The sequence below is a fragment of the Rothia sp. HMSC068E02 genome (assembly GCF_001813565.1).
GTDB lineage: Bacteria > Actinomycetota > Actinomycetes > Actinomycetales > Micrococcaceae > Rothia.
On the sequence record NZ_KV812883.1, the window covers coordinates 1 to 83,400 of the forward strand.

Annotated in this window: 67 protein-coding genes, 3 tRNA genes and 2 rRNA genes; 23 read left to right on the plus strand and 49 right to left on the minus strand. The window is 59.0% G+C overall.

Features of this window, described 5'->3' with window-relative positions:
- Positions 1-138: 138 nt before the first annotated feature.
- From HMPREF2919_RS05940 to HMPREF2919_RS05955, 4 genes are all read right to left on the minus strand, one after another.
- On the minus strand, positions 139-915 hold the full coding sequence (locus HMPREF2919_RS05940) for a TrmH family RNA methyltransferase (RefSeq protein ID WP_239662183.1): 777 nt from the start codon (positions 913-915) through the stop codon (positions 139-141).
- Between the two features lie 122 nt (positions 916-1,037).
- The gene (gene pyrE / locus HMPREF2919_RS05945) at positions 1,038-1,619 is read right to left on the minus strand and encodes an orotate phosphoribosyltransferase (protein WP_005507935.1); all 582 of its coding nucleotides are present in this window, start codon (positions 1,617-1,619) and stop codon (positions 1,038-1,040) included.
- A 65-nt stretch (positions 1,620-1,684) separates the two neighbouring features.
- Positions 1,685-3,241 carry an aminodeoxychorismate synthase component I gene (gene pabB / locus HMPREF2919_RS05950; protein ID WP_070666797.1) on the minus strand — a complete coding sequence of 519 codons (1,557 nt, stop codon included), beginning with the start codon at positions 3,239-3,241 and terminating at the stop codon, positions 1,685-1,687.
- Between the two features lie 27 nt (positions 3,242-3,268).
- Positions 3,269-3,601, minus strand: coding sequence for a rhodanese-like domain-containing protein (locus tag HMPREF2919_RS05955; protein ID WP_005504230.1), 333 nt, complete (start codon positions 3,599-3,601; stop codon positions 3,269-3,271).
- Between the two features lie 327 nt (positions 3,602-3,928).
- On the opposite strand from HMPREF2919_RS05955, the gene HMPREF2919_RS05960 reads away from it, so the two are divergent.
- The 5 genes from HMPREF2919_RS05960 (at position 3,929) to HMPREF2919_RS05980 (ending at position 10,392) form a co-directional block, all read left to right on the plus strand.
- Positions 3,929-5,389 (plus strand): peptide MFS transporter, encoded by a 1,461-nt coding sequence (locus tag HMPREF2919_RS05960; protein ID WP_070666798.1) that lies wholly within the window; start codon positions 3,929-3,931, stop codon positions 5,387-5,389.
- A 334-nt stretch (positions 5,390-5,723) separates the two neighbouring features.
- Positions 5,724-6,914, plus strand: coding sequence for a Fic family protein (locus HMPREF2919_RS05965; protein WP_070593543.1), 1,191 nt, complete (start codon positions 5,724-5,726; stop codon positions 6,912-6,914).
- Positions 6,915-7,161: 247 nt separating this feature from the next.
- Positions 7,162-7,686: a DUF4242 domain-containing protein gene (locus HMPREF2919_RS05970; protein ID WP_005507939.1), complete on the plus strand. Its 525-nt coding sequence runs from the start codon at positions 7,162-7,164 to the stop codon at positions 7,684-7,686.
- Between the two features lie 30 nt (positions 7,687-7,716).
- Positions 7,717-8,802 (plus strand): acyl-CoA dehydrogenase family protein, encoded by a 1,086-nt coding sequence (locus HMPREF2919_RS05975; RefSeq protein ID WP_070593542.1) that lies wholly within the window; start codon positions 7,717-7,719, stop codon positions 8,800-8,802.
- 255 nt (positions 8,803-9,057) lie between these two features.
- Positions 9,058-10,392, plus strand: a complete 1,335-nt coding sequence (locus HMPREF2919_RS05980; RefSeq protein ID WP_070593541.1) for a uracil-xanthine permease family protein — start codon at positions 9,058-9,060, stop codon at positions 10,390-10,392.
- Positions 10,393-10,502: 110 nt separating this feature from the next.
- On the opposite strand, the gene HMPREF2919_RS05985 is transcribed toward HMPREF2919_RS05980, so the two are convergent.
- The 4 genes from HMPREF2919_RS05985 to HMPREF2919_RS06000 form a co-directional block, all read right to left on the minus strand.
- A complete protein-coding gene (locus tag HMPREF2919_RS05985) occupies positions 10,503-12,020 on the minus strand; it encodes an ATP-binding protein (protein WP_070666800.1) in 1,518 nt (505 codons plus the stop codon).
- A gap of 176 nt (positions 12,021-12,196) precedes the next feature.
- Complete coding sequence (locus HMPREF2919_RS05990; RefSeq protein WP_070666802.1) at positions 12,197-13,009, minus strand: HAD-IIB family hydrolase; 813 nt, start codon at positions 13,007-13,009, stop codon at positions 12,197-12,199.
- 85 nt (positions 13,010-13,094) lie between these two features.
- Complete coding sequence (locus tag HMPREF2919_RS05995; RefSeq protein WP_049338614.1) at positions 13,095-13,640, minus strand: YbhB/YbcL family Raf kinase inhibitor-like protein; 546 nt, start codon at positions 13,638-13,640, stop codon at positions 13,095-13,097.
- 82 nt (positions 13,641-13,722) lie between these two features.
- A complete protein-coding gene (locus HMPREF2919_RS06000; RefSeq protein WP_070666804.1) occupies positions 13,723-14,658 on the minus strand; it encodes a carbohydrate kinase family protein in 936 nt (311 codons plus the stop codon).
- Positions 14,659-14,947: 289 nt separating this feature from the next.
- Here HMPREF2919_RS06000 and HMPREF2919_RS06005 point away from each other — a divergent pair, with 289 nt between their 5' ends.
- On the plus strand, positions 14,948-16,384 hold the full coding sequence (locus tag HMPREF2919_RS06005; protein ID WP_049340110.1) for a glyceraldehyde-3-phosphate dehydrogenase: 1,437 nt from the start codon (positions 14,948-14,950) through the stop codon (positions 16,382-16,384).
- A gap of 266 nt (positions 16,385-16,650) precedes the next feature.
- Here the strand turns inward: HMPREF2919_RS06005 and HMPREF2919_RS06010 are convergent, their stop codons facing one another.
- The 5 genes from HMPREF2919_RS06010 to HMPREF2919_RS06030 form a co-directional block, all read right to left on the minus strand.
- Positions 16,651-17,235 (minus strand): NAD(P)H-dependent oxidoreductase, encoded by a 585-nt coding sequence (locus HMPREF2919_RS06010; RefSeq protein ID WP_005504206.1) that lies wholly within the window; start codon positions 17,233-17,235, stop codon positions 16,651-16,653.
- 119 nt (positions 17,236-17,354) lie between these two features.
- On the minus strand, positions 17,355-18,551 hold the full coding sequence (locus HMPREF2919_RS06015) for a putative glycoside hydrolase family 15 protein (RefSeq protein WP_049362458.1): 1,197 nt from the start codon (positions 18,549-18,551) through the stop codon (positions 17,355-17,357).
- A complete protein-coding gene (gene pelF / locus HMPREF2919_RS06020) occupies positions 18,541-20,256 on the minus strand; it encodes a GT4 family glycosyltransferase PelF (protein WP_070666806.1) in 1,716 nt (571 codons plus the stop codon). The genes HMPREF2919_RS06015 and pelF overlap by 11 nt, the downstream gene beginning before the upstream one ends.
- 33 nt (positions 20,257-20,289) lie before the next feature.
- Entirely contained in the window at positions 20,290-21,645 is a 1,356-nt protein-coding gene (locus HMPREF2919_RS06025; RefSeq protein WP_070643731.1) for a hypothetical protein, read from the minus strand.
- A 476-nt stretch (positions 21,646-22,121) separates the two neighbouring features.
- Positions 22,122-27,011 (minus strand): NAD-glutamate dehydrogenase, encoded by a 4,890-nt coding sequence (locus HMPREF2919_RS06030; protein ID WP_070643736.1) that lies wholly within the window; start codon positions 27,009-27,011, stop codon positions 22,122-22,124.
- Positions 27,012-27,251: 240 nt separating this feature from the next.
- Here HMPREF2919_RS06030 and HMPREF2919_RS06035 point away from each other — a divergent pair, with 240 nt between their 5' ends.
- Entirely contained in the window at positions 27,252-28,166 is a 915-nt protein-coding gene (locus HMPREF2919_RS06035) for a shikimate dehydrogenase (protein ID WP_070666836.1), read from the plus strand.
- 84 nt (positions 28,167-28,250) lie between these two features.
- Here HMPREF2919_RS06035 and HMPREF2919_RS06040 read toward each other — a convergent pair whose 3' ends face one another.
- From HMPREF2919_RS06040 to HMPREF2919_RS06065, 6 genes are all read right to left on the minus strand, one after another.
- A complete protein-coding gene (locus HMPREF2919_RS06040; RefSeq protein WP_070643739.1) occupies positions 28,251-29,543 on the minus strand; it encodes an MFS transporter in 1,293 nt (430 codons plus the stop codon).
- Positions 29,544-29,791: 248 nt separating this feature from the next.
- Positions 29,792-30,991, minus strand: coding sequence for a hypothetical protein (locus HMPREF2919_RS06045; protein ID WP_246824061.1), 1,200 nt, complete (start codon positions 30,989-30,991; stop codon positions 29,792-29,794).
- 155 nt (positions 30,992-31,146) lie between these two features.
- A complete protein-coding gene (locus HMPREF2919_RS06050; protein WP_049352287.1) occupies positions 31,147-32,022 on the minus strand; it encodes a glycosyltransferase family 2 protein in 876 nt (291 codons plus the stop codon).
- 54 nt (positions 32,023-32,076) lie between these two features.
- Positions 32,077-32,460, minus strand: coding sequence for a DUF2304 domain-containing protein (locus HMPREF2919_RS06055; protein ID WP_049345954.1), 384 nt, complete (start codon positions 32,458-32,460; stop codon positions 32,077-32,079).
- 2 nt (positions 32,461-32,462) lie between these two features.
- Positions 32,463-33,206 (minus strand): glycosyltransferase family 2 protein, encoded by a 744-nt coding sequence (locus HMPREF2919_RS06060; RefSeq protein ID WP_049345957.1) that lies wholly within the window; start codon positions 33,204-33,206, stop codon positions 32,463-32,465.
- Between the two features lie 196 nt (positions 33,207-33,402).
- The gene (locus HMPREF2919_RS06065; protein WP_070666808.1) at positions 33,403-35,403 is read right to left on the minus strand and encodes a DUF6541 family protein; all 2,001 of its coding nucleotides are present in this window, start codon (positions 35,401-35,403) and stop codon (positions 33,403-33,405) included.
- A gap of 394 nt (positions 35,404-35,797) precedes the next feature.
- On the opposite strand from HMPREF2919_RS06065, the gene HMPREF2919_RS06070 reads away from it, so the two are divergent.
- From HMPREF2919_RS06070 to HMPREF2919_RS06080, 3 genes are all read left to right on the plus strand, one after another.
- On the plus strand, positions 35,798-36,340 hold the full coding sequence (locus HMPREF2919_RS06070; RefSeq protein WP_070666810.1) for a flavin reductase family protein: 543 nt from the start codon (positions 35,798-35,800) through the stop codon (positions 36,338-36,340).
- A 131-nt stretch (positions 36,341-36,471) separates the two neighbouring features.
- Positions 36,472-37,701 (plus strand): acetylornithine deacetylase, encoded by a 1,230-nt coding sequence (argE, locus tag HMPREF2919_RS06075; protein WP_070666812.1) that lies wholly within the window; start codon positions 36,472-36,474, stop codon positions 37,699-37,701.
- A 482-nt stretch (positions 37,702-38,183) separates the two neighbouring features.
- The gene (locus tag HMPREF2919_RS06080; protein ID WP_070599537.1) at positions 38,184-39,191 is read left to right on the plus strand and encodes an MIP/aquaporin family protein; all 1,008 of its coding nucleotides are present in this window, start codon (positions 38,184-38,186) and stop codon (positions 39,189-39,191) included.
- 141 nt (positions 39,192-39,332) lie between these two features.
- Here HMPREF2919_RS06080 and HMPREF2919_RS06085 read toward each other — a convergent pair whose 3' ends face one another.
- The 7 genes from HMPREF2919_RS06085 to HMPREF2919_RS06115 form a co-directional block, all read right to left on the minus strand.
- Entirely contained in the window at positions 39,333-39,974 is a 642-nt protein-coding gene (locus tag HMPREF2919_RS06085) for a VanZ family protein (protein WP_070666814.1), read from the minus strand.
- Between the two features lie 225 nt (positions 39,975-40,199).
- Positions 40,200-40,652: a fluoride efflux transporter FluC gene (locus HMPREF2919_RS06090; protein ID WP_070666816.1), complete on the minus strand. Its 453-nt coding sequence runs from the start codon at positions 40,650-40,652 to the stop codon at positions 40,200-40,202.
- The gene (locus tag HMPREF2919_RS06095; RefSeq protein WP_246824062.1) at positions 40,652-41,056 is read right to left on the minus strand and encodes a fluoride efflux transporter FluC; all 405 of its coding nucleotides are present in this window, start codon (positions 41,054-41,056) and stop codon (positions 40,652-40,654) included. Before HMPREF2919_RS06095 ends, HMPREF2919_RS06090 begins: the two co-directional genes overlap by 1 nt.
- Before the next feature lie 124 nt (positions 41,057-41,180).
- Positions 41,181-43,994 (minus strand): MMPL family transporter, encoded by a 2,814-nt coding sequence (locus tag HMPREF2919_RS06100; RefSeq protein ID WP_070666820.1) that lies wholly within the window; start codon positions 43,992-43,994, stop codon positions 41,181-41,183.
- Between the two features lie 196 nt (positions 43,995-44,190).
- On the minus strand, positions 44,191-44,892 hold the full coding sequence (locus HMPREF2919_RS06105) for a TetR/AcrR family transcriptional regulator (protein ID WP_049352268.1): 702 nt from the start codon (positions 44,890-44,892) through the stop codon (positions 44,191-44,193).
- 264 nt (positions 44,893-45,156) lie between these two features.
- Entirely contained in the window at positions 45,157-46,812 is a 1,656-nt protein-coding gene (locus HMPREF2919_RS06110) for a sensor histidine kinase (protein WP_246824063.1), read from the minus strand.
- 93 nt (positions 46,813-46,905) lie between these two features.
- Complete coding sequence (locus HMPREF2919_RS06115; protein ID WP_049345979.1) at positions 46,906-47,649, minus strand: response regulator transcription factor; 744 nt, start codon at positions 47,647-47,649, stop codon at positions 46,906-46,908.
- Positions 47,650-47,897: 248 nt separating this feature from the next.
- Here HMPREF2919_RS06115 and HMPREF2919_RS06120 point away from each other — a divergent pair, with 248 nt between their 5' ends.
- The 6 genes from HMPREF2919_RS06120 (at position 47,898) to HMPREF2919_RS06145 (ending at position 53,781) form a co-directional block, all read left to right on the plus strand.
- Positions 47,898-48,767, plus strand: a complete 870-nt coding sequence (locus HMPREF2919_RS06120; RefSeq protein ID WP_070666822.1) for a PRD domain-containing protein — start codon at positions 47,898-47,900, stop codon at positions 48,765-48,767.
- A 688-nt stretch (positions 48,768-49,455) separates the two neighbouring features.
- Positions 49,456-50,436 (plus strand): mannose/fructose/sorbose PTS transporter subunit IIA, encoded by a 981-nt coding sequence (locus HMPREF2919_RS06125; RefSeq protein WP_049326832.1) that lies wholly within the window; start codon positions 49,456-49,458, stop codon positions 50,434-50,436.
- Positions 50,433-51,299, plus strand: coding sequence for a PTS mannose/fructose/sorbose transporter subunit IIC (locus HMPREF2919_RS06130; protein ID WP_012902657.1), 867 nt, complete (start codon positions 50,433-50,435; stop codon positions 51,297-51,299). The genes HMPREF2919_RS06125 and HMPREF2919_RS06130 overlap by 4 nt, the downstream gene beginning before the upstream one ends.
- An 11-nt stretch (positions 51,300-51,310) precedes the next feature.
- Positions 51,311-52,165 (plus strand): PTS system mannose/fructose/sorbose family transporter subunit IID, encoded by an 855-nt coding sequence (locus tag HMPREF2919_RS06135; RefSeq protein WP_012902656.1) that lies wholly within the window; start codon positions 51,311-51,313, stop codon positions 52,163-52,165.
- A gap of 172 nt (positions 52,166-52,337) precedes the next feature.
- Positions 52,338-53,111: an HAD-IIB family hydrolase gene (locus HMPREF2919_RS06140; RefSeq protein WP_044149982.1), complete on the plus strand. Its 774-nt coding sequence runs from the start codon at positions 52,338-52,340 to the stop codon at positions 53,109-53,111.
- 145 nt (positions 53,112-53,256) lie between these two features.
- Complete coding sequence (locus HMPREF2919_RS06145) at positions 53,257-53,781, plus strand: hypothetical protein (protein WP_172855766.1); 525 nt, start codon at positions 53,257-53,259, stop codon at positions 53,779-53,781.
- A gap of 77 nt (positions 53,782-53,858) precedes the next feature.
- Here the strand turns inward: HMPREF2919_RS06145 and HMPREF2919_RS06150 are convergent, their stop codons facing one another.
- From HMPREF2919_RS06150 to HMPREF2919_RS06165, 4 genes are all read right to left on the minus strand, one after another.
- Positions 53,859-54,218, minus strand: a complete 360-nt coding sequence (locus tag HMPREF2919_RS06150) for an ATPase (RefSeq protein WP_070643769.1) — start codon at positions 54,216-54,218, stop codon at positions 53,859-53,861.
- Positions 54,219-54,230: 12 nt separating this feature from the next.
- Positions 54,231-54,749, minus strand: coding sequence for a hypothetical protein (locus HMPREF2919_RS06155; protein ID WP_070643776.1), 519 nt, complete (start codon positions 54,747-54,749; stop codon positions 54,231-54,233).
- Positions 54,750-54,928: 179 nt separating this feature from the next.
- Entirely contained in the window at positions 54,929-56,671 is a 1,743-nt protein-coding gene (locus HMPREF2919_RS06160; RefSeq protein WP_070542299.1) for a cation:proton antiporter, read from the minus strand.
- A gap of 249 nt (positions 56,672-56,920) precedes the next feature.
- Complete coding sequence (locus HMPREF2919_RS06165) at positions 56,921-57,871, minus strand: hypothetical protein (RefSeq protein WP_049340057.1); 951 nt, start codon at positions 57,869-57,871, stop codon at positions 56,921-56,923.
- A 291-nt stretch (positions 57,872-58,162) separates the two neighbouring features.
- Here HMPREF2919_RS06165 and HMPREF2919_RS06170 point away from each other — a divergent pair, with 291 nt between their 5' ends.
- The 5 genes from HMPREF2919_RS06170 (at position 58,163) to HMPREF2919_RS06190 (ending at position 62,712) form a co-directional block, all read left to right on the plus strand.
- A complete protein-coding gene (locus HMPREF2919_RS06170) occupies positions 58,163-58,765 on the plus strand; it encodes a TetR/AcrR family transcriptional regulator (RefSeq protein WP_070542296.1) in 603 nt (200 codons plus the stop codon).
- Positions 58,766-59,022: 257 nt separating this feature from the next.
- Entirely contained in the window at positions 59,023-60,420 is a 1,398-nt protein-coding gene (locus HMPREF2919_RS06175; protein WP_049350256.1) for a galactokinase, read from the plus strand.
- A 448-nt stretch (positions 60,421-60,868) separates the two neighbouring features.
- The gene (locus tag HMPREF2919_RS06180) at positions 60,869-61,033 is read left to right on the plus strand and encodes a hypothetical protein (protein ID WP_005504128.1); all 165 of its coding nucleotides are present in this window, start codon (positions 60,869-60,871) and stop codon (positions 61,031-61,033) included.
- A 538-nt stretch (positions 61,034-61,571) separates the two neighbouring features.
- Complete coding sequence (locus tag HMPREF2919_RS06185; protein ID WP_049338656.1) at positions 61,572-61,892, plus strand: glutaredoxin domain-containing protein; 321 nt, start codon at positions 61,572-61,574, stop codon at positions 61,890-61,892.
- Position 61,893: 1 nt separating this feature from the next.
- The gene (locus HMPREF2919_RS06190) at positions 61,894-62,712 is read left to right on the plus strand and encodes a shikimate 5-dehydrogenase (RefSeq protein WP_005504124.1); all 819 of its coding nucleotides are present in this window, start codon (positions 61,894-61,896) and stop codon (positions 62,710-62,712) included.
- A 336-nt stretch (positions 62,713-63,048) separates the two neighbouring features.
- On the opposite strand, the gene HMPREF2919_RS06195 is transcribed toward HMPREF2919_RS06190, so the two are convergent.
- From HMPREF2919_RS06195 to HMPREF2919_RS06205, 3 genes are all read right to left on the minus strand, one after another.
- Positions 63,049-63,870, minus strand: coding sequence for a rhomboid family intramembrane serine protease (locus HMPREF2919_RS06195; RefSeq protein WP_070666824.1), 822 nt, complete (start codon positions 63,868-63,870; stop codon positions 63,049-63,051).
- Positions 63,871-63,927: 57 nt separating this feature from the next.
- Complete coding sequence (locus HMPREF2919_RS06200; protein WP_049338659.1) at positions 63,928-64,752, minus strand: rhomboid family intramembrane serine protease; 825 nt, start codon at positions 64,750-64,752, stop codon at positions 63,928-63,930.
- A gap of 171 nt (positions 64,753-64,923) precedes the next feature.
- Positions 64,924-65,451 carry a peptidylprolyl isomerase gene (locus HMPREF2919_RS06205; protein ID WP_070666825.1) on the minus strand — a complete coding sequence of 176 codons (528 nt, stop codon included), beginning with the start codon at positions 65,449-65,451 and terminating at the stop codon, positions 64,924-64,926.
- Between the two features lie 173 nt (positions 65,452-65,624).
- Between HMPREF2919_RS06205 and HMPREF2919_RS06210 the strand changes: the two genes are divergently transcribed.
- Complete coding sequence (locus tag HMPREF2919_RS06210) at positions 65,625-65,960, plus strand: hypothetical protein (protein WP_049345994.1); 336 nt, start codon at positions 65,625-65,627, stop codon at positions 65,958-65,960.
- A 251-nt stretch (positions 65,961-66,211) separates the two neighbouring features.
- On the opposite strand, the gene rrf (HMPREF2919_RS06215) is transcribed toward HMPREF2919_RS06210, so the two are convergent.
- From rrf (HMPREF2919_RS06215) to dnaA, 16 genes are all read right to left on the minus strand, one after another.
- A 5S ribosomal RNA gene (rrf, locus tag HMPREF2919_RS06215) occupies positions 66,212-66,328 on the minus strand.
- Between the two features lie 3 nt (positions 66,329-66,331).
- Positions 66,332-66,404, minus strand: a tRNA-Ala gene (locus HMPREF2919_RS06220).
- 91 nt (positions 66,405-66,495) lie between these two features.
- Positions 66,496-67,695 (minus strand): acetamidase, encoded by a 1,200-nt coding sequence (locus HMPREF2919_RS06225; protein WP_246824064.1) that lies wholly within the window; start codon positions 67,693-67,695, stop codon positions 66,496-66,498.
- 207 nt (positions 67,696-67,902) lie between these two features.
- Positions 67,903-68,355 (minus strand): DUF3349 domain-containing protein, encoded by a 453-nt coding sequence (locus tag HMPREF2919_RS06230; RefSeq protein WP_049345093.1) that lies wholly within the window; start codon positions 68,353-68,355, stop codon positions 67,903-67,905.
- A 50-nt stretch (positions 68,356-68,405) separates the two neighbouring features.
- Positions 68,406-68,711, minus strand: coding sequence for a hypothetical protein (locus tag HMPREF2919_RS06235; RefSeq protein WP_005504112.1), 306 nt, complete (start codon positions 68,709-68,711; stop codon positions 68,406-68,408).
- A gap of 2 nt (positions 68,712-68,713) precedes the next feature.
- Entirely contained in the window at positions 68,714-69,943 is a 1,230-nt protein-coding gene (locus HMPREF2919_RS06240) for an inorganic phosphate transporter (protein WP_070507489.1), read from the minus strand.
- Positions 69,944-70,536: 593 nt separating this feature from the next.
- Positions 70,537-70,653, minus strand: a 5S ribosomal RNA gene (gene rrf / locus HMPREF2919_RS06245).
- Between the two features lie 3 nt (positions 70,654-70,656).
- Positions 70,657-70,729, minus strand: a tRNA-Ala gene (locus HMPREF2919_RS06250).
- Between the two features lie 144 nt (positions 70,730-70,873).
- A tRNA-Ile gene (locus tag HMPREF2919_RS06255) sits at positions 70,874-70,947 on the minus strand.
- A 199-nt stretch (positions 70,948-71,146) separates the two neighbouring features.
- Positions 71,147-71,743, minus strand: coding sequence for a DUF3566 domain-containing protein (locus tag HMPREF2919_RS06260; RefSeq protein WP_070630113.1), 597 nt, complete (start codon positions 71,741-71,743; stop codon positions 71,147-71,149).
- Positions 71,743-74,373, minus strand: coding sequence for a DNA gyrase subunit A (gyrA, locus tag HMPREF2919_RS06265; protein ID WP_070666828.1), 2,631 nt, complete (start codon positions 74,371-74,373; stop codon positions 71,743-71,745). Before gyrA ends, HMPREF2919_RS06260 begins: the two co-directional genes overlap by 1 nt.
- A 79-nt stretch (positions 74,374-74,452) precedes the next feature.
- The gene (gene gyrB / locus HMPREF2919_RS06270) at positions 74,453-76,489 is read right to left on the minus strand and encodes a DNA topoisomerase (ATP-hydrolyzing) subunit B (protein WP_070666830.1); all 2,037 of its coding nucleotides are present in this window, start codon (positions 76,487-76,489) and stop codon (positions 74,453-74,455) included.
- Between the two features lie 415 nt (positions 76,490-76,904).
- Positions 76,905-77,600 carry a DciA family protein gene (locus HMPREF2919_RS06275; protein ID WP_070666832.1) on the minus strand — a complete coding sequence of 232 codons (696 nt, stop codon included), beginning with the start codon at positions 77,598-77,600 and terminating at the stop codon, positions 76,905-76,907.
- Complete coding sequence (gene recF / locus HMPREF2919_RS06280; protein ID WP_070634583.1) at positions 77,593-78,846, minus strand: DNA replication/repair protein RecF; 1,254 nt, start codon at positions 78,844-78,846, stop codon at positions 77,593-77,595. Before recF ends, HMPREF2919_RS06275 begins: the two co-directional genes overlap by 8 nt.
- A 189-nt stretch (positions 78,847-79,035) precedes the next feature.
- Positions 79,036-80,160, minus strand: coding sequence for a DNA polymerase III subunit beta (gene dnaN / locus HMPREF2919_RS06285; RefSeq protein WP_049327445.1), 1,125 nt, complete (start codon positions 80,158-80,160; stop codon positions 79,036-79,038).
- 786 nt (positions 80,161-80,946) lie between these two features.
- Positions 80,947-82,647, minus strand: a complete 1,701-nt coding sequence (gene dnaA / locus HMPREF2919_RS06290; RefSeq protein ID WP_049341944.1) for a chromosomal replication initiator protein DnaA — start codon at positions 82,645-82,647, stop codon at positions 80,947-80,949.
- Positions 82,648-83,216: 569 nt separating this feature from the next.
- Between dnaA and rpmH the strand changes: the two genes are divergently transcribed.
- Entirely contained in the window at positions 83,217-83,354 is a 138-nt protein-coding gene (rpmH, locus tag HMPREF2919_RS06295; protein ID WP_049332235.1) for a 50S ribosomal protein L34, read from the plus strand.
- Positions 83,355-83,400: the final 46 nt, after the last annotated feature.

Genomic DNA, 83,400 nt, shown 5'->3' on the forward strand with positions numbered 1-83,400 from the left:
TACCCACATTCATGTGAAAAACTCAACACCCCACTCTAACAAAAAAATCACCCAAACCCCCAATAAAAACCCCCGACAAAAAAGGTTCCGACGCGCACACAACGCATCGGAACCTTTAAACACCAAACAGCCGCCAGGCTACGACGGAATCTGGCCAAACACATGGCGGCGAACCCACGCATGCATCGCAATACCCGCAGCCGTCGCCGCATTCATCGAACGCGTTGACCCAAACTGCTCAATCGACAGAGTATCCCTAGCCGCCGCATGCAACTCCTCCGACAAACCCGGGCCCTCCTGACCAAAAACCAGCACACACCTCTTCGGCAGATCATACGTCTCCAGGGGCACCGAATCCGGAAAAATATCAATACCAATAATTTCCAGACCCTCAGCCTGCGCCCACGCCACAAAATCCTCAATCGTCGGATGATGACGCACATGCTGATAACGATCCGTCACCATCGCACCACGACGATTCCAACGGCGACGCCCAATAATATGGACCTCCTTCGCCAACATCGCATTCGCAGTACGCACCACCGTGCCAATATTCAAATCATGCTGCCAATTCTCAATCGCCACATGAAAATCATGGCGGCGCGTATCCAGGTCAGCAATAATCGCGTCCATCGACCAGTAACGGTACTTATCCACCACGTTACGGCGGTCGCCCTCACGCAGCAGCTCCTCATCCCAATGGTCGCCCTCAGGCCACGGACCCTCCCACGGGCCCACACCCACCTCAAAACGGGCAGTACCCTGCTCAGTACCCTCAACAGCCTCAGCTACAGCCGCCTCAGCAGGCACAGCCTCAGCAGGTACAGCCTCAGCAGGTACAGCCTCAGCCGCCTCACGATTCTCAACCATCACAACCACCTTCACGCCAACAACCAGCGCCACTCCGGCGCCCACAGAGCCATCTTACAGACAAAAACCCGCACCACCAGCCACACACAGTAGCCAGCGGCACGGGTTCACCCGCCGCAGCGGAACGTCTTAAAAATTCACGAGGTCCTAGTCCAAGCTAGTAGAGACTAGTCCAGGCCCAGCTCATCCTTCGAGTACGCGTACAGGCACGGAACGCCCGCAACCTCTTCCACATGCTCCTTAGCGCCGGTCGCACGGTCAACAATCACAGCAACCGCCACAACCTCAGCGCCAGCCTTACGCAGCGCCTCAACAGCAGTCAGCGCAGAACCACCGGTAGTGGAAGTGTCCTCAACAGCAACCACGCGGCGACCCTCAACGCTCGGGCCCTCCACCTGACGGCCCATGCCGTAAGACTTCTGAGCCTTACGCACCACAAACGCGTCAATCGCACGGTCCTGATCACCAGCGGCACGCATAATCGCGGTACCCACCGGGTCAGCGCCCATGGTCAGGCCGCCAGCAGCCTCAAACTCGATGCCGTTCTTATCCAGCAGGTCCAGCATGACCTGACCAACCAGGCGAGAAGCCTCGTGGTGCAGGGTGATGCGGCGCAGGTCAACGTAGTAGTCGGCTTCCTTGCCGGAGGCGAGGACCACGTGCCCGCGCACCACAGCCAGCTCAGAAATCAGCTGGCGCAGGCGTTCACGGGCTTCTTCAATGGGGAGATTTTCAGAAAGCTTAGTCATAGTTCAAGTGTAGCGGCTCACGTACAGGCGGCGCAGGCTATTCCCTGCACTATTCCAGCCCTAGGCTATTCCACCACGCGACCCACCGACGGCGGCAACGCAGCACGCAACTTCGTCAGCATCTCCTCATACTCGGCGGTCGGGTCGGAATCAGCCACGATAGCGCCACCGGCGGCAAGAGTCACCGTGCCCTCATCGTGCGCCACGAGCGTGCGAATCACAATCGACAGGTTCGCCGAACCATCCGCCGACACAAAACCCAAAGCACCCGAATACACGCCGCGAGCGCGACCCTCCAGGCCCTCAATAATCTGCATGGTCGAAGGCTTCGGCGCACCCGTCATCGAACCACCCGGGAAGCACGCCCGCGCGGCAGCCACCGCGCTCACGCCCTCACGCAGACGCGAACTGACCGTAGACACCAGCTGATGCACCGTCGAGTAGCTCTCCACACCCATGAGCACCGGCACGCGCACGGACGCCGGGTCAGACACCGTGGACAGGTCATTACGCAACAGATCCACGATCATGAGGTTCTCGGCGCGGGTCTTCTCATCGGTACGCAACCAGGCTGCGGCAGCCTCATCTTCTTCCGGGGTGGCGCCACGCGGTACCGTGCCCTTAATCGGCTTTGTCTGGGCATTACGCTGCTCATCCACACTCAAAAAACGCTCCGGCGAGGAAGAGAGCACCGAAAAATCGCCGCACCGCAGATACGCCGCATAGGGTGCCGCATTGTGGGCGCGCTGGCGGCGGTACAGCTCAAAGAAAAGCTCCGGGCTCGGATTCTGGATGCGCGCGACCGTCTGCGCGGTCAGGCACACCTCGTAGCTGTTACCCTCGTAGATTTCGTGCTGACTAGCGCGAACAGCGTCCATGTAGGCTTCCGCGGCGGGTGCAGGAAAGAGCAGAGGCTCGGTAAGCTCAGGGGCATTTACGGGGGTATTTTCGGAGGCGCACTCCCCCGCCGCAGTCAGCAGCTGTTCCGCCACCTCACACCACGACTCATCGCCCACCAGCCAGCTACGCGCCGCAACCCCCGGGCGGGCATACTCATGCACCAGATAGCGGACCGCCGGCAACCACAGAGAATCCGGGGTCGGCGCCTCATGCGCCGGCAGGTAGCCGGGCACCGGGTGGCCGTGCTCCATGCCCATGGCGGCACGCGCCTCATAGCCGAAATAGCCCACGTAACCGCCACGCAAACCCGCGGGCAGACCGGTTGCCGCCGCGACATCCGGGTGCACGCGCAGTGCGCAGGCGAGCGCCGCCTCCAGCTGGGCGAAGGGGTCTTCCCCGCCAGACTCAGCCGCCGCACGCGCCGAATCCACGCACAGGGGCGACAGCTGCGCCGGGACCACACCCACATACGAGGCGACCGACATGGGCGACTCCTCGCGCGCCGAATCCAGCCAGAAGGAATACTCGGCACCACCGGTCAGCAGCGGGTACGCCTCCTCGCAGTTCACCGCGAAAGGAAGCGGGCGCACGGCAAGCTCCCGCGTCTGCGCATCCCACGGGATGCTCTGCAGAATACTCGGCAGGGCATGAGGGGACGCAGAAGCGGGAGCGTTCGGGGTAGAAAAAATACGGTCCGCGGAAGTTTCAGTCACGGACTCCATTGTATGGCGTGCAGGCGAACTGGCGGTTTAGTGAACGACTGCGGGTGCTTCGCCGTTTTCGCTGGTCATCGGCAGACCGGCAGCGAACCATGCGCTGGTGCCGCCCGCAATGTTGTGTGCGGCGTAGCCGTGCTCGCGCAGGAAGGTTGCCGCGCGGTTCGAACGGCCGCCGCCGTGGCAGATGACGTAGAAGTCCTCGCCGGGTGCGGGCAGTTCTTCCAGACGCTCAGCGATGGTGCCGAGGGTGATGTGCTTGGCGCCGGTGGCGTGGCCGCCCTCCCACTCGTAGTCTTCACGCACGTCGATGATGGTTGCGCCTGCGGGAACGTCGCGGGGGTCAACCTGGGGTACAGCAGTCATGGGGTTCTCCTTTGAATTGAACTAGCCTTTGAAATGAACTAGGACGGGCCGGTCGGCACGACGGGGTGCCGGGTGGGCATAGTTGTGGTTCCACTCTATCGCTTTGGGGGTGTGCGGCGCATCTAGCCCGGTATTTGGGGGTTTGTGAGACTCGGAAATGATGCATACGAAAAAATCGAAATGATTTTTCATGCACTGATTGATAGTTCAATCTTTGAAATACATGAACACAATATGTATACATATGCACCCACAAGGGTATAGACTTAAACACATATTGCCCGGGTCACACAGAACCCCGGGCTTGCACAGAAAAGAATTACCACCATGTCTCACACCATCACAGGTGCCGAACCCAAGGAAACCAAGACCTTCTTCGGCCACCCGAGCATGCTCGCGAACCTGTTCACCGTAGAAATGTGGGAGCGCTTCTCCTTCTACGGCATGCAGGGCATCATGATCTACTACCTGTACTACACCGCCGACAAGGGCGGCCTGGGCCTCGACAAGGACCTCGCCACCGGCGTTATCGGCGCGTACGGTGCAGTCGTGTACCTCATGGCAATCCTCGGCGGTATCCTCGGTGACCGCATCCTCGGCCCCGAGCGTACCCTCTTCTACTCCGCCATCGGCATTATGGCGGGTCACATCTCCCTCTCCCTCATCCCCGGCGTGCCCGGCGTGGTGATTGGTCTGCTGCTGGTCGCTATCGGCTCCGGCGGTCTGAAGAGTAACGCATCCGTGCTGGTCGGTTCGCTCTACAGCGACAACGACTCACGCCGCGACGCAGGCTTCACCATCTTCTACATCGGTGTGAACACCGGTGCACTGCTCGGCCCGATCCTGACCGGTTGGGGCTGGAGCACCTGGGGCTTCCACATGGGCTTCGGTTTTGCCGCAATCGGTATGGCTGCCGGCCTGATTCAGTACTCGCTGACCCGCAAGAACCTGCCCGCCTCCGTACACCACGTGGGCACCCCCTTCACCGGCGCCCAGAAGCGTAACTTCTTCCTGGCACTGGTCGGTATCGTCGTCGTTCTCGGCATCCTGCTGGCAACCGGCCTGATGACCGCAGACAACCTCAAGAACTGGGTCATGGGCTTCATCTTCATCGGCGCTATCGCCCTGTTCGCACAGATGCTGACCGCCAAGGACGTCACCTCCGATGAGCGTTCCCGCGTCACCGCATTCATCCCCCTGTGGATTGCAAACGCCGTGTTCTGGGCACTGTACCAGCAGCAGTTCACCGTCATGGCGGTGTACTCGGATGAGCGCCTCAACTGGAACATCCTGGGCATGGAGCTGAGCCCGAACCTGGTCAACTCCATCAACCCGATCTTCATCATCGTCTTCGGCATGATGTTCTCCGCCCTGTGGACCAAGTGGGGCGACCGCCAGCCGGTCACCACCCTGAAGTTCTCCGCAGCGCTGATTATTATCGGTCTGGCGTTCTGGATCTTCCTCACCCAGGCGGGCGTTCAGAGCGTGAACGTCGGCTGGATCGTGCTGATTCTGTTCGTCTGCACCATCGCCGAGCTGATCATTTCGCCGGTGGGTATTTCGCTGGCGACCAAGCTCGCACCGAAGGCGCACCGCGTGAACATGATGGCGCTGTATTTCACCTCCGTAGCAATGGGTACCGTGCTCTCCGGTTGGCTGGCTCCGTTCTACAGCATGGAAACTGAAGTTCCCTACTTCACCTGGATGGGCATTATCACCATCGCGACCGGTGTGCTGCTGTTCCTGGTGCACAAGCCGGTTCAGAAGCTCATGCGCGGCGTGAAGTAACCGCATTTGCCTGTACCGCTGACTCGCTGCTTTCGGGCGGCGTGATCGTGTAGGCGAACGCATATAGGCTAGGGCCCCGAATCCTTGAATTACCAAGGGTTCGGGGCCCCTACTGTACGCCCTGGTACATGCCCCGGCGTATACCCCGGCGCCGGAGCGCTGGAATGTTTGGGGAGGTTCAGGAGGGCGGGTTTAGGGGCGTTCGGGGCGTTTTCCTTAATGAGACAATCCGCGCAGATTTTCTTATTAAGCGCCTTAATAAGAAAATCGAAGTGTATTGTCTTATTAAGACCCCCACCCCACGACCAGCAACCAACACGCAGGAGGAGGAACCATGCCCTCAGCCATCACCTGGCCCGCCCTCACATGGGAGCCGCAAACCCCCTGGGTGCACCGGGACGCCCTCGCCTCCCGACGAGCAACGCGCCGCAACTCCGGCACCTTCTCCAGCGCCGTACCCGCCTCCATTGCTGAGCTCAACATCGAACTCAGCCCCGCACTGCGAGCGCGCCTCCAAGAGAACGCCACCGCAATGACCCGCTTCGATGAGCGGCTCCACCACATCGGCAGCATACCCTTCTCCGCGGTTCTTCTGCGCGGCGAATCCGCCTCCAGCTCGCAAATTGAAAACCTCACCGTTAGCGCACGCAGGCTCTCGCTTGCCGTCCTGGGTGCAAGCGGGTCGAAGGTCGGTGTTAACGCCGAGCTGGTGGCGCGCAATGTTCACGCCATGCGTGCAGCCCTAAACACGGCAGAGAACATTAGTGTCGATAACATTCTGGCGATGCACCGCGAACTGACTCGCGGCCTGCAGCAGGACTCCGGCGTGCTTCGCACCCAGTGGGTGTGGATTAAGGGTGATTCACCCGTGACCGCCGACTACGTGGCACCGCATCACGAGCGGGTTCCTGCCGCCCTCGAAGACCTTGTAGCCTTCATGAACCGCCGCGATATTGACCCCCTCGCACAGGCGGCTATCGCGCACGCCCAATTTGAGACAATCCACCCCTTCACCGACGGCAACGGTCGAACCGGGCGAGCCCTCATCTCCGCGCTCCTGCTCGCCCGCGGCGTCACCCGCCACGTGATTCTGCCCGTCTCCTCCGGCCTGTTGCACGATACCGAAGGGTACGTTCAGGCGCTCACCGACTACCGTGCAGGCGACGCCGAACCCATCATCGAGCTCTTCATCGACGCCACGCAGAAGGCAATCACCAACGCAGAAATCCTGGCGCAAGACATTGAAATCTTGCGCGATGAGGTGCTGTCCATTGCCCAGCGCAAAACCCCTCTCCTGCGTTCCCTCGCCGACCTGTGCTGCACCGAGCCCGCCTTCACCGCGCGCATGGTGGAGGAGCACACGCAGGGGTCGAAAGCCAGCGTGTACCGCCTCCTCAACCGCATGGTGGAGCTGCAGATTCTGCGTGAAGAACGCGTCAAAATTCAGGGGCAAAAAGTGTGGACTGTCCCCGCTCTCAACCGCGCCCTCGACGACTTTGCAGCACGAGCGGGACGGCGCGGATAGATGCGCCTCCGGGTTCGATAACCCACGCGAAAATTCTGCGGCTGTAGGCGGGTTCCCATGCACGGAACTGTGACGATTTATGTCTCCGCATGAACACACATGACGAACATTAGAGTCAAAAAGGACGTATTAAGCCACGAACAGAAATCTACTAGACAGCCCTCAACCACGGGTCTAAGGTGAATCCATAACAAACCGGAAGGCCCCTTCCGGAACAACCCTTCAACCCTTAGCCGAGGAGAAAATCATGGCACTTTACCTGGTAGAACTGACCCCCGCACAGCCGTCCAAGGACGAAGCAACCGCACTCATCGAGACCGTCAACTCGTCCCTGACCAACGGCGCCGAGCTCATCGAAACCCAGGTCTCCGCAGACCACAAGATCGTCTTCGTCATCGTCGAATCCGAGAACACCGCATTCGGCCCCGACCTCGCCGCAGCAATCGGTGAGCGCGCAGCCGTCGCAGGCCCCGACGCAGTCCGCCTGGTCGGCGCAGAGCTCGAAGACATCAAGAAGCTCAAGAAGGACGCAGACTACCTGGTTGAGTGGGACATCCCCGCAGAGATCACTATGGAACAGTACCTGACCCGCAAGAAGGCAAACGCCCCCAAGTACGCTGAAGTACCCGAGGTTTCCTTCCTGCGCACCTACGTTCGCGAAGACACCGCCAAGTGCCTCTGCTTCTACGACGCACCCGACGAAGAAGCTGTTGTTCGCGCCCGTAAGGCCGTCAGCACCCCCATTGACCGACTGTTCAAGCTGCACGCATAGACGCGATGCTCCCCTCTTAGGAGAAACCCCATGTCTGAGTTCACTCTCGAACCCCTCTACGACTACCCCCAGCGCGAGCAGGTGCTCGCACTCGCCCAAACCCACGCTAACGCGGTTGACCGTGGCGAGCGTTCCCCCTTCGAAAACCTGCGCGAAATCGCTAAGGACGGCCTGATTACCCTGGGCCGCGACGGCGGCTCCCTGGTCCCCCAGGTTTCGGTAGCGTTCGACCTTGCCACTGAGGATGCCTCGACGGCGTTCTCCCTGTGGGCTCACCGCTCCACCATCGCGTTCTTTGACGCTGTGGGTCGCGAACTGCCCGAGGGCCTGTCGGATGCGACCGTCAGCGGCACCACCGCAATGGCGGCGGCCTACAAGGAAGCTTCGGGCCTGGCACCGATCAAGGTTGAGGGCACCCTCGTTGAGGGCGGCTTGAAGCTGAACGGTTCCGTGTCGTGGGCGTCGAACCTGTATCCGGGCGGCGTGATTGTTCTTCCGGTGGCTGTGCAGAACGCCCCGGAGAGCCACCCGAACCGCTACATCGTGACGGTTCGCCAGGATGTTGAGGGTCTGAGCATTGACTACCACCGCAACCTGCTGGCGCTGAACGGCACCGAGTCCGGCACCCTGAAGTTCGAGGACGTTTTCGTTCCGAGCGAGGACATTCTGAGCGACAACATTGAGGCGTTCCTGCACGATGTGACCGCGCCGTTCCTGCTGGTTCAGTCGTCGTTCTGCCTGGGTCTTGCCGCTGGCGCCCTGCAGGAGGCTGCTAAGCACCTGGACGTCTCTCAGGGCGTATTCCGTCCTGAGTTCCCGCTGATTCTGACCGAGTACCAGAGCCTGCGTGAGGAACTGATTCGTCTGGCGTCTGAGCCGGAGCGTGCTGAGCGTCGTGACCTGCTGAGCCTGCGCCTGGGTGTTTCGCACTTTGCAACCATTGCTACTCACTTTGAGCTGCAGGTTGTTGGAGGCGCCGGTTACGTGGCTGATTCCCCGACGGCTCGCCGCCTGCGTGAGGCGACGTTCCTGCCGGTTCAGTCCCCGACCGAGGGTCACCTGCGTTACGAACTGGCGCGTTACGATCACTTGGAGAACCTGCGTGACGCTCTCTAAGCCACTGAGCTAGCTGTAGCGAGTGTTTTTATTCGCTCTTTGCATCAATACCCTGTATATGCGATTTATTGCATATACAGGGTATTGATGCTTTCTGGGTTATATACGCGACATAGAGCCCACGATAAGAGAATATATGCACCACTCAACGTATCCCTGCTCATATTTACAGCCGTTTAGCTGTGACCCACGCTTGTATACGCGTAGAATGATGTGGAATTTTATACACCACCACATTCACCTCAGGAGCTCCCTTTGAGCATCTCTAAGCTTCTCGGCTTTGACTGGTCGATCCACGGCGACGGCCGCAGCATCAAGCCCGGTTCCTTCGTTGCCCCGAACGAGCGCCTCGCATGGCCGATTACCATCGGTATCGGCGCGCAGCACGTGGTCGCAATGTTCGGCGCGACCTTCCTCGTGCCGATTATTACCGGCTTCCCGCCGGCAACCACCCTGTTCTTCTCGGGTATCGGTACGGTCCTGTTCCTGCTGATTACCCGCGGACGCGTCCCCTCCTACCTGGGTTCCTCGTTCGCATTCATTGCACCCCTGGCGGCTGCTATGAACTCGCACGGCCCGGCCGGTGCCCTAGGCGGTATCGTCATGGCGGGTGCGGCGCTGTTCCTGGTCGGCCTAATCGTTCAGTTCGCTGGCACCGGCTGGCTCACCAAGCTCATGCCCCCGGTCGTGACCGGTTCGATTGTGGCGCTGATTGGCTTCAACCTGGCAAAGAGCGCTAAGGACAACTTCATGGTGGCACCGGTGACCGCGCTGGTGACCCTGTGCTCCATCATCCTGATTTCGGTGCTCTTCAAGGGCATCATTGGCCGCCTGTCCATCCTGCTGGGTGTGGGTATCGGCTACATCACCGCCGTGATTCGCGGTGAGGTAGACTTCTCCAAGATTGACAAGGCTGTGCAGACCCAGGGCATCATTGGCCTACCGCAGTTCCAGACCCCCGAGTTCCACTGGGAGCTCGCAGGCCTGTTCATCCCCGTGATTCTGGTGCTCGTGGCTGAGAACATCGGTCACGTGAAGTCGGTGGCTCAGATGAGCGGCGAAAACCTGGACGACTACTCCGGCCGCGCCCTCATGGCGGACGGCCTGGCAACCACCATCGCAGGCATGGGTGGCGGTTCGGGTACCACCACCTACGCTGAGAACATCGGTGTTATGGCTGCAACCAAGGTGTACTCCACCGCGGCGTACTGGGTGGCTGCTATCTTCGCGATTGTTCTGTCGCTCTTCCCGGGCTTCGGCGCGGCTATTGCGTCTGTTCCTGCGGGTGTTCTGGGCGGTGCCGCAACCGTGCTGTACGGCATGATCGGTATGCTCGGTGTTCGTATTTGGAGCGAGAACCGCGTGAATTTCTCGAACCAGATTAACCTGACCACCGCCGCTGTGGCGCTGATTGTGGGTATCGCGGACTACACCTGGACCTTCGATGGGATGACCTTCGCCGGTATTGCTCTGGGTACCGCTGCGACCCTGATTATCTTCCACCTGATGACCTTCATTGCGAAGTACACGAAGGCTGCTGGCGACCCGCTGGAGCCCTTCGACCCTGAGAAGAGCACTGAGGGACACTAAGTTCTTCACCGCCCGTTGGAGTAATTCTCCTGAGGCGTAGGCTGTAGAAAAGCGGCCCGGATGGATTGGTTTCCATCCGGGCCGCTTTTGCATGTTAGCCCGATATTCGGTTAGGCCAGGCGGTATGTCGTATTGCGGTTACCTCGACCACCTTCACGCACGATTACGCCCTCTTGAAGGAGCTTCGTGAGGACGTACCGGACCTGCGGCTTCTGCAGCTCAGCAAAAGGCTCAGGTAGCACAGCCATGATGTCCTCGATACCGGCGGGGTAACGCAGCGAGCGCAGGGCGAGGAGCACCGCCTCCTGACGGTTACTAGGAACCGTAGGCGACGATTGGCGCGGGTCTACTTCCGACTTCTGCTGCGGTGAACCAACATCGGCGGCACAAGCACCAGCCAGAGGCTCCCTGCTAATAATCGCAGTAAAACGAATGACCCCATCAACGAATTGGATGGGTTTCAGCCCTGCCTGACGCACCGCCTCCTGGGCAGTGTAGATGCCGCTACCTTCACCTTCGATGACGCGGTATCCGTCTTCAGGGGTTGTTACATGCGTGCAGATGTCATACAGGCGGTCATTCACGCGGGAGCGTTCGCCGTACTCTTGCAGACGCTGGAGAGTGATTCCGTATAGACCACCAGGGTTCTCTACAGAGATTCGGTCGGGGAAAATCCTGACGCGCACCTCTTCGGTATCTGCTTTGGGGTTGAGGCTGCGGTGTACGAGTGCATTCGACAGGATCTCGCGAAGGGCAATATCGGGTACTTCCTGCCCGTTGATGAGGTGCCCGTTGGACAGTTCGACAACCGGGTGTGCCAGGTTCCGCTTGACCCATGCCAGAGTCTCTTCGAGCATCGCGGGGATGGGGCCATCCGCCTCGAATTTGTCGAGGTTGCGGGCTTTACCGCTTGGGTCGATGACGACTCCGGTGACTTTGAGCGAGGGCCTGAACTCCTGAGGGTAAGAACCCAAGGCGTACAAGCCCGCAAGGGAAAGATTATTGGTTCCGAGGGCAATAATTCCCTTACGGCGGAGGACTTCTTCATCGGAGCTTCCGGCGAGGCGGCGTGATTTAGCACGGACGTCTCGCAGATAAGCAGTTTTGAGGCCTTCGTCTAGGTCAGCCAGGGAGGTGTATTCTACCGGCTCCTCATCGAATCCGGTGCGTGTCCGCTGAGCCACCATCAGGTCGGTTTCGTGGCGGCTCATTTCGTGGTCACCGTCGCCGGAACGCACGTACGCTTTACCGCCAATGTAGGCGGGGCGTTCGTAGGGAGGTAGCGGGGGGACTGCGGCAACAAAGATTTTGGCGTCTTCGTAGAGGATGGTGCCGGATTCCATGGTGTTCGGCGGCTTGAGGCCCCTGCGGAGCTTGTTGCCGAGGGTTTTTTCTAGGTCTGCAGGATCGTATACGCCTACAGGTGCAAAGTCATTATTCTCGTCGAGGCCGCAGATAATGATTCCGCCCGTGGAACTATTGGAGAAGCTACTCAGGGTTGCGTCTAGGCTTCCCGGGTAGCCTCCGTGGGCTTTTTTAACCTCAATAAACTGCGTATCGCTACCGTGGGTGCGCAGTAGTTTGATGGTTTCAGCAAGCCATTCGGGGGTCCATTCCACGTTGTTCATACAAAAATTTTAGTCTAGACACAAATCAGATGTAAATCAGACACAAAAATTTGAGTCTAGACATAAATTTTTATGTCTAGACTCAAATTTTTTATGTGTAGACATAAAAGTTTATGTCTGAGTTATGTCTGCGGAGGCTGACCCAGCCGCTAGTGCTGGATAGCAGTGCTAGGCGGCTAGGACCGTTCGGCGAGCATCGCCTCAATCGTCTGTGCCACACCGTCCTCATGGAAGGGCGGGCAGGTGCGCCCCACCCTCGCAATGAGCGCCGGCTGCCCCGAGGCCATAGCAAAGCCTTCCCCCGCCCAGCAGAGCATCTCAGCATCGTTCGGCATGTCGCCGAAGGCCATCACCTCGTGCGCCTCAATGCCGTGGCGTGCCGCGAACTTCTCCAAAATCCGCCCCTTATTCACGGTCTTAGAGCCCATCTCGACGAGCGGCTCACCAACCACGCCGCGGGTCACCGACACCAGCGAACCCACCGCCTGATGCACGCGCGCCTGCAGAATATCGGGGTCCATGCCGGGCACACGAATCAGGTACTTAATGACCGGGGTTGATCCGATACGTTCGAGCGCCTCGACGATTTTCGCCTCCACCACGCGGGCGCCCTCAAGCACCTCACCGCCCTCGTGCGGGCCCTGAATGTAGACGGTGTCCACGGTTTCGAGGGTGTAGGTGGCGTCGGGGAACATGGGCTCCAGCAGCTCATGAGTACGGGCAATCACCACCGGATCAGCGCCGTTGACTTCTTCCACCTCGTTCGCGCCCAGGTGGTACACCACGGCACCGTTGGAGCAGATGGCGTAGGAGTCGAAGTCGGTCTGCTCGCGCAGGGGCGTGAGCCAGCGGCTCGGGCGGCCGGTGACGAAGACGATATCGATCCCGGCGGCGCGGGCGGCCTCAAGGGCGCGCAGGGTCCGCGGACGGAACCGGAAGTCGTGCCCGATGAGAGTGCCGTCCAGGTCGCTGGCGATGAGTTTAATCATGCAGTGTTTGCCTTCAGTGGTGGGGTGTATCGGTGCTGGTCAAGGCGTTACTGGCGGAGAGTAGCGCCAATTGTCGTGGTGCTGTTTAGGCCGCCGGTTCCGCGTAGGTGACGGTCAGGAACGCGCGACCCAGGCCGTGGCCAAGCAGGTTAAAGTTCACGACAGCGGGGCTGGCGTTCTCGTCAATATCGAGCTTCTCCACATCCACGGCGGTGACGCAGAAAATGTAGCGGTGCGGGCCGTGACCAGCCGGAGGGGCAGCGCCCAGGAAGCCCGCCACACCGGCGTCGTTGCGGTGCGTCAGGGCGCCGGCGGGTGCATCCGCGCCAGTGTCAATGCTGGTCACGTTGGCGGGAATATTGGAGACGGTCCAGTGCCAGAAGCCGCTGGGGACCGGCGCATCCGGGTCGAAGCAGGTCAGCACGAAGGACTTGGTGCCCTCGGGGAAGCCGCTCCAGGACAGCTGCGGGGAGCGGTCCTGACCGCCCGCCACGCCAAAGAGGGCGGAGCGCATCCATTCGGGGGCGGTGCCGCCGTCCTGAACGTCGGTGGAGGTCAGGGTGAATTCAGGCAGTTCGGGCAGGCCCGCGTAGGGTTCGCGGGGCAGGGGTGCGGTGCCGATGTTGGTCATGGTGCTCCTCAGCGTTGGGGTGCGGGTGGATATGGCGACGCCGGCGGACAGAGTGAGCTATCCGCCGGCGAGGCGTGCATTTTTAGCCGTTGAGTACGGCGTCGAGTTCTTCACGGGTGGGCGGGTTAGCGCCCGCGCGGGAGACGGTGATGCCGGCCGCGGTTGCCGAGAAACGCAGCAGGTCGGCGATGTCTTCGGCGGTCAGTGCGGCAACCTTGGCGCGCGCCTCAGCGCCGGCGATACCGCGGTCGAGCAGGCCCGCAACGAGTGCCGCCATGAGGGAGTCGCCGGCACCAACAGTGTCCGCAACCTCAACGCGGTGTGCGGGCTGGCTGATGCCCTCGGGGTACTTCTTGGTGAAGGCGATGGGGCCGTCCTCGCCACGGGTGATGACCATCAGCTCGGCGCCGAGGTCAAGCCACGCGCGTGCGGTGTCGTCGAGGGAGCGGTCGGGGTAGAGCCACTGCAGGTCCTCGTCGGATGCCTTCACTACGGTGGAGAGGGACACGAACTTTTCAGCCCATGCGCGGCCCTCGTCGACGTTGTGGATGAGGGTGGGGCGGCAGTTCGGGTCGTAGCTGAGCAGGGCGCTGTCGCGGGCTGCTTCGAAGGCTGCTGCGACCACGTGCGCGCCGGGTTCGAGCATGGCTGCGATGGAGCCGGTGTGCACTGCGTCGGAGGTGCGTGCCAGTTCGGTGAGCTTCTCAGCGACGGAGTCGAGGGACCAGGTGATGTCGAATTCGTACTCTGCCGCGCCGTCGGCACCGATGGTTGCCTGGGCGACGGAGGTGCGCTCAGCACTGTGTTCGAAGGGCAGGGTCACCTGGGATGCTTCCAGGTGTGCGTCAATGCTCTTGCCGTAGGCGTCGGGGCCGTAGTGGCCGACGAAGTTGGTGGGGTGGCCGAGGCGGCGTGCGCCCACGGCTACGTTCATGGGCGATCCGCCGGGGTAGGCGCGGGTTTCTCCGTCGTGCTGGTGGACGACGTCTACGAGTGCTTCACCGATTACAGTCAACATGGTTTCAATTTTACCTATGTTTTCCCATGTCGTGGGGTGTGTTTTTGTGGGTATTTGAAGTGGTTTTACTTTTCCTTTTGAGGGCTTGTGTTGGCTTGCCGGGCGGGTGCAGGAACTGACTTTTACCTCTTCTGACTTTTAGCCCCAATATCACTAATTTTGAGGCTCTAGAGGGGTTCGCACGGGTTAGACTTAAACCGACGCCGGGTCTTTAACGCCCGGCACGGTATTGACGCGACAGCACCGTCGCGCCTACCCTCCAACGACGAAGTTAGGAAGAAGGTCATACGTGACGACTGCAACCGCTACCTGGGTTAACCGTGAGGCTACCGCAGAGGAGCTGATCCCCCTCATCGGTAAGCTGCACCGCGAGAACGGTGTGGTGCTGAGCATTCACGGCCGTAGCCTGGTCAACAAGTCTGTCATTGAGCTGCTGAAGCTGCACGATTTTGTATCTCACATTGATGGTGCACCTCTGAACCCCGCACACACCCTGGAGCTGGTTCGCGCTCTGGCTGAGCTGAACCTGGGTGCATGCTCGATTAACATTGCTGCTCTGCACAAGGCTCACCGTGAGGCTGGCTCCCCCGAGCTGTCCATGTGGCTGCCCGAGCAGCTGGGTTCCTCCGTGAACCACCAGGGCGACCAGCCTAAGGAGCAGGACGTTGTGCTGTACGGCTTCGGTCGTATTGGTCGCCTGCTGGCTCGTATTCTGCTGGAGCGTTCCTCCTCGCCGCTGGGTTCTGGCCTGAACCTGCGTGCTGTTGTGGTGCGTAAGAATGGTGACAAGGACCTGGTCAAGCGTGCATCCCTGCTGGAGCGCGACTCGGTTCACGGCCCCTTCAAGGGCGTTATTGAGGTAGACGAAGAGAACAGCACCATCATCGCTAACGGTGTTCCGGTTCGCTTCATTTACTCCTCTGACCCGACCACCGTTGACTACACCGAGTACGGCATCAACGACGCTCTGCTGGTGGACAACACCGGCCGCTGGCGTGACGTTCCGGGCCTTGAGCAGCACCTGAACCGCCCCGGCATTTCTCGTGTTCTGCTGACCGCTCCCGGTAAGGGCGACATGAAGAACATCGTGTTCGGTGTCAACGACAACGTCATCACCGATGAGGACAAGATTCTCTCCGCAGCATCCTGCACCACCAACGCGATTACTCCGGCACTGAAGGTTCTGGATGACGCATACGGTGTTGAGCGCGGCCACGTTGAGACCGTTCACGCATTCACCAACGATCAGAACCTGATTGACAACTTCCACAAGGGTGACCGCCGCGGTCGCTCCGCTGTGCTGAACATGGTCATCACCGAGACCGGTGCTGCAAAGGCTGTTTCTAAGGCTCTGCCGCAGCTGGAAGGCAAGCTGACCGGTAACGCTATCCGCGTTCCCACCCCGGACGTCTCCATGGCAATCCTGAACGTGAAGCTGACCAAGCCCGCAGGTTCCGCTGAGGAGCTGAATGAGCTGTTCCGCCGCGAGTCCATCGACGGCGAGCTGCGCCGCCAGGTGGGCTACTCGGATTCCCCCGAGGCTGTTTCCACCGACTTCGTGGGTTCCCGCACCGCAGGTGTTGTGGACTCGCTGGCTACCGTAGTGACCGATGACTCCGCAATTGTCTACGTCTGGTACGACAACGAGTTCGGTTACTCCTGCCAGGTGATTCGCGTTCTGGAGCGTATGGGCGGCTACGACGTCCCCTCCTACCCTGCTAAGTAAGCTACCCCAGCTCATCTAGCACACATATAACAAACCCACCGGTACATATAGCCAATTGGTTATATTGCCGGTGGGTTTGTTTATGAGGTTATATACGCAAATAAGCGGTGCCGCACAGAGGCTCCGAAGAACTACGTGAGCGGTAAATTACGCCTTACGGCGGTACACCACACCCTGATGCGCCCGTAGCATGAAGCTCGAGGGCACCGGGCGGTTTGCCGCATCCACCTCAGACATGCTTATGAAGGCATGCAGGCTTAAAACCCTTACGCCTGACCGAAGACCTCGTTGAGGTGGGCAGTATAGTCAGCGAGATACTGTTCGACCTGCGGATTTTTAATCACGTCATAGCAAATAAAGGTGGGCAACTGGGTAGTCCCCATGAACTCATGGGCCTTATGAAAGTGCATATAGAGGGCATCTACCCCGAGTCCCTCAAAGAAGTCGCCCTCCCGGGTAAAAGCTTCGCGAGGCGCGTTCCACGTCAGCGACAGCATATGACGCCGCCCCTGAAGAAGACCGCCCGTGCCGTATCCTTCAGTGGGGCTGACCCTGTGGCGACCATCATTAGCGTACAGGGTACCCGCACCGGCGGTAAACACCTCGTCCATATATTTTTTTACGGTCCACGGCTCGTGCATCCACCAACCGGGCATCTGCCAGATGACCGCATCCATCCACTGGAATTTTTCTACTTCCTGGTGAATATCGTACCCGTCGTCAATCACAGTTTCTCGCACATGATGACCGAGCGCCGATAACGTATCACGGGCTACTTGATGCAGGGTGTGGTTCAGGCGACCCGCCGAGTGGGCGAATGCTTTACCGCCGTCAATCAAAAGAATATTCACTGTAGTTCACTCCTTAAACTCAACACCGCGAGAACGGTTGGCTATATTCCAGCCGCTTGTTTCATAGTACAGGGCTACTACGCTGTGAATCAGCCCTTAAAATTACCGCTTACGGTAAATTACGCCTTACGGCGGTACACCACACCCTGATGCGCCCGCAGCGTGAAGCTCGACGGTACCGGGCGGTTTGCCGCATCCACCAAATGAGAGGGAACCTTCACGGTCACATCCTTCGAGCCGGTGTTCAGTGCCGCCCAGCCGTTCGTAAACGCGCGGGTCTGCGCGGTCTTCTGCGCGATAATGCCGCCGACCGGGTCCCCCAGGTCGTAGGAGAGCTCCGGGGCGTGCGGGATCTCGTCGTAGGCGTCGTGGTGGGTTGCACTGATGCCGGTGAAGGCGCCTCCGCCGAACACCCAGAAGCCCGCCAAACCGTAGAGGAAGTTCTCATCCGTGCCGGTAATCGGAGCCTTGCGGTCACTAAGCGGGGTGCGCAGAATCGTCACCTTCTTCTGCGAGGCGGCGCTACGGCCACCCAAACCCGCAAAAGTAGTACCCAGGTTCACGTCGCCCGCCGAGCCGTTCGCAATCTCGCGGCCCTGCATCACGGCGTAAGGCGAAGACAGGTAGTCGTTCGGACCCCAGCCGAGCCACACCTCCTCAAAGCCGCCACCGTAGGCGCTGTGACGCTCCCACTTGCCGTAACGCAGACGCGACTCAGCAATATTGGGCACCAGAATCTTGCCGATCTTATTCAGCTCAATACCGGCGTAGGCGACCAGAAAATCCAGGTGCTCACGAATCTTCGTCATGGACTCCACGCCCTGGATGGGCAGGTCCAGACCGTAGTAGTCGTTCTCCACGTCGTTATCAGCCATGACCCCGTCGAAGGGTGAGTCGCGCATTTCGCGCACCACAGCGTCCACCCAGTGCCAACGATAGTCGGCGTTCCACACCTGCATCTGGAAGTGCTTGGGGTAGCCCTTCCACTCGATACGGTCACCGTTGAGGCGGTGGGCGAAGAAATCCTTACCGGAGTTCGCCATCGACTGCGCCAGCGGGTAAGACACACCCGAAGAATAGATCGGGCCGGGCTCATAAGAGCGGGTGGAAGACAGGCACTTGTACGCCAGCACCACCATTTGAGGTGCACGCTTCTTCAGGTAGCGTGCCGCGTCCAGTTCCCAGGGCTGCAGGATTGCGACAGAGTAGTTCTTGACCGCAAAATCGAGCTGCTGCTGGGTAATGGGCTTACCGCCGTAGCGGACCCAGGCACCAAATTTGCCGGGTCCGCCCAAGCGGTTGAGTTTATTCGCCATCGTACTCCGGGTCGAATTCGGGGGCGCGAGGAGGCAGCTTGCCCAGCTCGCGGTAGATCGTGTTGTAACGGTCCATGACCAGTCGCAGCTGGAAGAAGCTGATGATACGGTCGTAGGCGTTCACACAGTAGCGTTCGTAGATGCTGGGCTCCTCCATGAGGGTGCGCAGCGCCGCCGCGAAGCCGTGAATATCGCCGGGGATGGTCAAGATACCGCAGTTACCGATTTCGTGGCCGTCGGGGGCGACCAGCACATCATCGATGAGCTGGGACATACCGCCCACGTCGGTGCTGACCAGCGGGATGGACGCAGCCATCGCCTCGAGCGCCACAATCGGCTGACCCTCATTGTAGCTGGGCATGAGCAGCAGGTCGAAGCGGTCGAGCATCGCACGCACGTTCACGGTGCCGTGGAAGGTGATGTACTCGCCCATGTTGAGCTCTTCGATGGTACGCAGGCACAGTTCGTAGTACTCGGGCAGGTGGTCCTTGGGGCCGAGCACGTCCAGGTGGAAGTTCACCAGACCCTGATCGCGCAGCACCGCGAGGGAGCGAATCAGATCGGTCAGGCCCTTAATGGGCACCACGCGGGCAATGAACACAAAGCGCCACACGTGGCCGCGGCCCTCAGCGAGGATGCGGGCACGCGCCGCCTGGCGGGCGTAGTAGGCTTCCGCCACGGACTCGATGAGCATACCGTTGGGCAGAATGATCGCGCGGTCCTTCTCACCCTCGTTCATCTGGTCGATGGGCGCGCCAATACCGCGTGCCTCTTCCAGAGCCTTGGGGTACAGGTAGGTTGCCATGTCAGCGCTGGGGTAGCAGAAGCGTCCCATTTCGACGAACCAGACGGACCAGGCACGCTCGTCAAGGGTGACCGGGCCCAGGCCGGGGTGCTCACGCTCCTCGTTGAGGAAGGCGTAGTCGGTGGTGACGGGCTTCGCCATGTTGCGTTCGAGCTTGGTGTTCACGGTGTCGCGAATGTACAGGTTATGCTCGGTCAGCAGGAAGCTGGTGCCGTGGTCACGTGCGGCTGCGGCGGCGATGAGTGCAGCGTAGCCGGTGGTGTGGGCGTGGTAGACGCGGGCGTGCGGCATCCGCTCGTGCAGGATTGCAAAGAGGATGGAGACGAAGTCGCGCACCTTCCAGAAGAGCTCACCGAAGGGCACCTCGGAGAAGAAGCCCAGACCCGCAATCGCCTGCATGAACTCACGGGTTCCGAAGAGGCCGAAGAGGTTGTAGCTGCGGGTTGCGGGGTTGATGCCCTCGTCGTAGAGCTTCCAGAGGGGGTTCACGTCGCCGACGATGAGGGCACTGAAGCCGTCCATGAGGCGGTTAGTGAGTGCCTGACGCTCCGCAAAGTTCATGCGCAGTGCGGAGGGGTCGCAGGCTTCCGCGAAGGCGTCGCGGTTGACTTCCAGGCTCAGGTACAGCACCTTGACCCACTTGACGTTCTCGGGCATGCCGTAGAGGTCTTCGTGGGGGGAGTTCTTATCCCAGGCGATGTGAATAATGCCGTAGGTCAGATCCGGGTTTTCGCAGACGATATCGTGCACCACCGCAGACACGCCACCCTTGAGGTAGGGGTAGGTGGATTCCATGATGATGGCGACGTCAACGTCCGGGTATTCGGGGTCGCTGTAGTGGGGGCCGGGAGCCGGAAGCTGCAGCGGCGCGTAGTGGTTTCGGTACATCTGTTCAGTCATTGTCGTATGTATCTTTCGCGGACCGTGCGGTTCTTACCAGGCGAGGGCTCGACGCCAGAAGAGGGAGTACTCGGGGGCTGCCCACGCCTGACGGTAGACGCGGTAGCATGCGAAGGCGAGCACCGCCTCGCCCGCGATGATGGGCAGGTAGCCGGTCTCGTTGGGCAGGATCATGAAGGAGATGAAGAGCAGCACCAGGTGCGCTGCGGAGAGCAGCTGCACGGTGACGTACATGGTCATGTACTCGATCTGGTAGATCAGCAGTGCCACTGCAACGAAGAGGAACGCCACGACCAGGCCGGAGAGCGCCAGCGGGTAGGACTGCGGCAGGAAGATGAACATCAGGATGCCGGTGACAATAGCGCTGGCGATGTAAATCAGCAGGGAGTTGCGGATAGCGCGGTTGGAGGTGCGCAGAGCCTTGGAGGACTCCTCCTGAACGCCCTTGTAGGGCAGTCGGTCGAAGATAGTCCACAGGTGCTGGATGCTTGCGTTGACGCGGTCTGCTTCCACCACGAAGAAGTAGTTGTAGGCGATAACGCAGGGGATCAGGCTCAGGTAGATTGCCACGACGTTGATTTCACCGCCGGTGACCAGGAAGAGCATGTACTTATCAGCCCAGATGATGGAGCCGGTGAAGAAGCCGCGCAGGGCGTCGAGCGCAATGTCCTTGAGCGGGATGCGCGCGAAGTGCAGCAGGTGCACCAGGTCCTTACCGAGGCTCACCAACAGGATGAGCGAACCAACCAGCGGCGGCAGGAACCAGATGACGGGGTAGCAGTACAGGGCAAGAGTGTAGCCAAGCCACGCGATGAACCAGATGATGCGGTTCTTCGCGAGGTTCGGGATGACCAGCAGCTGCGCGAACGCAATGTTGAGAACGCCCAGGACGAAGAACGCACCGAATGCAGTCGGGCTCCAGTGAAGGACGAGGGCGACCGGAATTGCGAAGAGCAGCACCAGCGGCATGGTCATGAAGAAGAGGTAGAGCCAGTTGCGGGTGAACGCGGTCAGGTCGGTAATGTCCTGGAACTGCGGCTCGGACATGCGTGCGCGTACGGCTCGTGCTTCGGCGCGCTTGAGCTGGTGCTCAAGGGTTTCAGCGTGAATGCGCAGGCCTTCGCGGGCGTCCGCAATCTTCTTGTGCTCCATCTGGATAGCACGGTAAAGGGGCAGGCAGGCTGCCTGGCTGAGCCAAGGAACGGTAATGGACGCCGCCAGAATCACCTGGATCAGGGGTACACCATCAAGGTTGTACCGGTTAATGGTCGGGGTAACCATGGGGAAGACGGTGGTCAGCAGGGCGACCGGAGAGACGTAAAGCAGAAAGTTAATGAGGAGGCGCCATGCGCTATTGCTTTTTTCCTCAGTACCGTGGTTGGTAGACAATCTTGCAGACTTTCAGTCGATAATCGTAAAGATTAGGGGCAGTGTGTTTGAACAGCACCGTGTGACGCGCCAGGGGAAAGAGTCGTCGTACCGAGAAGTGCCGGGTCCCCATGGCTTGCGCTGATGCCGCCGTGAATCAATATACGGCATATATCAACTAAAACCTTTGGTTTCCTTAACCCTCTACTTGATATTTGGAGGGATTTAGGACACACCCACATAATGCGCATCACACAAGAATGCAAAACATCTAGTGAGAGCAATATTCTATGCAATATACGCGGGGTGCAACAACCTTGATTTGGGTGCTCCACGCGAGGTGCTGACGCGCTGGCACACCGGCACAAGGTTCACCCAACCAAGGATCCCCCGCACTACCTGTGCATGCACCATGTGTCCCTGCGCAAAAGCATCCCGGCCCCTCCCACCGGGAGGGAACCGGGATGCTCTAAGCGACCCTAACGGGCCTTAGCTATTTAGGATGCACTCGAGAGAGTACGCAGTGCCACGGACACTACAGCCAGGCGCGGGTGACCCGTGACGTCCAGAGCGGCCTCGCCAATCTCCTTCAGGATGCGGTCGATGTTACCCACGCGGGTCGGGTGCTCTTCAATCCAGGTAGCCAGTGCCTTCTGCGCACCGTCCACGGTGGAGAAGTCACCCTTCGCGCCCTCTGCCACAGACAGTGCCAGACCTGCAGCGGTCTCGTAGAGGCTGCCGCGCAGTGCCTGACGTGCCAGGATCTCCCAGCGGTCGCTGCGGGGCAGGTCGGAGATGAGGCCGAGCAGCTCGTCCACCTTGAAGCGGTCGTAGGTTGCGAAGTAGACCGGTGCCAGCGAGGTTGCCTCGAAGTCGTGGTCGCGTGCCGAACGGATGACGTCCAGCAGGGCGTAGCCCTCGAAACCGCGGATCCAGATGACGATGAGTTCCTCGGGCAGGCCCCATGCCTCGCCTGCGTCGCGCTTTGCACGAACACGCTCGCGGGAGGTACCGGAGAGGTACTCGGGTAGGTTATGGCGCATCTCGACGACGGAACCGAAGGTCTCCAGCAGTTCAGAGATGCTGGTGCCAGCAACCACGCCACGCTCGGTGATGAACCAGCGGACAGCACGATCCAGAACGCGCTGGTTGTCGCGCAGAACGGTGAACCATGCATCCAGCGGGGTCTTCGGGGGCAGTTCGCGGTGCAGCTTAGCTGCGGTGCCCAGCTCGAAGAGCTCGCGAGCGACGATGAAGGCGCGTGCGACGGAATCGATACCGACGTTGAACTCCTCCATCACGCGGTATGCGAAGGTGATACCGCCAATGTTGACCAGCTCGTTAGCGACGCGGGTGCAAATGATTTCCTTACGCAGCGGGTGCGAGTCCAGGTGCTGACCGAAACGCTCGACCAGTGCTGCCGGGAAGTAGCTGCGCAGAACGCCTTCCAGGTAGGGGTCGTCCGCGAAGTCGGTCTGCTCCAGTGCGTGGGTGAGGTAAATCTTCACGTACGCAGCCAGGACGGACAGCTCGGGGCGGGTCAGGCGGTCGCCGGTGGTCTCCAGACGCTCGTCCAGCTCCTCGTCGGTGGGCAGGAACTCGACGGCGCGGTTCAGGCCGGCGTGCTCTTCCAGGTCGTGCATGAGGCGCTTGTACAGGTTGGTGCCCAGGAAGGAGCCGTGGAACTCACCCTGCAGCAGAACGTTCTGCTCAACGTTGGTCTCGAGGACCTTGCCGCCGACCTCGTCCTGCAGGGACTCGATGAAGGAAGCACGCTCTTCGCTGGACAGCTCGCCGTGTGCCACGAGGCGGTCCACCAGAATCTTGATGTTGACCTCGCGGTCACTGGTTTCCACACCTGCGGAGTTGTCGATTGCGTCGGTGTTGAGGATGACGCCGTTGAGCGCAGCCTCAATACGACCCAGCTGGGTGAAGCCGAGGTTACCGCCCTCGCCAACAATCTTGGCGCGCAGGTCCTTACCGTTGACGCGCAGTGCGTCGTTAGCCTTGTCGCCAACCTGTGCGTTGGTCTCGGTGGAGGCCTTCACGTAGGTACCGATACCGCCGTTGTAAATCAGGTCGACCGGTGCCTTGAGGATTGCGGAAATCAGCTCGGTCGGTGCGAGCTCGGTGACGGACTCGTCCAGGCCCAGAACCTCGCGCACCTCGGGGGTGATCTCGATGGACTTCAGACCGCGAGAGTACACGCCACCACCGGCGGAAATCAGGTCGCGGTTGTAGTCCTGCCAGGAGGAACGGGGCAGGTTGTACAGGCGCTGACGCTCGTCGAAGGACACTGCCGCGTTCGGGTTCGGGTCCAGGAAGATGTCGCGGTGGTCGAATGCTGCGACCAGGCGGGTTGCCTTGGAGCGGAGCAGACCGTTACCGAACACGTCACCGGACATGTCGCCAATGCCGACTGCGGTGAACTCTTCGGTCTGAGCGTCGTGGCCCAGCTCAGCGAAGTGACGCTTGACGGACTCCCATGCACCGCGTGCGGTGATGCCCATTGCCTTGTGGTCGTAGCCGACGGAGCCGCCGGATGCGAAGGCATCGCCCAGCCAGAAGCCGCGCTCCAGGCTGATTGCGTTTGCGGTGTCGGAGAATGCTGCGGTGCCCTTATCCGCTGCAACCACCAGGTAGTAGTCGTCAGCGTCGCGTGCGATAACGCCCTCGGGGCGGACAACAGTCTCGGAGCCGTCGGTGCCAACTGCGAGGTTGTCGGTGACGTCCAGCAGAGAGCCGATGAAGACCTTGTAGGACTCGCGGCCCTCGGTGATCCATGCGTCACGATCCACTGCGGGGTCGGGCAGCTGCTTGGGGTAGAAGCCACCCTTCGCGCCGGTGGGGATAATGACGGCGTTCTTCACCATCTGTGCCTTGACCAGGCCGAGCACCTCGGTGCGGAAGTCGTCGCGGCGGTCCGACCAGCGCAGGCCACCACGTGCGACGCTACCGAAGCGCAGGTGAACACCCTCAACGCGCGGGGAGTAGACGAAAATCTCGAACTTGGGGCGGGGCAGGGGTGCGAAGTCAATCTCCTGCGGTGCCACCTTGAACGCGAGTGCGGGGCGGTCAGCAAGGTATGCGTTGGTGCGCAGGATAGCGCGGATGACCTTGCCGAGGGAACGCAGGTAGCGGTCAGCGTCCAGGGTGGGGATCTGGTTCAGTTCCTCAACCAGGGCTGCTTCGATTTCGTCACGGCGTGCGTTGCGCTGCTCATCGTTGAGACCGTTGTTCGGGTCGAAGCTGACCTCGAAGAACTCGACCAGGTGCTTGGTGATGGCCGGGTTTGCGAGCAGGGTGTTCGACATGAAGGACGGGGTGTAGCCCAGGCCCAGCTGAATCAGGTAGTGGTTCAGGGCACGGAACAGACGTACTTCCTGCCAGGTCAGGCCCTCAGCCAGGATCAGGCGGTCCAGGGTATCGGACTCGCGCTCACCGAGCAGGTAGGCGTTCAGGGCATCCTCGTACAGGGAAGCCACAGCGTTTGCGTCCACGCCCTCGGGGAATTCAACTCCGAAGTCGTAGAGGTAGCCGTAGTCTTCGCCATCCTCAGGCTTGAACTCGTAAGGCTTCTGATCAACAACGACCAGACCCATATTCTGCATAACCGGCAGCAGCTCGGTGAGGGTGTGAGGTGCGGACAGGTAGGTCTTCAGTCGGGTGGTGTTGGCTTCGCCGGCTTCAACCTTGATTGCGGCGGGCTTCTGGCCCGAGAGAGATTCAAGAATCACGATATCCTCGATTGCTTGTTCTACTGTGTAATCGGCTCGGTAGGCTGCACTAGTCGCATCTGCCCAGGCTGATGCGAGTCGGCGGCCTGCCGCTCCGGGTTTCCATGCCTCAATAGCAGCTGCGGTTGCTTCCACCCAGGAGCGGGCGGCTTCTTGCAGTCGCTTTTCGAGAGCTTGATGATCCGTCTTCGGCACATCATTGGGGTTGGTGAGCCGAATGCGGAAAAATAGACGCGCCAGCGATGAGGAGGACAGGTACACCTCATGGTCGATGGCACTAAAATCAAATTCCTGTTGGAACACCCGCTGAATACGGGAGCACACGTTCGTGTTGTAACGATCCCGAGGCAGGTACACCACGGCGGAAATAAACCGGTTGAACTGGTCGGCGCGCAGGAACAGGCGGGTCTTGCGGCGCTCCTCCAGGCCCATGATGCCGCCGAACGTATCGGTCAGGTCATTAGCGGAAGCGTGCAACAGCTCCAGGCGCGGGTAATCTTCCAAGGCACCCAGAAGCGCCTTGTCAGAGTAAGAACCGGGGTGGTAGCCGAGGCGGCGGCGCACCATCGCGATACGCTCACGCACCAGCGGAGTCTCAATAGCGGGCAGTGCGTACGACTGACGGGTGAACAGACCCAGAATGACGTACTCACCAATCACGCGGCCGTTCAGGTCGAAGCGGCGCACACCAATGTAGTCCAGGTAGTCGTTCCGTGCTACGGTGGAGCGGGAATTCGCCTTCGTGATGTACAGGGGGCGCGGGAACAGGGCACGCTCCAGGGTCTCGCCCGAAAGGGGGATGCGGCTCTTACCCTCCGTGGTGCGCAGAATACCGAGCGCCGAACCGGGGCGGTCCACCAGAGAAATAGCGCCGGAGGTGCCGTCCAGCACGCGCTCCTTAACGCCCATAAACACGAAGTTGCCGCGGGTCAGCCAGCGCAGGAAGTCCTGTGCCACCTCCACACGGGAGGCAGGCTCCACACCGCGCGGGTTAGCGGCGTAGGATTCCTCGCCGTGACCCAGGGTTGCGCCGCGCAGGTCGTACATGGACTGCGCCAGGTCGAAAACGCGGGCGACCATGGCATCCAGGTCGGTGTGGCAGGCGCGAACATCAGCGAGGACGCGCTCAACTTCCTTCTCGCAGCGGCGCTGCTCTTCCTCAGTGAGGTAGCGGGTCAGGCGAACCGCAATCCAGGCTTCAATAGCGACAGTGGTACCCGCCGGGGCGTTCTCGCTGAGCTTGAGGGAGGGCACGCCAAGAGTGGCGGTATCGCCACTGGCGAGGTTGCCGCGCATGCCGGTGCCGCGCAGGCTCAGGAGGGTACCGTCCGGGCCGCGTTCAGCGAGGAAGGTGGGGTGAAGAATGGTGACGAAACCACCAAAGTGCGCGGCAAGGCATGCGGTCAGGGAGCTGACGATGTGCGGCATGTCGTCGGTCGCGACGTACAGGGTGGTGTTGTACTCGTCGTTGCGTGCGGCAACGACAGGGGTCTTGGGCAGGCGGATTTGAGCCAGCGCACGGTGGGTGCGAGCCAAATCCTCTAACTCTGCCGGGGTGAACTCTTCACGCTCATCTTCGGGGCTGTTCAGGAAATACTGCTCGACCCATGCATCGGCGCCAGCGAAGTGTGCCATAGCCTTGTCAGTCATTGACAATCTATCCTCCGAATATCGGTATCACTTCACTGTGACGGTGTCTGTGTGGTCTCATGTGCGCGCCGTGGCGCGCGAGCACTTATACCAAGCTTATACCTTCGAGGTGTTTCTGTCAGACATATCGCTCTTGTGAGCGTAGAAATTATTTTTATCTTCTTCCCAAATCCAGCACGCATTTGGTACGGGTTCAAGAAAGTAGGTGCATCTTGAGGGATGGACACGTACAGTGAAACTATGAGTTTGCGTACTGAATCTTTCCTGGTGGGTCTCATTGGTGACGGCATCACCTCCTCCCTGACCCCTCCCATGCATGAGGCGGAGGCGGACGCGCACGGGGTGCGCTACCTGTACCGCCCTGTCGACCTGGACGCCCTGAACCTGGATGGCGCCTCCGCACCGGCGCTTCTGGATGCTGCGGCACTGCTCGGCTTTAACGCTTTCAATATCACGCACCCGTGCAAGCAGTCGGTCATGGAGCACCTGCACGAGCTTTCGGATGCGGCACGCGCCCTGGGTGCGGTCAATTGCGTGGTGATTGGTGAGGACGGCAGCTTCTACGGCGATAACACGGACTACTCCGGGTTCATTGCGGGATTGAAGCGCGGCCTGCCGCAGGTGGCGGAGGATCCGGCGCGCCTGGAGCACGTGGTGCAGCTGGGTGCTGGCGGTGCCGGTAGCGCCACGGCATACGCCCTGTGCCGCCTGGGGGTGCGCCACCTGAGTCTCTTTGAGCGTGACGCGGCGAAGGCGCAGGGGCTTGCGGAGCAGCTGGGTGGGCTCTTCCCGCAGACCCGGATCGAGGTGCTGACCGACGATGAGCGCTTGATTGAAGTTCTACTAGAAGCTCAGGGTTTGGTGAACGCAACCCCGGTGGGTATGCACGTGCATCCGGGTATGCCGTTGAGTGAATCGGCACTGAGTGCCGGGGTGTTGCGTGAAGGCCTGTGGGTTGCGGACGTCATCTATCTGCCGCAACAGACGCAGCTGGTGCGCGCGGCGCGTGCCGCCGGATGCGAGGTGCTAACGGGCGGCTACATGGCGGTGGGTCAGGCGGTGGATGCATTCCGCCTCTTCACCGGGCTGGCACCGAACGCTGAGCGTATGGCGGCGCATTTTGAGACGCTGATTGCGGCTCAGCAGCGGGCTTAGAAGGTTAAACACGCAGGTGGGGATGGATAGCTAACTATCCATCCCCACCTGTATTTATTCTATATACGGAATATATTGTTCGGGTTATGCATCCAGCTCAGCCAGGGACTTCTTGTACCCTTCACGAACCGTCAGCGCACCCAACGCCACGAGCACACACATGGCAACCGTGAACACGGCGGGCAGCACCGCATTATGCAGGTCGGCACCGGCGAGGCTCGTCGCCACGGCGGGCGCCACGCCTCCAGAAATTGCGAAGCCAATCTGGGTACCCAACGCCAGGCCGGTCACGCGCACGCGAGTCGGGAACATCTCCGCATAGAAGGCGGGCCACACGCCGTTCGCCATGGAGTACAGCGCACCGTGCATGAGCACGCCGTAGGCGAAGATACCCACCCAGTTACCCTCGGTAATCGCGCCGAGGTACGGGAACATCACCAGGGACGAAGCAACCGCACCGGTAATGAACACGGGCTTACGACCGATCCGGTCGGCAAGCATGGCGGCGAGCGGAATCGCAATCAGGCCGAGAGTGTTGGAGGCGACCGGCACCAGCAGCATCGTGCTGCGGTCAAGGTCGTAACCCTTGGTGGCGAAGGACAGCGCGAAGGTCGTGAAGACCATGTTCACAGTGTTGACCATGGCACACACGGCGATGGTGAGCACAGCGCGCTTGTGGTGTTTGAAGACCAGCGTGAGCGGGGATTCGGTGAGCTTTTCGCGCTGCAGGTAGGCGGGCGGCTCGGAGAGGGTGCGGCGAATCAGCCAGGCAGTCACCACCACGAAGGCGGAGAGCCAGAAGGGTACGCGCCAGCCCCAGCTCAGCAGGTGCTCGTCCGGCAGGGCGGCGAAGGGAATGAACACGGCGGTTGCCAGTAGCGAGCCGAACTGGGTGCCTTGCAGGGTCCAGCTGGTCGTGAAGGCGCGCTGATGCTCGTTGGCGTGCTCCAGGGAGATGGAGATGGAGCTTGCCTGCTCACCGGCGGCGGAGAGGCCCTGAATCATGCGGCAGATGACCAGCAGGGTGGGGGCGAGGATACCCGCCTCGCTGTAGGTCGGCAGGCAACCGATTGCGAAGGTGGCAAAGCCCATCAGGAAGAGCGTGAGCATCAGGACGAATCGGCGGCCGTAGCGGTCACCGAGGGGTCCAACGATCATGGCGCCGAAGGGACGCACAACGTAGGCGACGCCCACAACCACCATGGACTTGAGGATGCCGATGGCGGCGGTGTCTTCGGGGAAGAAGATGCGGTTGAGCACGATTGCGGCGGCGGTGCCGTAGACGGCGAAGTCGTAGTATTCAAGGGCGGAGCCTATCCAGCTGGCGAGGGCGGCTCGTCGTGGTGATCGGGCGGGCGCGTCGGTGCGTCGGCTCATGGGTGGCTCCTTCGGTGCTATACCCGTTGGGAGGGGCGGGGCCGCGGTGTGGGCGGCCCGTGCGGTTTGTCATTGTGTCCTTCCAGTGTAGGGAGCACCCCGCCTGTTTTCCATAGGGTTACCTAAGTTCCCAGGGTTTGAAGTAGTAATAGCGGGTGGACACCTCCAGCCCCCGTCAGTTCATGAGCAATAAAAAATGAGGGGTTGAGCATAACTACTCGTTTGCTCAACCCCTCATCATTTATTTATTAAATATTCTCCAGCTCAGCATTGCCGCTATTCGACACAGAACGCGCCTGCCACACCATCGCACCCAAATGCACTAGCAGGCCAAGAATCGGACCCACATACAGGGCAAGAAGAGTGCGAGTCAGAAGAGGCAACGGCGACACCGCCACCACACAAGCAACCGCAGCCGCCAGCACCCAACCGGCCACATACGAACGGTGCATATTCAATGCAATCACCAGCGACCCTGACAGCACCAGAAGCGCCAGGAAAGCAGAAGCAAACACCAGAAGTGCAAGCACCGGAGAAGTCACCACCTGAGCGTATGCTTCAACCTCTGAAGGCTTCGGCGGATAAAGCAGACCAAACAGCCACGGCCCCAGCACGTAAGCCGCCGCAGCGCCCACAAGACCCACACCCAACAGTGCACCAGCAGGCTTCGCAAAAGCACGCAACGGATGATTCTGTTGCTTCAAGAAAGCAGACACCGCCACGCCCTGAAAAGCCTGCAAAGGAATCATAATCGGCGAGCGCGTAATCGAAATCGCCAGAATCAGAACCGCCAAAATAACCTGTTGTAGCGGGTCGTTTGAATCGATGCTAACGTTCAGCAGAAGCGGCAAGCCCATCATAAGAACCGCATTAGCAGTCGACGACCCCATCGACAGCGTGTAGTTATACAGCAGACGGCCCGAGGAAACATCCGCACGAGAGCTAAAAACTCGCCGAGCTTCTGGAAGCAGAAGCACCATCAGCAGCCACAGAAGTACCGGAGAAACCGTTGCGGCTTCAAGACCGATTAGATGTGCAGAGACCAGACCGACCGCACAGATAGCTACGATACGCCAAATAGCGTCGAACCCCAACACACTCGCGAAGAGGTACCAGCTTTCCTGGCCAGCAGACGCACCGTAGAGAGTCATGTGCATGGCGTAGAGGGCCACACCGGCACTCAGGAGCAGCACACCGCTAAACCCGCTCAAAGGAATCTGGGCAGGAGCCCACAGAGGGCTCGTCACTAAGGTCAGCCCGCCCACAATAAGACCCACCAGAGCACCCACGGGGGCAATACGTGCACCAGTTTTACCGTCGCGGCGTGCAGTACCCACAGCGCGGGTAGCTTCCTGCTGGATACCTACCACCACACCGTAGAGGGCAAAAAGAAGCGACCAGAAGAGAAGGAACTCCGTCAGGCTTTCGCCCTCCAGAAACCGTTTCACTACAACGGTAATTCCTAGAGAAGATAGTGCAGCTAAACCGGACGATCCCAAAATTGCCATCGAATGACCACGAGTCATTTTCTTCGGCTGGGACTCTGCCGATGATTCCACGCTATCTCCGTTCTCTACTGGTCGCACCTATAGAATTGAAGTCTTTACTTTACGACGTGCTCGGCAAGGTTCTTAACACCCTGCCACTTCTTCGCCAGAGCCGCCTTCGGTAGCAGAGTCAGCGCGTGAGCACGCGAAGAGAAGCGAATACGAGCCACGCGGGCAGCCTTCGTCCAACCCAGGGCAGTCATCTCTTCAACCATGGTGTTGTAGTAGCGGCGCTCCTCCTCAAAGCGGGTACCCTCAAGGGCCCGCCAAGACGAGTCAGAACCACCGTGACGGCGGTACATGAACGCAATCTGCGGGTCGTAGTACAGGGAGCCGCCGCGCATCGTAATGTCGAGAATCAGCGCCATGTCCTGGATAACGTTCAGGCCCTCACGGAAGCCGGTGCCCACGATAGCGTCCTTACGCCAACCCAGGGACGGGAAGTAGAACCACGCGCCGCGTAGCAGGGAGGTAGCCAGCTCCTCACCCTGCAGAACAGCCTCACCCTTGGGACGGTAGAACGCCTTAGTCTGCTCCACCAGAGTGTTCGACAGGCCGTTGTTCTCATCAATCACGACCACGCCGGGCTGGAAAATGGACGCCTCGGGGTGCTTAGCCGCTGCATCCACGAGCCACTGCACGTAGTTGGGGAGCATGACGTCGTCAGCACCCATGACGGTGACCAGTTCGTTCTCCACGAAGGTCAGGCACTTGCGGTAGTTCGCGTTCGCACCCAGGTTGGTTTCATTACGCATGTAGGTGATGCGCTCGTCCTTCAGCGACTCGAACCAGCCAGGAATCGAGTCGTCCGGGTAGCCATCATCGACAACAATCAGGCGCCAGTCCGGGTTGGTCTGACCGACCACAGACAGTACAGCCTGCTTCATCATGGCGACGTCGCCGTAGTAGGGGAACAGAATATCAACGGTCATAAGGTATTACTCCAGGTCAAAGGGGTAAAAAATACTAAAAGAAAATTATGGTTCCTACTGCTCGCCCCGTGCAGAGGATTTACGGCCTAAGCCAGATGCACCCTCCGGCTGCTCCTGAAGCGCCTTCAAAATGGCGACTTCCTCAGCCAGGATACGGGTCTTCTCCGACAGGCGCGACAGCTCCAGGGTCAGGTGAATACTGACGCCCATGAGCAAAAGAATCGACAGCAGGAACAACAGGTTCACCGGCAGGGCAACACCCACAAAGTCCGCCACACCGTTTAGCAGACTCGGGAAAGCGCCCAGCACGATAATGACCGCGCCGATAATCAGCCACAGGGCGGCGTACCGCTCCTTCATGCGCTGGTGACGCACCTGCACAATCACAAAGGCACACACCAGTACGGACAGAATGAGGAAAAAAACACTCGCGCTCATGATTACTTCTCCTCGGGGCGGCGGCTCACCGAAATGCCGTAGGCAAACAGTGAACGAACCAGATAGACAGCAGACTTCAGCGGACCGGAGGAGGGGGTACCTCCCTGACGTTCACGCATATTCACCGGCACCTGACGCACCTTCAAGCCATTGTTAATAGCCATGGCGGTGATGTCGATTGTGTCGCCCAAATATTCGGCGGGCAGGTTGCGGCAGTAGAAGTCGATGCCGCGGCGGTTAGCAATCTTAAAGCCGCTGGTCACGTCCGTGAACGGGGTGCCCGCCGAGCGGGTGAACAGGAACGATAGCAGGCCCATCGCCCACTTGCGTGGACCTGACACCTCATAGTCGGCAGCCCCCTCCGCAAAGCGGGAACCAATTACAATATCGTAGTCCTTGATTGCCTCAATCAGCGTGGGGATACTTTCGGGGTGGTGCTGACCATCCGAATCCACCTGCATGGCGTAGTCGTAACCCATGCGCTGCGCGTACTTGTAGCCGGTGCGCATGGCGGCACCCACGCCCATGTTGTAGGGCAGGTCAATCACAAAAGCACCCGCCTCACGAGCCACAGCGGAGGTGTTGTCGGTGGAGCCGTCATTGACCACCACCAGGTCCACGAAGGGCACCGTCTCCTGCAGCTCAGTAATAGTGCCGGGCAGTGCTTCTTCCTCGTTCCAGGCGGGCATAATCACCAGCGTACGAGGATACGTGTGGGGGGTAAGAGGCGATGTGGGAGAACCCATAGGGCAGCTACCCCTCCTAACGAATGTGTCTTACCGTGCGTGTGAAAGCCGGCATGCCCTAGTAGACATACCGACTTTCATCATATCAGTGGTTCCGCAGTATCTCAGATTTAGCGCCAGAATGCAGACCACTGCACGAATTTCTGCAGATGCGTGCACCCCCGTAGGAGCGCTGAGGCACCGTTTAGTTATCGCATTAGTTATCGCACGCGCTAATACGGTACAGAGTCATCGGACCCGAGGAGTACACCGGAGTCAGAACATCCGTATCGATAGCAGCCACGAGGCCGTCGTAGTTTTTCTGGGCGTCCGGGCCGAAGTTCAGCTGGTTCTCCAGGTGAACGTACCAGTGGGCCTTGTACTCGTTCACTTCGCGGCACACCTCCGGGTTTGTACGAGCGTCCTTGAGGTTGTGCATAATCGCCGAGTACTTGGGTGAGGTCTCAAACTCGAAGTGGTATCCCGTCAGGTGACGATCCGCCAGCGCGTAAATATAGGCGCTACCGTCCCAGGGGTTATTCACGATCACATCGTCCTTCGGTACGATCTTCGGGATTTCATTAATGACGTTCATCTCGTCCTGATTCAACACCACAGAGGTCGGGGTCAGGCGGTATTCACGAGAGACCGCCTGGGTCGTCTCCTGCACCGAAGGAACACGCGAAGAAAGACCAGCAACTACCAGTACCAGGATCATCGCGACACCCATGCCGATGGTCGCAACCTTCAAGCGTGCCGGGCGTGGTGCTCGGCGCGCAACCCAGGTAAGCAGACCTTCTACGAAGCCACCCAAGCCGATACCAGCTAGGATCACTGAGGGGAATACCACCAGAGCCGCCAGGCGGAAGTGGTCGGTGTACCAGGGGCCCACCATCAGCAGGCGGAACTCACCGCGCGGCACCGAGGCGGATACAATCCACAGGTAACCAATCAGCCCCCAGCTGGCAATCAGCCACAGGTTACGGCGCTTGTACAGCAGGTACCCCACACCCCACAGAACCAGGAAACCCGCCAAGTAGGAGGGATTAAACTTATCACCCAGCTGATTACCATTCTCCAGGCCCAGGAAGAGGAACTGATAGAGGGCCTCACCCTCGGTCAGAATCGGCGACCAAGTATTACTTGCAAACTCAGCGGGACGTAATACACGCCAGGCCCCTACACAACCAGCCAGGAAAGCCAGTAGCAGGATGGAACCCACCCATTTCTGTCGAGCAATCAACTCATGCGAACGCAGGACCTGCGCCACACCAGCCAGTAGCAGGGGTACAGCAAAGGCTGCGGCAGAAACCACCGCATTCGGATGCACCAGCGCCAGACCCGCAAGACCCACCAGGGAGGCTAAACCCAGCGATAGGGATGCCGAATACTCGCGGCGTACCATCACCTGTACCAGGTACACCATGAGTGCCACAAATGAAGGTAGCAGGGCATAGCCCAGCAGGTTCGGGAAAAGCACACCCCAGCGCAGTAGCAGGCCCGGGAAAGCCGCAAAACCGCAAATCATCGCCGGAATAGCTAGGGCCTGCAGGCGGCGCAGCTTCGGGATGCTCAGGCTCAGCGCCACCAGCGAGCAGGGCCACAAAATGCCGGAAGCCAGTAGCACGGTCACAATGGTGGCGGTCGCAATACTCGTACCCGTGGTGCTATAAATCAGGGACACAAAATCGTGCCAACCCGCCGGGTAAAACGTCGGCTCCTGGTTCGCAGCAGCGACTGCTCCAAGGGTCAGGCTGGAGGCATCGCCGTGCTCCTGAATCCAGCGAATCGCATTCATATGGAAGGAATTATCCAGGCTCTGCGAGAACGCCTCAGGCCCGTAGACCATGTCCTCGGTCATGTGCAGCACCAGGAATCCGCCTAACACAGCACCCACCACCGGCCATGCCACAGGAACATCATTACCCGGCCACGAGGCAGACGCCAGAGCAGGCCAGCGGCGGCCCACCAGGTGCATCACACCCGCGGCGGCAGCCACCAGCACGGCGGCAACCGGCACGAAAGAAATCAGGCTCCACGGAATACCGGTCTTACCCAGCACAATCGCGGAAACAGCCACCAAAGCGAAGGACAGCAGCGGCGCATAAAAAACGCGCAGACGTGCGGGAACACGCAGCGCCCAGCCCATTGCATAGCCGGGGCCAAAAGCCAACACGACCGCAAAAAGTAGCAGCGGAATAGTTGCCAACCAGCTCATTAACCCTCTTCTCCCCACAGTTCACGCACCGGAAAACCCCTCAAATACGGGGTGCGGTGCGCTTTCGCGTACCAAGCAAGGATACCTTAGCGCCCTCTTCACCCCCGCGAAACCCCGCGGAAGAGAGAGGGACAGCACCCACAACCCGCTACTCAGACCCCGAAGCGGGACAATCGGCAGAGCGCATCTTCGAAGCTCCCAAAAGACGAAGATTATGACGTAATATTTCACGCTCAATGTCACGAAAGGGTCACCTAAGAAACATAGGGCAATAAATAAGGTGTTCACCACCCTTTAGCTTTACCCTGAAACATATCTCCCCTTAACAAAGGGTCGCCCAACGCATACACATCTGGACGAACCCTAAACGCAGCCGCAGAAGAAAGGGTCGATCATGACCGAAACCATTGCAGCACAGGCACCCATCGCCGACACCTCCGAGCAGTTCAAGCTCGCCTTCGGCCACCAGCCCGCCGGCGTCGCCATCATCACCGCAACCGATGAAAATGGCGAACCCGCAGGTTTCACCGCCTCCTCGCTGACCTCCGTGTCCGCAGACCCCGCCATCATTGCCTTCTCCCTGAAGGCAAACAGCGGCTCCGCAGCAAAGATTGCGGCTGCGTCCTCCTTCCTCGTGCACATGCTCGACGCTGAGAATGTGACCCTCGCGAAGAACTTCGCAACCCACGACTACCCCCGCTTCGAGGACCCCAGCACCTGGGAATTCGTCCACACCGGCGAGCCCCTCGTCCACGGCGTACGCCGCGTACTGCGCGCAACCCCGCTCAGCCGCGTTGAGGCAGGCCCCGCACTCGTCTTCACCGCACAGGTTGAAGAGTTTATCCGCAACGACTGCGAAGGCACCCCGCTGGTCTACCACTCGCGCAACTTCCACGCGCTGGGTGACCACTCGAACGTGAACAACTACAGCATCTAACCCCGCGCAGGGGTCACGGGGCGGTATTCGACGACCATGAGGCGACGAATACCGCCCCGCGGCGTACCCTGAACATAACAGCGCACGCAGCACATGACAGCGCACAGCAACACAGCACAGAAGGAACAGTCATGACGGCTCAGACCACCCAGCCCGCATCCCTCCCCTGGCTCGAAAAGCTCATCGCGATTCCCACCATCTCCGGAACCTCCAACCTGGAACTTATTGAGCTCATCGAAGCCGAATTTGCCCGCTACGGCTACAGCGGCGTGCGCACCTACAACGAGGACGGCACCCGCGCCAACCTGCTGGTCACCGTCCCTGCCGCTGACGGCACCACCCGCGGCGGCCTCATTCTCTCCGGCCACACGGACGTCGTACCCGTCGCCGGTCAGGCGTGGGACGCCGACCCCTTCACCCTGCGTGTGGAGGGTACCCGCGCCTACGGTCGCGGCGTGTGCGACATGAAGGGCTTCCTCGCCGTGGCGCTTTGGCTGTTGCCGCGCGTTGCGGAGGCGAAGCTGCGCACTCCCCTGCACTTCGCGTTCTCCTACGATGAGGAAATCGGTTGCATTGGTGCACCCTCCCTTATCGAGGAGTTCGTGGCGCGCGACCTCGCCCCCGACTACGCGATTGTTGGTGAGCCCTCCAGCATGCGCATTATCGACGCGCACAAGGGCGCACACCGCGGCCGCGTCACCTTCACCGGCGTGCCCAAGCACGGCTCCCTCGCCACCCATGGCGTGAACGCGGTTGCCGCAGCAGGCGAGTTCATCACCTTCTTCACCGACATGGCGGACCAGTGGGAAGAAGAAGGCCCGTTCGACGAGTCGTTCATCATTCCCCACTCCACCGGTAGCGTGAACCTGGCAACCGGCGGCCTGCAGTACAACATCGTCGCCGAGCAGGCTGTGGTGGAGTACGATGTGCGCACTCTGCCGCAGGTGACCACCGAATCCTTCGTGGAGCGCATTGACCGCGAACTTTCGGAGGTCATACTGCCCGACCTGCAGGCGCGCGCCGCACGCGCCGAAAAGCTGACCGGTGCAGAGCCCGGTAGCCTCACCTCCCGCGTGGGTGTGAAGCACGAACTGCTCGCAGCCGTGCCGGGCCTGGGTACCGAGGACGACGCACCCATCGTACACCTCGCCCATGAGTGGCTGGGCACCAATGACGCACCACAGAAGGTCACCTACGGCACCGAGGCGGGCCAGTTCCAGCGCGCCGGCGTGCAGAGCATCATTTGCGGTCCCGGCGATATTGCCCAGGCGCACTCCCCGAACGAGTGGATTGAGCTGGAGCAGCTGAGCGAATGCGAGCGCTTCTTCGAGGCGATTCTCGACTGGGCGAGCGCCAAGTAGTAGCCGTGTAGCTGCGTAACAGCCAGTCCACCGCGGTTCGCAAGAGCCGCAGTTAGAGCCGCATAAAAATTACAGAAACTGCCCGGGTACCCCGTGAGGTGCCCGGGCATTTTTGCGCTGATGGCGGGTGGTGTTGGCGGGGTTCAAGTGTTGGTTGAGCCATGGATTTAACGATCGGTTGAACTGTGGGTTTAAGTATGGGTTTATGGAATGAGTCCAAGGTGTGGACTATGCCTGTTTTTCCCCTCATCCACCACATTTATTTTTAAACGAAAAACCCGAAAAACCGCTTATGTCTAAGGGTGAAATAACACAAAAGTATTGCCCTTCTAGGGTATTCAGGGTTCCATAGATGCCAAAGGTTAAACACGCCACTCGGGCGGCATAGCCCCACACAAAACCACACCTCCCTCACGCTCGGCACTGCGCACCCGACCGAATCCCGGTTTACCACCCGCAGTTCACTACCTGAAGGACACCCCGTGTACACCATCAGCCCCTACCTCGCCGAATTCCTCGGCACGCTCATTATGTGCACCATCGGCTGCGGCGTCATCGCCAACGTCGAACTTCGCCGGTCCAAAGGCCACGGCGACAACTTCTTCACCATCGCCTTCGGCTGGGGTTTCGCCGTCACCTTCGGCGTCTACGCCTCCCACGCCTACTCCGGCGGCCACCTCAACCCCGCTGTGTCTATCGGCCTGGCAGCGTTCGGCGAGTTCTCCTGGGAGAAGGTCCCCGGCTACATCATCGCCCAGGTACTCGGCGCAATGGTCGGCGCCGGACTGGTCTACCTCAACTACCTGCCGCACTGGAAAGCAACCGCCGACAAGAAGATTAAGCTCGGCGTTTTCGGCACCGTCCCCGCTATTCACAACTACTTCACCAACGCCCTCTCCGAAATGATCGGCACGTTCATGCTGGTCTTCTCGGCACTGTACACCGGTGTGAACTTCAAGCCGTCCATCAGCGGCGGTGTGGAACTCTCTCTCAACCTCAACGACGTGCTCAAGCCCCTCGCCTTCGGCTTCATGGTCACCGTACTCGTGATCGGTCTGGGCGGTCAGACCGGCTACGCTCTGAACCCCGCCCGTGACTTCGGTCCGCGCCTCATGCACGCCCTGCTGCCCATCCACGATAAGGGCTCCTCGCGCTGGTTCTACGCGTGGGTTCCGATCTGCGGCCCGATTGCCGGCGGTTTCATGGGTGGCGCATTCTTCAAGCTCTACTACGAGGGTCAGGTCAGCCCGTGGCTGTTCGTTTCCAGTGCTCTGGCACTTGTGGTTCTGCTCTTCGCGTGGTGGGCTAATAGCCACCTGTACCGCGCACCCAGCTCCGAGGTCATCCCCGAGTTTGAGGACACCCACGCTACCGCGGCGGCACGCGCGGCAACCTACACGCCGACCGGTTCCATGCCGATTCTGCTGCCCGAAGAGGTGAAGGGCAACCGTAGCACCCGCGTCGTCAACCAGGTGATTGAGGACGACTAGTCTTCCCGCCCGAGAACTTCCCTGTCTAGGGTTTCATCTAAAAACGGCGAACCCCTCATTTTCATAACCTGCACAATATCGGTCAGGTTATGAAAATGAGGGGTTCGTTGCGTCTACCTCACGGAAGGAATTGGATGGGCACTAGGCCGCGGCGGACGCCATTGCCAGCACCCGATCATGCTTAGCGAGGCGGCGCTTCTGAATCGCGCGCACCACCCAGATGCAGACCGCACCCAGGACCGCGCCGGCGGTGTTATTCACAATGTCATCCACATCGAAGGTGCGGTAGGTGAAGCCCGCCAGACCCCAGTTACCGGTCAGCTGGCTCAGTTCAATAAAGCTCGAGAGCGCGAAGCCACTCAACGCCGTAGCGCGCAGACCCCAGCGCAGGCAGCCCGCCGTAAAGAAGCCCAGCGGAATGAACATCGCGATATTGAAGAAGAGCTGCGCGTACACGGTGGTGAAGAAGCGGCGCAGACCCATGCCAGCCGTCAGGTCCCATGCCTGCTGCCAGCTCCAGCCCACGTAGAAGCGCGGGTAGTAGAGTTCGGGGTTCGTGACACTATTCGCGCTACCAATCGGGGTCAGCGTCAGCGAAAGAATCGACGCAAGGAACAGTGCGAAGGATGCAGTCAGCAGGTACTGGCGGATGCTGTGCGCTCGACCGGTCTTCTTGGCGCGCAGGCGCATGCCAATGAAGCCGATGATGGAGAGTGCGACAGTAAGCGCCGCAATCTCGATGGCGAAGGTGCCAATCATGTGTTTACTGAGCAGTTCCTGCATGCGGTGTGTTCCTTAGGTCGTGAGAGTGAGTTATATGCTTTCCACCTGTATATATGCCTGTTCTAACATATATTCCCGGTGGTATATAGCGGGTGTCTGTTCATGCCCGCCGCATATCATTCACCACCAGTGTAAAAGACGGCTCTATGGCTCACCCTAGGCGAAACTGTGAAAAAGCTGTACACGCACCCAAAAATGCCATGAGAACCACCACAGCCGGTGCCGTCAGTACAGAACATCCGGCGGGAACACCGGCGCAATATACCGACCAAACAGCAGCACGAACAAGAACGCGCCCGCAATCGCAGCCACCATCGCACCCACAACCTGCACCAGCCAGAGCATCAGGAACTTCACCATCTTGCCCTCAGAACGGGCAGTCAGCGCCTCCACCATGGCGGTCGAGAAGGTCGTAAAACCACCCAGCAGGCCGGTCGTAATCACGGTGCACCAGAACGCCACCTGATCCGTGGCGTTATAGTGCACGCCTAGCGCGCGAGGATTCGACACCGGCAAAATCAGCAGACCGTACAGGAACGAACCCACCAGGTTAATGACGAACACCGGGCTAATAATCGACGACTCCGTGCGCAGACGAGGCGACATCGCCTTATCGAGGAAGAAGCGGGTCATCGCACCCAGACCACCGCAGAGGAACACCATCAGAGCGAAAAACATTAGCGGCCCTCCTCAGCATCGTGGACGGGTACCAGGCGGGACGCCACAAAACGGCCCGTCAGCATGCCCGCCGCGGCGGCAACCAAACCACCCACCAGCAGCACCGCCACCGCCAGCATCATGTACGTGTAGTTGATGGTGTACGGCAGAAAAATCGTCTGCGCCAAAACCGCCGCAATCGACGAATACGTCGTATAGCCGCCCATCATACCCGCACCGAACAGCAGACGGAACGAATGAATCCGCTCCTCACCGTCACGGCGCGCGTAGGCGTTCCACACCATCGTCAGCAGGCCCAGCGTGAACGAACCTAGCAGGTTCGCCACCAGCACGCCGCCGGGAGTGTACACGCGGCACAGCGCCCCCGTACCGCCTCCCAAAAAGACAAGAAAAGGGGCAGGCACACGGCTCAGAACGCCTCCTATCCACTGTCGGATACTCGCGCGGTTCCTCATCGCTGTGCACCTGCCCTTTCATCTCGTATTAGTCTTCAGAGTGCGCCGTAGCGCACAAACGCACACTAATACTTTACTCTGACCCTAGCTTGCTACCCGAGTCGGCAGCAGCAGACTCACGCTCGTGCTGAATATTCTCGCTCATCTTCTCACTCAGCGCGGCGCCCTCAACATCCATATTCGGAGTGAGGCGATCCAGCCACTTAGGCATCCACCACGCCTTATCGCCCAGCAGAGCCATAATCGCCGGGGTCAGCGTCATGCGCACAATGAACGCATCCACGAGCACACCGAACGCCAGACCGAAGCCCATCGGGCGGATCATTGTCGAATCAGCGAAGATGAAGCCACCAAACACTGAAATCATGATGATCGCGGCAGCCACCACCACACGCACCGCATGGTTGTAGCCGCTCACAATGGCGGTCGCCGCATCCTTGCCGTGCACGTACGCTTCACGCATGCCGGTCACCAGGAACATCTGGTAATCCATCGCAAGACCGAAAAGAATACCGATGAGCAGGGTCGGCAAGAAGGACAGCACCGGACCCGGATGGTCCACGCCAAAGAGGGAGCTCATAAAGCCCAACTGGTAAATCGACACCACGGCGCCGAAGCTCGCCAGCACCGAGAAGAGGAAGCCCACCGAGGCAACCAGCGGAACCATAATCGAACGGAACACCAGGATCAGCACCAGGAAGGACAGCCCCATCACCACGCCCAGGTACAGGGGCAGCTTCTGCGCGAGCACCTCGGAGACGTCAATATTGCCGCTGGTCTGACCCGCAATGCCGAGAGACACCTCAGAGCCCTGAACCGGAACGGTCACGGCTCGCAGCTCGTGGACAAGCTCTTCAGTCTCCACAGAACTTGCACTGTGGGCAGGAATCACCTGGAAAATCATCAGGGTACGGTCATCGGTCATACCGCCGGGAACCACAGCCTGCACGTTCGCGCCGCCGCGCTCCTTCACCGCAGAGACGATATCAATCTGTGCCTGCTGAGCCTGCTCCTCGCTCATGTTCGCGGGCGTGTGCGCGACCGCAACCAGCGGGGCGCTCATGCCCTCACCGAACTTGTCCTTGACCAGCGCATACGACTTGTACGCGGCGCTATCGGAGGGGTAGTTTGAGGCGTCCGGCAGACCCAGGCGCATCTGAGACATAGGGGCGGCAACCGCCAGCAGCGCCAGCGTACCGGCCACCAGGGTCAGTAGCGGACGCGCCAGCACGAGGCGCAACCAGCCGTTCGGTTTCTCGGTGCGTTCGGCATCCTGCGCGCGGCGTTCCGCAATCTTCTGCGGGGTATCGATGGAAGCCCACAGCTTCTTCGACATGATTTTGGTACCCGCCAGGGACAGCACCGCCGGGGTGAGCGTCACCGCGATCAGGGCGGCAACAACCACGCAGAACGCGGCGGCATTACCCATCACGCCCAGGAAGGGAATACCGGTCACGTTCAGCGCCACGAGCGCAATAATCACGGTACTCGCCGCAAAAATCACGGCGTTACCGCTCGTGCCGTTCGCCAGAGCAATCGCCTGGACCTTCGGCATGCCATCCAGCAGGTTCGTGCGGTAGCGGTTCAGAATGAACAGCGAATAGTCGATACCGACCGCCAGACCAAGCATCAGACCCAGGGTGTAGGCGGTAGAACTCATCTCCACGACGGAGGAAAGCGAAAGCGTGCCGAGCACACCCACCACCACGCCCACCAGAGACATGAGAATCGGCAGGCCGGCAGCAACGAGAGTACCGAGCATAACCATGAGCACGATGAAGGCGATGACCATACCCGCAACCTCACCGGTGTGCGAGCCGCCGCCAAGCGCGGATTCACTCAGGTTCGCGTCGAACTGGACGGTCGCCCCGTGCAGGTTCGCCGACTCGAGATCGGACATGACCTTCTGCAATTCGGCGGACGGCACCTCGTAAATCTTCTTCTTAAACGAGACAGTCGCAATCGCCGTGGACTGATCCTCAGAGACCATACGGTAGCCGGCGGTGAAGTCGTAGAGCTTCTGCTGACGCTCCAGCTGCTCACGCTGTGCAGGCAGGTCACTCTCGGTCTTCTGAAGCTGGTTGCGCTGCTCGTCCAGCTTCTTCTTGCCCTCAGCCAGCTCGTCCTTCTTGGAGGCGATTTCTGCGCGACCCGCGTCAACCTGCTTCTGACTCTCGGCGAGAGTGTCGCGCTGCTGATTGAGCGCGTTCTGCTGTTCGGTCAGCTGCGTCTGCTGGGCGTTGAGCTGCTCCATCATGGCGGCGGGTGAGCCTGCCGCCTCCGCCTGGGCGTAGCCGTCCTTCAGCTGTGCCTGCGCGTCGTCCAACTGCTTCTGTGCGGAGGTGAGCTGCTTTCGACCTGCACTAATCTGCTCCTGCGAGTCGTCGAGCTTCTTCTCGTTGTCGGCAATCTGCTTCATGCCGTCCTCAAGCTGCGAGGCGGCGGCATTCAGCTGCTTTTTGCCGTCCTCGATCTGGGAGGGGGCGGCGTCAATCTTGGCGTGCGCCTCGTCAAGCTGGGTTTTCGCTTCTGCAAGCTTAGAGGTGGTGGTGAACGGGTCGGTGACCGCATCCACGGAGGGCACCTCGCTGGGCAGTGCGCTCAGAGCGGCGGAGAATGCTTGCTTCTGCTCTTCGGTGAGGGCGGTGCCGTCACCGGTGGTGAGAATGATCTGGCCGGAGCCGCGGTTGGCGCTGGGGAAGCGCTGTGCGAGCTCGTCGGAGAGCTGCTGGGTCTGCGTTCCGGGCATGGTGAAGGTGTTACTGAGCTTGCCGTGGAACGCGGTGTAGGCACCCGCTACACCGGCGACGATGAGTACCCAGGTGAGGATGACAGCCCATGCACGACGGGCGGCGGCTTCACCGATGCGGTAGAGCCATGTAGCCATGATTCAGTCCTTTGAAGTTGAGTGAGTGAAGAGTTTGGGTGTTGGGTGCGCGTGGTGTTTGCCCTGCCGTTTTACCCAATAGTTTTGCCCTACACTACGAACGCTACTGCCTGTTTTTGGGCAAAAAACACCCCGCTTCGGGCACCTGCAGAGAGGTGCCCGAAGCGAGAGTTTTTGAGCGTGAACGCTATGGGGCTTAGCTTGCGAATTCGCCCTGGACCAGGCGGCCCAGGTAGTCGAGTGCCTCGAGTACGCACTGGCGCATCGCTTCGATGGCGAGTGCTTCGGGGTGGGTGCCTTCGGGGGCTTCCGCTGCGACCTTGACCGTCATTTCTTCGGCGCGGGTGAGGTAGTAGTAGACGCCTTCACCGATGGTTTCGGCGAGGTTGGAGGCGAAGACTGCCACGCGCAGGTAGGGCAGGTCGGGGTACGCCTCGAGGTACTGCTCAAGGAAGATGTCGTAGGTGCGCTCGAGGATGACGTGCGAATATTCTTCGAACTTCGCGGGGCTGTCCATTTCGAGGGCGTAGAGCAGGTGTGCGAAGGGTGCGATGTACTCTTCGAGGGTGTTGCTCATGAAGACCTTGCGGGCAATGGAGAGCATTTCGGCTTCCATGCTTGCGTTTTCACCGGAGATGGTGAAGTCGCATTCTTCGAAGATGCGGTTGAAGTACTGGTTCATGCGGGTGACCAGCACGTCGTCTACGGAGGCGAAGTGGTTGAAGATGGTGCGGCGGGAGACGCCTGCGCGTTCCGCGAGTGCTTCTGCGTTGAGGGCGCCGTAGCCGCCCTCGAGGATGAGGGATTCTGCTGCCTCAACGATTGCGATGCGGTTCTCTGCCTTGCGGGCGGAACGCTTGTCCGTGATGTTTGCGGGGGATTCAACAAGATTAGCCATGCTTTTTACAATACGCGCAATGTTTCACCGGGAGTAACTATTTGGGGGTTAGATTCACCACATATTTGCACTCAAGGCAATAAACTTGAAGTGCAGATTTAATCTTTACTCAACAAGCAATTTAGTGTTTTAGCACGTCAGGGCGCTATAACACCCCAAAAACGCGCACCAAGGGGCGGGGTATGCACAACACACCCCACCCCCTCGAGCACTCACCCGGCTACCCGCTCAGCGAGCCGCTCAGCAAGCCACCGAGCAGGCGCATTAGGCGCGCGCCGCCTCCAAAGGCAGACGCACCGTAAAGACCGTATGCCCAGGCTGACTCTGCACCTGAATCGAACCGCCGTGCGCCTGCACAATCGCCTGCACAATTGCCAGTCCCAGGCCGGTGGTGCCATCCGAACCGGAACGCGCCTTATCGGCACGGGTGAAGCGGTCAAAAATCTTCGGCAAGAAGTCCGGGGCAATACCCGGACCGTTATCGGTCACGGTCACCACGGCTTCACGGCGTGCAGTATCCACGGCCAGGCCAGCGGTCACTCGAGTACCCTCGTCCGTGTGCTTGCGGGCATTCGAGAGCAGGTTCAAGATCACGCGCTGAATCTGGGAGCGGTCGGCAACAACCTCAACCGGCTCGTCAGGCAGGTTCAGGTGCCATTCGTGGGTGCGCGCTGCCGCCTGCATGTCGGAGGTGCATTCAAGCACCAGCTCGGTCAGGTCAACCTGCTCAAACTTGGGTTCGCGACCCTCGTCCAGGCGAGCGAGGGTCAGCAGATCCTCAACTAGGCGGGACATACGTTCGGTCTGCGAGTCGATACGCGCCAGGGAGGACTGGCCGGATTCGCTGAGCGGCTCGGTCCAGCGGAGCATATCGGAGTACCCCTTAATGGCGGCAAGGGGCGTGCGTAGCTCGTGGGAGGCGTCCGCAATAAAGGCGCGAATCTGATGTTCGGTGCGTTCGCGCACCTCCAGAGCAGAGTTCACGTTATCGAGCAGCTGATTGAGGGCGTAGCCCACGGCACCCACTTCGGTGCGCGGGTCGGAATCACGCGGCTCCACTCGCACCGCCGAGGAGATGGTGTGCTCTTCCAGGTCCAGGTGCGCCACATCGGTTGCCACCGCGGAGACTCGCTCCAGGGGCTTCATGGTGCCGCGAATAATGTAAGAGCCCGCCACGCCGGCACCGACCATCACTGCGATGGAACCGAGGGCTACCACAATCACGAAGATGGTGAGGGTCTGCTGTACGTTGGCGAGCGGAATACCAACCACCTGAGCGTCGGCGCTGCTATTAGCCTTCGGGGTGATTTTGATGAGGTACAGGCCGGATTCCAGTTTGACCTCTCGGACTTCTTCTTTGGTGGCGTTCAGTGCCATGGTTCCGAGGGTTACCTGGTCATTGGCGGAGAGGGTTTGTACAGTGCCGTCCTTGGCGAGCTTGCTGGCGATTTCCACGGCACCTTCGGACTCAACACAGGTAATGATGGTTCCGGACGCCTGACCGGGCGCAAAGAGAGAGCTACTCTTCTGCAGGTCGCTGCAGTCCACTTCTTCTCGCTTGCCGTCTCGGGAGGTCGGCTGCACTACGCGGTGACTGGTTTCTTTGAGGTCGCTTTGTGCCTGCTGGTAGAGGGAGTTCTGCAGGGTCACGTAGGTGGACAGGCCAATGATGAGGCATGCAATGCCGAGGGCTGTCACGAGGATGGCGATAAGGCGCGAACGCAGGTGGGGTACGTACCCGAGCTCTTCGGGGGATGCCTCGGGGTTCCTCATGCTCTTCCAGGCTGCGCGTAGGCGCACGAAGAAGTTCCCCGGGGAGGGGGCGGCACCGTCTCGTGCGGGGGCACCCGCGCGCAGGGGGCGGGTTGCTTCGTTATCCGGGGAGGCGGTTTCACCGGGTGAGTAGGAGCCCACGAACATCCTTTCTTTCTATATTCGAAATACAGAATATAACTGATATGGCGCGGTATAACCGGGTGTTATACCGCGCCATATGAAGAGCAGAGAATAAACTTAGACGGCGGGACGTAGCACGTAACCGGCACCGCGCACGGTGTGAATCATCGGTTCGCGACCCACATCAATCTTCTTACGCAGGTACGAGATGTACAGCTCCACAATATTCGCCTGACCACCAAAATCGTAGTTCCAGACATTATCAAGAATCTGACTCTTGGAGACCACGCGCTTCGCGTTCTCCATGAGGTAGCGCAGCAGGTCGAACTGAGTCGCGGTGAGGTTAATCTGCTCGCCACCGCGGGTGACCTCACGGGTATCCTGGTTCAGCACCAGGTCGCCAACGACCAACTCAGCATCGTCAATGGCGGCAACACCGGAACGCTGCACCAGGCGGTGCAGGCGAATCATGACCTCTTCCATGGAGAAGGGCTTAGTCACGTAGTCATCCGCACCTGCGGCAAGGCCCTCAATACGGTTATCCACCGAGTCCTTAGCGGTCAGGAAGAGGCAGGGAACCTCGGGGTAGAACTTACGGATACGGGAGAGCAGCTCCAGTCCGTCGAAGCCGGGCATCATAATATCCAGCACGAGCACATCGGGGCGCCAATCGCGGGCAATCGCGAGTGCGGAGGGACCGTCACCTGCGGACTGCACATCCCAGCCGATCATTTTCAGACCCATGCTGACGAGTTCTTTGAGCATCTCCTCATCGTCAACGACGAGGGCGCGGATGGGACTACCGTCCGGGTGCTCTAGCGCGGGAAGGTTCTTTGCGATTTCGGTTGCTTTGCTGCTCATGTGATTAAGGGTATCGCGATTTAGGGTTCGCGCGTGAGGCGGGAGCCGGTTTTCAGCCGCAAACTTATGGAATGCTTGCCCGCGTCACAGCTGGGGCACAGCTTTACCCCGCATTTGCGCGTCAACCCTTCATGACAGCTTCAAACTTTCGGTAAAATTTGTAGTAGCTTAGGTGATACTCAATCGCCTTTTATTGTTTCAGTGTGTCACCCCGACACAGGCGCCCCGACACCCGCAAAGGAGGACACATGCGCATTAGCCGTATCTATAACAATAATGTTGTCCTCACTGTGGATCATTTGGGCAAGGAGTCCGTGATGATTGGTCGCGGCATTGCCTTTGGTAAGCGTAAGGGTCAGCTGATTGACCCGTCTGCGGTGGAGCAGACGTTTGTGCCGGAGCAGGGCATGTCGGGTGAGCGTTTGAGTATGACTCTGTCTGAGATTCCGACGGAGATTCTGTCGATTGCCACGCTTTTGGAGTCGAAGGTGCGCGCCGAGGGTGCGCTGGAGCTGTCGAACTCGTTTATTCTTCCGCTGGCTGATCACCTGCACTATGCGGTGGTTCGTGCGCGTGACGGGGTGCGGGTGCAGTATCCGCTCGCCCCGGAGGTGACTGTTCTCTACCCACGCGAGGTGGAGTACGGCCGCGCAGTGTTGGCGATGGTTCGCGAGCGCCTGCAGGTTGAGCTGGACCCAAACGAGGCTATCCCCCTCGCGTTGCACCTGGTCAATGCACAATTTGCGACGGCAGACATGTCTCAGGCATTCCGCATGACTGAGGTTTTCGCGCAGGTTTTTGAAATTATTGAGGCAAGCTACGAGCGCAAGCTCGACCCGGATTCCATGAGTGCGGCACGTTTTGTGACGCACCTGCGGTACCTGTTTGTGCGGGCGAGCCGCGCCTCCGCAAATCGTGCGGAGGATGTTGATGAGGTGTCGCAGCCGAGTTTGTTGGCTGCTCTTCGTGCGGATGCACCGCGCGCCTACGCGTGTGCACAGAAGGTTTTGTTGGTGCTGCAGATGCAGTTGAAGCAGACCCTGACTCGTGATGAGTTGACGTATTTGACGATTCATATTGCGCGCCTGGCGCGGGATATGTGGGGCATTAACGCCTAGCGTTGGTGCTTCCAAAAAATGCAGGGGCGAAAGCGGTTGGAGGGTACTCCGGCCGCTTTTCTGTATCCGCCGCTTTTCTGTATCCAGGTTTGGGGGCGCGCCGGGCGGAACGTGGCCGTTAAAGGTGGGTTGCTATTTATATATACAACCTGTCACTAAATTGTCGTTTTCCCGGGTTTTCCTTCGCGCGTTAGCGCGTCGATTTAAATTTTGAAATGACGGTTTATAGCGGCGTATTCCAGAAATACCATTCTGTGGACAGACCGCAGGAAAATGTGGGTTTTTTATTAATCCCACATCTTTTGATTCGCACACTCATTTTTTGCTCGGTATTTTCTTTGTAAGTCATTTTCTCGCACTCGTGCGCTCCACATATTCCACGTCAAACACCTCGCCAGTCCATCAGCAAGACGCCAATACTCCCGAATTTTCGCGAGAGTAACGCTAACCCCTTCGCGCAGACAAGCATTTTTCGGTGTTCTGTTTAAATTTTTTACACCCTGGCAATAAATACGTGTTTTGACATCAAAAACCCATATTCCAACACTTGAAAAAATGTCACAAGAACCTAAAGTGTGCATGCTCAGAAAAAACCCACAAAACACAAAAACAACGTGTTACTATCTGAGAATTATGAGGCTCCTCACGGGGCCACTACACACCATGTCACGAACACGAGAGGACCACTATGGTCACTATCATTGTGGCGGCACACGGCGAGTCGGCTCCGGCTCTGCTGAAGACCGCCGGCATGATCCTCGGTAACTTCGAAAACGTCCACCCGGTCACGTTCCTGCCGGGTCAGGGCCCCGAAGATCTCGTCGAAGAGTACACCCGCATCGTTGAGGCGTCTGAAGCAGAAGAAACCCTGCTGCTGGTCGATCTCTTCGGCGGTAGCCCCTACAACGCCGGTGCGCAGTTCGCAGCCACCCGCGAGGGCGTCGACGTCGTCTCCGGTGTCAACGTACCGATGCTTATTGAGGTCATCTCCGGCGCAGGCCGTAAGAACGCAACCCTCAAGTCCCTGGTCGCTAAGGCGCACAAGGCTGGCACTAAGGGTATTCGCTCCTTCCAGGAGGCGAACCAGCCCGCGGCCGCCAAGCCCGCCGAGGCGAAGCCCGCAGAGACCAAGGCGGTCGAGGTTCCGGCTGCTCAGCAGGTTCCCGGCGGCACCATGGACGCTATCTTCACCCGCATCGACTCCCGTCTGATTCACGGTCAGGTGGCAGGCACCTGGGTTCCGCATATCGCACCGCAGACCTTCATCGCGGCATCCGATAATGCGGCACACGATCAGCTGCGCAAGTCCCTGCTGCTGCAGGTCGCGCCGACCAGCGTGAAGACCAACGTCCTGGACATCGCTAAGGCTGGCCGCGTGTACAACAACCCCAAGTACACCGGCATGAAGACCATGTTCGTCGTGGAATCCCCCGTTGACGTGGTGCGACTGCTCGACGAAGGCGTCAAGATCAACGAAGTGAACGTTGGTGGCGTCACCTTCAAGACCGGCATGGTTCAGCTTTCGGACGCAGTGTACGCCTCCGAGGAACACCTGGAAGCCTACCGCGAACTCATTAAGCGCGGTGTGAAGCTGACGGTGCAGCAGCTGCCCAACCACTCCCCGGTTGATTTGGAAAAGATCCTCAAGCAGAAAGGCCTGGACGCATGAGCGCCCTGACGTTTATTCTCGTTGTTCTCGTGGCGTTCATTGCGGGCGTCGCATCCGTGGTGGACGAGCGTCAGTTCCACCGCCCCCTGGTCGCTTGCACCCTGATGGGTTTTGCGCTGGGTGACCCGACTACCGGCATTATGCTCGGTGGCGCACTGGAGCTCATCGCCCTGGGCTGGATGAACGTCGGTGCGGCGATGGCTCCCGACTCAGCTCTGGCGTCCACCATCTCCGCTGTTGTTGTGATTCAGGGTCACCAGGACATCACCACCGGTATTGCTATTGCTGTGCCGCTGGCGGCAGCAGGTCAGGTTCTGACCATTTTCGTTCGTACCATTACGGTGTTCTTCCAGCATCAGGCGGATAATTTCGCAAAGACGGCTAACTTCCGCGGTATTGAGTTGATGCACATTAGCGGTATGGCTCTGCAGGGTCTGCGCGTGGCTATCCCGACCGCTATTGTGGCGCTGATTAGCTCCGACGAGCTGACCCGCCTGCTGGGCATGATTCCGGAACAGGTGACCATCGGTCTGCGTATTGCCGGTGGCATGATTACCGTGGTCGGTTTCGCAATGGTCATCAACATGATGCGTTCGAAGGCCCTCATGCCCTTCTTCTTCCTCGGCTTCATCGCCGCCGCCGCTATCCCGGCAACCCAGTCGATTGTGCCGCTACCCGGCGGAAGCTCAAAGGACGTCCTCGTGGCACTGTCCACCCCGGCACAGTTCAACCTGGTTGCTATCGGCCTGGTCGGCGCCTGCCTGGGCCTGCTGTACACGCAGCTGAACCCGCTCTTCCATAAGAGTGAGGCACCCGCCGTAGCACCGGCCGCCGCCAATGACCTCGACAACGAGCTCGAATAAGGAGCATCACCATGACTGAAAACAAGAACGTCGAGCTCGTTGAAGTTCCCGAGCTCACCCAGCGCGATAAGGTCGACACCTACATCCGCTCCACCTTCCTGCTCGGTTCGTTCAACTTCGAACGCATGCAGTCCATCGGTTTCGCGGTTTCCATGATTCCGGCCATTAAGCGCTTCTACACCAAGAAAGAAGACCAGGCGGAGGCGCTGACCCGCCACCTGGAGTTCTTCAACACCCAGCCGTGGGTTGCATCCTCGATTATGGGCGTGACCGCTGCGATGGAGCGTGAGAAGGCAGCCGGTAAGGACATTGACGAAGCCGCCATCACCAACGTTAAGGTGGGCCTGATGGGCCCACTGGCCGGCGTGGGCGACCCGATTTTCTGGGGTACCGCACGTATCGTGCTGGCGGCTCTGGGCGCATCCCTGGCGGTGACCGGCAATATTCTGGGCCCGCTGCTGTTCTTCTTCGGCATGACCGCAATTCGTTGGGCAACCCGCTGGTACGGCTTCAAGTACGGCTACGAGAAGGGCACCCAGATTGTGACCGAGGCGGGCGGCAACACCCTGCAGAAGATTACTCAGGGCGCCTCCGTGATGGGCCTGTTCGTGATGGGTGCTCTGGTGTACCGCTGGACGAGCGTGAACATTCCGTTGCCACTGACTAGCTACACAAACCAGGCGGGCGAGACGGTAAATGTGACCGTCCAGTCCGTGCTGAACGATCTGCTGCCGGGCCTGGCCTCGCTGGGTCTGTGCTTCCTGTGCATGTGGCTTCTGAAGAAGAAGATTAACGCCATCTGGTTGATTTTCGCCCTCTTTGGCGTGGGCATCCTCGGTTCCTACCTGGGATTCCTGGCTCTCTAAAAATATGAGGAATGAGCCCTTTCACCCTTCAGTGAAGGCGTGAGATTCAGGGGCTATATCTCAAGTGGTGGGGGTGCGGTCGGTACACTTAAAAGTACCGGCGGCACCCCCGTTTTTTATGGGTTGCGGCGCACAATTCGCGGCAATGCAGCCCTCCCGCGAAGGAGTTTCTATGACCAAATTGATGGCTTTCGATCTTGACGGCACGATCCTGTTTAACCGTGCCGTGGAGCCTGCCACTGAGCAGGCGATTGCCCGCTGGCAGGCGGAGGGTAACCTGGCGGTCTCGTGCACGGGCAAGAGCATTTTTGCCACGCAACTGGCGTTGAACCCGACCGCCATCCGTTTTGATTACCACGTGCTGTACACGGGTGCGGTGATTACTGACCGGCAGTACCGGGTGATTTACCATCAGCCTCTTCCGGTGAGTGTTGTGCAAGCGTGCTACGAGCATTTCAGCACCGTGGACGGCGTGGCTCTGTTCGCGACGACTCTGGATAACGATTACAGCCTCTGCGACCGGGTGGGCTCCTCGACGAATATCCTGCCGGAGTTCACTCCCCTGCCGGCTGACGACCTGCAGAACCACGAGTACGTGGGTGTGCCCCTGTGGATTCCGGATGCTCAGGTTCGCGAGGCGGCGTACACCTGGATTCTGGAGCGTTTTGGTGATTCGGTGGACTGCCACAAGAACCAGGATTTCCTGGATATTGTGCCGCCCGCCTGCACAAAGGGCACCGGTCTGCAGCATCTGGTGGAGTACCTGCAGTCGGAGCATCCGGGTAGCTCCTATGAGGTGCACACGATTGGCGACTCGTGGAACGATATCGACATGCACCGCTACGCCGACCGTTCGGCGTCTTTCAGCTACTCCCCCGATGAGGTCAAGGCCGTCACCACCGATTGTGTGGATAAGGCGTACGAGTTCATTGAGGCTTCCCTGTAGCTGATTCGAAGGCGGTGGCTAGGCGAGCGCTGAACCCGTCTAGCCGCTTTCTCTTGCGCAGCTCCCCTCCCCGTCACATCCGCTCCCCCGTTTCACGTGAAACACCGCTTTCCCGTTACTCCCCGTGTACCCCCGTGAGGTTTCTATGTGCCCTTCCGCTTCTCAGCCCCGTAAGAACCAGCCCGGCAAGGATCAGTTTCCCAAGAGCCAGTCCCAGAAGAGCCAGCAACCGGAGCCTGCCCAGTCTTACGACCCGTCCAGCTTCTCTGACACCTTCCGCGCTATGGCGCGTGAATCACTCGTGAAGAACCAGAAGAACCGCCCGGACTCCCCCATCGTCTCGATTTCCCCGGTGCTGATTGTTTTGGGCGCCATTGCGGCGGCGCTGTACGGGCTGTGGCAGAGCTGGGCGTGTCTCATCCCGCTGGTGCTGATTCTGGTGCTCATGTGGGTTCGCTACACGATGCAGCGTCAGGCGCTCAACGATTTTGCGGAGCTGGAGGCGGCACGCACCGCGTGGAAAAAGACCCGCAACCGCCAGTACCTGGAGCTGATGGCGGCGCAGTCGACGCGCATCCTGGATGAGAATAAGGCGCTGACCAAGCAGGCTCGCGCGCATGTGCAGGAGTACGCGGATTTCGCGGCGCAGAAGCTGGGCACTCAGCGCTAAACATCGTGAGTGCACAGGCATCAAGAAACCCCCTCAGATGTTCTCTGAGGGGGTTTTAGCGTCTAAAGGTATAAAGCCTAGTTGGTCTTCTGCGTGGGCGCTTCAACAAGTGCTTCAGCAGGTTCTTCTGCGGCGCCCTCGGTGAGCTCCGCAGGTTCTTCGCCCGCATCATCAGTAGCCGGAACCTCATCCAGGCGCTGCACCACAGCGGGGCGATTATCAAAGCCGCGGCGGGAGGCGCGAACCGCCTTCGCGTCCATGGTGTACAGCTGCTCGCGGTTCGTCAGCACGACCAGGGTCATGGCGTTCAGGCAGACGCCCACAATGCACAGAATCCAGCCGATCAGCATGAACCGACCGCCGGAAAGCACCGCACCGGAAAGCATCAGGGCAACAGAAACCAGGTACGCCGGGGAAAGCAAAAACTTCGTATTCACGACCGACCTGCCTTAGCGTGCGTTGGAGCGGGGCTTGGGGGTGCGACCCGAACGGGGGCGCGAGGGCAGAACGCTCATGCGACCGGGGGCGGGAGCAACAATCGGCTGAGATTCGGTGGGCTCTTCCTCGCGGACCTCTGCAGCTTCAGCGGGCTCGGTCGCTTCAACAGCCTCAGCGGGAGCTACTTCCTGCTCAGCCTGCGCCACTACCTCGTGCTCGCCCGCCTCCTGCTCGACTACCTCATGCTCAGCAGCTTCACGCTCTTCACGGCGGTGCTCCGAGCGCTCGCGGATGCGGTTCTCCACAGAGGACTCGAAGCCGTCCAGGTTGGCAACCAGTGCGGGGGTCGGGTTACCCTTCGCCTTACCCACGGACAGCACGAAGGCAAGGACGTTCAGACCCAGCGCAAGAATCAGAAGAATCCAGCCGAGCCACAGGAGCCAGGGGCTGGAGGTTCCGATCAAGAGCGCGCCGCAAAAAATCACGCCGAGGGAGGTCAGGTACGCAGGCGAAAGAGTCTTGAAATCCATGTCTACTTTCAATGTGTTCGTGAGTTTGAGAGAGCTAACGTTCGGTTCTCATTTTAGGTGATAGTTGAGGCTTAATCTGCTTCTGCCCCTGTCTATCGCCTGTGAGCTAAAGACCAGCGGGCTTTACTCGGTGGCGTAGGCAGGGGCAGAAACGTAGTGTTCGCGCACGGGCGTACCGGCTAGGACTTGGGGGTTACCTCGTTAGTGACCAGGGGCGAGGCGGGCGCGTTCTCCACCACGGGGATTGCGCGGGTGCTCAGGGTGCCCTGGTGCTTCTTCCAGAGGTTGTAGCGTTCCATGGCGACCGCGCCGGCGGTCATGGCGGGCAGAATGAACATGCCGGAGGAGCGGATGCTTTCAGCCTGCGCCAGGATGTCCAGCTTACGCACCACGCGGGTCACGTCGTGGGAGTCGTAGCGGTCCTGCGCCGCAATGACCTCATTCTGCGCGGCGACGAGGGCGGCGTCGCGCAGGCGTACAAAGTCGTTCCTCTTGTCCTTAAGTTTCTCCATGTACTGCTTGTATTCTTCGGGCAGTGCCTCACTAATTTCGTCTCGGCGGGTAATGGCGGAGCACATTTCCTTCACGCGAGCGTAGGTTTCCGGGTCGGTGGTTGCCTTCGCTTCAGCCTGTAGCGCTTCAAGGGCGGCGTCCTGCGCAATTTGGAGCAGCTCGGGTACGGCGGTTTCTTCTTCATGGTTAGCCTGCACGCCAAGGACCTTCACGAGCAGGGGCAGGGTCAGGCCGGGCAGCACGAGGGTGAAGAAGAGTACGGAGAGCATCATGACGATGGCGTCCTGGCGTACCTGTTCGGTGCCGTTGACCACGGGGATGGACAGGGCAAGAATCAGGGTCACGAGGCCTCGCATGCCGGACCAGGTCATAACGATAACTTCAGCAAAGCTTTCGGGTGCACCCTCGTGGATGGGGTTCTTGCGTCCTGCCAGCCAGACGATGGTGAACCAGATGAGGCGCACCAGGATGGCGACCAGTGCGACCAGGGCACCGTCAGCGAAGAGGCTTGCGATACGGGAGGGGTCGGCGGTGGCGATGATACTACTTGCCTGCAGGCCGATGAGGCCGAAAGCGACACCGGTCATGAGCAGCTCAATAATCTGCCAGAAGGAGGTGGAGGAGAGGCGTTCTTCCGCTTCGAGTGCCGCCATGTATTTGGTGCTGGTGAACTGGATAGCGCCGATGACCACGGCAATAACGCCGGAGGCGTGCACGCTTTCAGCAGCGAGGTAGGCGCCGAAGGGGATCATGAGGGTCACGGCGTTGCTGGTGACCACGTCGTGGGCACGCTGGCGAACGTAGCCGCCAAGCCAGCCGAAGATATAACCAATAATGACCGCGAGGATCGAGCCGAGCACGAAGTCCTTGGCGACCGAGAGCGGCTCGATGTGGTGGCCGCTGGTCATGGAGTGGATTGCGGCGTGGAAGAGAACGATTGCGATAGCGTCGTTGAAGCTACCTTCGGTCTGCAGGGTGCCGATGAGGCGGCGGGGAATGCCGACGGGCTCAGCGACTGCTTCCACGGCGACGGGGTCGGGCGGGGAGACGGCGGCACCGACGGCAAGGGCGACGGCGATGGTCATGCCGGGGACCCACCACATGGCTGCGCTGGCAATTGCCAGGGCGGAGACGGTGGTGAGAAGGACCGAGTAGAGCAGTACGGATCTCCAGCGGCGGCGCAGGGTGCCCCAGGAGAATTTAACGCCGATGGCCCACAGTAGCGGCGGAAGGAAGATTGGCAGGATGATGTCACTGTCGATGGTGATGTCCGGTCGGTTGGGGATGAAGAGCGCGGCGGTGCCGAGCAGGGTCATCATGACCGGCCAGGGGAGGTTGAGTCGATCACCGACGCTGACCATAAACACGGTCGCAATCAGGATGATGACAATAACGGAGAGGTAAAGCATTGGTCCGGTGTTGTTCCTTTCGCGCGGCTAGGGTTAGTCGGCTACGTCTTTCTACTCTACCGGAGGGGCTCATTCCGCTTTTCGGATATGGGGGTTCTGCAGCGTTTATTGTGGTGTTGTTTACCTCTAAGCCTAATGCTCTTTACGGAATATAGAGTTTTCCCCTGAATATCTCTGCTTTTCAGCAGGTTATTCAGGGGAAAATTCTATATTTGGAATATATCGATTGGGGTAGCTACCTCTAGCAGATTACTTAGAGCCGCATCCACCAGCACCGCAGCCACAACCGCCAGCGGGAGCTTCCTCCACGACCGGTTCAGGCTCGTCGTGGCCACCACAGCAGCCACCCTTTTCTTCCTTTGGTTCGTCGTGGCCGCCGCAGCAACCGCCACCACCGTGGGAGTGACCGTGAGCCTCAGCCGGAGCTTCAGCGGAGGAACCGCATCCGCCCGAGCCGCAACCGCAACCACCGGCGGAAGGTGCCGGCTCCTCGTGGCTACCGCAGCCACCCGAGCCACAGCCACAACCGCCACCGTCAACCGAACCGCAGGCGGAGCCGCGTGCGTCGCGGTGACCCATGAGGTCCACGCCGAGGTCGGAGAGGTAACGCAGGTAGCCTGCGAGGGCGTCGCGTCCACCGGTGCCGGAGATGACGATGCCGCCGTGACGCAGTGCTTTGAGTACCTCGTTGACCATGGGCCACTGCTCAATATCATCGGTAATGGTGATGGCGCTGACCACGTGCATTGCGAGGGAGGTCAGCGAGCGCAGGGACTGTTCGTAGCCTTCGGGCAGGTGGATGACCTTGGCGGGTGCTGCCAGACGCAGGATGGACAGCACGCGCATGAGCATCATGGGTACTGCATTTTCGGGCAGTAGTACGGTCACGCCGATGGCGGAGGATTCTGCAATACGTTCAATGCTTGCCGCGAGTTCTTCGGAGTCGATATCGCGGGAGATATCCAGTACTTCGTAGGAGTCCACGGCGATGGAGCGGGTGCCGAGGGCGTCGGCGAGTGCTTCATCTTCGGTGTGGATCGCAATCATGTTGCGGAATTCGTTGCGGCGCACGACGGAGGCTGCCTCGATAAGGGTGAAGTCCTGTCCGTCACCGTCCACGAGGAGGGTGTGGATTTCTTCGCGGTTGAGGCCTTCGCCTGCGGTGGCGCGCTCGATTAGTTCAGAAAATGCATTGCTCATACCGAATATTAAACACCTGATTTTGGGGCGTTCGCCCGCGAGGTTTACCTGTCTTGGCGGTTTTGGGCGGTTTAAGACGTGATTTTATGCCGAGAGCGTGGGCGGCTACCTATTCTGTGTGTGCTGAAGCGTTTTTGGTGGCAAAAGTGCTCGTGAAACGCGAACCGTTCGCTCCGGGTGAGTGAGAATCAACATTGCTTTTTGGGTTTGTACCGCGTATTTGTGGGGTTTTTGTTTGCCACGGGGTGCATCTTGCTCCCGCAACAGATTTGAACACCCTAAAATGAAAGGGTGGTACTTTCCCGTGAAAAGATTCTAAATACCGCCTACGAGGTCTTGGCGACCTACGGTTTGGCGGACCTTTCCATGCGCCGACTTGCTCAGGAGCTTCACGTGGCTCCCGGCGCTCTGTACTACCACGTGAAGAATAAGCAGCAGCTTCTGATTCTGTTGGCGGATTACATTCTGGCTCGTGCCCCGAAGTCGATGTCGGAGGAGGCTGAGCCGAATCCGGAGGCTATTCGCGCTTCGATGATTCGCCGCGGTGATCTTCTGTTCTCTCTGCTGTACCCGATTCGTGAGTGCCCTGAGGTGGTGCGTTTGAGCTTGGCTCTGCACCCGCGTGAGTTGAAGCCGGTGGTGGCGATGGCTCATGAGTTCCAGGCGCTTGGTTTGGGTCATGCGGAGGCGCTACGTCGTGCTCGTTTGTTGACTCATATTGCGTTGAGCCTGGTGGAGGAGTATCAGACTCTGCCGCTGATTTCTCCGCAGGAGGCTGTGGCGAGCGGCGATGTTCCTCTGATTGAGAATGCGTTTAACCGTTACCGTCAGGATCTGCTTTCTGCGATTGATTCGATGATGGTGGTGCAGGAGCCTTATACGCAGGATGCGTAAGTCGCCTGTTCCTCTTTTGGTTTATTAGTTGTGTATGGTGCCCCGTGCCCCCTTGTGGGGGTGCGGGGCTTTTGCGTGCGTTGGTGCTGGCTGCTCTGCTGCGCGCTGATACCGGTGCGGTTTGGTGGCTGAGTCGATGTTTGCTGGTTTTCTGTTTTAGTCTAGAGGTGACACGTGCTCGCATCCGGGGTGTATCGGGTGCGGGTGGGGTGTTGTTTATGTCTTAGTGCCCTGTTGGGCTTTATCAGAGGTGTTCCATGTCGATGACCGCTACCGCCCAGTGGGCGGCTCTTCCGGACCATAGCGCGGAGATTGCGCGTGTGCGTGAGGAGTTTATTACTGCGTATGGTTATGAGCCGGATGGTGTGTGGTCTGCGCCTGGGCGTCTGAATCTTTTGGGCGAGTACATTGATTTTTTGGGTGGCTCGTGCCTGCCGATGCCGTTGCCGTACCGCACCTATGTGGCGGGTGCGTTGCGTCGTGATGGCGTGTTGCGCGCGGCTTCTTTGCAGATGCCCGGCGATGAGCGCACGGTCGTGATTCGCGATATTCAACCGGGTCATTTGAAGGGCTGGTTCACCTATGTGGCGGGTGTTGCGTGGGCGATGAATCAGGAGGGTGGCAGGGATATTATGCTGCCCGATGAGTTTGGTGCTGACCTGCTGATTAATTCTCGTGTTCCGGTGGGTGGCGGTTTGTCATCTTCGGCGGCTTTGGAGTGTTCGACGGCGTTGGCGTTGTTGGAGCTCTCGTGTCCGGTGCGTGATGAGTGCCCGGAAGCGGATGCTACCCCGGCTGATAGTGATGCGTTGCGTGCGCGTCTGGCTCAGGTGTGTATTACGGCTGAGAATAAGATGGCTGGCGCGCATACGGGTGGCCTGGATCAGACGGCGTCATTGCGTTCGTATCCGGAGCAGGCTCTGGTGGTTGATTTCCGTGATTTTTCGATCGAGCCGGTTGCGGTGGATATTGCTCAGCATGGCCTGAGTTTTTTGGTGATTGATACGAACACTCCGCATGAGCTGACGGATGGCGGTTTTGCGGCTCGTCGTGCGGCGTCTGAGGCGTGCGCTGATGCTTTGGGTCTGCGTTTTTTGCGTGATGCCCTACCGGAGGATTTGTCGTGTGCGGGTATGGATGCGCGTGCTGCGAAGGCGTGGCGTGCGGATTTGGTGGATTCTTCGGTGAATCGTGCCCTGGATGCGCTGGAGGACGCGGGTCGTCCGTGTTCGTTCCCGCGTGGTTGGGTGCGTCATGCGTTCCACGATATGACTCTGGTGGGTCGTGCGAGCTATTTGCTGCAGCACGCTGATGAGCTTGGTTTCGCGGCATTTGAGGAGGCTGGCCGCATTTTCACGGAGTCGTTTGTGTCGATGCGTGATGAGTTACGTGTTTCTCGCCCGGAGATTGATGATGCGGTGCAGGTGTGCCTGGATCGGGGCGCGTTGGGTGCCCGTATTGTGGGTGGAGGTTTCGGTGGCGCGGTGATGGCGTTGATTCCGACCTCTCAGCTGGAAGCTGCCGCGGATGCGGTGGCGACTGCGTATGCTGTGCGCGGCTATGCGGCGCCTCGTTTTTTGCCGATGGTTGCTGGTTTTGCGGCGTCTCATGATTGGGCTGCGGGCGCTGATCCTACGGATATTCCGGTGTTGTAGGGTTGGGCGCTGAGGTTTGCCAGCTGAGGTCTGTCATAAATCGGCGGGGTGTCATAGGGGCGTTTTTTCAGGGTTTGAACAATATTCATAGCTGGAAGTTTCCTGCGAGTTTCTGCAATTTTCCTCCGGTTATCCCCTGCAATAACGCGCTGATAAGCCATAATTTTTTGGTCGTTGGTCAAAAGTGGCGCCACGTTTTCTGAGGGTGGTTTTTCTTGCCTTCGCGGGTATGTACACTTATCGACGGACGCAATCCGTGAGCTGTAAAGTTTCGATGCGCATAGTCCGGCATATGGATAGCATCTACACTGGGTTCGACCGTCACATACAAGCCCAGCTTGCAGGTTTCGTCCACCAAAGCATCACACTCCAGTTTTCTGCCCGCCCCGGGCAGGTACCTCACCAAGAGTGAGGCTTTAGAGCGCGAAAGCGCAGAAAGGAGGCCCCCGTGGGCTTCGATATCAAGGGCACCGTTGAGCAGGGCCTCGACAAGGCTCAGGAAGTCATCAACGAAAAGGCTGGCAAGGAGGTCGTCACTGACGAGCACGTTGCCAAGGTTGAAGAGGTCGTGACCGAGAACGTCTCCAAGCTGACCGAGAAGTTCGGCAAGTAAGGCGACAGCCTCCTTTGGATTGGCGCCCTGCCTCGCCTCCTCATGGGGTAGGGCGCCATTTCCCTGGGTTTGCATTACAGGCTTTCACTCAACATCTCTCTCAAATAATGGGGCGTTCTGCCCCGCCTGGGTTCTTTCATTCACCGACTCACTCGGCATATTGCTCAGCTTCGGTTACCGCCTGGTAGCCTGTTTTCACTCTTCTTTTACTCTTACTCAGCACAAGTACTCGCGTTTTCTCGCGAACTGTATACGCCCCGCATCATTGGTCCGGCAACCTTGGTGTGGGGCGTATGCCGTTAATGCGCGGGGGAAGGCATCTGGGGCGGGGCACAGGCTTCTGGAGAGCAGGGTGAAGGCTTCTGCGGGAGTGCTGCACGGGCTGCCGGGGTGCGGCGCGGGCGTTCGCCCTATGAGGACCTCTCCCCTGCCCCTGTAACCTCAGGCTATGCTTGATATGTCAACTTATTGAGCTGCGCCCTCAGGTAGGTTTCAGTGCCTCCTGAAGACCGCGGAGCACCCCGTCTATGGAGGAACTATGTTTGAACGTCAGCAGTCCGATCAGCAGAAGGCACGCGAGGTCATGAAGGATGGTGGCGTCGTCATTTATTGGCGCCCCGGCTGCCCCTACTGCGAGGCTCTGGATTCTAAGCTGGGCGAGCTGGGCGACCACGCTACCTGGGTGAACATTTGGGAGGATCCGCAGGCTGAGGCGCATGTGAAGTCCCTCAACGACGGCAACGCGACCGTCCCCACCGTGGATACCGGCGACACCCACTTTGTGGTCGCTGACTTGGTGAGCCGCAACAAGGTGAAGAAGCTGATTGAGAACACCCTCAACTCTAGCGGCGAGGCTTAAGATGGCTCGCCCGGCACTGAACCGCGATACGACGGTCTGCATTTCCCTGTCTGGTCGCCCGTCGAATCACGGTATTAAGTTCCACAATTACCTGTACGAGAAGCACGGTCTGGATTACCTGTACAAGGCGATGACCACCACCGATATTGAGGGTGCTATCGCCGGCGTGCGTGCTCTAGGTATTCGTGGCTGCTCGGTGTCTATGCCGTTTAAGCAGGCTGTTATCCCGCTGATGGACGATATGGACCACTCGGCTGCGGTTATTGGTGCGGTGAACACGATTGTGAACACTGACGGCTTCTTGAAGGCGTACAACACGGATGTGATTGCGGTGGCTTCCCTGCTGCGTTCGCATAATGTGGATCCGTCTCTGCCGTTCCTGCTGCGCGGTTCGGGCGGTATGGCTGCGGCTGTGGCTGGCGCGTTCTTTGATGCGGGCTTCTCGCAGGGCATGATTATTGCCCGTAACGAGGAGACCGGTCGCGCGCTGGCTGAGCGTTACGAGTACGCCTGGGCGCCGGAGGTGGGCAACCTGCGAGCGCCGATTCTGGTGAACGTGACCCCGATTGGCATGGCTGGCGGTGAGGAGAGCGAGGAGCTGTCCTACCCGCAGGAGGCTATTGCTGAGGCGCAGGTGGTCTTTGACGTGGTGGCGATGCCTGTTGAGACTCCGCTGGTTCGTGCGGCTCGCGCGGCGGGTAAGGAAGTTATTCACGGCGGTGAGGTGATTGCTCTGCAGGCCGCTGAGCAGTTCCGCCTGTACACCGGTGTGGAGCTCACCCCCGAGGAGGTTGAGGAGGCGGAGGCTCAGGCGAACTAGGTTCGCACCCGCTGCTTCTTTGCCCCGTAAGGGGCTCGATACGTGAAAGTGCCCGGAAGGTTGATCCTTCCGGGCACTTTTTGTTGGTGCGTAGCACCGGAATTTTTTGTAATTACACACACCCTGGTATTTAAGGTTTTCCACATCTGTGGAGAAATCTGGGGAAAACTCTTACACCCGTGTAATTCACTCTGTGTAATTCGGTCATTCTAGCCTGTATCCACAGGTTTTTAACATGTACTCACACTCGTGGAATTACACGAATGTAGTTATACACAATGTGGAAAACTGCTGTGGATAACCCGACTCCGAGGCGGATTTCCGCGGGTTTCAGGCTCAATAGCGGCCCTTGAACCGCCGCTGCAGGCCCTGTTGCGGCGGCTCCGAAGATTCAGATGACTCGGGCTTCTTCACGAACGGAATAATCAGCAGGGTCGCGAGCGCGCCACTGACAAGACCGCCAAAGTGTCCCGCGTGGGAAATATTCGGGTGGAAGAGGCTCTGCACAACATCAATACCCATGAGCAGAATAAAGAGGCGTGCGGTGTCCTTCTGCTTCCGAAGAAGCAGAAGGACGAAGAACGCGCCGTAGAGACCGTACACACCGCCTGACGCACCCACGGCACCCCGGTAGTAGGAGAAGAGGTACACGCTGCAGCCGGCACCCACGGTAGCCGCCATATATACGAAGAGGAACTTCCACCGCCCCATCATGCGCTCGAGGGACACACCGAAGATGAAGAGGTAAATCATGTTCCACACCAGGTGCATCGGATCAGTTTGCGAGTGCACAAACCCGTGCGTGATGAGGCGGTAGTACTCGCCGTGGTGAACACGGGGACCAGACATCATGCCGAGGTTGTGCACCCAACGGAATGGAATAATCTGTTGCAGACCGTACACCACGACGTTAATCAGAATGAGCGTGTACGTAATATGCCAGTGACGGGCGATGAAGGAACGCTTCGGGCTCGAGGCGCCTCCATTGAGGTCACGGTAGCAGTCGGGGCAGACCATGCCCACATCCAGCGCTACCTGGCATTCGCCGCAGACGGTGCGGTTGCAGCGCCCACACTGGGCGTAGCTAACGCGGTCGGGGTGGTTGACGCAGACCGTGGGGCTCTGCCCGTAATTCATGTAGTTGGGAAAGTTCTCCACTGACCCTCCAAGGGTTGTGTGCCGGATTTTCCGAAGATTTTTCACGTATTTTCAGGCTTAGTACCTGCCGTTTTGCCATTGCTGCGGGCTCTGCTGCTGAGGAGGCTCGGGCTTATCCACAAGCGGGACAAACAGCAGTGTCAACAGCACACCACCGACAAAACCACCCGCATGGCATGCGTGGGAGATATTCGAGGGGGTCAGAATGCTATAGATGATGTTCGGGGCAGTAATCATGACGAACACTCGTGCGGTGTCCTTCTGCTTCCTGATGATTAGCAGGGTCAAGAAAGAGCCCATGAGGCCGAATAGACCACCGGAGGCACCCACCACGCTGGTGTCAGATGCCAGCACGTACACGCCGAGGGCGCCGAAGACGATAGAGCCCAGGTACACGAGGAGGAACTTCCAGCGCCCCATCATGCGTTCGAGGGACACGCCGTAGATGAAGAGGTTAATCATGTTCCACACCAGGTGCATCGGGTCGTTCTGCATGTGCAGAAAACCGTAGCTGATGATGCGGTAGTACTCGCCATGCTGGACGTAGGGCCACCAGATGTTGCCGTGCCTAACCACCCATTCATTGGGAATGATCTGCTGCAGACCGTACATCGCGACGTTAATCAGAATGAGCGTGTACGTAATGTGCCAGTGGCGCGCCAGGAATGAGCCCTGTGCTTTCGAACCTTGCGCCTTCGAGCTGCCGCCCGTGAGGTCGCGGTAGCAGTCGGGGCAGACCATGCCCACATCCAGCGCTACCTGGCATTCGCCGCAGACGGTGCGGTTGCAGCGCTTGCACTGGGCATAGCTAACGCGGTTGGGGTGGTTGACGCAGACGGTTGGGGTCTGCCCGTAGCCTGCGTAGTTGGGAAAGTTCTCCACTGAACCTCCAGGGGTTGTGTACCGGATCAACCGGGGTGGTGTGCGGGGGATGGCGCGCGCGGGCATATAAGCGCAGGGACCCACCGGAAGAATCCTGGCGGGCCCCTGAACTATACGTGTTTTCTCAACACCTTCAGCAGAATGCTCGTATGAGCCTTCCGATGGGGTTTATTAGAGCTTTTCGATGTCGATCGAGGAGATGACAACGTCCTTGACCGGGCGGTCCTGGAAGCCGGTCTCAACGCCCTCAATAGCGTCAACAACCTTCTTGGATGCCTCGTCGGTAACCTCACCGAAGATGGTGTGGCGGCCGTTCAGCCAAGGGGTCTCAACGGGGGTGATGAAGAACTGAGAACCGTTGGTGCCGGGGCCTGCGTTAGCCATTGCCAGCAGGTAGGGCTTGGAGAAGGAGAGTTCGGGGTGAATCTCGTCCTTGAACTGGTAGCCGGGGCCACCAACGCCCATGCCCAGGGGGTCACCACCCTGAATCATGAAGTCCTTGATGATGCGGTGGAACACGACGTCCTTGTACAGGGGGGTGTTCATGATTTCACCGGTGCGGGGGTGCTTCCACTGACGGGAGCCGTCAGCGAGGCCGATGAAGTTCTCAACAGTCAGCGGTGCGTGGTTGCCGAAGAGCTCGACGACGATGTCACCGTAGTTAGTGTGGATAGTTGCCTTAGCAGTTGCATTAGTCATGGCTCTATTGTGGCACGGGGCGGCGCTCATTCGCCATCTAACATGTTTTTTCGCCCCGGGCGCACCGTTGGGCGGGCTTTTTGGGCGGGAATTGAATATCCTGAGAGGTGAACACTACGCGCGCGGCGGCGTTTTCTGGTCGCTGGCGCATTTCAACCGATGGAGGTCACCCCATGTTCTGCTGCAAGAAGCGTAAGGCACGCAAGGCTGCTAAGGCTCAGGCTGTTGTCTCTTCCCTGGCTGCTGTTGAGTCCGCGCTGGAAGGCAAGACCGCTGAGATGTTCGCTGAGAAGCTGACCGGCAACAAGAAGGCGCTGAAGAAGGCTCGTAAGGCTACCGCGAAGACCGTTCGCGCCGCTGAGAAGGAACTGGCTCGTATTGAGCGTAACGGCGGCAAGCGCCCCCGTAAGGGCCTGGCGTTCCTGGGTCTGCTGGTTGCTCTGGGTGTTGCAGGCGCAGCAGCTTACAACGCAGCTCGTCCCGTAGAGGACCCCTGGAAGAACGCATAAGCGTTCCCTGTATCTTTTTCTCTAAGGCTTTCTGAGGCGCCGCTGGCGGCGTGAGGGAGTGCTTTATGAAAGATAGCCGCCCGCTAGAGTTTCTGCTCTGGCGGGCGGCTATTGTTTTGGGTTTTTCTTGGTTTTGGAGGGGGGAGGTGGCTGTAGCTAGAGCGCTAACCTTCCCCGGGTATCCCCTTGATATTTCCCGGATACACAAAGAACCCCATGTCTTTCGACATGGGGTTCTCGGTTCAAAAATAAACCGGCGATGACCTACTCTCCCACACCCACAAAAGTGCAGTACCATCGGCGCGAAGAGTCTTAGCTTCTGGGTTCGGAATGGAACCAGGCGTTTCCCTCTTGCTATAATCACCGGAAAGTGGAGGCGAGGGGACTCGAACCCCTAACCCTCTGCTTGCAAAGCAGATGCGCTACCAATTGCGCCACGCCCCCGCGGTGCCCTACTAGTCTATAACACCTTTTGCGGCTTCACCAAATCCCCAGGCACATTTTTTTAGTTAGACCCATCACATTACTGAGGGGTTTAGGTAATAACCTCACCCGGCACCGTCGCCTCACGCTTCGTCAGAGCCTGCAGCGGACCGCTCACTTCCTGCAGATACTTACGAACCGCGGTGCGTTGCGCCTCCTTCGCAGACTCCTCCTTCGATTCCGGCGCCTTGAAGCCCAGCTTGAACGCATCCCACTGGCTCGCCGAGGGGTACTTCTCACGAGCATTCCACACCAGCGAGAACGAGGCCAAAGTGTTCAGCTCCTTCTTCGTGGCAGCCTTCGACAGCACATCAGCAACCGTTGCCACGCGTGAAGACTCGGCAACACTCACCGAAATCTTCGACTGCGCACCCGAGGGCAGGCTCAGCGCCTTCTCCGGAGCCAACTGAATATTCAGATGAATCTGCTGTACCCGCTCGTTCTTCAGATCCAGCTCAGCCAGGGAGCGGAAACGCTTCAGCAGGGATTCATAGTTCTCATCAATCACCACAGCGTTCAGGCGCAGCTCATCCGCAAGCAGCCCCACCTGAGCGTAGCTCGCATTAGTTCCCAGCGCTGCGTTAGCGGTCAGTACCTTCAGCCACTGCTCTTCTTTCAAAGTCGCCGAATCATTGACTCGCAGTGGGCTCACCGGCGCATCCGTCACCGTATTAGCAACGTTCTGCGGGTCATTCGCCAAATCCACACCGCCATAGGTAACGCTCAGCCGGTGCAAAGAACCGTAAACGGACAGATTAGTCAGAGCCGTAGCAGCCGCCGCCAAATCGGCCTGTGCCGCCGCCGTGAGGGAGAAAGAACCCACCAGACGCAGGTCCTGTTCACTACGCCCCTTACCCACATAAATACGCCCCAGCGACTCAATCTTCAGGTAGCGGGTATCGATATTTTCACGCACCAGACGCTCACGACGCGCCAACAGCTTCTCCGTTGAAACCACCACCGCAGCATCCTCGCCCAGCACACCGGTGGCGGCGATCTGCGGCATTGCGGCAAGCACCCCGGCGGCGGCAACCACGCCGCCGGTCAGAAGCAGGGAACGGCGGGGCACCACGAGGCGGCGCACCTGCCCGGCAATAGCCTCTTTAGCGGCATCTACGCGGGTAGAGGGGGTCTTAGTCACAGAGTCCTCAGCGGCAACGGATGCTGCCTCAGAAGAGCCCTGAGAGGCTCCCCGGGTAGAAGTATCGGGAATGTGAGAGTTCTCGGGTTCCAAAGAAGGGGAAGAAGACACAGAATCTCCAGGATGCAGGGCGAGCGCAAAGCCCACCAACGGTTTGAGGGGAGTGAAGTCCCTCTAGAATACCGCCCGCACCTATGCGCATGCCGACAACCCGCTGCGCATCCATCGCAAGGGCATAAAGAAAACCTATGGGGTGGACTCAGTCCACCCCATAGGTCACAAGCTTCATGAGAGCTCTGAACTCTCAGCGCAGATTATTTAAGCTTCCTCAGCCGAAGTAGCATTCGGAGCCGGGATATTAGCCGACTCAGCAGCAAGCTCCGCAATGCGAATCTCGCCGGTCGTCGGATCCTCATACGCAACGTACTCGGTGCCGCCTGCGGTGGGCTCCGCATCCTCGTTCACGTGGTTCTCCGCAATCAGGAAGCCGTGCGCACCCAGAATCTTAGCGACGCGGTCAATATCCTGCGGGGTCGGGGTATGATCCACCACTCGACGAATGTACTCGTTAATGCGCTGGTCGCTCACGTACGCCTCGCCACGAGCAGCACGAGACTGCATGAGCTGGCGAACAACTTCCTGCAGCTGCTCATCGGTCAGACGCATCTTCAAAATAGCCATCACTGCCGCGCGGTCCTGCACCGGAACATCCTTGGGATACCCGACGCTCAGCCAGTCGATTACTCGAGAGATCATGCTCTTATCAGGCATCGAGCCCCTCCTTCGAAGCAGTCATTATATGCAATTTAGTGTTCACGGGATTAGTGGCCTCCACCGGTTACGCCGAAGATATTCCAGCCGAAAGTGTGGTCGATAAAGTCCTTAGCGACCCAGAGAATACCGATGATTACGATTGCTACGATAATAGCAAAAATGCAGAACGCAGCAATCTTCGCCGCCGTTCCCGGAGGCTCAATTTCAACCAGCTTGCCGTCCGCGGTGTACTCGGTACGACCAGCCAGCATACGCAGACCCAGCGCATAGAGCGCCGGAAGGCCCGCACCAAAGAACAAACCGGCAATCAGCACCGGAATAACCTTGTTCACAATGTCAATCAGATATTCCACGACTACGAACCTGCCTTCCCAGTAGCAAGGGTCTGGGCTTCTGCGGATGCCTCAGCGCTGGTGACTGCAGCGCCTTCCTTTTCATCCCAGTCGCCAGTCACGTTCGAAGCGTCAATGTTGTCCTTCTGGGAATGACGCCACATCAGGAAGCAGAAGACTACCAGCAAAGCGAACACGGTCATTTCGCCAATGAACTGGGTACCGGTCAGAGCATTCAGGCCATGACCAATCAGCCAGGTCAGAGCACCCACAATCGCGGCAGCCGGCAGAGTAATCAGCCAAGCAACCACCATGCGGCCAGCAACAGACCAGCGCACCTCAGCACCCTTACGGCCCAGGCCACTACCCAGAATCGAGCCGGACGCCACGTGAGTGGTGGACAGTGCCATACCGAAGTGGGAGGAAGTCAGAATAATCGCAGCAGATGCACCGTCAGCGGCAACGCCCTGCGGGGTGTCAACCTCAACGATGCCCTTACCGAGGGTGCGGATAATGCGCCAACCGCCCAGGTAAGTACCCAGAGCAATAGCGATAGCGCAGGAAGCCTTCACCCACAGGGGGATCGCGTCATCGTTGCGCAGAGTACCCGAAGCAACCAGAGCCAGGAAGATCACGCCCATGGTCTTCTGTGCATCGTTAGTACCGTGCGCCAGAGACATCAGGGATGCGGTCGCAACCTGTCCCTTGCGGAAGCCGCCGTGCTTACGGTCGTCAGCCACCGGGGCAGCAATACGGTAGACCAGCCAAGTGCCGGTTGCCGCCACAATAGCCGCAATGACGGGGGAGAGGACCGCGGGAACAATAATCTTGGACAGAACGCCCATCCACTGCACGCCGTCAAAGCCGATCGCGACAATAGCCGAACCAATCAGGCCACCAAACAGAGCGTGCGATGAGGAGGAGGGAAGACCCAGAAGCCAGGTCAAAACATTCCAGAGGATGCCGCCAACCAGGCCGGTAAAGACGATAAGCATCAGCGCCGGGCCGTCTGTTGTTACATCGATACGATCCAGGTTCACGATGCCGCTACCAACCGAGCGTGCCACCTCAACAGAGAGGAACGCGCCGACGAGGTTCAGGGACGCAGACAGCGCCACGGCGGTCTTAGGCTTCAGCGCACCGGTGGCGATGGAGGTTGCCATCGCGTTGCCGGTGTCGTGGAAGCCATTCGTAAAGTCGAAGGCGAGCGCGGTCAGCACCACGATCACGAGAATAATGAGTTCTGTAGTCACAAGAAAATTATCTGTCGGTTTTCGCGAAATCTAAAGTATTCCGAATTAACACGAAATAACAGATAAACCCACGGCATTGAGCGGATTTTTATGAGGGTTTTACTATAGAGCCCATATTTCAGGGGAAACTCTCCCGATATTCCGCGGAAAAAAGGGTGCACCTATCGGAATGCTTAAGTTGGTTTATGTGGCTTATGCGAGAGTGCGGGGGAGAGGGGTGATTATATCCATCAAGAGGCTAAAGTGTGTTCACCAAGTGTTCACTTTCAGGAACCTCCCAGCTTTCTTTTTGTGACACACCTTTATTATTCAGACCTCATTTAGGTCACCGAGCTACCCACACGGGACACCCCTGTGGGTTTTTGCGGCACTGGGGTTACAGTACTGGGGTTTCGGCGGCACAAGTTCTCTGCGGTAGCTGGTTTTCTATAGCGGCGCACGCTTGAGCGTCGAGAAGGAACAGCCCCAGCTGCCAATTCGTAGCGCGCACAATACGCCAGCTTCACGAGGCGCCCATGCCGAATCTGCCACTCGCATCAGCGAATACAATAAAAGACCCCGTATCTTTCGATACGGGGTCTTTCTCAAAAATAAACCGGCGATGACCTACTCTCCCACACCCACAAAAGTGCAGTACCATCGGCGCGAAGAGTCTTAGCTTCTGGGTTCGGAATGGAACCAGGCGTTTCCCTCTTGCTATAATCACCGGAAAGTGGAGGCGAGGGGACTCGAACCCCTAACCCTCTGCTTGCAAAGCAGATGCGCTACCAATTGCGCCACGCCCCCGTCTCAGCGGAAACCACTGTTTAGTTATTTTTCCAAGCCTTCACGACCTCATTGCTCTGGTACTTTTTCAGAACCATCACAGTAACACACGAAAGAACAGCAAGAATCAATAATTTCTTCATTATTGCCTTTCATAGTGTGGAGTGGGCGTACCAAGAATCGAACTTGGGACCTCTTCGTTATCAGCGAAGCGCTCTAACCGTCTGAGCTATACGCCCTCCTTCTGCGGAATTTCTTCCGTAGAACGAGATATAACTATACAGGTGTTTGAAGGTAACACCAAATCGAAAAAGCATGTTCTGTATCACACTTTAATATTGGGGGTTCCCGAGCATACAGAGCGGGGCATGCAGAACGGGCGGCACCGCCTCCACCAGAGACAGAACCGCCCGCACACAAAGCTCAAAAAGCTACAAACTAGGACTCATCGCTCAGAGTCAAGGTCACGCCACCAACCAGCTTCGCAGCCAGGTTGTACAGAATCGCGCCAATCATACCCAGCAGAGTAAAGACCACAGTGTTGACCACAGCAAAAATAGTAGTCACCAAAGCAACCTGACCCAGCGAAATCATCTGCGAAATATCCACAGTGGTCGAACCAGTACCCAGAGAGCTAATCAGCTGGTTCACACCGGTAAACGCACCAGAAGCCTGCAGGAACAGCCACAGAATCACCGAAGCCACCACAGTCACAATGCCCAAAGCAATAGACAGCAAGAAGATCAGCTTAGCCACCGACCACGTATCAACCTTCTGAACCACCAGACGCGCACGACGAATCTTCGAACGCGGCGCAGGACGCACCAGCTGACGGCGCGAACCAGTCGGACGCTTAGCGTTCACAGGGCGCTTGCCAGCAGGACGCTTAGCGGTACCGCCAGGACGACCCTGACCCGAACGTGCCTGAGCCGGGCGACGCGCGCCAGCCTTAGCCGCACCCGAAGACTTAGATGCACCAGCCGACGCCGAACGCTGTGCCGACGCAGGAGAGGAGCTCGCGGGAGTGCTGCTCATTAGTTACCTCCAGTAGCGGTGAGATCGGCAGCCGCCGCTTCACCCTCGTTGTCCGAACCGGGCGCCTCAGAAGACTCCGAAGCCTCGGTGTTCTCAGTGGTTTCATCGTCGCTATCATCCAGCTGACGATCCTGGTTGCGTGCAACACCAATAATAGAATCGCCCTTACCGGGCTTTGCAAAGATAACACCCATAGTATCGCGTCCCTTCGCAGGAACCTCATTCACGTTCGAACGAACGACCTTGCCGCTGGCCATAACCACCAGCACCTCGTCCTCTTCGTCCACAATGAGGCCACCCACCAGGGCGCCACGATCCTCAACTAGCTTAGCAACCTTAATGCCGAAGCCGTTACGGCCCTGCACACGGTACTCATCCACGCTCGTACGCTTCGCGTAACCACCCTCAGTGACCACGAAGACGAAGGAGCCCTCAGTAACCACATTCGCAGAAATCAGCTCATCGCCCTCACGGAACTTCATACCGGTCACACCGGAGGTCGAACGACCCATCGGGCGCAACGACGCATCATCAGCATGGAAGCGCAGCGACATACCGTTACGCGACACCAGCAGAATATCGTCCTTATCCGAAACGGTGAACGCCGAAACAACCTCATCGCCCTCACGCAGGTTAATCGCAATCAGGCCGGCAGTACGGTTCGTATCGTAATCGCTCAGGCGGCTCTTCTTCACCATGCCGCCGCGAGTAGCAAGCACCAGGTACTCAGCATCCTCGTAGCTCTTCAGCTCCATGACCTGAGCAATATGCTCACCGCCCTGGAACTCCAGCAGGTTCGCAATGTGCTGGCCCTTCGCGTCACGACCGGCTTCCTGCAGCTCGTAACCCTTCGCACGGTACACGCGACCCAGGTTCGTGAAGAACAGAATCCAGCTGTGCGTAGTGGTCACAAAGAAGTGCTCCACCACGTCATCACCGCGCAGCGAGGCACCCTTAATGCCCTTACCACCACGGTGCTGGCTACGGTACTGATCACTGCGGGTGCGCTTAATGTAGCCGCCGCGAGTAATCGTCACCACGACCTCCTCCTCGGGGATGAGGTCTTCCATGGACATGTCGCCGTTGTAGCCGTACATAATCTGGGTGCGACGCTCATCGCCGTAGCGGTTCACAATCTCACCCAGCTCCTCAGAGATAATCTCGCGCTGGCGAGTCTCCGAAGCAATAATCGCGTTGTACTCAGCGATCATGCGCATCAGCTCATCGTGACGATCCTGAATCTTCTGACGCTCCAGGGCAGCCAGACGACGCAGCTGCATGTTCAGAATTGCCTGAGCCTGAGCCTCATCAATCTGCAGGAACTCCATCAGGCCGCTACGCGCCTCATCAGCGGTGGGGGAGCGGCGAATCAGGGCAATAACCTCATCCAGAGCATCCAGAGCCTTCAGCAGGCCACGCAGGATGTGCGCCTCTTCCTCCGCCTGACGCAGACGGTAACGGGTACGACGAACGATAACGTCCATCTGGTGATCCACCCAGTGACGCACAAACGCATCCAGGGACAGGGTACGCGGCACGCCATCCACAATGGCGAGCATATTCGCGGAGAAGTTCTCCTGCAACTGGGTGTGCTTGTACAGGTTGTTCAGCACAACCTTCGGGGAAGCATCACGCTTGAGCACAATCACCAGACGCTGACCGGTACGGCCCGAAGTCTCATCGCGCAGATCCGCGATGCCGGTGACCTTACCGTCCTTGATGAGCTCAGCAATCTTAATCGCCAGGTTATCCGGGTTCGCCTGGTACGGCAGCTCGGTAACCACCAGGCAGGTACGACCGTGGATTTCCTCCACGTTGACCACCGCGCGCATGGTGATAGAGCCGCGGCCAGTACGGTACGCATCCTCAATGCCCTTGGTGCCCAGAATCTGCGCACCGGTCGGGAAATCGGGGCCCTTAATGCGCGCCATCAGAGCGTTCAGCAGCTCCTCATTGGTCGCGTGCGGGTTCTTCAGGAACCACTCCACACCCTCGGCAACCTCACGCAGGTTATGCGGCGGAATATTGGTCGCCATACCCACAGCAATACCCGAAGAACCGTTGACCAGCAGGTTCGGGATGCGCGCGGGCAGAACGGTAGGCTCCAGGGACTTGCCGTCGTAGTTGGGCTGGAAATCAACGGTGTCTTCGTTGATGTCACGCACCATCTCAAGGGCGATGGGAGCCATCTTGGTCTCGGTGTATCGAGGCGCTGCGGCACCGTCGTTACCGGGGGAGCCGAAGTTACCCTGACCCAGAGCCAGCGGGTAACGCATAATCCAGCTCTGAATCAGACGCACCAGAGTGTCGTAGATAGCGATATCGCCGTGGGGGTGGAACTGACCCATTACGTCGCCAACCACGCGGGCACACTTATTGAAGGATCGGTCCGGGCGGTAGCCGCCGTCGTACATCGCGTAGATCACGCGGCGGTGCACGGGCTTGAGGCCGTCACGCACATCCGGCAGGGCGCGGCCAATAATAACCGCCATTGCGTAGTCCAGGTAGGAACGCTGCATTTCGGTCTGCAGGTCCACCTGTTCAATGTGACCGTGGTGGTCTACGCTTTCAGCGCCACCATTGCTGACAACGTCAGCTTTGGTAGTCTCATTCTGGTGTTCTTCGCTCATAACTTTCTCATTAAATTAATAGCTCAATCAATATATACCCCGACTGGTATATTGCCCGTAGGGTATATATTGATTCGGGCTAGATATCGAGGAATCGAATGTCCTTTGCGTTCTGCTGGATAAACTCACGGCGAGCCTCAACGTCCTCGCCCATCAGAACAGAGAAGATCTGGTCAGCCGCCGCTGCATCCTCCATCTTCACCTGAAGCAGGGTGCGGCGAGCCGGATCCATGGTGGTGTCCCACAGCTCGGTGTAGTCCATCTCGCCCAGACCCTTGTAACGCTGAATACCGTTCTCCTTGGGCAGGCGCAGGTTCTTCGCAGCACCACGAGCCAGAGCCTCATCACGCTCAGCGTCCGAGTACACATAATCGTGCGGAGCGTTCGACCACTTGATGCGGTACAACGGCGGCTGAGCCAGGTACACGTAGCCAGCCTCAATCAGCGGACGCATAAAGCGGAAGAGCAGAGTCAGTAGCAGAGTCGTAATATGCTGGCCATCGACGTCCGCATCCGCCATCAGAACGATCTTGTGGTAGCGTGCCTTCTCAATATCGAAGTCGTCACCAATGCCGGTACCGAAAGCGGTAATCATCGCCTGAATTTCAGCGTTGGACAGGGCACGGTCCAGGCGAGCGCGCTCAACGTTCAGGATCTTACCGCGCAGCGGCAGAATAGCCTGAGTGTTCGGGTTGCGACCCTGAACAGCCGAACCACCCGCAGAGTCACCCTCCACCAGGTAAATCTCAGAGATCGACGGATCCTTCGAGGAGCAGTCCTTGAGCTTACCGGGCATGGAGCTGGTCTCCAGCAGACCCTTGCGGCGGGTCGTCTCGCGTGCCTTACGGGCTGCAATACGCGCCTGAGCGGCGGTGATCGCGCGGCGCACGATATCCTTCGCCACCGCGGGGTTACGACCGAACCAGTCGCCGAGGTGATCGTTCACCTCACGCTGGGTGAAGGACTTAGCCTCCGAGTTACCCAGCTTGGTCTTGGTCTGACCCTCGAACTGCGGCTCGGAAATCTTAATCGAAATCACCGCGGTCAGGCCCTCACGCACGTCTTCACCGGTGAGGTTATCGTCCTTATCGCGCAACAGCTTGTTCTCACGCGCGTAACGGTTCACCAGCGAGGTCAGAGCGGCACGGAAACCCTCTTCGTGAGTACCGCCCTCGTGGGTGTTAATCGTGTTCGCGTACGAGTAGACGGATTCCTTGTAGGCGCCGGTCCACTGCATCGCCACTTCCAGGCTCATATTGCGCTCAGTGTCTTCGGCTTCGAAGGAGACAATCTCCTCGTTCACGATGGTCTTCGCGCCTGCGTTGAGGAAGTGTACGTAGTCGAACAGACCGTTGTCGTAACGGTAGGTGACAGTCGTGAAACCCTCAGCGTTCGCGCGCACGCGGTTGAGGATGTTTTCCTTCTTCTCGCTCTCTTCAGCAACCTCGTCACCGACGAACTTCTCGCGCTCATCGGTCAGGGTGATGGTCAGGCCCTTGTTCAGGAACGCCATCTGCTGGAAACGGGCGCGCAGAGTCTCAAAGTCGAACTCGACGGTCTCGAAAATCTCGGGGTCCGGGTAGAAAGTCTGAATGGTACCGGTCTTATCGGACGGTTCACCCTTACGCAGGGGGCCGTCCGGCACACCGCCATTAGAGAAAGAAATGTGCCATGCGTAGCCCTGGCGGTGCACCTCGGTAATCACGCGGGTGGACAGCGCGTTCACCACGGAGATACCCACACCGTGCAGACCACCAGAAACAGAGTAGCCGCCGCCGCCAAACTTACCGCCAGCGTGCAGCACGGTCATAACGACCTCAACGGTGGACTTGTGCTCGGTGGGGTGCTCATCCACGGGAATACCGCGGCCGTCATCCTCTACGCGAACAGCACCATCAGCCTGGATGGTCACGTCAATTTTGGAGGCGTAACCGGCGAGCGCCTCGTCAACCGAGTTATCTACAACCTCGTAGACCAGGTGGTGCAGACCGCGCTCAGTGGTCGAGCCAATGTACATGCCGGGGCGCTTGCGAACCGCTTCCAGACCTTCCAGCACGGTAATATCGGATGCACCGTATTCATGCTGCTGTTCAGATGCATTCTGTTCAGATGCCACGAGGCAGAACTCCTTGAGTAGATGATGCAACCGGCGAAGAAAAATGGCGGGCCGCTCAGAGGGGAGCCTAGAACGCCTCACAGAGAGCACAAGAAAGTGCCCGTACAACCCGCGTTGCCGGTGGTGCCCATAGGTGGGCACACTTTACGCATTGTCTCTTTTATTTTACCGAGCAAGAGAGCTTAAAACCATCTACGGGCGTCATTTATTGAGCTTTTTGCAGGCTATTACCCGCTCAAAAGCCCGCAAAGGCGGTTTAGAGTGCTTCAACCCCCTCTTGAGGTAGGGGGTACAGTTCACAGCCTCGTGGGGGTTGCCGGCGCTTCTATAGCTTTCATACCGTGCAGAAAAAGGCTTATTTTGACCTAACACCGTTCAATCAGAAGGTGAACGAGCACCAGAGGCACTCAGAAGGCTACCCATAGGTGTCGCGCACACCGCGCATGCCGGTGGCACGCCGATAGCCTCGCTGATTCCAGCGTCCGTTGTTCGGACCCAGCACGCGAACCTGAGCCACGACACCATCACCCAGTTCGCGGCGGAAAAGTTCGATGAGGTGCCCGTGCATCAGGCGCAACTGAGTCGTCCAGGCGGTAGAGTCGCACTGGACTTCAACAATGGAGTTTTCGAAGCTGATGGGGCGGGTGTGCGCCGCAATTTCAGGGCCCACGAGCTCAGTCCAGCGAGCCAGCACGCTAGAGACCGCCACGGGCTCTTTCCAGCCGCGAGAACGAATCAGGGCACTGACGATGCCGCCGAGGGGCTTGGGGTCGCGAGAGCTCTCTCCGGGGCCGCTATAGCCGCCCATGACGCGGGGGTCCCACCCCTGCGCTCGCCGCGATTTCTTCTTCGAGGCGGCACCGGACATCACCGCACCAAAATCGCGCATGATTTTATTCGCTGAGAAGGCATTCAGGGGCGCCTCGCCGCGTTCTTGAGCCGCCACTCGCATACGGGTTAGCAGGGCGGAGGGGGCGTCCACCTCGTCACGGTAGAACTCACCCACGCCGTCAACCTCGTGCGGGTTTTGAGGCTCCGCAAACTGCGGTTCCGCGAATTCTTCGAATGTTTCACGTGAAACATGGTTTTGAGGGTAGACAGGGTTACTCATTGCCGCCACCCTCCGCGAGCGCAGAAACGGTCGAGTTCGACTGCCCCACAGAGTCAGTGACAGAGTCGGTGGCAGGACCAGCGGCAGGCTGCACATACTCGGCGTGCCCCGCCGTCACCGACACCAGGCGGTAGTCGCCCAGCTCCTCCGGAATATCGCTGAGCACCGCACAGGTAATCAGTACCTGCTCCGCGTCGGCAACCATCGCACCCAGGCGGTGGCGGCGCGCAGAATCAAGCTCCGCAAACACATCATCAAGAATCAGAATCGGCGAAGAACCCGCCGAGGAATCATCCTCAACATGCACAAACCAGGACGCCAGTTTCAGCGCCAGCGCAAAAGACCAGCTCTCGCCGTGCGAGGCAAAATGCTTCACCGGCATACCACCGAGCAGCAGGGTAATATCCTCACGATGCGGACCCACCAGGGTCACGCCGCGCTCAATCTCATCGCGCCGACGCTCCGCAAAACCGCGCATCAAAGCCTCCTTGAGGTCCTCAATGCGCATCAGCGCCGCATGCTCGATAGAGCGTTCACCCATGCTCGAAAAAACAGTCGACTCATAGTTGAAACCGACCTCTTTAGAGCCGTCCGTCAGCCCCGCGTAGGCGCGGCGAAGCTGCGGCAAAAAGCGCTGCAACAGACGGAAACGCGCAGAAAGCAGCTGAGCGCCCAGGGTCGACAGTTGCTCATCCCAGACCGACAGGGTACTCAAAGCGTTCTCGTCCCGCGCCTTACGCTGCATGGATTTCAACAACGAATTACGTTGCCGCAAAATCCGCTCATACTCGCTACGGTACCCGGAGACCACCGGACGCAAAGAGCTGGCCAAATCATCCACAAAACGACGACGACCGGCGGGATCCCCCTTCACCAGTTGCAGATCCTCCGGGGAAAACAGCACCGTGCGGGCAATGCCCAGCGCCTCCTTGGCGCGCACTGGCGCGGCACGATTAATGCGCACCCGATTACTCTGCCCCGGAGCAATCTCAAACTCGGTCACTGTCTGCTGCGAACCGCGCACCGTACGGGTGCGAATATAGGCGCGCGAAGCACCCGCTCGAACCAGCGGCCCGTCATGGCTCACACGGTGCGAAGAGAGCGACGCCGCATAGTCGATTGCCTCAACAATATTGGTTTTCCCCACACCATTAGAGCCCAGAAACACCGTAACTCCCGCCGAAAGAGGCAGGCTCAGCAGGGCGTAGGTACGGTAATCCAACAACGAAATATGGTCAATATACACCGGAGCAGCTCCTTTCACGGGGTTTCACATACGGGGTCGCAGGGGTTCACAGCGCCAGCTGGCGGGCACAGTGCGCAGGCCAAAATACTGTGGTTTTCCGCACGGATGAGCACAGAAAAAACAGCGCAACCCCGCACATACCCACGATGCATAGGGCACCGAAAGACGTGCGGGGTAGCGACGCTGAAACTAGTTCGACGGCAGGCGAACCGGCATCAGCAGGTAACGGTAGTTGCGGTCATCCTCAGCCAGCGGCTCGTCCTGACCGGAAATCACGGCGGGCTTCGGCGCATCGGTGAAGGAGAAACGAACGAACTCAGTACCGAAAACCTTCAAACCATCCGAGAGGTAGGCGGGGTTGTACGCAACGGTGATGTCATCACCGGACAGGTGAGCCTGCAGAGTCTCGGAAGCCTGAGCCTCATCACCGCGGCCGGCATCAATAGCAACCGAACCCTGAGTGAACTTCAGACGCAGGGGAGTGTTGCGCTCCGCCACGAGGGAGATACGGCGAGCAGCCTCAGCCAGGTCGGAGGTGCGAACCACCGCGTGAATCGGGGTCTGCTCGGGGAACAGCGCACGGATATTGGGGTAGTCGCCGTCCATCAGAACGCTGGTGGTGCGGCGGGTACCCGCTGCGAAGCCGATCAGCTCGCCCGCTGCGGGCAGGGCGATAGACAGATCGCCGGAACCGGAGAGGGTGCTACCGACCTCAGAGACGGTCTTAGCCTTCAGCAGCACAGCCGCCTGAACGTCAGGGTTGGTCGGGTTCCACTTGATTTCGCGCATTGCCAGGCGGTAGCGGTCGGTGGCGAGCAGGGTCATGGTGTCGCCGTTGATTTCTACGCGGATACCGGTCAGCAGCGGCAGGGTCTCATCCTTGGACACCGCAATCTGAACCTGCTTGACGGCTTCAGCGAATTCGGCGCCGTCCACGGTACCGGAAATTTCGGGAAGCTCGGGAAGCTCGGGGTAGTCCACGACCGGCATGCCAGCGAGCTGGAAGTTAGCGGAACGGCAGTGAATACGAATCACGGACTCATCTGCGGTGAACTCGACGGGTGCGTTCGGTAGGGAGCGGCAAATTTCTGCCAGGATCTTGCCGGGAACCAGGCACACGCCTTCTGCTTCAACATCGGCTGCAATGACCTGGCGGGCGCTGGTCTCGTGATCGAAGCTTGCGATGCTGACCTCACCTGCGGAGGCGGTAATCAGCAGACCGTTGAGTACGGGGGAGGTGGGACGCAGCGGAAGTGAGCGTGCCGTCCAGCCGACTGCTTCGGCAAGGACATCGCGTTCAACGGTGAATTTCATCGAGAAGGCGCCTTTCACGGAATTGGAGAGTCATTTTGGGGCGCACGTAAAGCTTTGGGCGATAGAGCCGGAGATATCGCGTGCTCTGGTGCGCAGTGAATCTTCCGCGCGCGCGTCTATCCATCCTACCGGATTTTGTAATTACACAGAGACTCGAAGGTCAGTTCTGCAGCGAAAAAACGGGTGAGATGAGGCATGCGAGGTCGCTGTATTTTTGTAATTACAAAGAGAGGCGGAAGATGTAGCAAACCCACTCGAAAACAGGTTCGAACTAGGCAGTGGTTCAGTGTTGGTTTCTTTTCTAAACCCAACCCAAGAGAGAGCATGCAGCAACGACCCAAATCCGCGAAAATCTACGCTTTCAGCAGGGGTATACAGAAAAACCTGAACCAGGCCGGCCGGTCGAGCAGAACTATTTGTTATGGGGAGGATTTTTTCTTTAAGTACAGTAGTATTGTTAACGCTTGTGGAAACGGTGGAAAACCCCTTCCTTGCCTGCAATGACGCGGAAGTAGCCTGTGGACATTAAGTGGAAGAATCCACCCTGCACGGAGGATGCATTGTGTATGGATATTTATGCATTTCCTTGATTCCACACCTTTTGAATATTCATGCACTTAACGTCCACACGAACGCATGAGTTAAAGCACAGCTTATCCACACCCCGAAAATCCAGCTTTTCGAGTCACTAAAATCCTTGGAACCAACGCGAAATCCCCGCCCCGAAACCTATAAAACACCTAGTCAAGACGCAAAATAAGCTACGGGACAGGGACAAAAGCACTTCTAGCCGGCGGCGCGCTGCTCCTGGCGGATCAAATTCGTCAGCTCAGTAACCTGGTTGAAAATCGTCTGACGCTCCGCCATCTGCGCGCTCACCTTACGCACCGCGTGCATCACCGTCGTATGGTCGCGGCCGCCCAGATCGTTGCCAATACGCGGCAGAGACATCTCGGTCAGCTCACGCAGAAGATACATCGCCACCTGGCGCGCATTCGTGAGCGTACGGGTGCGAGACTTCGACTGCATATCCTCAATGGACACATCAAAATACTTCGCCACCGTCGCCAAAACCAGCGCCGATGTAATCTCCGCACCACCGGTATCAGAGAGCAAATCCTTCAGATAGGTCTCAGCCTCAGCCAGGGTAATGGGCTCCGGCGGCTTCTTCATCGAGGCGGCAGCGCTCGCACGAATCAGAGCACCCTCCAACTCGCGAATATTCGCCGTGACATGGGAAGCAATGTATTCCATGACGTCATCGCGCACCGGCAGAATCTCGTTCTGAGCTTTCTTCCGCAGAATCGCGATACGGGTCTCCAGCTCCGGAGGCTGCACATCCACGTTCAGGCCCGAACCGAAACGCGAACGCATACGCTCAGCGAAACCGGTCAGCTGCTTCGGCGGCAAATCAGAGGTAATCACGATCTGCTTCTGGTGGTTGTACAGGGCGTTGAAGGTATGGAAGAACTCCTCCATCGTCGCCTCTTTACCCGCCAAGAACTGGATATCGTCAATCAGAAGAACGTCAACATTGCGGTAAATCTGCTTGAACGACGAACCCTCATCATCACGGATCGAGTTAATGAAGTCATTCGTGAACTCCTCAGAATTCACGTAGCGCACCCGCAAATTCGGGTACAGATACTTGGTGTAGTGGCCGATTGCGTGCAGCAGGTGAGTCTTACCCAGGCCCGAACCGCCGTAGATGAACAGCGGGTTGTAGACAATGCCGGGCTGCTCCGCCACCGCGAAAGCGCTCGCGTGCGCAAAGCGGTTGGACTGACCAATCACGAAGGTGTCGAAGGTGTAGTTCGGGTTCAGTCGGGCAGAGCTATCCCAAGTCGGCGCGTTTTCCGGGTCTTCATGCGGATGCACCTGCTGGGCCTCCGGTACCGCCGGGGCGTCCGGAACGAAAGTGGGTGCCGGGTACTCGCGAGGCGCACCCGCAACAGGAGCCACCGGAGCAGCCTGCTGCGCGGAGGGGAATCCTGCACGCTCCGCCTCCAAGGCGTGTAGGGAGGGGCGGGTGACTTGCTCATCAGCGGGCACCTCGTAGTGGTCAGGACCCGGATGTGGCTCCGTGTAGTACTCAAAAGCGCGCGAACCGGCGGGTGCCTCAGGATGCGCAGAAGCCGCCGGAACGACAGCAGGTGCGTGCGACTGCTCAGCAGGCACCTCACGCTCACCATGGAAAACGTCCTGATTTGCAGGTTCAACCGGAATCATCGACTCATTCACATCGAAAAGCGCGGTGGTCGACGGGCCAAATGCCTCGTGCAGAGCCGCACGGAACGAAGCGCTAATCTGCTCCTCAAAGACCGCACGGGTGAGCTTATTCGGCACCTCAATGATGAGGCGAGAAGAACCCATCAATCCCTGAGGCTGCGCAAGATTCACGAAACCGCGCTGACGTGCCGTTACCGCCGGATCGGCGGCAAGAATGGAGAGCAGATGCGCCCAGCGCGCCTGAAGGGAGTCGGTCATGGAATTCTTTACTTTCACTCGATGTGAAGCGGTGGTGCAGTAAAGAAATCATGCCGGAAACCACCGCGAGGTCATTAAGATTCTACCCGCTTAATACACAGGGGGAGAAAGTTATCCACAAGAGTTTTCCACACGGTGGAAAACTTGTAATTACAGGGGTGGATAAGCGGTGGATTTAAGTGCATAACGGGGCTTCTTCCCTGATATTTAGCGGAAAACTCCAAAAGCTCAAGGATGTGGATAACTCACCGATAGTAGGGGGTTTGGGTGGGATATGCACCATGGTGGATATCCTGCTGCCATAAATATCCCCAGGTTTACACCCCGAGAGCGCGTAGTATCTCCACGGCCTGTACACCCGCCGCAATCACCGCCTCCACACCACAAACGAGCCCGGAATCACGCGGAAAAAAGCGTCAAGAACTTGATTTACGCCCTCCACTCTTCTAAAGTTGTGCTGTTGTGTGTGCACCGCCTACTGCGAATAGTCGCGGTACCTCCGTGCACCAAGAAGCGTACGGTTCCGATACCCATGAGGGCACGAACCGCAAAAATCAAGGAGACAAAGTATGAGCAAGCGTACTTTCCAGCCGAACAACCGCCGTCGCGCTAAGAAGCACGGCTTCCGTCTGCGTATGCGTACCCGTGCAGGCCGCGCGATTCTGTCGAACCGCCGCGGTAAAGGCCGCGCAAAGCTCTCGGCCTAATCACGGCATATAGTTCGCCCGCCGATGCACACGCATCGGCGGGGGG

Coding starts and splice junctions, on each gene's coding strand:
- HMPREF2919_RS06135 (WP_012902656.1), top strand. CDS start 51,311: ATGACTGAAAACAAGAACGTCGAGCTCGTTGAAGTTCCCGAGCTCACC.
- HMPREF2919_RS06185 (WP_049338656.1), top strand. CDS start 61,572: ATGTTTGAACGTCAGCAGTCCGATCAGCAGAAGGCACGCGAGGTCATG.
- pyrE (WP_005507935.1), bottom strand. CDS start 1,619: ATGACTAAGCTTTCTGAAAATCTCCCCATTGAAGAAGCCCGTGAACGC.
- HMPREF2919_RS06260 (WP_070630113.1), bottom strand. CDS start 71,743: ATGAGCAGCACTCCCGCGAGCTCCTCTCCTGCGTCGGCACAGCGTTCG.
- HMPREF2919_RS06120 (WP_070666822.1), top strand. CDS start 47,898: ATGCGCATTAGCCGTATCTATAACAATAATGTTGTCCTCACTGTGGAT.
- HMPREF2919_RS05975 (WP_070593542.1), top strand. CDS start 7,717: ATGTCTGAGTTCACTCTCGAACCCCTCTACGACTACCCCCAGCGCGAG.
- HMPREF2919_RS06230 (WP_049345093.1), bottom strand. CDS start 68,355: ATGCCTGATAAGAGCATGATCTCTCGAGTAATCGACTGGCTGAGCGTC.
- HMPREF2919_RS06030 (WP_070643736.1), bottom strand. CDS start 27,011: ATGACTGACAAGGCTATGGCACACTTCGCTGGCGCCGATGCATGGGTC.
- HMPREF2919_RS06090 (WP_070666816.1), bottom strand. CDS start 40,652: ATGTTTTTCGCTCTGATGGTGTTCCTCTGCGGTGGTCTGGGTGCGATG.
- HMPREF2919_RS06205 (WP_070666825.1), bottom strand. CDS start 65,451: ATGACTAATGCAACTGCTAAGGCAACTATCCACACTAACTACGGTGAC.
- HMPREF2919_RS05960 (WP_070666798.1), top strand. CDS start 3,929: ATGTCTCACACCATCACAGGTGCCGAACCCAAGGAAACCAAGACCTTC.
- gyrA (WP_070666828.1), bottom strand. CDS start 74,373: ATGAGCGAAGAACACCAGAATGAGACTACCAAAGCTGACGTTGTCAGC.
- HMPREF2919_RS06070 (WP_070666810.1), top strand. CDS start 35,798: ATGACCGAAACCATTGCAGCACAGGCACCCATCGCCGACACCTCCGAG.
- HMPREF2919_RS06105 (WP_049352268.1), bottom strand. CDS start 44,892: ATGGCTAATCTTGTTGAATCCCCCGCAAACATCACGGACAAGCGTTCC.
- HMPREF2919_RS06190 (WP_005504124.1), top strand. CDS start 61,894: ATGGCTCGCCCGGCACTGAACCGCGATACGACGGTCTGCATTTCCCTG.
- HMPREF2919_RS06175 (WP_049350256.1), top strand. CDS start 59,023: ATGTCGATGACCGCTACCGCCCAGTGGGCGGCTCTTCCGGACCATAGC.
- rpmH (WP_049332235.1), top strand. CDS start 83,217: ATGAGCAAGCGTACTTTCCAGCCGAACAACCGCCGTCGCGCTAAGAAG.
- HMPREF2919_RS06065 (WP_070666808.1), bottom strand. CDS start 35,403: ATGAGCTGGTTGGCAACTATTCCGCTGCTACTTTTTGCGGTCGTGTTG.
- HMPREF2919_RS06050 (WP_049352287.1), bottom strand. CDS start 32,022: ATGACCGTTGATATTCTGTTCCCCTACTACGGCGACGTCGCCATGATG.
- HMPREF2919_RS06085 (WP_070666814.1), bottom strand. CDS start 39,974: ATGCAGGAACTGCTCAGTAAACACATGATTGGCACCTTCGCCATCGAG.
- HMPREF2919_RS06275 (WP_070666832.1), bottom strand. CDS start 77,600: ATGAGTAACCCTGTCTACCCTCAAAACCATGTTTCACGTGAAACATTC.
- HMPREF2919_RS05970 (WP_005507939.1), top strand. CDS start 7,162: ATGGCACTTTACCTGGTAGAACTGACCCCCGCACAGCCGTCCAAGGAC.
- HMPREF2919_RS06210 (WP_049345994.1), top strand. CDS start 65,625: ATGTTCTGCTGCAAGAAGCGTAAGGCACGCAAGGCTGCTAAGGCTCAG.
- HMPREF2919_RS06015 (WP_049362458.1), bottom strand. CDS start 18,551: ATGGCGAATAAACTCAACCGCTTGGGCGGACCCGGCAAATTTGGTGCC.
- HMPREF2919_RS06165 (WP_049340057.1), bottom strand. CDS start 57,871: ATGAGCAATGCATTTTCTGAACTAATCGAGCGCGCCACCGCAGGCGAA.
- HMPREF2919_RS05995 (WP_049338614.1), bottom strand. CDS start 13,640: ATGACCAACATCGGCACCGCACCCCTGCCCCGCGAACCCTACGCGGGC.
- HMPREF2919_RS05985 (WP_070666800.1), bottom strand. CDS start 12,020: ATGAACAACGTGGAATGGACCCCCGAATGGCTTGCTGAAACCATCAAA.
- pelF (WP_070666806.1), bottom strand. CDS start 20,256: ATGACTGAACAGATGTACCGAAACCACTACGCGCCGCTGCAGCTTCCG.
- dnaA (WP_049341944.1), bottom strand. CDS start 82,647: ATGACCGACTCCCTTCAGGCGCGCTGGGCGCATCTGCTCTCCATTCTT.
- argE (WP_070666812.1), top strand. CDS start 36,472: ATGACGGCTCAGACCACCCAGCCCGCATCCCTCCCCTGGCTCGAAAAG.
- HMPREF2919_RS06060 (WP_049345957.1), bottom strand. CDS start 33,206: ATGGGTTCTCCCACATCGCCTCTTACCCCCCACACGTATCCTCGTACG.
- HMPREF2919_RS06055 (WP_049345954.1), bottom strand. CDS start 32,460: ATGAGCGCGAGTGTTTTTTTCCTCATTCTGTCCGTACTGGTGTGTGCC.
- HMPREF2919_RS05965 (WP_070593543.1), top strand. CDS start 5,724: ATGCCCTCAGCCATCACCTGGCCCGCCCTCACATGGGAGCCGCAAACC.
- HMPREF2919_RS06130 (WP_012902657.1), top strand. CDS start 50,433: ATGAGCGCCCTGACGTTTATTCTCGTTGTTCTCGTGGCGTTCATTGCG.
- HMPREF2919_RS06040 (WP_070643739.1), bottom strand. CDS start 29,543: ATGAGCCGACGCACCGACGCGCCCGCCCGATCACCACGACGAGCCGCC.
- HMPREF2919_RS05955 (WP_005504230.1), bottom strand. CDS start 3,601: ATGACTGCTGTACCCCAGGTTGACCCCCGCGACGTTCCCGCAGGCGCA.
- dnaN (WP_049327445.1), bottom strand. CDS start 80,160: ATGAAATTCACCGTTGAACGCGATGTCCTTGCCGAAGCAGTCGGCTGG.
- HMPREF2919_RS06155 (WP_070643776.1), bottom strand. CDS start 54,749: ATGGATTTCAAGACTCTTTCGCCTGCGTACCTGACCTCCCTCGGCGTG.
- HMPREF2919_RS06140 (WP_044149982.1), top strand. CDS start 52,338: ATGACCAAATTGATGGCTTTCGATCTTGACGGCACGATCCTGTTTAAC.
- HMPREF2919_RS06115 (WP_049345979.1), bottom strand. CDS start 47,649: ATGAGCAGCAAAGCAACCGAAATCGCAAAGAACCTTCCCGCGCTAGAG.
- HMPREF2919_RS06125 (WP_049326832.1), top strand. CDS start 49,456: ATGGTCACTATCATTGTGGCGGCACACGGCGAGTCGGCTCCGGCTCTG.
- HMPREF2919_RS05990 (WP_070666802.1), bottom strand. CDS start 13,009: ATGATTAAACTCATCGCCAGCGACCTGGACGGCACTCTCATCGGGCAC.
- HMPREF2919_RS06110 (WP_246824063.1), bottom strand. CDS start 46,812: ATGTTCGTGGGCTCCTACTCACCCGGTGAAACCGCCTCCCCGGATAAC.
- HMPREF2919_RS06035 (WP_070666836.1), top strand. CDS start 27,252: ATGAGTTTGCGTACTGAATCTTTCCTGGTGGGTCTCATTGGTGACGGC.
- HMPREF2919_RS06145 (WP_172855766.1), top strand. CDS start 53,257: ATGTGCCCTTCCGCTTCTCAGCCCCGTAAGAACCAGCCCGGCAAGGAT.
- HMPREF2919_RS06000 (WP_070666804.1), bottom strand. CDS start 14,658: ATGTTGACTGTAATCGGTGAAGCACTCGTAGACGTCGTCCACCAGCAC.
- HMPREF2919_RS06160 (WP_070542299.1), bottom strand. CDS start 56,671: ATGCTTTACCTCTCCGTTATTGTCATCATCCTGATTGCGACCGTGTTT.
- pabB (WP_070666797.1), bottom strand. CDS start 3,241: ATGGAGTCCGTGACTGAAACTTCCGCGGACCGTATTTTTTCTACCCCG.
- HMPREF2919_RS06100 (WP_070666820.1), bottom strand. CDS start 43,994: ATGGCTACATGGCTCTACCGCATCGGTGAAGCCGCCGCCCGTCGTGCA.